Origin of the sequence: Roseomonas sp. 18066 (assembly GCF_902706185.1) — a bacterium.
Lineage (GTDB): Bacteria > Pseudomonadota > Alphaproteobacteria > Acetobacterales > Acetobacteraceae > Pseudoroseomonas.
Genome location: NZ_CACSJM010000004.1, coordinates 1 through 92,664, shown reverse-complemented (window position 1 = coordinate 92,664; position 92,664 = coordinate 1). Strand labels below are relative to the sequence as shown.

75 protein-coding genes and 5 pseudogenes are annotated in these 92,664 nt (G+C 66.6%); 36 read left to right on the top strand and 44 right to left on the bottom strand.

Annotated features, from left to right (window positions below; genetic code table 11):
• Positions 1-58: 58 nt before the first annotated feature.
• The 4 genes from GVN67_RS01765 to GVN67_RS01750 form a co-directional block, all read right to left on the bottom strand.
• Positions 59-1,285 (bottom strand): MFS transporter, encoded by a 1,227-nt coding sequence (locus GVN67_RS01765; protein ID WP_200845089.1) that lies wholly within the window; start codon positions 1,283-1,285, stop codon positions 59-61.
• Positions 1,282-2,745 carry an NAD(P)-binding domain-containing protein gene (locus tag GVN67_RS01760; protein ID WP_159992540.1) on the bottom strand — a complete coding sequence of 488 codons (1,464 nt, stop codon included), beginning with the start codon at positions 2,743-2,745 and terminating at the stop codon, positions 1,282-1,284. Before GVN67_RS01760 ends, GVN67_RS01765 begins: the two co-directional genes overlap by 4 nt.
• A gap of 55 nt (positions 2,746-2,800) precedes the next feature.
• Positions 2,801-3,223, bottom strand: coding sequence for a PadR family transcriptional regulator (locus GVN67_RS01755; protein ID WP_159992539.1), 423 nt, complete (start codon positions 3,221-3,223; stop codon positions 2,801-2,803).
• 203 nt (positions 3,224-3,426) lie between these two features.
• Positions 3,427-3,747: a hypothetical protein gene (locus GVN67_RS01750; protein ID WP_159992538.1), complete on the bottom strand. Its 321-nt coding sequence runs from the start codon at positions 3,745-3,747 to the stop codon at positions 3,427-3,429.
• Positions 3,748-4,217: 470 nt separating this feature from the next.
• Here GVN67_RS01750 and GVN67_RS01745 point away from each other — a divergent pair.
• Positions 4,218-4,861 (top strand): annotated as a pseudogene (locus GVN67_RS01745) (SOS response-associated peptidase).
• Positions 4,862-5,760: 899 nt separating this feature from the next.
• On the top strand, positions 5,761-6,294 hold the full coding sequence (locus GVN67_RS01740) for a hypothetical protein (protein ID WP_159992537.1): 534 nt from the start codon (positions 5,761-5,763) through the stop codon (positions 6,292-6,294).
• Positions 6,295-6,889: 595 nt separating this feature from the next.
• On the opposite strand, the gene GVN67_RS01735 is transcribed toward GVN67_RS01740, so the two are convergent.
• From GVN67_RS01735 to GVN67_RS01720, 4 genes and pseudogenes are all read right to left on the bottom strand, one after another.
• On the bottom strand, positions 6,890-7,690 hold the full coding sequence (locus tag GVN67_RS01735; RefSeq protein ID WP_159992536.1) for an SDR family NAD(P)-dependent oxidoreductase: 801 nt from the start codon (positions 7,688-7,690) through the stop codon (positions 6,890-6,892).
• Between the two features lie 35 nt (positions 7,691-7,725).
• A pseudogene (locus GVN67_RS29860) lies at positions 7,726-8,530 on the bottom strand (tripartite tricarboxylate transporter substrate-binding protein).
• A 193-nt stretch (positions 8,531-8,723) separates the two neighbouring features.
• Complete coding sequence (locus tag GVN67_RS01725; protein ID WP_200845086.1) at positions 8,724-10,166, bottom strand: CoA transferase; 1,443 nt, start codon at positions 10,164-10,166, stop codon at positions 8,724-8,726.
• Positions 10,166-11,134: a tripartite tricarboxylate transporter substrate binding protein gene (locus GVN67_RS01720; RefSeq protein WP_159992535.1), complete on the bottom strand. Its 969-nt coding sequence runs from the start codon at positions 11,132-11,134 to the stop codon at positions 10,166-10,168. The genes GVN67_RS01725 and GVN67_RS01720 overlap by 1 nt, the downstream gene beginning before the upstream one ends.
• A 113-nt stretch (positions 11,135-11,247) precedes the next feature.
• Here GVN67_RS01720 and GVN67_RS01715 point away from each other — a divergent pair, with 113 nt between their 5' ends.
• Entirely contained in the window at positions 11,248-12,126 is an 879-nt protein-coding gene (locus GVN67_RS01715) for a LysR family transcriptional regulator (protein ID WP_159992534.1), read from the top strand.
• Between the two features lie 39 nt (positions 12,127-12,165).
• Here GVN67_RS01715 and GVN67_RS01710 read toward each other — a convergent pair whose 3' ends face one another.
• Genes GVN67_RS01710 through GVN67_RS01690 form a run of 5 tightly spaced genes read right to left on the bottom strand, consistent with a single transcriptional unit; the run spans position 12,166 to position 18,380 of the window.
• Complete coding sequence (locus GVN67_RS01710) at positions 12,166-13,518, bottom strand: MmgE/PrpD family protein (RefSeq protein ID WP_159992533.1); 1,353 nt, start codon at positions 13,516-13,518, stop codon at positions 12,166-12,168.
• Positions 13,515-15,584 (bottom strand): acetate--CoA ligase family protein, encoded by a 2,070-nt coding sequence (locus GVN67_RS01705; protein ID WP_159992532.1) that lies wholly within the window; start codon positions 15,582-15,584, stop codon positions 13,515-13,517. Before GVN67_RS01705 ends, GVN67_RS01710 begins: the two co-directional genes overlap by 4 nt.
• Positions 15,581-16,414 carry an enoyl-CoA hydratase/isomerase family protein gene (locus GVN67_RS01700; RefSeq protein ID WP_159992531.1) on the bottom strand — a complete coding sequence of 278 codons (834 nt, stop codon included), beginning with the start codon at positions 16,412-16,414 and terminating at the stop codon, positions 15,581-15,583. Before GVN67_RS01700 ends, GVN67_RS01705 begins: the two co-directional genes overlap by 4 nt.
• Positions 16,415-16,428: 14 nt before the next feature.
• A complete protein-coding gene (locus GVN67_RS01695) occupies positions 16,429-17,403 on the bottom strand; it encodes a D-2-hydroxyacid dehydrogenase family protein (RefSeq protein WP_159992530.1) in 975 nt (324 codons plus the stop codon).
• Entirely contained in the window at positions 17,403-18,380 is a 978-nt protein-coding gene (locus tag GVN67_RS01690; RefSeq protein WP_159992529.1) for a tripartite tricarboxylate transporter substrate binding protein, read from the bottom strand. Before GVN67_RS01690 ends, GVN67_RS01695 begins: the two co-directional genes overlap by 1 nt.
• 138 nt (positions 18,381-18,518) lie before the next feature.
• Here GVN67_RS01690 and GVN67_RS01685 point away from each other — a divergent pair, with 138 nt between their 5' ends.
• Together GVN67_RS01685 and GVN67_RS01680 are read left to right on the top strand one after the other, a co-directional pair.
• Complete coding sequence (locus tag GVN67_RS01685) at positions 18,519-19,409, top strand: LysR substrate-binding domain-containing protein (protein ID WP_159992528.1); 891 nt, start codon at positions 18,519-18,521, stop codon at positions 19,407-19,409.
• A 263-nt stretch (positions 19,410-19,672) separates the two neighbouring features.
• Positions 19,673-20,436, top strand: a protein-coding gene (locus GVN67_RS01680) for an IS5 family transposase (protein ID WP_159992527.1) whose coding sequence is annotated in 2 segments (ribosomal slippage) — positions 19,673-19,988 and positions 19,988-20,436 — 765 coding nt in all. Because the reading frame shifts where the segments join, the coding sequence is not laid out codon by codon here.
• Positions 20,437-20,438: 2 nt separating this feature from the next.
• Here GVN67_RS01680 and GVN67_RS01675 read toward each other — a convergent pair.
• Genes GVN67_RS01675 through GVN67_RS01665 form a run of 3 tightly spaced genes read right to left on the bottom strand, consistent with a single transcriptional unit; the run spans position 20,439 to position 24,693 of the window.
• The gene (locus tag GVN67_RS01675; RefSeq protein ID WP_159992526.1) at positions 20,439-21,260 is read right to left on the bottom strand and encodes a hypothetical protein; all 822 of its coding nucleotides are present in this window, start codon (positions 21,258-21,260) and stop codon (positions 20,439-20,441) included.
• Positions 21,257-23,560, bottom strand: a complete 2,304-nt coding sequence (locus GVN67_RS01670) for a ThiF family adenylyltransferase (RefSeq protein ID WP_159992525.1) — start codon at positions 23,558-23,560, stop codon at positions 21,257-21,259. Before GVN67_RS01670 ends, GVN67_RS01675 begins: the two co-directional genes overlap by 4 nt.
• 2 nt (positions 23,561-23,562) lie before the next feature.
• Complete coding sequence (locus tag GVN67_RS01665; RefSeq protein WP_159992524.1) at positions 23,563-24,693, bottom strand: hypothetical protein; 1,131 nt, start codon at positions 24,691-24,693, stop codon at positions 23,563-23,565.
• Positions 24,694-24,864: 171 nt separating this feature from the next.
• Here GVN67_RS01665 and GVN67_RS01660 point away from each other — a divergent pair, with 171 nt between their 5' ends.
• From GVN67_RS01660 to GVN67_RS01650, 3 genes are read left to right on the top strand one after another with little or no spacing between them, the layout of a single operon-like run.
• Complete coding sequence (locus GVN67_RS01660; RefSeq protein ID WP_159992523.1) at positions 24,865-25,458, top strand: hypothetical protein; 594 nt, start codon at positions 24,865-24,867, stop codon at positions 25,456-25,458.
• The gene (locus tag GVN67_RS01655) at positions 25,455-25,883 is read left to right on the top strand and encodes a hypothetical protein (RefSeq protein ID WP_200845084.1); all 429 of its coding nucleotides are present in this window, start codon (positions 25,455-25,457) and stop codon (positions 25,881-25,883) included. The genes GVN67_RS01660 and GVN67_RS01655 overlap by 4 nt, the downstream gene beginning before the upstream one ends.
• Positions 25,880-26,668, top strand: a complete 789-nt coding sequence (locus GVN67_RS01650) for an ImmA/IrrE family metallo-endopeptidase (protein ID WP_200845083.1) — start codon at positions 25,880-25,882, stop codon at positions 26,666-26,668. Before GVN67_RS01655 ends, GVN67_RS01650 begins: the two co-directional genes overlap by 4 nt.
• Before the next feature lie 277 nt (positions 26,669-26,945).
• On the opposite strand, the gene GVN67_RS29620 is transcribed toward GVN67_RS01650, so the two are convergent.
• The gene (locus GVN67_RS29620; protein WP_200845082.1) at positions 26,946-27,608 is read right to left on the bottom strand and encodes a hypothetical protein; all 663 of its coding nucleotides are present in this window, start codon (positions 27,606-27,608) and stop codon (positions 26,946-26,948) included.
• A gap of 108 nt (positions 27,609-27,716) precedes the next feature.
• On the bottom strand, positions 27,717-28,421 hold the full coding sequence (locus GVN67_RS29615; RefSeq protein ID WP_200845081.1) for a serine/threonine-protein kinase: 705 nt from the start codon (positions 28,419-28,421) through the stop codon (positions 27,717-27,719).
• Between the two features lie 652 nt (positions 28,422-29,073).
• Between GVN67_RS29615 and GVN67_RS01640 the strand changes: the two genes are divergently transcribed.
• From GVN67_RS01640 to GVN67_RS01630, 3 genes are all read left to right on the top strand, one after another.
• Positions 29,074-29,505 (top strand): hypothetical protein, encoded by a 432-nt coding sequence (locus GVN67_RS01640; RefSeq protein ID WP_159992522.1) that lies wholly within the window; start codon positions 29,074-29,076, stop codon positions 29,503-29,505.
• A gap of 979 nt (positions 29,506-30,484) precedes the next feature.
• A complete protein-coding gene (locus tag GVN67_RS01635) occupies positions 30,485-30,679 on the top strand; it encodes a hypothetical protein (RefSeq protein ID WP_159992521.1) in 195 nt (64 codons plus the stop codon).
• 1,879 nt (positions 30,680-32,558) lie between these two features.
• Positions 32,559-33,821, top strand: coding sequence for an SH3 domain-containing protein (locus tag GVN67_RS01630; RefSeq protein WP_159992520.1), 1,263 nt, complete (start codon positions 32,559-32,561; stop codon positions 33,819-33,821).
• A 153-nt stretch (positions 33,822-33,974) separates the two neighbouring features.
• Here GVN67_RS01630 and GVN67_RS01625 read toward each other — a convergent pair whose 3' ends face one another.
• Positions 33,975-34,193, bottom strand: coding sequence for a hypothetical protein (locus tag GVN67_RS01625; protein ID WP_159992519.1), 219 nt, complete (start codon positions 34,191-34,193; stop codon positions 33,975-33,977).
• Between GVN67_RS01625 and GVN67_RS01620 the strand changes: the two genes are divergently transcribed.
• The 3 genes from GVN67_RS01620 to GVN67_RS01610 are packed head-to-tail and all read left to right on the top strand — an operon-like array spanning position 34,164 to position 40,562.
• The gene (locus GVN67_RS01620; RefSeq protein ID WP_368667220.1) at positions 34,164-36,926 is read left to right on the top strand and encodes a TerB N-terminal domain-containing protein; all 2,763 of its coding nucleotides are present in this window, start codon (positions 34,164-34,166) and stop codon (positions 36,924-36,926) included. The genes GVN67_RS01625 and GVN67_RS01620 overlap by 30 nt on opposite strands.
• Positions 36,923-38,284, top strand: coding sequence for an ATP-binding protein (locus GVN67_RS01615; protein WP_159992517.1), 1,362 nt, complete (start codon positions 36,923-36,925; stop codon positions 38,282-38,284). The genes GVN67_RS01620 and GVN67_RS01615 overlap by 4 nt, the downstream gene beginning before the upstream one ends.
• Positions 38,232-40,562, top strand: coding sequence for a DEAD/DEAH box helicase (locus GVN67_RS01610; protein WP_159992516.1), 2,331 nt, complete (start codon positions 38,232-38,234; stop codon positions 40,560-40,562). The genes GVN67_RS01615 and GVN67_RS01610 overlap by 53 nt, the downstream gene beginning before the upstream one ends.
• 270 nt (positions 40,563-40,832) lie before the next feature.
• Here the strand turns inward: GVN67_RS01610 and GVN67_RS30505 are convergent, their stop codons facing one another.
• The gene (locus GVN67_RS30505) at positions 40,833-40,937 is read right to left on the bottom strand and encodes a transposase (protein ID WP_368667219.1); all 105 of its coding nucleotides are present in this window, start codon (positions 40,935-40,937) and stop codon (positions 40,833-40,835) included.
• A 417-nt stretch (positions 40,938-41,354) separates the two neighbouring features.
• On the opposite strand from GVN67_RS30505, the gene tnpA (GVN67_RS01600) reads away from it, so the two are divergent.
• Complete coding sequence (gene tnpA / locus GVN67_RS01600) at positions 41,355-41,684, top strand: IS66-like element accessory protein TnpA (RefSeq protein ID WP_159992514.1); 330 nt, start codon at positions 41,355-41,357, stop codon at positions 41,682-41,684.
• A gap of 61 nt (positions 41,685-41,745) precedes the next feature.
• Positions 41,746-42,105 (top strand): IS66 family insertion sequence element accessory protein TnpB, encoded by a 360-nt coding sequence (gene tnpB, locus GVN67_RS01595; RefSeq protein WP_159992513.1) that lies wholly within the window; start codon positions 41,746-41,748, stop codon positions 42,103-42,105.
• 3 nt (positions 42,106-42,108) lie between these two features.
• On the opposite strand, the pseudogene tnpC (GVN67_RS01590) reads toward tnpB (GVN67_RS01595), so the two are convergent.
• The 3 genes and pseudogenes from tnpC (GVN67_RS01590) to tnpA (GVN67_RS01580) all read right to left on the bottom strand — a co-directional run bounded on the left by tnpC (GVN67_RS01590) (position 42,109) and on the right by tnpA (GVN67_RS01580) (position 44,423).
• Positions 42,109-43,664 (bottom strand): annotated as a pseudogene (gene tnpC / locus GVN67_RS01590) (IS66 family transposase).
• A 46-nt stretch (positions 43,665-43,710) separates the two neighbouring features.
• Positions 43,711-44,058, bottom strand: a complete 348-nt coding sequence (gene tnpB / locus GVN67_RS01585; RefSeq protein WP_159992512.1) for an IS66 family insertion sequence element accessory protein TnpB — start codon at positions 44,056-44,058, stop codon at positions 43,711-43,713.
• Entirely contained in the window at positions 44,055-44,423 is a 369-nt protein-coding gene (gene tnpA / locus GVN67_RS01580; protein ID WP_159992511.1) for an IS66-like element accessory protein TnpA, read from the bottom strand. The genes tnpB (GVN67_RS01585) and tnpA (GVN67_RS01580) overlap by 4 nt, the downstream gene beginning before the upstream one ends.
• 250 nt (positions 44,424-44,673) lie before the next feature.
• Here tnpA (GVN67_RS01580) and tnpC (GVN67_RS01575) point away from each other — a divergent pair.
• The 4 genes and pseudogenes from tnpC (GVN67_RS01575) to GVN67_RS01560 all read left to right on the top strand — a co-directional run bounded on the left by tnpC (GVN67_RS01575) (position 44,674) and on the right by GVN67_RS01560 (position 48,395).
• Positions 44,674-46,320, top strand: a pseudogene (gene tnpC, locus GVN67_RS01575) (IS66 family transposase).
• A 1-nt stretch (position 46,321) separates the two neighbouring features.
• On the top strand, positions 46,322-46,564 hold the full coding sequence (locus tag GVN67_RS01570) for a hypothetical protein (RefSeq protein WP_159992510.1): 243 nt from the start codon (positions 46,322-46,324) through the stop codon (positions 46,562-46,564).
• A gap of 432 nt (positions 46,565-46,996) precedes the next feature.
• Positions 46,997-47,323, top strand: a complete 327-nt coding sequence (locus GVN67_RS01565) for a hypothetical protein (protein ID WP_159992509.1) — start codon at positions 46,997-46,999, stop codon at positions 47,321-47,323.
• Between the two features lie 676 nt (positions 47,324-47,999).
• Positions 48,000-48,395, top strand: coding sequence for a hypothetical protein (locus tag GVN67_RS01560; protein ID WP_159992508.1), 396 nt, complete (start codon positions 48,000-48,002; stop codon positions 48,393-48,395).
• A gap of 140 nt (positions 48,396-48,535) precedes the next feature.
• On the opposite strand, the gene GVN67_RS01555 is transcribed toward GVN67_RS01560, so the two are convergent.
• The 3 genes from GVN67_RS01555 to GVN67_RS01545 form a co-directional block, all read right to left on the bottom strand.
• Positions 48,536-48,979 carry an NUDIX hydrolase gene (locus GVN67_RS01555; RefSeq protein ID WP_159992543.1) on the bottom strand — a complete coding sequence of 148 codons (444 nt, stop codon included), beginning with the start codon at positions 48,977-48,979 and terminating at the stop codon, positions 48,536-48,538.
• A gap of 117 nt (positions 48,980-49,096) precedes the next feature.
• Entirely contained in the window at positions 49,097-49,429 is a 333-nt protein-coding gene (locus GVN67_RS01550) for a serine hydrolase (protein WP_159992507.1), read from the bottom strand.
• Between the two features lie 5 nt (positions 49,430-49,434).
• Entirely contained in the window at positions 49,435-49,686 is a 252-nt protein-coding gene (locus GVN67_RS01545) for a TonB-dependent receptor (protein WP_159992506.1), read from the bottom strand.
• Between the two features lie 755 nt (positions 49,687-50,441).
• Between GVN67_RS01545 and GVN67_RS01540 the strand changes: the two genes are divergently transcribed.
• The gene (locus tag GVN67_RS01540; RefSeq protein WP_159992505.1) at positions 50,442-50,672 is read left to right on the top strand and encodes a hypothetical protein; all 231 of its coding nucleotides are present in this window, start codon (positions 50,442-50,444) and stop codon (positions 50,670-50,672) included.
• On the opposite strand, the gene GVN67_RS01535 is transcribed toward GVN67_RS01540, so the two are convergent.
• Positions 50,669-51,145 (bottom strand): hypothetical protein, encoded by a 477-nt coding sequence (locus GVN67_RS01535; protein WP_159992504.1) that lies wholly within the window; start codon positions 51,143-51,145, stop codon positions 50,669-50,671. The two genes, GVN67_RS01540 and GVN67_RS01535, sit on opposite strands and share 4 nt — an antisense overlap.
• Positions 51,146-52,292: 1,147 nt before the next feature.
• Between GVN67_RS01535 and GVN67_RS01530 the strand changes: the two genes are divergently transcribed.
• The 4 genes from GVN67_RS01530 (at position 52,293) to GVN67_RS01515 (ending at position 59,188) form a co-directional block, all read left to right on the top strand.
• Positions 52,293-52,733 carry a hypothetical protein gene (locus GVN67_RS01530; RefSeq protein WP_159992503.1) on the top strand — a complete coding sequence of 147 codons (441 nt, stop codon included), beginning with the start codon at positions 52,293-52,295 and terminating at the stop codon, positions 52,731-52,733.
• Between the two features lie 829 nt (positions 52,734-53,562).
• Positions 53,563-56,031 carry an EAL domain-containing protein gene (locus tag GVN67_RS01525; RefSeq protein ID WP_159992502.1) on the top strand — a complete coding sequence of 823 codons (2,469 nt, stop codon included), beginning with the start codon at positions 53,563-53,565 and terminating at the stop codon, positions 56,029-56,031.
• A 179-nt stretch (positions 56,032-56,210) separates the two neighbouring features.
• On the top strand, positions 56,211-58,163 hold the full coding sequence (locus tag GVN67_RS01520) for a diguanylate cyclase domain-containing protein (protein WP_159992501.1): 1,953 nt from the start codon (positions 56,211-56,213) through the stop codon (positions 58,161-58,163).
• Positions 58,164-58,957: 794 nt separating this feature from the next.
• The gene (locus GVN67_RS01515; RefSeq protein WP_159992500.1) at positions 58,958-59,188 is read left to right on the top strand and encodes a hypothetical protein; all 231 of its coding nucleotides are present in this window, start codon (positions 58,958-58,960) and stop codon (positions 59,186-59,188) included.
• A 27-nt stretch (positions 59,189-59,215) separates the two neighbouring features.
• On the opposite strand, the gene GVN67_RS01510 is transcribed toward GVN67_RS01515, so the two are convergent.
• The 3 genes from GVN67_RS01510 to GVN67_RS01500 form a co-directional block, all read right to left on the bottom strand.
• Positions 59,216-59,590: a hypothetical protein gene (locus tag GVN67_RS01510; protein WP_159992499.1), complete on the bottom strand. Its 375-nt coding sequence runs from the start codon at positions 59,588-59,590 to the stop codon at positions 59,216-59,218.
• A 304-nt stretch (positions 59,591-59,894) separates the two neighbouring features.
• Complete coding sequence (locus GVN67_RS01505) at positions 59,895-61,826, bottom strand: PAS domain-containing sensor histidine kinase (protein ID WP_200845079.1); 1,932 nt, start codon at positions 61,824-61,826, stop codon at positions 59,895-59,897.
• A 125-nt stretch (positions 61,827-61,951) separates the two neighbouring features.
• Positions 61,952-63,118 (bottom strand): acyl-CoA dehydrogenase family protein, encoded by a 1,167-nt coding sequence (locus GVN67_RS01500; RefSeq protein WP_159992497.1) that lies wholly within the window; start codon positions 63,116-63,118, stop codon positions 61,952-61,954.
• Positions 63,119-63,639: 521 nt separating this feature from the next.
• Here GVN67_RS01500 and GVN67_RS01495 point away from each other — a divergent pair.
• Positions 63,640-64,038, top strand: a complete 399-nt coding sequence (locus GVN67_RS01495; protein WP_159992496.1) for a response regulator — start codon at positions 63,640-63,642, stop codon at positions 64,036-64,038.
• On the opposite strand, the gene GVN67_RS01490 is transcribed toward GVN67_RS01495, so the two are convergent.
• Both GVN67_RS01490 and GVN67_RS01485 read right to left on the bottom strand, forming a co-directional pair.
• The gene (locus GVN67_RS01490) at positions 64,031-67,375 is read right to left on the bottom strand and encodes a PAS domain-containing protein (RefSeq protein WP_159992495.1); all 3,345 of its coding nucleotides are present in this window, start codon (positions 67,373-67,375) and stop codon (positions 64,031-64,033) included. The genes GVN67_RS01495 and GVN67_RS01490 overlap by 8 nt on opposite strands.
• Positions 67,376-67,689: 314 nt before the next feature.
• On the bottom strand, positions 67,690-68,142 hold the full coding sequence (locus tag GVN67_RS01485) for an NUDIX hydrolase (protein WP_159992494.1): 453 nt from the start codon (positions 68,140-68,142) through the stop codon (positions 67,690-67,692).
• A gap of 114 nt (positions 68,143-68,256) precedes the next feature.
• Here GVN67_RS01485 and GVN67_RS01480 point away from each other — a divergent pair, with 114 nt between their 5' ends.
• The 4 genes from GVN67_RS01480 to GVN67_RS01465 all read left to right on the top strand — a co-directional run bounded on the left by GVN67_RS01480 (position 68,257) and on the right by GVN67_RS01465 (position 72,742).
• The gene (locus GVN67_RS01480) at positions 68,257-68,643 is read left to right on the top strand and encodes a PRC-barrel domain-containing protein (protein ID WP_159992493.1); all 387 of its coding nucleotides are present in this window, start codon (positions 68,257-68,259) and stop codon (positions 68,641-68,643) included.
• A gap of 996 nt (positions 68,644-69,639) precedes the next feature.
• Complete coding sequence (locus tag GVN67_RS01475; protein WP_159992492.1) at positions 69,640-69,990, top strand: hypothetical protein; 351 nt, start codon at positions 69,640-69,642, stop codon at positions 69,988-69,990.
• 535 nt (positions 69,991-70,525) lie between these two features.
• On the top strand, positions 70,526-72,010 hold the full coding sequence (locus tag GVN67_RS01470; protein WP_159992491.1) for a CHAD domain-containing protein: 1,485 nt from the start codon (positions 70,526-70,528) through the stop codon (positions 72,008-72,010).
• Between the two features lie 204 nt (positions 72,011-72,214).
• Positions 72,215-72,742 carry an SOS response-associated peptidase family protein gene (locus GVN67_RS01465; RefSeq protein WP_159992490.1) on the top strand — a complete coding sequence of 176 codons (528 nt, stop codon included), beginning with the start codon at positions 72,215-72,217 and terminating at the stop codon, positions 72,740-72,742.
• On the opposite strand, the gene GVN67_RS01460 is transcribed toward GVN67_RS01465, so the two are convergent.
• Positions 72,687-73,633 (bottom strand): IS630 family transposase gene (locus GVN67_RS01460; RefSeq protein WP_159992489.1). Its coding sequence is split into 2 segments (ribosomal slippage): positions 72,687-73,294 and positions 73,294-73,633, totalling 948 coding nucleotides; the frame shifts between segments, so codons are not numbered across the junction. The two genes, GVN67_RS01465 and GVN67_RS01460, sit on opposite strands and share 56 nt — an antisense overlap.
• Before the next feature lie 1,004 nt (positions 73,634-74,637).
• Here GVN67_RS01460 and GVN67_RS01455 point away from each other — a divergent pair.
• The 6 genes and pseudogenes from GVN67_RS01455 (at position 74,638) to GVN67_RS01430 (ending at position 80,634) form a co-directional block, all read left to right on the top strand.
• Positions 74,638-75,255 carry a hypothetical protein gene (locus GVN67_RS01455; protein ID WP_159992488.1) on the top strand — a complete coding sequence of 206 codons (618 nt, stop codon included), beginning with the start codon at positions 74,638-74,640 and terminating at the stop codon, positions 75,253-75,255.
• 437 nt (positions 75,256-75,692) lie between these two features.
• A complete protein-coding gene (locus tag GVN67_RS01450; RefSeq protein ID WP_159992487.1) occupies positions 75,693-76,502 on the top strand; it encodes a hypothetical protein in 810 nt (269 codons plus the stop codon).
• A 409-nt stretch (positions 76,503-76,911) separates the two neighbouring features.
• Positions 76,912-77,034 (top strand): annotated as a pseudogene (locus GVN67_RS30500) (LysR family transcriptional regulator); the annotation flags it as partial.
• Between the two features lie 347 nt (positions 77,035-77,381).
• Complete coding sequence (locus GVN67_RS01440; RefSeq protein WP_235034896.1) at positions 77,382-78,632, top strand: Gfo/Idh/MocA family protein; 1,251 nt, start codon at positions 77,382-77,384, stop codon at positions 78,630-78,632.
• A gap of 332 nt (positions 78,633-78,964) precedes the next feature.
• Positions 78,965-79,621 carry an SOS response-associated peptidase gene (locus GVN67_RS01435; protein WP_200845077.1) on the top strand — a complete coding sequence of 219 codons (657 nt, stop codon included), beginning with the start codon at positions 78,965-78,967 and terminating at the stop codon, positions 79,619-79,621.
• Positions 79,621-80,634, top strand: a complete 1,014-nt coding sequence (locus tag GVN67_RS01430; protein ID WP_159992484.1) for a hypothetical protein — start codon at positions 79,621-79,623, stop codon at positions 80,632-80,634. The genes GVN67_RS01435 and GVN67_RS01430 overlap by 1 nt, the downstream gene beginning before the upstream one ends.
• A 160-nt stretch (positions 80,635-80,794) precedes the next feature.
• Here the strand turns inward: GVN67_RS01430 and GVN67_RS01425 are convergent, their stop codons facing one another.
• The 11 genes from GVN67_RS01425 to GVN67_RS01375 all read right to left on the bottom strand — a co-directional run bounded on the left by GVN67_RS01425 (position 80,795) and on the right by GVN67_RS01375 (position 92,156).
• Positions 80,795-81,163 (bottom strand): DUF4440 domain-containing protein, encoded by a 369-nt coding sequence (locus tag GVN67_RS01425; RefSeq protein WP_159992483.1) that lies wholly within the window; start codon positions 81,161-81,163, stop codon positions 80,795-80,797.
• 325 nt (positions 81,164-81,488) lie between these two features.
• Positions 81,489-81,923 (bottom strand): pyridoxamine 5'-phosphate oxidase family protein, encoded by a 435-nt coding sequence (locus GVN67_RS01420; protein ID WP_159992482.1) that lies wholly within the window; start codon positions 81,921-81,923, stop codon positions 81,489-81,491.
• 442 nt (positions 81,924-82,365) lie between these two features.
• Positions 82,366-82,902: a thermonuclease family protein gene (locus tag GVN67_RS01415; RefSeq protein WP_235034895.1), complete on the bottom strand. Its 537-nt coding sequence runs from the start codon at positions 82,900-82,902 to the stop codon at positions 82,366-82,368.
• A 180-nt stretch (positions 82,903-83,082) separates the two neighbouring features.
• Entirely contained in the window at positions 83,083-84,384 is a 1,302-nt protein-coding gene (locus GVN67_RS01410) for an OmpA family protein (RefSeq protein ID WP_159992481.1), read from the bottom strand.
• The gene (locus GVN67_RS01405; RefSeq protein WP_159992480.1) at positions 84,347-85,081 is read right to left on the bottom strand and encodes a hypothetical protein; all 735 of its coding nucleotides are present in this window, start codon (positions 85,079-85,081) and stop codon (positions 84,347-84,349) included. Before GVN67_RS01405 ends, GVN67_RS01410 begins: the two co-directional genes overlap by 38 nt.
• Positions 85,082-85,335: 254 nt before the next feature.
• Positions 85,336-86,682: an HlyD family type I secretion periplasmic adaptor subunit gene (locus GVN67_RS01400; RefSeq protein WP_159992479.1), complete on the bottom strand. Its 1,347-nt coding sequence runs from the start codon at positions 86,680-86,682 to the stop codon at positions 85,336-85,338.
• Positions 86,679-88,460 (bottom strand): type I secretion system permease/ATPase, encoded by a 1,782-nt coding sequence (locus tag GVN67_RS01395; RefSeq protein ID WP_200845075.1) that lies wholly within the window; start codon positions 88,458-88,460, stop codon positions 86,679-86,681. The genes GVN67_RS01400 and GVN67_RS01395 overlap by 4 nt, the downstream gene beginning before the upstream one ends.
• A gap of 97 nt (positions 88,461-88,557) precedes the next feature.
• Entirely contained in the window at positions 88,558-88,830 is a 273-nt protein-coding gene (locus GVN67_RS01390; RefSeq protein ID WP_159992478.1) for a hypothetical protein, read from the bottom strand.
• A 415-nt stretch (positions 88,831-89,245) separates the two neighbouring features.
• Positions 89,246-89,950 (bottom strand): anti-sigma factor domain-containing protein, encoded by a 705-nt coding sequence (locus GVN67_RS01385; protein WP_159992477.1) that lies wholly within the window; start codon positions 89,948-89,950, stop codon positions 89,246-89,248.
• On the bottom strand, positions 89,947-90,483 hold the full coding sequence (locus GVN67_RS01380) for a sigma-70 family RNA polymerase sigma factor (RefSeq protein WP_159992476.1): 537 nt from the start codon (positions 90,481-90,483) through the stop codon (positions 89,947-89,949). Before GVN67_RS01380 ends, GVN67_RS01385 begins: the two co-directional genes overlap by 4 nt.
• 701 nt (positions 90,484-91,184) lie before the next feature.
• A complete protein-coding gene (locus tag GVN67_RS01375) occupies positions 91,185-92,156 on the bottom strand; it encodes a tripartite tricarboxylate transporter substrate binding protein (RefSeq protein WP_159992475.1) in 972 nt (323 codons plus the stop codon).
• Positions 92,157-92,664 lie beyond the last annotated feature (508 nt).

Here is a 92,664-nt window from a genome sequence, read left to right as displayed (position 1 = left end):
GGGCGGATGGGTTGGGGTCGGGCACGGGCGCCTCGTTCTTCTATGGGACGGATCACTCTCAGCGGCGTCCAAGCGCGTACGGCACGAGCGCCAGCACCGTCAGGATGTTGAGCACGGCGGCGCCGCACAGCACGGCCAGCGTGGTGGAGGCGCCGAACCTGTCCAGCAGCCAGGCGCCGAGGAACGGCGAGGCCGCCTGCGCGATGAGGGTCGGCATGGCGATACGGCCCATCAGCACGGCGTAGCCTTCCTTGCCGAAGAGCGCCAAGTGCACCGTGCCGCGGGCAATGGAGCGGATGCCGCTGCCCATGCCGTACATGACGATGCCCGCCGCCACGACACCCGGTGCACCCACCAGCATGCCCAGGCCGACCGCCACCAGCACCGCGGACGCGACTAGGCTCCAGATGGGATGCGCTTTCTTGCCGAACAGCATCTCCAGCACGCGGGCGCCGACCTGCGCCGGGCCGATCAGCGTGCCCAAGGCAACGGCCGCCGCCAGCGCCAACCCCTGCGACTGCAGCAGCGTCAGCAGGTGAACGGAGATCACGGTCATGATGACGGCCGCCAGGGTGAACCCCGCTGCCAGCACGACGAAGGCGTAGCGCTGGCCCGCCTGCACGTGGCCCTGCACCGGGGCAGCCTTGGCGGCTGCGGGCGGTGCGGCGGGCTTGGCTAACTTGCGCGGCACGCCGAACAGGTAGAGGGGCAGCACGACCGCAAGGTGGATGGCGGCGTAGGTCAGGCAGGCGCCGCGCCAGCCCAGATGGTCAACCAGGAAGGCGCTGAGCGGCCAGCAGACCGTGCTTGCGAAGCCGCCGAACAGGGTGACGTGGGTGATCGCCGAGCGTGCCTGCTCGCCGTAGAGCCGCCCCAGCGTCGAGAAGGCCGGGTCGTAGAGCCCGGCACCCATGGCCAGCCCGAGCACCACCCAGGCGAGCACGAACACCGGCAGGCTGGGCGCCAGTCCGAGCAGCAGCAGGCCCGCGGAGAGCAGGACGGCGCTGGCGGCGAGCACGGGGCGGCCGCCGTGCCGGTCGATCAGGTGGCCGATTCGCGGCGACGCCAGGCCGGACACCAGCATGCCGATGGACAGGGCGCCCATGATCCAGGTGAACGGCCAGCCGGTGTCCGCGGCAATCGGTCCGGCCAGGACGGCCAGCAGGTAGTAGGAGGAACCCCAGGCAAGGATTTGGCCGACGCCGATGGCCGAGACGACCGTCACCCGGTTGCGGCCCGCCAGCGCACCGGCGGGGGAGTGTTCCGGAACTGCCGCCTGGCTCATTCGGCGGGCTCGGCCGGTGCGGTCGCCCGGTTGGTCCCCGCCCCGCAGCACGTCGTTTCCTTGACCAACTCCGGCTTCGGTCCGCAGCAGGCCACCTGCAGGACCGGGGGCGCGCAGCACGGGGATGGCGCCTCGGAACCCGCGGCACCGGGGAGCGCGCGGCTCCCGCTGCATACGCCGGTCTCCGGCAGTTCGAGCTCGACCCGGCGCGCGGCCTCGAGGTCGCCCGCCAGGAAGGCGGCGATGCAGCGCACCTGCTCGTGGCCAGTGGCCAGCAGGAAGGTCGGTGCCCGGCCGTAGCTGGCCATCCCGGCAAGGAAAAGCCCGCTGTCCGGTTGCTGGAGCTCGAAGGCGCCGTGCGGCCGGACGGTGCCGCAGGAGTGCAGGTTGGGGTCGATCAGCTGGGCCAGCACGCGCGGGCACTCCAGCGCCGGATCCAGGTCCATGCGGACTTCGGCAAGGATTCCAAGGTCAGGCCGCAGGCCGGTGGCGACCACCATCTGGTCGACCTCGACCGCCCAACCCTCGAGGCCCATGACCTGCAGGGAGCCATCGGCGCCCCGGCGGACCTCATCCACGGAGAAGGGCGCGAGCAGCTCAACGGCCCCAGACGTGACGAGGTGCCGCAGGCGTTGGCCCAGGGCGCCGCGCTCCGGCAACTGGTCGGCCGCGCCGCCGCCGTAGGCCCGCGCCTGGTCGGCGGTGCGGGCAGCCCAGAGGACGGCGGTGCCCGGCGCCTGCGCGGCCAGGCTGGCGAGGTCGATCAGGGTGCCGATGGCCGAGTGGCCGGAGCCGACGACGAGGACGCGCTTGCCCGCGTAGCGGCCGCGCTCGGCGCCGAGGACGTCGGGCATGCCGTGGCGGATCCGGTCGGCGGCCTCGCGCTCGCCGAAAGCGGGCAGGCCGGAGGCACCGGCCGGGCTCGGGTTGCCCCAGGTGCCCGTCGCCACGATGACGGCGCGGGCGAGGAGGCGGCCCTCGCGTCCGTCTGCCTGGAACCTGACTTCGAAGGGCTGCTCCCCGCGCCCGGCGTCGCGGACCTTGCTCACGCGTTGCCGGGCGACGCCGGTCACCCGCATGTTCAGGCGCAGGCGGCCAGCGATCTCCGGCAGCGCGGCGAGCGGCGCCAGATAGTCCTCGGCGAGCTCGCGCCCGGTCGGGAACCCGTCGGCGTCCGGCGCCGTCCAGCCGTGCCGCTCCAGCAGGGTTTGGGCCGCCCGGTCGATGTTGTAGCGCCAGGGAGAGAACATGGGGACGTGGCCCCAGGCGAGCGGCGCCGTGCCGACGGAGCGACCGGCTTCCAGGATGACCGGCTCGAGGCCACGCTCCAGTAGGTGAGCTGCGGCGGCGAGGCCGACCGGACCGCCGCCGATGATGGCGACAGGCAGCGACCTGAGGGCGTCGTGGCCATCAGAGGCCCTGTTCTGAGGGCGCGGCGTAGCGGAGCAGCAGGAGGTCATCTGTCAGTCCCCTTCATTATGCCTCGGTGGGCGATGCATGTGGGCAAACCAACGGTCAGCATCGGCAGGCGCGCTGGGCTTGGTCGCGGGCGGCGGCGGCGCGGTCGGTCTCGGTCAGGGCCGCCGTGGCGTCCATCCAAGCTTCCAGGCCGACCTTGAAGGCATCGCGGCCCCTATCCGTCAGCGTGTAGACCTTGCGCTCGCGGCCGGAGACGACCTCCGGCGCGGATGTCAGGTAGCCGCCCTGCTCGAACTCGCGAAGCGTTGGGTACAGGGCGCCCTCGGAGGGCGAGCAGCAGCCATTCGTGGTCCGCTCGACGGCACGGGCGATGTCGTAGCCGTGCGCGGGGCCATCGTGCAGCACCTGGAGGACAAAGAACCGGCTCAGCGCCATCTTGATGGTCCCGGCCCAGTAAGTCCGGTCCGTGAAGTCCAGGGAGGGGCGGGGGACAGCGCGCAGGGCGGGTTCCTTTGGCATGTCGGGACCCTATGCCTTGGAGGGCGATGTATCAAGATTATCTGTCGGAGGGGTGTCAAGCGGCAATCCGCAGGTGGCATTGTATTGGATGGCGATGACCTACCTTGCTTCCCATTCTGCAGGCAGACCGTCGTCCGTCGACGAGATCGTGCAGGGCGGGATGGTCACTCCGCCAGACAAGGGCCTCGTCAGAGGTCGGAAAATCAGCGCTCGGGCGAGGCTGCCTTCTGGAGGGAAGCATCCGTACCACCCGCGACAAACTCTTGGCCATGCTGGGCAAGCCAGCGGCTGAAGTCGGCACCTGCCTCGGCCCTGAGCGCCCGCTGCCGGTCCTCGCGCCTCCGGACAAGTTCCTCGTCGAGCAAGTTGGCCACGGTGCGTGCGGCATATGGCCTGCCATCGGGACCATGATGGCCACGCTCGGCCAGCATCTCGGCGACGGCGCCAAGGTTGCGGTCGAGATCTTCCGAAGCAAGACGGCGAGCCTCCGCCTGGATCGCCGGATCGACAGGGTAAGACGGCATGGGCAATCCTCCTCGGGACAAGCCTACCCTGGATGCCATGAGCTCTGGCAAGCTTCGGTGAACCTCTTATGCTGCCTGGACGTTTCGGTGCCGAGAAGCGGGGGCAGAAGATGAGCCTGGCAACCTACACCTTGAAGATGGCGGCCATCGCCGCGCCTCTGGCGGCGCTGTCGGTCTTCGGCGGCGAGCCGATGCCCGCAGGCTGGCTGGAGGGTATCGTGGATCCGGGAGCCACTATCGGAAAAGCAGCGGTTGTGGTGGGTATGTGGCTAGCTGGCGCGGCCTCCACAGCGGGAGGCTTAGCCGGGTTCGTTTGGCTCGCACACGCTCTCTGGCTGGAGCGGTGCCATTCGGCTGGAAAGCCTGCTTCGGGCGGCTAGGTAGGCCGAGCAGCCCCCACCCTGTAATCGACGATTGCGTGAATATTGGCGTCAGCGTTCAGCTGGAGCCTCGGCGGAGGCAGAACGGTCTTGTGCAACCTCTACTCGACGACCAGCAACCAGCGCGCCATCCTGGAGCTCACCCGGTCGCTCCATGACCGCACGGGAAACCTCCCGCCACTCCCCGCTATCTACCCCGACAGCATGGCGCCCATCGTGCGCGAAGCCGAGGACGGCGGGCGGGAGCTCACCATGATGCGCTGGGGCATGCCGGACCCGAGCAGTACGGCGGCCACCCCGTCACGAACATCCGGAACACCTGCAGCCCTCACTGGCGCCGGTGGTTGGGCCCGGCGCACCGCTGCCTGGTGCCTGTGACCTCATTTCCGGAATGGGAGGACACGAAGCCCAAGAAGACGCCAGTGTGGTTTGGCCTGGCGCCAGAGCGGCCGCTCTTCGCCTTCGCGGGGATCTGGACTCGCTGGAACGGCACGCGTGGGCCCAAGTCACACCCGGTCGAGGGAGAGCACGAGCTCTACGGCTTCGTGACCTGCGACCCGAATGAGACTGTCGGCGCCATCCACGCGAAGGCAATGCCGGTGCTGCTGACCACGCCGGAGGAGATGAACACCTGGGTAGAGGCGCCGTGGGAGATCGCCCGCGAGCTCCAGCGGCCGTTGCCCGACGACCAGATGCTCATCGTGTCCAAGGGCAATCGAATGGATCCGGAGTGACCCACCGCTCTCAGCCCCGATGCTCGGCTCAGTTGACTGGACAGGCGCTAGTCAGACCACGGGCGGTGTCACAAGGCGGGCCGCCCTGCGACCCGGCATCCGCCCCACAGACTTCACCATCGGTGAAGCCATCCCATGCGTAGCCTGCTCCAGTAATCCGGCTGGGCTGCTCTCCTGCACCCCCGGCAAGCGGTGTTCGATGGTCCTTCAGCCACATAGGTTGCCAACGTATCGTGACGTCACGAAAAGCGTACCGACTACCTGCGTCGGCTAATTAATGTGACGTCACGGAAACATCTCTTTCGGCGGAAGCCAGTTGCATATCGTGACGTCACGAACGGGCCGTCGATAATTTGCAGAGCTAAATTTTCGTGACGTCACGAATGGACGATCGACAGCAAGCGACTCACTCGATTATCGTGACGTCACGAAATGGATGAAGGTCGCACGCTATGTCGTCGAGCCGCTCCTCACGGGACAGCTACAAGGGAGGCCGAACCCGAAAGGGCCAAGCCCTTGAAATCTGTGACGCCACGAAATCTGCTGAAGTCGAGGGCTTCAGTGGTGCTTCGGCCAAGGTGGCACCTTGCGCCAAGAAGTCATCGACTTTGCAGGAAAGCGCGCCCAGGCGGAGAGGGCGGCCGCCAAGTGATCCGTCAGTCGGGGCGGCCAGCACCGCGAAGCGGACCGCGAAATATCGAGAGCGCCTGGAAGAAGAGACCAGGTCCCTGGTTGGAGCACTGCGATCTGCCATTTGGGCACTGGAGCGACTGGGGGATCACCATCATCTAGGCTGGATGTTTTGGGGGAGCAGGAAGCTGACGTTGGACGCGATTCGACGTCTCGAGCCCAGATTTGCACCGGAGTTGGAGTACCTCGAGGCTCGCTCGAAGGCCTACGTGCTTGAAGTGAACAACCATCGTGCCGCTTCGAAGCCTCCAAAAGGACCAAAGCAGGGAACGATCCTCCTGGCTAATGCGGTCTTCAGCACTGATGCGGCGGGGAACGTTCTCCAGGACGGCAACAAGACTGGCTTGAAGGTGGCGCCCCAGATTGTCAGCTGGCGCCTTGTTGAGGAACGCCCTGTTAAAAACAGGAAGGTGCAAGATTGCACCTTGCGCAGTGCGGAGGATGCCCTGCTCGTGGCGGCAACCATCCTCATTGAGAGAAAGAAAGGCGGTCCTTTGGAGACAATCTGTCCTCCATTAAATACTTGGCAGCCGTGGGAACAGAAGTTTCCGATGCCAGAGGCTACGGAGCCGCCGGTCGAGGTGCTGAGCAGTCTGAGCGACGCTGGTGTGTCCGCTTCGGATGCGGCTTCCACAAGGAACGTTGGACGCCAGAAGGCCAAGCCATTAGGTGGCGCGTCGCTTCCAAATGGAGCTGGCCTGGCGGGCGGAACTACCGGAAAGGCGAGAAGGTCGAAGGCTTGAGCATTAGGCGCTTCACAGCGGCCTGTAACAGGGTTGCGGCATTCCAAGTACAGAAGTCTCGAGAAGGAACTGTGCGTCTCCTGCCGCAGATTTTAGTTCACATTTTCTAACCCAATGACGAGCAAAGAGGCCATTGGCTGCGCCAGATCGGCGCCGCCAATGGCAGGCGACGAGCTTCAGGCGCTGGCGGGCGCCGACGCCCTGATGGCGGTCACCAGTTCCTCGGCTGTCAGGATCTTGTGCGCGTAGGTTAGGCCGTCGATCATGAGCGCTACGTGGTAGGCCTCGGGCCAGTCAGCCGCGGTTCCGTCATGCACGCGGGTGATGTGGAAGCATGCCGACGCCCGCCGTCGCCGCTAAGCAGGTTTTGGCGACAGGCCTACGCAGATGATTTTCTCCTTGCCGTAGCATTTGAGCAGGTGCTCCAGGTCCGTGTTTGGTGCAGGTGACCTCATTCTCAGAACGCAGCGGCCGTGGCGAGACGCACCCGCTTCCTCTGTCCAAGGCTAAGATACCTCGCTGCCATGGCGCCTACCGCAGATGCCGACGCTCGCTGCCGCGCAGCGACCTTCGAAGCCACTCGGTTGACGCTGGTTCAGCCGCGCTTCTCCAGCAGCCCGCCATCAACCGGCAAGATGACGCCGGTGATGTAGCGGGCCTCGTCCGAGGCGAGGAACAGCGCGGCGTTGGCGACGTCCTGGGCGGTGCCCATGCGCCGCATCGGCACCAGCGCTTCGCGCTCGGCCCGGACGACCTCGCGCGGCACGCCGCGTTCCTGGGCACGGCGCTCGATCGCCATGGGCGTGTCGATCAGCCCGGGCAGGATGACATTGGCGCGGATGCCGTGCGCGGCGTTCTCCATTGCGATGTGCTGGGTCAGGGTGTTCACCGCGCCCTTGCTGGTCTTGTACGCGACCGTCGGGCGCGCCGAGAGCGACGCGGTGGAGGAGACGTTGACGATGCAGCCGGAACGCTGCGCGACCATCTGCGGCAGCACGTGTTTGCAGGTCATGAACATGCCCTTGAGGTTCATGGCCATGATTTCGTCCCACATCGCCGCATCCATCTCGGCGGTCTTCCGGTCGCCGCGGGACCGGCCGACGTTGTTGTGCAGGATGTCGATCCGCCCGTAATGCTGGATGCAGGCGCGGGCAATCGCGGCGCAGTCATCCTCCCGGGTGATGTCGGCTTGCAGCACCGCCGAGGGATGGCCATGCGCCGCCACGGCCGCCTGCGTCGCCGCCGCCCAATCGGCATTGATGTCGACCAGCAGCAGCGCGGCGCCCTCCTCGGCGAAGCGCTCGGCGACGGCACGGCCATTGCCCAGCGTCTCGCCGGGCTGCTGGCCCGCGCCGACGATGATGGCGACTTTCCCCTCGAGGCGGCCCTTGCTCATGCGGGTCTTCCTTTCTTGCGATCCTGACCAGGACATCAGTCGGACACGATCCGCCCGTCGGTGACGACGCGACGCCAGCGAGCTTCCTCGGTCCTGAGAAATTCCGTCATTTCGGCCGGGTTCGAGACGGCGACCGTCAGCCCCTCGCCGGTCAGCCGCGCCTGATAGCCGGGGGTGGCTGCGGCGCGCTGCAACGCCGCCTGCAGCCGTGCCAGCACCGGCGCGGGCGTCGCGGCCGGGGCGAAGGCGGCATACCAGACCTCGGCCTCGTAGCCCGGCAAGGTCTCGGCGACCGTCGGCACCCCTTCATAGGCCGCTTCGCTGCGGCGAGGTGAGGGCTACCGCCCGCAGCCGGTTCGACTTCACGAGATTGGCGACCCCGCCCGCGGTCGCGAAGACCATGTCGAGCCTGCCACCCAGCAGGTCGGTATAGGCCGGGCCCGCGCCGCGATAGGGCACGTGGATGATGTCGAGCCCTGCGGTCAGCTTGAACAGCTCCGCCGCCAGATGCACGGCCGAGCCATTGCCGGAGGATCCGTAGGACAGCGCGCCTGGCGCCGCCTTGGCGTCCCGGATGATGTCGGCGACCGAGCGGTGCGGGCTGTCAGGGCGGACGACGATGACATTCGGCCCGTGGCAGATCCGCGCCACCCCGGTGAGGTCGCGCAGCGTGTCGTAGGGCAGGCCTTTGACCAGCGACGCGTTGATGGCCAGCGCCGAGGTGGTCAGCAGCAGCGTGTAGCCATCCGGCGGCGCCTTGGCGACCAGGTCGGAGCCCGGCACCGTGCCGCCACCCGCGCGGTTGTCGATGACCAGCGGCTGGCCGAGCTCGGTCGACATCAGCTGGGCGAGCTCGCGCCCGACGACATCCGTGCCGCCGCCCGCGGCGAAGGGCACGACCACCCTGATCGGGCGCGAAGGGAAACTCGCTTCCGTCGCCAGAGCGGGCAGGGCAGCCAAGCCGCTGCAGGCCTGCGCCAGCCCGAGGCGAAGCCAGTCGCGCCGTGACATCGTCATTCTTGCTTCCTCCCTGTCATGAGCGTCCCAGCCATTCCGGACGGTTGCTGCCCAGCTCCGGCGTCGGCCGGTCCCAGCGCGGCGGCGTCTGCGACATCCGCAGCACCGGGCCGAGCGTCAGCAGGTCGCCATGGATGCCGTCTTCCCGAACCTGCAGCGGGGCAAACTGCGCCTCGGTCAGCACCTCGGGCGCTTTCTCGAAGCCAGTGACCAGGCCCTGGCGCTGCAGCAGCATGGCCGACTGGCAGAGGGAAACCTTGACCGACTGGCTGCCACCCTCTCGGGCACGTCGCGCCAAAGCGAGCATGACGCCGTAGGCGGCGAGATAGCCGGTGGTGTAGTCACAGACCGGCGCGAAGATCAGCTTCGGCTGGCCAGCCCCGGTCAGGCGGCCCTGGGCCTCGCAGAGGCCGGTCACCGCCTGGGCGACCTGCTCCCATCCGGCGCGATCGGCGAATGGGCCGCCAGAGCCGAAGCAGCTGACGGACAGGTGGACGAGGCCGGGCCGCAGCCGGGCCAGCGCGGCCGCGCCGAAGCCGAGCCGCGCCAGGGCGCCGGGACGGTAGCCGTCGACCACGACATCGGCCTCGCGGACCAGCTCGGCGAAGCGCGCGGCGCCGCTGGGGGTCTTCAGATCCAGGAAGCAGCTGCGCTTGCCATGGCTGGTGTCTCGGACATGCTCCGGCGTTTGCGGCAGGTCTGGGCTGGTCACCATCAGCACGTCGGCGCCCTGCTCGGCGAGGCCGCGACTGCCCACCGGCCCGGCCAGGATACGCGTCAGGTCCAGCACGCGGATGCCTGCGAGCGGGCGGGGGCCAGCGGGCAGGGGTTCCGGCGGCGAAGCGCCGAGCCGGTCGATCTCGACGACCGGCCTGCCTGCCAGGTAGGCGCCCTGGGGATGGGCACGCCATTCCTCGGCGCTGCGGATCAGCCCGCCGCAGGCCCCGGCCGCGGCGACGGCTTCTTCCAGCGCCTCGCCCTCCCAGCCCGCCACGGCGGCGCTGACGGCCTCCGGCGTGTTCTCGCAGGCCAGCACGCCGAGCACGCGGGCGCTGAGCTGCGGCAGGTTGAGATGCGGCAGGAACCAGCGCCCGTCGCGGGTAGGCCAGGGCTGGGTGACGCGCAGCATCTGCGCCATGGCCTGCGGGATCGGCACATGGCGGTGCTGCCCATCAGCGCCCCGCGCCCGGGTGTAGTCCACCGTGCGCAGGGTGGCGGCCGCCTCCGGCACCCGGACCTCGATCCGCTGCCGGGCATGACCGCGCAGCGCCCAGAGGTCGTTGGCGGCGACGCCGCAGGCCGCGATGGCCGCCGCGGCGACCTCGCCCGCCTTGAAGGGGGTGCGGAAGAAGGGGTCGGCGCCGTCGATCGAGACCTCGGCCGCGGGCAGCGCCGGGCCGCCGCGGATCGCCATCAGCGCGTCGAAGGCGCGGACCTGGCGGGGAGGGGAGCCGTCCATCAGTCAGGCTGCATACCGGATTGCCGGACCACCGGAGCCCATAGCGCGATTTCCTTCTTGATGAAGTCGGCGAGGAATTCAGGGCTGGTGTCGGCCGGGACACCAATCCCGAGATCGCGGAAACGCGCCTGCAGCGCGGGCTGGCCGAGCCACTGCCGCACCAGCCCGTTCATCCGGTCGCGGATGGGCGGCGGGAGCCCAGCCGGGCCCGCCAGCCCGTTCCAGGAATTCACCACGTAGTCGGGCACGACCGAGGCGATGGTCGGGACCTCTGGCAGCACCTCGATGCGGGCTGCCGAACTGACGCCGAGAATGCGCATCCGCTTCGCGGCATGGTGCGGCAGCCCGGCTTGGACATTGTCGATCACCAGATCGACGCGGCCGCCGAGCGTGTCGGTCCAGGCCGGGCCGCTACCGCGATAGGGGACGTGCAGCAGCGGCAGGCCCGTGCGCAGCCGCAGCAGCTCCCCCGCCATATGGCCCGAGGTGCCGTTGCCCGCCGAGGCGTAGGTGAGCTCGCCCTGCTTCCACTGTGCCAGCCCGGCCAGGTCCTGGATCGGCGATTCCGCCCGCACCGCGACCACGACCGGCTGCAGCGACAGCAGGGCGATCGGCGTGAAGTCGGCGACGGGGTCGAAAGGGAGGCGCCGGTACAGCGTCGGGTTCACGCCATGGGTGCTGATGGCGATGGTGCCCAGGGTGTAGCCATCCGGGGCGGCACGGGACAGCGCCTCGACACCGATATTGCCGCCAGCCCCAGCGCGGTTCTCGATGACGAAGCCAGGCCCGTCGGCGGCACCAGCTTGTGCGAAGACCAGGCGGCCCACGACGTCGGCGCCGCCGCTCGGGCCGAAGGGGATGATGACGGTGACTGGCTTGGCGGGCCAGGGGGCCTGTGCCCGGGCGCTCCGGCGGGTCGCTGCTAAAAGCCCGCCTGCTGGCAGGGCCAGCGCGAGGCGGCGCGTCAATCGGTGCACGGTTTCTCTCCCATGAGCCGGTCTGGTGGCCCTTGGGGGGAGTTGTGGAGCAGAGCGTTTATAGGCTCAAATACCGATTACCCCTGATCTCATGAGAATTAGTTATGATCTTGACGCCGCGGGAGATGGCGCTTTTCCGCCAGGTCATGGAACTGGGAAGCGTCACCGCGGCGGCGGCAGCGCTGAACATCTCACAGCCAGCGGTCAGCAAGATGCTGCAGCAGGCGGAGGACCGGCTGGGCTTCCGTCTGTTCCTGCGCCAGCGGCAGCGGTTGCTGCCGACCACGGAAGCCCTGTCGCTCTTCCCCGAGGTGGTCAGCGCCTTGGCAGGCATCGAGCTGGTGCAGCGCCTGGGTCGGGACCTGCGTGAAGGGAAAGGCGGGCTGCTGAGCCTGGCGGTGACGCCCACCCTCGCGCATGGCTTGGTCCCGCAACTGGTCAAGCAATTCCGGCAAGCCCATCCGGATGTGGCGCTCTCGATACGTGCCCATCCCCTGCAAGAGGTGATCCGTCTCGTGATCGACCATCGGGTGGAACTCGGCCTGGCCATGGGTCCGGTGGGTGATTCTCGCGTTATGGTTCGCGATCTTGCTGAGCGGGAGCTCGGCTGCGTGCTGCCGCCCGGACATCCCTTGTCCCAGCAGGAATCGCTGACTGCCCAGGATTTGGTGGAGGAGACGCTGATCTGCGTCGCGCCCCACCAGCCCGTGCGGATCCTGTTGCAGCATGCCTTCGAGCAAGCTGGTCTGCCTCTGACGGTCGCGATCGAAGTCTCACAATCATCGATCGCCTGTGCCCTTGCCGAGGAAGGGGCGGGCATTGCCGTGCTGGACGGGTTCGCCCTCATGCCCGCGAATGCACGCGGCGCTCAGGTGCGACCCTTCAGGCCGCAGGTGGCGGTGCAGGCCAGGCTGCTGCAGTCGCGGCGGCGGCCGCTGTCGCGACAGGCAGAAGGTTTCGTCGGCTTTGCGTTGCGCCGGTGAAGCGATGGGCCGCCTGCAACGCGTCGTCAGGTCGCGCGGTCACGCCGACGGGGGTAACGCCAGGCCAGGAAGTTCTGAACCGTGTCGGATCAGATCGCGAAGGCTCACCGCCGCCAGCTTCCCCAGGACGGGTTCCGCCAGTTCGCTGAACTTGGCGTCCAGCTCATCATCGGTGAAAGGATCCTCTGGATCGCCCTTCCGGTTGGGCTGCTCGTGCTCGAAGACCCGGCCATCTAAGAGCTCCAGCCGGAGCCGGGCCGCCCGGCGCCTCGGATAGGCATCGGCCAGCTCTGGAGCAACGCTGACAGAGACCTTCGGCATGAAGGCATGCAGCATCGGGTCGCCCAGCCGCTCTGGCGTGAAGGCATCCAGCCGGACGGCGCCGTGGTGCAGCAGCGCCGCGATGCAGTACTGCAGGCTGAACCGGGCCTCCTGCTCGGTCTGCGCGGAGGGCCGGTCGCAGACCTCTGCCGTCGCGCGATACCCGGCGACATGGATGGATGACACCTCCTCGGGCTGGAAAGAATGCTGGTCTCGCAGCGCCAGCAGGCCGTCGAGCGCCGGGAAGATGTGCCCACAGCAGCCGTGGTTCTTGAACGTCATGTCGCCGATGACGAAGCGGTGGCCCAGGTCCGCCAAAGCCATGTCCCAACGCCCGGTGGAGTCACTGGTGGCCGCGGCAAAGCCAGCCGGGCCGTCGAGCACGTCCGGCGCCCCCGATACACCGGCCGCCGCCGCCCGAGCCGCCAGCACGCCTGCCTCGGCGGCATGGCCCGGGTGCATTGGTTTGCTCATGCCGCTGCCGCGGAAGGCCTGCTGCAACCCACCGGACATGGTCGCCGCCAGAGCGATCGCATGGCCGATCTGAACGGCGTCGCAGTCCAGCAGCATGGCAGCGGCCACCGCTGCCGAGATGGTGCCCACCGTTCCGGTCGTGTGCCACATGCGGTAGTGGCTGGGCTGGACCGCCAGGGCAATCCGCCCACCGATCTCGTAACCCGCCGCCATGGCCCGCAGCAGCGCATCCATGCTGGCGCCGCGCGCCTGCGCCACCGCCAGTGCCGCGGCCACGGTCGGGCTGCCGGGATGCAACCCGGAATCCCGGTGGATATCGTCGAACTCGACCGTGTGGCTGGCGATGCCGTTCAGCAGAGCGGCGTGTCGGGCGGAGCCGCGCCGCCCGTCCACATAGCATATCGCAGCGCCTTCACCCCGCTCATCCGCCAGAGCCGCCGCCAGCAAGGTGGCCGGTGCCTTCCGCGCACCGGGCAGGGTCGCGGCGAACCAGTCCAGCAGGGCCCGTCGCGCATGGTGCTCCAGGCCGTCCGGCCAGGCCGCATCCCGCCAAAGCGCCGCATGGGCCGCCAGGACGGGCAGGGGTTCCGGGGTCACCGGAGCACTGCCAGCCCGTCGACCGCCCTGGTGCCCTGTCCCTCCGGCAGCACGAAAAGCGGGTTGATCTCCGCTTCCAGCAGGCGCTCGCCCGCGGTGCCCGCCATGGTAGCGAAGGCCAGGACGGTGTCCACCAGGGCCGGGACATCGGCCGCCGGAGCGCCGCGGTAGCCGCGCAGCAGCACGGCCGCCTTCAACTCCTCCACCATCGCCTCGGCATCCTTGCGAACAATGGGCAGCAGCCGCAGGGTCGTGTCCTGGAACAGTTCCGCTGCCACGCCGCCGGAGCCGAGGAGGATCACCGGCCCGAGCTGCGGGTCACGGTGGAAGCCCAGGATCATCTCGATGCCACCACGGACGCGCTCCTGCACCAGGAAGCCCTCCGGGACGGGCGCACCGGCGTCCGTCAGCCGCTGCAGCATGGTGGCGCAAGCCTCCGGCACCTCGGCGGGCGACAGGCCGACGCGGACGCCGCCGATGTCGCTCTTGTGGGCGATGGCGCGGGACAGCACCTTCAGCACGACCTCGCCACCCAGCGCCCGCGCGGCCTCCGCGGCGGCCTGGGCATCGGCCGCCACATGCTCGCGGGCCATCGGGACGCCGAAGCGGGCGAAGAGGGCCTTGCTCTCGGCCTCGTTGAGGTTCCCGGCGGGCAGGCCTGCCAAAATGGGGGTGTCTTCTGTGACCGGGCTAGGCAGCGGCGGCAGGGCCGGGCGATGCAGGGCGCGCAGCACCGAGGCGCAGCTTTCCGGCGCCGCGAAGGCCGGGATGCCCTGGCTATTCAACAGCCGCACCAGATGCGGGGCGTGCGGGCTGACATAAGCCAGCACCGGCTTCTCGCTGCGCGCCTGGCACTCAACGATGGCGCCCGTGACGATATCCGGTGTCGCCAGGGCGGAGGAGCCGATCACGACGACCGTCGCATCGTAGCCCGGGCTTTCCAGCAACGCGTCGATGGCGCCGCGGAACAGCTCCGGGCGCAGCCCGGCCAGCGTGACATCGACCGGATTGCGACCGATCGCGCCGGGATCCTCGTTCAGCAGCGTGGCGAGGCGCTGGGTCGTCGCCCCGTCCGGCGCGGCGACATCGATGCCCGCCAGGCCGCAATTATCGGCCAGCAGCGTGCCAGCGCCGCCCGTCGAGGTCAGGATGGCGACACGATCCCCTTTCATGCGGCGCCCGGTCGCGAGCGCCGCAGGGATGTCCAGCAGATCCGTGAAGCTCTCGGCGCGGATGACACCATATTGCCGGAACAGCGCGTCGTAGACCCGGTCCGCCCCCGCCAGGGCCCCAGTATGCGACGTCGCCGCCCGCGCGCCGGAATCCGAGCGGCCGACCTTGTAGACGACAATCGGCTTGCCCAGCTCGGCCGCCCGCCGTGCGGCCTGCTTGAACATTTCGGGCCGCCGCAGCCCTTCCATATAGACGGCGATGACGTCCGTCGCCTCGTCATCGACCAGGTGCGCGATCATCTCGCTGCTGTCGATGTCGGCCTCATTGCCCGTGGAGACCAGCTTGGCGAATCCGATGCCCCGATCCGCCGCGCGGGACAGCAGCGAACCCAGGATGCCGCCGCTTTGCGAGACCACGGAAATGCGGCCGGGGGCGAGGGTTCCGACTTCCAGCGCGCCAGTGGCGGAAAGCATCATGGCGTCCGTCAGGTTCACCAGCCCGATGGTGTTGGGGCCGAGCAACCGCATCCCGCCCGCCGCGTCCTTCAGCGCCTGCTGCCGCCGGGCCCCTTCCTCATTGGCTTCGCCATAGCCGCTGGCTAGTACGATGGCGGCCTGGCAGCCCTTGGCCGCGAGCTCGCGCACCGCGGCCTCCGCGCGCTCCGCGCCCAGCAGCACGATGGCCGCGTCGGGTGCGCCTGGCAGAGCTGCCACGTCGGGAAAGCTGCGCAGGCCCGCGATGCTTTCGGCACGTGGGTTGACCGGCCAGATGTCGCCGGTGAAGCCGTACTTCTGCAGGTAACCGATCGGGCGGCCGGTCATCTTGCTGGCGTCGGCGGAGGCGCCGATCACCGCCACACTGCGCGGGCGCAGCAGGGCGCCGATGGCGCTCATGCCACTTCTCCCTTTTCCTTGGCAGCGCGACGCTGCGCGACGCTGTCCAGAAAGGCCGCGACAGATTCCTGATGCTCGCGGGAGCTGTAGCAGATGGCCTGTGCCTGACTGCCCAGCGCGAAGATCTGCTCCACCGAGAGCTCGAAGGTCTGATCGAGGATGTTCTTGCTCAGGGCCAAGGCGGCGGGGGCGCCGTGGCTGAGCTCGGCGGCCCAGGCGCGAGCGTCGTCCAGCAGTGTCGCGGCGGTCGTGACGCGGTCGATCATGTTGATCCGCAGCGCCTCCTCCGGCTCCACCGTGCGGCCGGAGAAGATCAGTTCCTTGGCGCGCGGCAGGCCGACACGGCGCGGCAGGAAGTACATGCCGCCGCCATCGGGGATCAGACCACGCAGGATGTAGGTCATGGCGAAGCGCGCCGTATCGGCGGCGATGATGAAGTCGCAGCACAGGGCGACGTCGCAGCCCAGGCCGGTGGCTGCCCCATTGACGGCGGCGATGGTCGGCTTGGGCAGCGCATGCAGCATGGCGATGGCGTGGTGCGTGCGCTGCTGCCTGCGCCAGCCGTTCAGCGCCACCTCGCCTGGCGGCACGGCCAGGCGCGCCTGCATCGACTTGACGTCTCCGCCCGCGCAGAAACCCTTGCCCGCGCCGGTGATCACCAGCGCCTTGATGCTGTCGGTCTTGGCCACATGGTCCAGCGCCGCCATCAGATCTGCGCGCATGTCGTCGTCGATGGCGTTGCGCGCCGCCGGTCGGTTCAGGGTGAGCACAGCGACAGGACCTTCGGCCTGCAGCAGGATGGCGTCGGATTCAGAGGCGTGGCGGCTCATGGAGTTGGTCCTTGTCAGGCTTTGGCTGCGGTGTTCAGCGGCCGCGGCAAGGGGGCATCGTCATTCCACGCCCGCAGGCATTCCACCGCGCCGTCGAAGTAGTGGCGGAAGTTCTGCTGCGTGACGTAGCCGAGGTGGGGCGTCAGAAGGGCGTTGGGCGCCTCCCGGATCGGGTCGTCAGCAGGCATGGGCTCGGGCTCGTGGGTGTCGATGGCGGCGCCGCCCAGCTGGCCGCTGCGCAAGGCGGCGATCAGCGCCGGTTGGTCCACGAGGGGGCCTCGCGCGGTGTTCACCAGCAACGCGCCGCGGCGCATCAGCGCCAGATCCGCCGCGCCGACAATGCCACGCGTGGCGGGCCCGAGGCCGAGATGCAGCGTCAGGATATCGGCCTGGCGGAACAATGCTTCCTTGCTGACCAGCTCGGCACCGGCGGCTTCGGCGGTGGCCGCCGTCATGTTGGGGCTCCAGGCCAGCAGCCGCATGCCGAAGGCCCGGCCGATCGCGGCGACCCCGGCGCCGATGCGTCCCAGACCGGCGACCGATAGCACCGCGCCTTCCAGCCCCAGCCCGGCGCCCTGCTGCCAGGCGCCCTGACGCAGCCGCTGCTCCTGCTGCGGAATGGCACGCGCGAGCGAGAGGATCAGCCCCCAGGTCAGTTCCACTGTTGGCGAAGCCAGGGAAGGGGTCCCGCAGACGGCGATGCCCGCGGCGTCGCAGGCGTCGAGGTCCAGCACCCGGTTCCGCATGCCGGTGGTCACCATCAGCCGCAATCCGGGCAGGCGCCGCACCAGGCTTGCCGGGAAGGCACTGCGCTCTCGGATCAGCACCAGGGCATCAGCCTTCTCAGCCGTGACCAAGGCGACGAGCTCGTCGTCGTCCAGCTTCCGGGGCATGAAGGTGACAGGCAAGCCCGACCAATCGGCGGCGCCTGATGCGGCATTGCCGAAATCGTCCAGCACCAGGATGCGGTGGAGCGGCGCGCGCGGCATCACTCGGCCCGGATGTTGGCGCGCGTCACGACTTCCTGCCACCGAGTGCGGTCAGTCTCGATGAAGCGGGCGTAGTCGGCGGGCGTCGGGCTCGTCTCGATCTCGACGCCTTCCTCCGCCAGCCGTTGCTTGGCAGCGGCGTCGGCCAAGGTGGCGTTCAGCGCAGCATGGAGCGCTGCCACGCGGTCCGTTGGGATGCCCGCCGGGCCCAGGATGCCGTACCAGGTTGAAGAGAGTACTTTCGCGAAGCCTTGTTCGACCGTGGTCGGCACCTCGGGCAGGAATTCGAGGCGGCGGGGGGCGGCCACGGCGACCGCACGCAGCCCGCCTGAGGCAATATGGGGCCGCAGCGGCGCCGCGGCGTTGGTCAGGATCTGCACGCGCCCGGCAAGAACATCGGTGATGGCGGGCCCGGTGCCGCGATACGGAATGTGCTCCATCTCGGCGCCGAATTCGAGCGCGAGCAGCGCCCCCAGCACGTGGCCCGTGGTGCCGACCCCAGGGCTGGCATAGGACAGGGGCGGCTTGGCGCGGCGAGCCAGGTCGCGCAGTTCGCCCATGGTGCGGGCCTCGACCTTCGGGTTCACCGTGATGACGTTGGGCGCGTTGCCGATGAAGCCGATCGGCGCGAAGTCCCGGATGATGTCGTAGGACAGCTTCGGCTGGACCAGGCTGCTGATCAGGAAGCTGCCGCTGCCTCCCAGCAGGAGCGTGTAGCCATCCTTCGGCGCCGTTGCCACCGCCTCATTGCCGAGCACGCCCCCGGCGCCGCCCCGGTTCTCGACCACGAAAGACTGGCCAAGCCGGGCGCCCATCCCCTCGGCGATGACGCGGCCGACGATGTCGTTGCTGCCGCCCGCAGCGAAGGGGATGATGAGGCGGATTGGCCGATCGGGGTAGCGTCCCTGGGCCATCACAGCCGGGGCGCGGAGCCCGGCCAGCGCAGGCAGCAGCATGAGGGCGGTACGACGTTTCATGGGCGGGCTTCCTCCGGTGGCTTGCCCATGCGGCCATGCCGCCAGGCGCCTTGTTTCCGGCAGTCTGGGTCCATTGGGGCGGGCCTAAGAAGTCCTAGAATTGCTTGCCGTACCCCAACCTGGTGTTAGGGTGCCCCGATGCCACGCTCCCCGCTGCCTTTCGAAAGCTTGTGGGCCTTCCGTCTTGTCGCGGAGACTGGCAGCCTGACAGCGGCTGCGGTCGCGCTGGGCGTCACGCAACCGGCGGTCAGCAAGCGGCTGCGGGATCTGGAACTGGCCTTGGGCTGTTCGCTGGTCCGGCGCGGCGTCAACGCGATTGGCCTGACCGCGATCGGAGCGCGCTTCGCCGAGGAGCTGCAGCCGGGCTTCGCGCAGATCCAGGCTGCCGTGGATCACCTGCAGGCCCAGTCAGCGCCCTTGCGCATCCGCGCCTACACCACCTGGGCGCTGCGGTGGCTCATTCCGCGACTGCCCCGGTTCCACGCGGCGCATGCAGGCATCGATGTGGAAGTCTCGACCTCCACGGCCATTGTCGACCTGGCGCGCGAGGGGGTGGACGCCGCCGTCCACACCGTGGCCGCGGGCGTGGCGCCTCCGCTTGGAGGGCGGCGCCTGCAGGCGGTTGTCATATCGCCCTTCGCCGCGCCGTCACTGCTGAAGGGTATGCCAGGTCGGTGGCCCAGCTCAGCCAGGTTGTTGGGGAGCAAGGTGCGCCCCGGTGACTGGGACCTCTGGCTGCGGCACGCTGGGTCGTCGCCCACGCAGCCGCCCCTGCTGTTCGAGAGCACGACGCTGGCCATCCAGGCCGCCATGGAGGGCCTGGGTGTCGTCATCTGCTCCCCGTCGTTCGTGCGCGATGAGATGCGGACGGGAAAGCTCGTGGCGCTGTCTGACGTCAGCATCCCAACAGGAGACCTCTACTGGCTCTTCCTGCCGACCGGCCGTGTCGGTGAAACCCTCGGCATCTTCGCGGACTGGCTGGTCCGCGAAGCGCAGGCTGAGAGCCAGGCTCCGGATCAAAAGCCGTAGAGGCGCCCGGGATCGGTGATGAGGAGGCTGTGCCGCCCCGCATCGTTCCGGTCATTCGCAGCAGGTAGCAGGGCGTGGCGGCTCGCTTCAGAGAGAGTCGAGACGGGTGGCGAAGCTTGGTGCGCGGGGCTGAAGCCCCCGGCGCCCCTAGGTCGGCGCGCCAGATTGCTCATGGACTTTGGAGGCGACTAGGCTCAGGACCTATTAAATTCCACCTTGCGCTCTGATGGAGCTGTGATTCGATGGCAGCCGGAGGTGCTGCCATGGCGGACTTGTTCTGGCTGACGGAGGCGCAGGTCGCACGGATCTCGCCTTTCTTCCCGCTGTCGCAGGGCGTGCCGCGGGTGGACGACCAGCGTGTCGTCAGCGGGATCATCCATGTCATCCGCAATGGCCTGCGCTGGCGCGACGCGCCCGCCGAGTACGGCCCGCGCAAGACGCTCTACAACCGCTTCATCCGCTGGAGCCGGATGGGCGTGTTCAACCGGATCTTCGCAGGCCTGGCGGGCCGCCGAGGCCAGCCCGACCGGCTGATGATCGACGCGACCCATCTCAAGGCCCACCGCACGGCGGCCAGCCCGCTCAAAAAGGGGTTCTACCCCGATGTATCGGCCGGACGAAAGGCGGGCTGAACTCCAAGCTGCATGCCGTCCGCGATGGCCTAGGCCGCCCGATCCTGCTGCTGCTCACCGAAGGCCAGATGAGCGACCACAAGGGAGCCGCCCTGATGCTGCCCCACCTGCCGCAGGCCAAGGAGCTTCTCGGCGACAAAGGCTACGACAGCCGCCGCTTCCGCGAAGCCCTCATCGCCCGCGGCATCATCCCCTGCATTCCCTCAACCCGTAGCCGGAAGATCCCTATCCCTTACGACAAGGCGCTTTACCGCCAGCGCCATCGCGTCGAGAACATGTTCGGCCGGATCAAGGACTGGCGCCGCGTCGCCATGCGCTACGACCACTGCGCCCACGCCTTCTTCTCGGCCATCTGCCTCGCCGCAACCGTCCTATTCTGGATCAATGAGTCCTGAGCCTAGGTCGGCGCCGCAGCCTTCTTCCGGGTCGGGGCGGCCGCCTTCTTAGCGGCAGGCTTGACGGGGGAGGCGCCGAGCGTGTCGCAGGAAGCGAGCAGCTGCCGGGAAAAGTCCTCGGATGCCCGCGCGACCCATGCTGGCCGCAGGATTGCCAGCGCGAGCGCGGCATGGAGCACGGCGACACCGAGCGTCAGGCCAGCACCCGAGGCGGGAAGCGCGAACCGCTCCGGGATGACGCCGCGGTCCGTGAGGAGCAGCGTCGTCACCACCCCGCAGATGAGGACGGAATCCAAGGACAGCGCCACGCTCCGTAGCGCCGTCAGGTTGCGCCGGAAGCCGTACTCCAGGTTGCGGCGGAAGAGCAGGCCGAAGTGCGCCTGGTCCCGGGTCTGCTGCAGCAGCCAGTTCACCGCCCTACCGTATGCTCCATCCGCTCCGGCCGGGTCGGCCATCTCCTGCTCGGCCGACGGGAGGCACAGGCCCGGCACATGCGCGGCCAGGAAACTATGGTGGTGTGCCTTGTCCGGGCCGAGCAAGCGGCGGTCCCGATGGCGGAGCATCGAGACCGATGGTCTGCCGCCCCAGGCATGGAACCATCCGGACTCCTTTGCCTTCCCGGCGTCGCGGGCGACGTGGGCCACGAGCACCAACAGGCCGCACGCGGCAACCAATGACAGCAGCAGGGCCAGGGCGTCCTTGCCGAAGAAGTGCGGCACCATGACCGAACCGGCCACGAGCGCTGGAAACATCGCGATCATCGCCGGGTAGAGCCGCGCACCGCGGTCGTAATGGTCGAGGACGAGGGGAAGCGGCTTACTCACTGGGCAGGCTCCTGGATGCAGATGTCACTGGCCTCAGGGGCCGCGTCGGCAGGGCTGGTGGCGGACACCAGGGCGACGTCCCGCTCGCCCGCGATCAACATGACCGGCGGGATCCCCTCGCGACCGAGCTCGCCGTGCAGCCCGAGGAGCTGCGCGACATCTGTCTGGCTGGGCATAGCGCTGTGGCGGCGTGGGTGGCTGTGCCACTCGCCGACGTACCGAACCTGGTCCCGCGTGACCGACTGAATGTCGGCCAGCCTGCCGAGCAGGCCGTCCACGCCACGCTCGAACTGAGTCGGGCTGCCGACGCTGTCGGGCGGCGGCGCGAGCGCGTCCACAACGATGATGGACTTCCTGGCGACATCCACGATGCCCACCAAGGCGCCGCCGGTCTCAGCAGGCAGCGCGGCCTCGCGCGCCGCCTTGAGGTGGTCGAGCAGCCCCTCGTCGTAGACGACTGTCCAGTCGGCGACCGGCACGCGCCACGTGGTCCGCGCCATGGCCTTCGAGACGAAAACCCCGCCGTCCGCATCCAGCGTCCAGATGCCGATGCCCCCGACATCGCCGTCAAGTGAAGCGGTGAAGCCGCGGGAGGCTAGGGCGGTCAGCGCGGCGACGTTCGTTTCCGGAATGCGGCTGCTGACGTGTCGGCAGGCGCCGGTGTACCGCAGGCCGCCATCCGGCGGCGCGAGGTGGGCACGCAAGCGCGGTTCGCGCAGCAGGTGGCGGTAGTACTGGCCCTCCAGCGCGTCGAGGCGCGTGGCGCGGACGGCGTCCTCGGACATCACCACCGAAGCTGTCCCGGCCGGGTTCAGGAAGACGGACGCGCGCCGTGCGCCGCCAGCGGCGTCCGACAACCGGCGGGCGGCGGCCACGGAGGCCGAGGCATCGATGACGAGCTCGGCCTCGGCCAATGCCGCATCCAGCTCCGGCGCCATGTCCCCGGGAAACAGCACGTTGCAGGCGAGGCCGTGGGCGTCGTCGACCTCACCCAGCAGTTCGGCGACCTCGGCCGCGAGGGCGTTTGCCTTGCGATCGCCCAGCTCGTATCGCCCGAGGGTGTGCCGCGCCAGGTTGTGCGGCAGCAGGTGGTCGTCGTCCACGACGGTCCAGCGGAACCGGCCTTCGCGGGCCAGTGCCAGCGCCAGATGGGATCCGACCGCACCGGCTCCGACCAAGACGACTTGGCGGGCGTCGGCACCGTCCAGCCCTGCGCACTCGCGCGCCAGCTCCCGGTCGAACTCGGCGTGAACCGGCAGGCTGTCGATTACGACGGCTTCCAGCCCTTCCGGGGCTGCGGGCGGGAAGGAGCGGCCGTAGGGGGAAGACTTCCCGGGGTCTGCGGCGCTGTACCCTGGGTTGCTGGCGATGGTGCCGAGGCGTTCGCCAAGCTCGCCCAGCGTCAGCGGGATGCCGAAGGCCCGGGCGTCCTCCGCCGCGACGGGTCCGTCGGCGATGCGGACGATGGGGGCGACCAGCAGCACCGCCACGCGCGGCGGATTGCTGTAGGGCGGGTTCAGGACGTCGAGCGCGGCCTCGCGAAGCGCCGCCAGCAGGTCGAAGCCGCAGTCGCTGAAGGCCGTGATGAGCTCGGCGAGTGTCCTCGGCGCCGACCGGACAGCCCGCATCGGCTGCGGGGGCAGACGAACGGGGATGAGCCTCAGTGCTCCCCGGCCGCCGTCCCGGGCGGCGTCCGGGCGGAGGTGGTAGAGCGCGGTCTTCTCCGTGCCCGCCCCAGCGAACAAGGTCATGTTCCCGGCAGGGGTGTCAGGCTGCAGGAACGCCCTCGGGATCGCGATGTTCGGTCCCGACGAGACGAACAGCGGGTCGATGGCCTGGGCCTGGTCCGAAAGGCCACCGCTGGCCGCGGCGCCCATCCACCACCGGACCCTCTCCAGGAATGCTAGCGGGGTCCAGGTGGACCTCGCCTCGGCCCACGGACGGTCGTCCACGCACGGGCTGCGCATCCACCCGGCTGGGACGATGTTCTGGTGCGGCACCTCGGGGAAGTCCTCCCGCGCCGCGAAGAGGCAGGGCTGCCTGTCGTCGCTGGCCGCGAACACGGCCGCGACCGGCTCCCATCGACGAATGTCCGCGACCATCACCTGGGGACGCTCCGCCCGGACCTCGAACAGGACGGTCTCCAGGCCGTCCTCGCGGCGCAGTCGGCATTCCAGCAGACGGGCGTCGTCGTGATCGCCGGAAGCCAGGTAAGCCGCCATGGCTGCCGCACGGGGATGCTGCAGCTGACGCGGCGCCACCGCCGCGCCAAGGATTTCGAGCTTGGGGTGGAGCGCCATGGTCAACCCGCCCTGACCGGCGACGAGGCGATGGCCACTGCGGGCGCGGAGACCGCGCTGCGAAGCACCGCGCCACGCTCCGTGATGTCGACCTCCACGGGCCGCGGCTTGGCCCTGGGCCGCTCCATGGTCACCACGAAGTCGCCGTCGCGCTGGTTCTGGACGCTCTTGTAGTAATTGGCCGCTTGCCGGTGCGGCGGCTGCGGATCCTTGTCCTCGTCGGTGCCGGGAAAGGGGATGGGCTTGCTGGTGGAGATCATGAGGCTCCGGCGCTGCCCGGCATCCTCCTGCAGCCAGCGCACCTCCTCCACCGGCGTGGTGTGGTTCTCGCCCTTGACGGTGGACAAGGACAGGTACGAGCAGTGGTGGGGCAGCTTCATGATGTCCCAGTGGAGCCGCTCGTCGTGCCCGTGCAGGCGCGTGATGTTCACGATGTCCGACAGACCGTCCCAGGTCATGTCGGCCGTGAACAGGGCACGGGTGTCCTTGATGCCTTCCCGGAAGGTCGCCTGGAACACCACGCTGTCCTGGTTGCGGTCCTCGACTTCCCGCTCGTTGCGGCGGAAGCCGAACGGGCTGTGGATGAAGAATTCGACCCCCTCCGCGCCCCACTTGCTGAAGCCGGGCACCAGCTGACCGGCGTCGGTGATGAGGTGCGCGCGGGCCTCCAACGTAAGACCCTTCGTCGCCAGCCACCCCTTCAGGGCGTCCGGCCGCGAGAAGACGCGGATGCCGTAGCCCTTCTCGAGCCGGTGCTTGGCCTCCTCGCGGATGACCCGCGCGCAGTCCTCGCAGCCCACCTCGGTGATGGCGCCCGCCGGGACCCAAAGCTCCTTGATCTTGATGCGCTCGCCGCCCTGGTACTTGGACGCGTGGTCGAAGGAGAAGAAGTCGCTCGACCCCCGGACATGGTCGTCGTCCAGGTGGGTGAAGCACACCACGTCAAAGGAATCCTGGCGGGCGGCGCTCAGGTCCTTTCGCAGCTCGACCGGGAGGTCGATCCGCTTGTCCGCCGCGTCGGCGGGGTTCCGCATGTTGGCGTAGTCGACCAGCATCTTGCGGCCGTCCCGCAGGTCGATGCGGGTCGTGTCGGCGTTCCCCAGGGGAAACACGGTAATCCTGGCAGTCGTCATCTATCCTTGGTCCTTCTGGTCCGCGTCCATGGCGGGTTACGCCTCTGTCCTTCCATGCGCGGGCGGCGCGGCCGCTCGGACATCAATCGCCGGTTGACCGACTCTTTTTTTCGTGGGCGGGATTGATGCGGTGTCCGACCCGGCCGACGCGCCGCGCATAAGGATTCAGAGATGGACGAGCCGCCGTCCGTGGCCGACGAGGGCAGGGCGTTCCGCCAGCCCCACGAGATCAGCGATGCACTGGAGAACCTCGATGCCTTCGGCTGGGCGCGACTGCGCAAGCTCGCGACCGTGCTGGCCGCCGGGGGGAGGGGCAGGGAGGATGAGCTCTTGCAGGAGACGATGCTGCGGGTTCTCGATGGCGGCCGACCCTGGCCGCAGGGAGTGCTGCTGATGCCGTTCCTGGCAGGGGTCATGAAGAGCGTCGCCCACGGGGAGCGGGCGAAGGTCAAGCACTCCCCGGTGCGGCGGGCCGCGTCCCTTTATGACGGCTCCGGCGCCCTGGTGATCGACATGGCCGATGCCGAACCGACCGCCGAGGAGGCCCTGGCCGAGGAGCAGGCGGCCGGGAGGCTCAAACAGAGGGTCGTGGCTGCCTTCGAGGGTGACTTCGACGCGCAGATCCTCCTCGAGGGCATGCTTGAAGGAATGGAAGGCGAGGCGCTGCGGGGCCTTACGGAACTCGATCCGACAGCGTACGCCAGTAAGCGCCGCCTGATCAGGCGGCGGTTGAGCAAGCTTCAGGCCGAGGGAGGCCAGCCATGAGCAAGGGTCCGACCAAGGACAGCGACGCGGTGCGGCACCTTGAGGACGCCCTGATCGACGACATCCTGAACGCCACGGACGAGGAGATAGCCGCCGAGGCGGCCGAGGACGGCATCGACCTGGAGGCGCAGGCGGCGGCCATGCGCTCCATGTTCGAGCGCGCCCGCCTGGAGAGCGGGAAGACGCGGATGGCCGCGGCGAAGGCTGCGGCCGCCGCGCATCGCTCCGTGGCGCCTCGTGGTCGCGTTCCCGGATTACAGTCCGGTGGCTTCGCGGGTCGGGCGGCGAACGATGTCGGCAACGCGCGCAAACTCACGATGGCGGCGCGCAACGGCACCGAGCAATCGGAACGCGATCTAAGGGGTGTCGAGGAGGATCTCGCCGAGCTCAAGGCTCTCCTTGAGGACGAAGGGAAGGAAAGTTGAACACGCTTTCACCCGCCGAGAAGGTGCTGCAGTACCTCGGCGTCACCGAGCCGGAGGAGATCGACCTCGAGGCGATCGCTTGGCAGATGGGTGTGGTGAAGGTGAAATACCGGGAGTTGGACGGCTGCGAGGCGCGCATCGTCGGAGTCGGCGACAAAGCGATCATCACGGTCGATGGGCGCGCCATCCCGCAGCGGAAACGCTTCTCGGTCGCTCACGAACTCGGTCATTGGCACTTCCATCGCGGCAAGACGCTGATCTGCCGCTGCGATGACATTGGCGACAGCCGAGGTTCGCAGGATATCGAGAAGTCAGCGAACCGCTTTGCCGCGGATTTGCTGCTTCCTCCGTATCTCCTGGCGCCCCTGGCGCGCCGCCATCCTCAGATCACGGTGAAGGTGCTGCGGGATCTGGCTGGCCGGTTCGGCGCGAGCCTGTCCGCCACCGCCATCAAGCTCGTGGAGGCGGGGCACAGTCCTTCGATGCTGGTGTGCCATGGGCTGCGCGGACGGAGGTGGTTCGCGAGGTCGCCGGACGTGCCGTCGCGGTGGTTTCCACGTTCGGAGCTGGACGCCGAGAGCTACGCCTTCGATCTGCTCCATGGGCGCGGCGCCGAACAGGCGTTCCCGAGGAAGATCGGAGCCGAGGCGTGGTTCGACCGGTCCGAGGCCCAGCAGTACGATGTCCAGGAGCAGTCATTCAGGGTCGCCGACGGGGAGATTGTGACTATCCTGAGCATCAAGGATGAGGAGATGCTCGAGGATCGCGAAGGACGTTGGCGCTGAGCGGGCACAGCTCGAGGAGGATCGGAGCGTCGGGCGACTTGCAGAGGCGTCCACCTTCCTGGGTGAACCATTTGCCTTGTTTGGCCCCGGGACGCTCGGGACCCGTGCCGCCATCCGGCTCCCGCAGGTAGATCGAACGGTCCTCGCCATCGCCTGCCAGGTGCCCGGCTTGACGAAGGGACTGCCACCATCCGTCTGGAAGAAACAATTCCGGAGGATGGGGCGATGCGTGCGCACGGTCGAGCTGCCGCGCCCAATCCGGTGCCGGGCAGGGTCTTCAGCGGCGCCAGGAGCCCTCCGGGCGCCGCTCCGGCATAGAGCTGGGATGGTGTAGGTTCCCTTGGGTTCCGTCAGCGAACCAGCCGAGCCACCGGTCGATGAAATCTTCCAGGCTTTGCGAAGGGAAGGGCGTGAACGGCCAAGCCATCTGGTACTCTGCCATCCCGGTCCATAGCGCCTTCGCGGATGCCTCGCCGGGCGGCAGGGAGAACGGTGCGAGCCGGGAACGCTGGCGTGAAAAAGGGCTCAGCATGAAGGCAGCCTCGTACCAGCCGTATCGGCCCGCCTCCTTGATGTCGCCGAACCAGAGGGCGTGCGAGCGGCCGTCGTAGTCGTAGCGATTCGAGGGCACCCGCACCTCAATGGAGGTCGCGGCAGCCACGTTGAAGGCTGGCGCCTCCCAGCCTTCCCACGGCTTCTCGGCCACGGCGACGACGTTGCTCAAGGACAGGGTCGCCCCGTTGAGCGACGCGGACCAGCCGCCGTCCTGTGCAGTGCGGATGGTAGCTGTCGGAGCATCCGTCTTGATGGCATCGCGCACCTGCTCGCTCAGCCGTCTGAAGGAAGCCTGCGCGTCGCGGATGAGGTCTCGGCGCCTTTCCGCGTCTGAAAGCGCGGATGACGCCTGTCGGGCCTCCTGGCCCATACGCGCGACGTTCATCCCGTTTGCCTCACGCAGGCGGCTCCTGCCCTGGGAGGCCGGGGCACGTTGGGCCGCCTCGAGGCGTGCGAGGAGGTTCGCGGGGCTGGGCCGGGTACCGGCCGACTTCTAGAGACATTCCGCGATGACGGACGCCAGGGCAGTGGAGACTCCTGCCAGCGGCACCGGATCGGCGTGCAGGTGCTGTTCCCGGAAATCGTGCATGTCAGGCCCTGGGAATGGGCGGGAGCCGGACAGGAGTTCCTGGGCGATGACGCCCAGGGCATACACGTCAGCCGCGCCGGTGGCACGCTCTCCCCTCCACCGCTCCGGGGCGGCGTACGCGAAGCTCATCGCGTACTTCAGGGTGTCCGGCGACGTGGTCGCCTCGGCGTACCGGGAGATGCCGAAATCTGCGAGGCACCACCTGCCATCGAGAAGCAGGACGTTCTCTGGCTTCAGGTCACGGTGCACGACCTTGCCGTTCATGTCGGATAGCGCCATGGCGACGTCAGCCATCACGGACAGCGCATCTTCCAGGGGCAGGGCGCCCCCGGAGTCCGTGACGTGCTGGCGCAATGACGCCTGCGCGCGCGGCATAATCAGAACCCAGTGGCCGTCGGTCTCACCGCTGTCGATGATGGGGACGACGTTCCGGATCCCGTCCAGGTCCGTGAACAGCATCTCGCGCTGGGCGCCCGGTGCCTTCGAGACGAGTTTTGCCACGGCGGGACCAACATCCCCGGAGGTGCACTGAGCCTCGAACACCTGCCCGAAGCCAGCGGCCCCGATCCGATCTCCAAGCATCCACTCGTGATTCAGGCGCAGCCGCATGCTCGATCTCCAACCGATGGCGGGGTGCATCATAGCGCGGCGCCCGCCGAAGGGGACCAGCCCGGCCGGATGGGCTGACTACGCCTCGCGGCACGCGTGGCGCGGCCCGTCGGATCCAAGGATTCGGTACCATGTTGGTGGTCGGAAGGCCGCCAGCCGCTACGGCCTCCCATCACCAACCGCGTTCGTAGCGCGGGCCATAACCTTGCTGGTGCCGCCACGCCCGGCGCTGCTCGCGTTCCTGCTCGATGCGCCAGGCTTCGCGCCGCGCTGCCTCGCCATGAGGGCCTCGTCCCCCTCCCGGCGCCACTCCCGCCACTGGTGGCGCCGCTCCCAGTTGCCTTCGTACGGCCGCTGGTCCCAGTACTGCACGGTCTGCGCCACCGCTGGCGGCGCGGCCACGGAAGTGGCGGTCGGGGCCGCCGAGGCGTCGCCCGCTGCCACCGTGAGCAGGTTCGCGACAAGTGCGACTGCCGCCGCCATCATGATCCGGTGCAACGGCGTCCCCGTGGTACCACGGCTCTGGAAATCAGATTTTGGCTGGAGGGCAGACCGATACGCTTCCGATCCGGCATGAGGTCGATCAACAATGGGGCCGACCCTGGTCGCCAGCGGCTGCGCCCACAGGCGATCAGGACCATGGAGGCGCATCATGTCGAACGTCGTGACCGGTGCCGAAGACAAGGCTGACTGGCTGCGCAAGCGTCGCCTGCTGACCGAGATGTTTCGACCCACGCCAGCCAGCGCGCTCAGGCTCCTGGAAGACCTGGACGACCGCGGGTGGTTCAGCTCGGTCGCCTGGCGCATCCAGCGCCTTGCGCCCCTGGTCGAGAGGCAGGGCAGCGCGTCAGACATCCAGCAGTTGGAACGGTTGCGAGGTAGGCTTTCCGAGGCTCAAGCCTACGAGGCAGTCCACGGCGCATACACGCTCTACAAACGGGACCACCCCAGGAACGTCTACCACCGCGAGCGCTGGGCCAGTCGGATCATGACTCCGGATGGCCTAATCATGGACCGCGACCTCGTTCCGCCGGAGATCCTTGCACAGCTGGGTCTGGGACATCAGCCCACTCCAGAAGGCTGATGTCTGGAAGAAGCCGTCGAAGCTCCGGCCCACGCCCACGCTTCCAGAAGATGCCGACGGCCTCATGGGGTTCGTCGTGCAGATTGATGACAGCCCCGATCTCATCGTCCACCAACGAAATTGGAGCGATCCTTGGCGCGGCCACGTCCTCCGGCGGCTTGATGCCTGCCATCAACGCCTCCTCGATGGCGTGAGCGAAGTTGACGGCCTCTTGGGCGGTATGGGCTGCCCGAGTGGCATACCCTTGCCTGACGATGATGAAAAACCAACGTTTGCTGCCGTTGAGGTACGAACGCGCTAGATCCGGAATGAAGGTCACGACTGCTGCCCCAGGGCTCCGACATGGTGGTGCAGCATTGACGGCGCCGTTTACGGGCGCAAGTACGGAAGCCGCGCCGCGCCGCGCCGCGCCGTACCGGCTGCGGGTGAGCCGGTTCAGACCCGATGCCTGTCAACGGTTCCGCTTGGCCAGACGCTTTCGGTGGGGACCCATGCCTGAGCCGCCGGATCCCACAGACTGGTTGGGGATGCTGGGGCGGGCGCGCTGGTTGCAGAAACATGAGGGGCGCAATGTCGCCTTCTAAACGCGAGCTTTTACGTAGCTCGAACCGGTAGCGGCGGATCTGATGAGCGGGACCCGACACTTCATTCAAGCTGTCAGGGAGTTCCCTGGCCTCATCTTCAGTTCCCCGCCGGGTAGGCGGCCGCATGCGAACCAATGGGGGCAGCGTGGACAGTCCTCGGCCTTGCCGGTGGCCGGAAAGGTCCCGCGTCGGAAAAGTTCACCAAGCTCCTGCAGGGTCTGCATCCTGGCTGTCAGCTTTTTGGCAGTCAGGTCGACAGGGCGCACCACATCGTCTGTCAGGCTAACCACCTCCGCGCGGCCGCGCCCGACACCTTCCTCCTGCGCGGCAAGTAGCAGGAGCGAGTCCTCCACCTTGTCGTCCTTGCGCCGCCTGCTCAGGGCACGACCGGAAACGTGAAGGTCACCCTGCACTCGACCGATGCGCCGGATCCCGTTGATCTGAACCTGCCTTGCACAATCAAATGGAGCTCAGGCGACACCTTCGCTGCCCCACGGGATGTCATCGCGCGCGGGACTGGAGAAGCGGGCGAGGCTACCCGCCGCCTTGCCATCGAGCTGTTCAAGGCGCAGCAGCGTCACGGGGAGTAGGCGTCGGCGCAGCGTCACCGGGCGGCCGCGACCGCGCCCGCGATGGGCACGCTAGCTGGATGCTCCTCCAGGGGCGAAGGCAAGCTCAAGGACTTCGTGGCCGGAGGTGAGCGCGACCGAGGTGGCGTAGGGAGCCTTCGAACCCGAGTTAACGAGGAGCCCAGGCGCGTCGCCGGTGGGCGGCTCGACGACGTTGCAGGGCGCCATCACGAGCCCCTTCGTTCATTGAGGGGCAGTGCCTTACGGCTTGGCGCCGCCAGGTGACGTGCCCCCCGGTCTGCATCTTCGGCTTCGCAGCCGCTTTCATCTGTGGATGCGGCAGTAGGGGAGGGCGGGCCCGCCAGCGGCCTGGTTGCAGAGCTCGCAGTGAGAGCTTCAACTTTGGCGTTCCGACTGGCAAACCGAACAGCTCCGGGCATGTGGTCCGGCAGGCAGCCGTTCAACCGAGGAAGCGGAGCGTCGCCGCCTGCATAGGAGTGCGGAGGCCGATGTCGTGGTGGCACGCTGCCGGAGCAGGCTCGAGGCGGAGGTGATGGCCCGCTTCGGCGCTCAGCCTGACCCGGGGCGGATGTGGCTGAGCGGCAAGCACCCCGCACTGGGTCGGTCACCTCGGGACCACTGCTTCGACGAAGGGAGGCTCGAACGCTGTAGGCGACCCCTTGACGCGCCGTTCCCCAAGTGGAGGCGGCGGTAGACCATCTGGTAGCCCCGCGGGCTGCGTTCAGGAATTCAGCCCAAAGCTTCCCAACGTCCTTACGCATGACAAAGGTGATCGGCTGAAGCACGTACCGCCCGGATGCCGAAGCATCGCTTGGCCGGTGACGCGGACGATGCCGCCGACCCGCTCGTAGGCGAAGACGAACCCAACGTTGACTCCAGGCGCCAGCCCTAGCATCCACGACCCGTCGGCGCCCTCCACACCCGGCGGCTGTCCCTCGGGACGCACCAGCGGGCCCCGACCATGCCAAGGATTCACGCCAGTGCTATGGAACACCACGGCTAACACTGCCGCGCCATCTGGCATGGAGCTCAACGGTAGCCCGCAGCCTCATCTGGCGCTCGGGCGCCCCGCTCGCTTGGGAAAAACCGATCGAAGGCGATACGTTCCGGGCGCGGTCCGTAGTGAAGCTCCGCGCGATCCGTAGGGGAAGAGGCTCACAAGCGTCTGATTTTGCCGATGGAATCAGCGCCGAATCTTGAATAGATTTTAGGCTGCTTGGAACCACCCGCCTGCGGTACTGGATCAGCTTGATGGCCGCGGTTACCCGGTTGGCGACGGAACATGCCGGTTCCGGGGTACAAGTCACTCACCGGGTCGCCAGTCCAGGGATACTCGCGCCCGGACGCGCCGCCACCGCCGCGGCTCATTCACGTCGGCGATGGGCGTATGCTGGCGCCGCAGCCTCGGGCTTGCCGCACGCCGGGCACGGGAGAGCATGGCGCCGTTCTAGGTCGCCCGGGAAGCACCCTGGTCAAGCGCAGCAGCGCGAACATCTTCCAACCATGAACGTACCCGCCCCGGGTCTCCCATGCCCAAAAGGAGGATAACAGCCGTGACTGGATCGCAATGACCTTTCGTAACGCGGTCGTGTCATGATACGACCTGTGCATGTCAGCGGCGGCTAGCATTGCTCCATCCGGTTGTCCGGAAATCGAATTTCGTTTGATTGGTGGCCACCTGAGGGCCTCCTGCAGGGTTGCGGCCCCTCCCAGCGTGCGAGGTAACGTTCCCGGGGAGGCGGACCTCGATCTGGCTCAGGTCGTCTCCATCTTGGACTCGGTCTCTGGACGGGTGAGGCAACTCGAGGCTGAGCTTCCCAAGCATCTGGCTGCACGCGACGCTGCCTTCCGCCGGGTAGCTCGCGCCTCGACGTTCCCCTTGAACGCGTTCATCGGATGGCGCCTGCCAGCCCTGAGGTCCAGACTGGCGGCGGCCGAAAGGAAGCTTGAGGAGGCGGTTGCCCGCAGGAACGGCAGCTGGACGTCACTCCATTTCGCCTTCCGGCCATCGACGCTCGAGGCTTTCCGCAACCTGGCCCTGGCCTTCCGCGCCTTGGGCACGACCCGCGCCATCTGGGTCACAACGAGCACGGCGGAGGGTACCGTCGCCGTTCCTGTGCTCGGCGCGGTGTTGCAGAGGCAGGCCGTGAAGGCCGCTCCGGCACTGCCGCCACACGTTGAATCGGATTGGCCAGGGCTGGCGTTCAGGCATTCCGGCGGCGGGCTCGAGCTCTACCCTGGCTTCGCGATGGTCAGTGCGAAGGCGGACACGAAGGCGGTGAGCCTGCTCGAGGTCCGGCTGGATACGACTTCGACGGTCGTGGCCGAGAACATCGATCCTCCGGCCGACGCCACTTTGGTCACCCGGGTCTGGGAGAAGGCGAACAAGGACGGCAGCCCCGACCGGCGCTACGCCAACAACCGGAGCATCGCGATCGTACGATACGGCCTCGTCCGCTTCTCGGCGCCGGGGATAGCGGCGACCAGCTACCTCGTCAGCAATCCCGAGCTGGCCCATCGCTTCGCCACGGCGTTCACCGAGTTCCAGAAGTGCATAGCAGCGGAGGAAAGCTCACTGGCCAGCGTGCCACCAGCATCTCGTGGCGAGCCACGTGTTGCACCTTTCACGCGAGCACCGGCGTCAGTGCCCCCGCCGCCGTCTGTTGGGAGGGCGCACGAGTATACCGTCGGCGCGCTTGTGGCGGGTGCCATCAGCGTCTGGCTGCTCATCATGGGGCCGCTGGGCGGCGAACTGCAGGCCACCGCGTCGGGTTCGGGTGCGCCGTTCACCCAGGCGTCTGCACCACCCCAGACTGCCGTGGCGCCGACCGGGCGAGTTGAGGTGAACGCCTCCCCAACCACACCCTCGGCGACCCTCCCTGAACCGACATCCACGTCAGTGGATACGGTAGCTGCAAATCCTCCGCCAAAGGCAGCGACCGCACCGGAGCGGGAGCGGATCGTCGTACGGGCTGGCGGCGCGAACATCCGCTCGGCGCCGAACGGGTCGGCCGACGTCCTGCGGACCACATCGGGAGGCACCCGCCTCAACGTGTTCGGCCGGTCAGGCGGATGGGTGCGGGTGGGTGAAGCGGACGCATGGGGGTGGGTCCACTCCAGCTTGCTGGAGGGCGGCAACTGAACGGCCCCCACGCCCTGGCAGCATTCCGGCAACGCTCCGGGGCTACCCCTGTCCCCCTGACCGGCGATCAGCATCGCCCGCCCTCATGACACTCGATTCCCGCTTTCCCCAGTCCCTGGCCAGCCGGACCTCTTCAGCGCGATGCCTTCCATTCTAATCCTTCAGCTTGCGGGCGGCTTGGCGGCCGCGGGCGCGGTTTGGCTGCTCACGCGACGGGCTCTGCGGTCCCGCGACGCTGAGCGCACCGAGGCGGAACGCCAGTCCTCGGCACCCCTCCTGTTGAGCGAGCAGGAACTTGTGGCTGACAACGAGCTGCGCTCGCGCCGTGCCTTCGAGGCGGTTATGGCGCATCCGGTTGTAGGCGCCGAGCAAGGCGGTCCTATTGCACCTCAGAAAGTAGAGCCTCCGCAGGGTTCTGCGGTTCAGGCCTTGCCAGCAGGGCAGAAAACCCGCGAGGAGATCCTGACGCGGGTGCTCGTGACACTTACCGATCCGGTGCCCGGGAACGGCGGTGGCCAGGGAGAGGCAGCGGCGCCGCCTTCGCCCGCGAGCAGGCGAACTGCTCATGAGATCGTCGCCCAGGTGCTTGCGTCTCGACGGCAGCAGGCCGTCGAGACGGCTGGGTTAAACGGCGGGAGCGCGGATCAGCCTCGGGTAGCGTCCCAGCCTACGCCGCTAGAGATGCCCCACCAGGCACTCGGCAATCTAGCTGGCCAGCAGAAGGGATCGGCCGCGCCCGCGGCTGGTACTAGCAATCCGCCACCGCCATCCGGCTTGCCGACCGACCTGTCTGCCTTCTTCGTCCGGGAGGTCGGCGATGCTGGGCACGGGCAGGCGCCAAGCCCGGCCATCGTGCCTCCGGCCGTGAAGTCGCCTGGGCTGCCACCGAGTGGCGCACCGGATGATCGGGGCATGATCGCCTTCAGGCTTAGTCCGGGTGCACCGCTTCCTCAACCTGCTCCGCCCACCTCGCCGTCACCCTGGGATGAAGTGCAAGGGCCTGCGCGGGTTGCAGCATCCGCGACGCCTGAGCTCGCGCGATGGATCCCGCCTGGGGAGGAGGTCCGGCTGGGAGGAACCCGGGTCACCGGCGGCATGATCTACGTGGGCCTGAACCTGCCCAGCCCCACAGGGTGGGGGACAGACCGCTGCCTCATCAACCCGAGCTTGCGCGTGGCCCGTGCGGCCGCCGCGGACGACATCACGAACATCAACTACTGGCCCGAGTACGCTGGCCTATCGCCCGCTCGCCGCCGTGCTTACGTCGACTGGCTGGCGGCGGGGCGCTCGGATCCACAGGTTGAGATCGGGCTGGTCTTCCTGTTCTTCTACGGCCTTGAGCGCAGGTTGTTCTTCGACCGGGAAGTTGCCGACACAGACCTGCTGGCGACCGAGGTGGACCGCCTGCTGGGCATCTACGGTGCCCATAACTCCTTCCAGGGCTACGCCAGGACCTTCCTGACGGCCGCCGCCCTCGTCTCAGGCCAGGCGATCCCAACTGTTGAACCTGGACCAGTCGTGAACTGGTCCGGAGAATTGCCTCTCCCGACACGGCTGCACCTCGGAGCGGCGCTGGCGGAAGGACGCAGCCTCCAGGCTGACGACGCGCTGCTCTGGGTGCTGGGCAGTCCCGAAACGCGGCTCAGAACGCCGGGTCAGCGCTGCTTCAAGGAAGCCCGCAGCCTATTTGCTCGCCAGTTCGCATCCAGGCATCCTAAGGGCCTGTTGGTGGATGACCCAGAGCGCCGCGTGTCCGTGAGCTACCGGGCGGCCAGCGACGGATTCACGGTCAGCATCCCTGGTCCGCACGAGAACCTCCCTGACATAGGCTGGCTGGACGCCCCGCTGCCTGGGCTGCGGGATATGCTTGAGGCTATCCAGACCGATCTGGAGGCATACAGCCGCCTACTGGGTCGGAAGCCCGAGGCACGCGGGACGCTCGAGGCGGCGATGCTCCTGCCGCCCACCTTGCGCGAGGACGCGTTAGCCGAGGCGGGTGCAGCCGCAAGACTGACGGTGAAATCCTTGCTGGGCGATTCCTTTATGGCTGCCATGCCGCCACGCCCCCTCCTCGACGCGCTTGGGATTTCGCTTGAGCGGGGTGCCAGCCGCTTGCCGGTTAGCGTAGCCAGCCAGCTCTTCCACCGGCTCGACGCACTCGGGTTCGGCGTGGAGCCTGACAGGCGCTACGGCGGCGAGGCGATCACGATGGCGGCCGAGGTTGTGCTGTTCGAGGCGGCCGACGGAGCGGCCGTCGATCCGGAGCGGCCCGCCTTCCACTTGGCCAAAGCAGCCATGGAGGTGGCCGCGCTGGCGGCCTCTGCCGACGGCGACGTGTCCGACCTCGAGTTCCAGGCCCTCCTCCGGGAAGCCAGGACGATGCCAGACCTTAACCTACCAGAGGCTGTTCGGCTGGAAGCCTTCGTCTGGCGCCTGCGCGAACGGACCAGGAGCGGTGCAGCCCTCAAGAAGGCGGCCGACCTACCTCCGGAAGCCCGGCAGGCCATCGCGCGGGCGGCCATCTCGGCCGTGCTGGCGGACGGACAGGCATCCCGCGCCGAGGTCGAGTTCCTTGAGAAGCTGCACAGGACACTGGGCCTGCCACCTGAGTCGGTGCATTCGGCCCTCCATCAGGGCGCCAGTGGTGACTTCCGGACGCCGCGTCCTGCTAGGCTCCCGCAGCCGGGTGGAGCTTCCGGTCAGTCCGGGATCGCGCTGGACGCGGAGCGCATGGCCCGCATCCGGCAGGAGACAACCCAGGTCGCGTCCTTGCTCTCGACCATCTTCACCGAGGAGCCGGAACCCGTAACCGAAGCGGCGCCCGCTGCCCCTGAACCGGCTGGCGAGATGGCGAAACGGTTCTCGGGCCTGGACGATGCGCACGGCACGCTGCTGGATGCGGTGGCCGCCGTCCATTCCATGCCCATGACAGCCTTCGAGGCTGAGGCCAAGCGCCTGCGGGTCTTCCCGGAGGGCGCCCTTGAAACAATCAATGATTGGGCGTTCGAGCGCTTTGGGGAGCCGATCCTCGAGAACGATGATGACTCCGTCGAGGTCGCCGAGCACCTCCGTTCCGAACTCACTGCCGTCCGAGAGAAACCATGAGCGCACCGACCAAGATCCGCCCGCGGGACCGCGACACCATTATCCAGGCGCTGCAGGCGGGCGTGGTCCCCCGTGTCGGCCTTCAGCATGTCCAGGTTGGCCGTGTGCGGGAGCTTCAAGCCCTGGTGCGCGACGTCGAGCGGATCGCCGATGGTGGCTCCGCCATCCGCTTCGTCATCGGCGAGTACGGCGCCGGTAAGAGCTTCTTCCTCAGCTTGGTGCGGCTGGTCGCGCTGGAGAAGCGTCTGCTGACCGTCCACGCCGACCTCGGGCCCGACCGGCGCCTTCACGCGTCCAACGGTCAGGCGCGGGCGCTCTACAGCGAGGCGGTGCGGAACATGGCGACCCGCACCAAGTCCGACGGTGGCGCGCTGGCGAGCGTCCTGGAACGCTTCGTGGCCGATCTGGTGAAGACCGCGGGCGAGCGGGGCGTACCCGTGAAGCGAGTGCTCGAGGAGCGCTTGGTCCACCTGCAGGAGGGCGGAGGCGGCTACGACTTCGCCACTGTGGTGGAAGCCTACTGGCGCGGTAGCGAGGAGGGCAGCGAGGAGCTGAAGGCGAACGCCCTTCGCTGGCTGCGTGGGGAGTTCTCCACCAAGACCGAGGCGCGTCAGGCACTCGGCGTACGCAACATCATCAACGACCAGGACCTTTACGAGGGGTTGAAGCTGATGGCGGCGTTGGCGAAGCTTGCGGGCTACGCCGGTCTGCTCGTGGTCTTCGACGAGATGGTCAACCTGTACAAGCTCCAGAGCAAGCAGGCCCGCGACCAGAACTATGAGCAGATCCTCGCCATCCTCAACGACGTCCTCCAGGGAAACACCTCCGGCATCGGCTTCGTCCTGGGCGGCACGCCGGAGTTCCTCACCGACACTCGCCGCGGCCTGTACAGCTACGCCGCCCTGCAGTCCCGGCTTTCCGAGAACAGCTTCGCGCGCGAAGGCCTGGTGGATCTCTCCGGCCCGGTGCTGCGCCTGCAGAGCCTGACGCCCGAGGAACTGATGGTGCTGCTCGGCAACGTCAGGAACGTCTTCGCCGGTGGCGACCCCGCGCGGCACCTGGTGCCGGACGAGGCGCTGAACACCTTCATGGCCCACTGCAACGAGCGGGTGGGCGAGGCCTACTTCCGGACCCCGCGCAACACCATCAAGGCGTTCTGCCAGCTGTTGTCCATCATCGAACAGAACCCTGGCGCCGACTGGCGCACCCTCCTCGGCGACGTGCAGGTCTCGCCGGACGTGCCGGACGACGACGCCGAGATCCCGGAGCCCGAGATGGCCGCTGCCGGACCCAACGAAGCGCCTGTTGTCGGCGTGGCTGGCCCGCGTGACGATGAACTCACCGCTTTCAAGCTCTGATCTGTCGGGCGCCTACGACCTCCTTCACCCGGAGGTTCGGCGCTGGGTCCGAGACCAGGGTTGGGCCGGGCTTCGGGAGATCCAGTCCAAGGCCATCTTGGAGGTCCGAGGCGGCCAGGGCGACATCCTGGTCTCCGCCTCGACAGCAGCCGGGAAGACGGAGGCCGCCTTCCTGCCGGTGCTGTCCCAGGTGGCTGGCGAGCCGCATGTCGGTCTCTCGGTCCTCTATGTCGCGCCCCTGAAGGCGCTCATCAACGACCAGTTCGGCCGCCTGGAAGACCTTTGCGAGCGGCTGGAGCTGCCGGTGGTGCGATGGCACGGCGACGCCCCCGATGCGGCGAAGAGCGGCCTGGTGAAGCGGCCGCGGGGCCTGGCGCTTATCACACCGGAATCGATCGAGGCGCTGTTCAGCCGCCGCCCCGCGGCCGCGAAGGCGCTGTTCAGCAACCTGCGCTTCATCGTCATCGACGAGCTGCACGCCTTCCTGGCCGGGCCGCGCGGCGTCCACCTCGCATCCCTGCTACGCCGGATCGATGCCCTAGCAACCCGGCCAGCCCGCCGGATCGGGCTCTCCGCGACACTGGGCGACCTCAAGGCCGCCGCGGCGTGGCTGCGGCCGTCAGCGCCCCAGGACGTCCAGATGGTGCAGTCGCCGTCGGGAGGCAGCAACCTGCAGCTCCAGGTGCGCGGCTACATCGCGCCGTTCCGACCGCGTGCCACGGAAGGTGAGGGGGATCTCGCCATTCGCGCGGTGGCCGACCACCTGATGGTGACGCTGCGGGGCACGAATTCCTTGGTCTTCGGAGGCTCCCGTGCCCGCGTGGAGACGGTCGCGGACCTGCTCCGTGGCCTGTGCGAGCGAAAGAACGTCCCGAACGAATTCTTCCCACACCACGGCAACTTGTCGAAGGAATTGCGCGAGGATTTGGAGCGCCGCCTGAAGGACGGGCGGCTGCCGACCACGGCCGTCTGCACCTCTACCCTGGAGCTCGGCATCGACATCGGTTCTGTCGCCTCCGTCGCGCAAATCGGGGCGCCGCGGTCGCTCTCCTCGCTGCGCCAGCGCCTGGGCCGGTCCGGTCGCCGGGCTGGCGTGCCTGCGGTCCTGCGCCTCTACGTCATCGAGGACGAGCTCAGGCCCGAGGCCAGCCTGCTGGACCAGATCCGCCAGGAATCGGTCCGGGCGGTGGCTGCGATCCGCCTCCTCGGGCAAGGATACATTGAGGCACCGGGCAGCGTGGACGGGCTGGGATCGGCGCTGCTGCACCAGACGCTGTCCCTCATCTGCGAGCGCGGCGGGGCTCGCGCCGACATGATCTACCGCCTGCTCTGTGGCCCGGGGCCGTTCGCATCGGTGAAGCCGCCGCTCTTCATGGACCTGCTGCGGAGCATGGGGGGCCCGGACGCCAAGCTCATCGAGCAGGCGCCGGACGGAGTGCTGATGCTGGGCGAGGCGGGGGAGCGACTTGCGGGCTCCCGCGACTTCTTCGCCCTGTTCGCCAGCAGCGACGAGTGGCGGGTCGTCACCAGCGGGCGGTCGCTCGGCTCCATCCCCGTTAGCAGCCCGGTCATGGTCGGCAACCTCATCGTCTTCGCCGGGCGGAGATGGATTGTGCGCGAGGTCGACGAACCGTCCCGCATCATCACGGTGGACCCGCACAGGGGCGGCACGCCGCCGACCTTCGAGGACAGCACGCCTGAGCCGGTCGACGATCGCCTCGCGGCCGAAATGCTCGCCGTCTACATGGCTGACGACCAGCCGGGATGGATTGATGCGACCCTGGCCCGCCTGCTCGACGAGGGCAGGAAGTCTTTCCGGCGCATGGGACTTGAGACCCGGCGAGCCTTCCGGGCGGGCGATGACGTCCACCTCTTCACTTGGCGGGGCACCCGGTCGAACGGGCTGCTCGCCATCCTGCTGGGCGCCGCGGGCTTCACCTGTTGGGCCCACGACACCGGTGTGGTCGTGTCCCGACCGGACCTGCATCAGCTCACCGCCAAGCTGGCGGAACTCCAGATGTCGGGTGTGCCGGACCTTCAGGCGATCTCGGCCGACGTGGGTGCAATTTCGACCGGGAAATTTGATGGCCTGATCGCGCCGCCGGTGCTGCGTGGCTTCTGGGCGCTGGCCGTGCAAGGCGCGGCCGGTGACATCCAGGCCACCGTGGCGCCGCTCCAGCAGATCCCCGAGGGCGACGGCGACGGAAGCACCGATGATGGCGCCCCGTCAGCGGCGGCTGCCATTTCCGAGCCGCCCAGTTCTGGTGTGCAGCCTTGACCTTCCTCCTGGAGCCCTGAAAAGGGGAGCGCGGCCAGACGGCGATGCCGCTCCGGCAGACCCGGTGGGGTCGTGGTGCAGCGCGTTTCGACCAGCCAGACCTTTGCGCCGCAGGCAGGCGCATTGCAGACGTCGTCCGTGTAGGTTGAAGAACGACGGTGTGGACTCCCGTTGCGCCACACTGGGCTCCGCCACGATCGGCACGAACGAGGGTGTCGCGCTGTGCCGCATCTCTCGCCGCCAGGTGAACACCTGTTGTGAGCAGACCTGCTAACGACGCGCCACCTTGGCAATGACGGCGCCGGGTGCGAGCGTCTCCGCAACAATCCGCGCCTTGGCTTCCTCTGACCATCGCCGCCGCCGCCCAGGGCCCATCAGCACCTCTACCAGGCGGTATCCGCGGCCACTCGCGTCGTCACTAACGTCGACCATAATCGCGGCTCGAAGCTCCCCAACTGCAGGCGAGGCAGCACAGTACCGGCACGATTGAGAAGAAGGGCATTCAGGCAGCGCTTACCACAAGGGTCAGACATGCCGAAGGTGCTGCTAGTTGAGGTAGCCTCTACCGAGGCATTGCTACTGGAAGAGTGCTGCGACGCGGTTTGGCTTCCGGCCGACATCGACGATGTCATGACAATTGCCCGCAACAGGCTTTTGCTGGATGCCTCACTTCGTTAAGCGGTGCTTCTGCGTTCCCCTCCGGTGAAGGCCGCCTTCCGACGCGGGCCTGAATCTGTCTTCTGATCTTATCGACGCTCTTAAGAGCGTTGCTAAGAACAGGGGCCGGATTGAATGGAGATCATTGCTGGCATCGAGCGCCGTCGCCAATGGCGGGTCGAGGACAAGCTCCGGATCGTGGCGGAGGCTGAGCGTCCTGGTGCCTGCTTTGTCGAGGTTGCCCGCAGGCACGAGGTGAGCCGCAGCGTGTTGTGGGCATGGCGCAGGCAGGTGCGGCAGGGGAACCTGGCGCCCGGTCCGGCGGCGATGTTCGTGCCGCTGCGGGTATCGCCGGATGGTCCTGCCGTGCCGCCCGGCGCCGCTGCCGTGCCGACGGTGCACCGACCCAGGCGAACCCGGTCGCCGCAGGCCAGATCGAGATCACCTTGCCCGGTGGCACGGTGATCCGCGTTGGCGAGGCGATCAGCGCCGCTGCCTTGCGGCGGGTGATGGCGGCGCTGCGCGCATGATCCCGACGTCTGCAAGCCTGCGCGTCTGGCTGGCGGTGGGCCATACGGACATGCGGCGCGGCATGGCGGGCCTGGCGCTGCAGGTGCAACAGGCGCTCGGGCGTGATCCGTATGCCGGAGATCTCTATGTGTTCCGGGGCCGCCGCGGCGACCTGGTCAAGATCGTCTGCCATGATGGCATCGGCATGTCGCTCTACGCCAAGCGGCTGGAGAGAGGCCGGTTCCTGTGGCCCACGCCGACCGATGGGGTGGTCGGCATTTCCGCGCCCCAGCTGGGCTACATGCTGGATGGGATCGACTGGCGCAATCCACGGCATACCGTAAGCGTTGCTCCGAGACCCATGGCAGCGTTGTAGCGCTCAGCGTGGGCTGGTCGTGGCCCAGCACCACGGCATGAGCTCATCGATGCGAGCCTTGGGCCAGCGGTTGACGAGGCGGGTCAGCAGATCGGTGAGGTAGCGCTGGGGGTCGACGGCGTTGAGCTTGCAGGTTTCGATCAGCGAGGCGATGGCGGCCCAGTTCTCTCCGCCTTCGTCGGATCCTGCGAACAGCGCGTTCTTGCGGCTGAGGGCGATGGGACGGATGGCGCGCTCGACCGGATTGGTGTCGAGGTCGATGCGGCCGTCCTCGAGGAACCGCAGCAGGCCTTCTCGCTGGTTCAGAGCATAGCGGATGGCTTCAGCCGTGGGGCTGCGGCCAAGCAGGCGCGCCAGCTGCTGCGCGAACCAGGCGAACAGGTCATGCACGAGAGCAGCGCTCCGGCTGGCGCGCGCCGTCAGGCGCTGCGGCGGTGGTTGGCCGCGGATCTCCGCTTCGATGGCGTAGAGGGCAGCGATGCGCCGCAGGGTTTCCTCGGCGATCGGGGCCGCCTTGCTCTGCGCGAGGTCGTAGAACCGGCGGCGGACATGGCTCCAGCAGGTGGCGAGGAGCGCCGGGCCCGCATTCGCGGCGGGCGGCAGCAGGCTCTTATAGGCGGCATAGCCGTCGCATTGCAGGATGCCGCGATAGCCGCCCAGCAGGGCCCTGGCATGCTCGCGGCCCCGGCCGGGGGCATAGCGATAGACCACGCCGGGCGGATCGGTGCCGCCCCAGGGCCGGTCATCCCGCGCGATCGCCCAGAAGTAGCCCTGCCTGGTCCGCCCGCGCCCCGGGTCGAGCACCGGGACTACGGTCTCATCGGCATAGAGCCGCGCCGAGCCCAGCAGGATCTCGCGCAGCCGCCGCACCACCGGCGCGATCTCGGCGCTGGCCTGGCCGACCCAGGCCGCCAGGGTGGAACGGTCGAGCAGCACACTCTGCCGGGCGATGATCTGCGCCTGCCGGTAGAGCGGCAGGTGGTCGGCGTAGCGCGCCACCAGGACATGCGCGACCGTCGCCTCGGTCGGCAACCCGCCCTCGACCAGGCGGGACGGCGCCGGGGCCTGCAGCACGACGCCGTCGCAGGCGCGGCGTATTTGGGGCGACGGGTGACGAGCACCCGGAACTGCGCCGGGATGACGTCCAGGCGCTCGGCGGCATCCTCGCCGATCCGCACCAGAGTGGCCTGGCAGCAAGGGCAGGCTTGCTGTTCGGGTTCGAGCAGCACCTCGACCCGCGGCAGGTGGGCAGGCAGGGCGCCGCGGCTGGCCCGGCGCCTGGCGATGCGCGCCTGCCGGAGCGTCTCGCTGTTCCGTTCGGCCTCCGCCTCGTCCCTGGCAACCGCCGTCTCGATGTCGGCCAGGGCGAGTTGGAGCTGGTCCTCCGGGAGGCGCTCGGACCCGCGGCCGAACTGCCGCCGCTGGAGTTGGAGCAGCATATGCCGCAGCCGGTTGTTCTGTGCCTCGAGCCCGTCGCGCTCGGCCATGACGCCGACCAGCATCGCGCGCAGCAGCGCCGGATCATCGGGGAGCGCTGCGATGTCGAGCGCGGCGGGCATGCCGGAATCCTCGCCCGTCCCACCGCGTCGCGCCAAGCCGAAATTGCTATCCCGCGACGTCCGGCCGCGCCGTCCAGGCGGGCATGCGCCAGTCTATGCCTTCCAGCAGCATCGAGAACTGGGCAGGCGTCAGCGAGATCGCGCCATCGTGTGCCTGCGGCCAGACAAACTTTCCGCGCTCCAGCCGCTTGGCATAGAGCACGAGCCCCTGGCCATCCCAGAACAACAGTTTGACCAGATGGCCGCGGCGGCCGCGAAAGGCGAACACATGGCCGCTGAACGGATCCCGCCCCAGCACTTCCTGCACCAGCCGCGCGAGCCCGTCGAACCCACGCCGCATGTCGGTCGGGCCCGCCGCCAGCCAGACCCGCACCCCGGCAGGCGGTGCGATCACGCCTCCAGCGCCAGAGCCAGGCGGGCCAGGGCGGCCGGATCCGTGGCCGGGCTCACCCGCAGCACCCGCCCGTTGCGCAGCACGATCTCGATGGGCGGGGCGTCACCATCGGCAGGCTTGCCGGAAGGTTCGGCTGCCGCGGCGACTTCGGGGGTCATCAGCCGCACCGGCAGCAGCCGTGGCACCGCACCACCCGGCCCGCGCGCCTCAGCCCGCGCATCACGCCGCCAGCGGTGCAGCAGGCTGGAGCAGACGCCATGGCGGCGCGACACGGCCTGTACTGACGCTCCCGGGCGCAGCGTCTCCGCCACCAGCCGGACCTTTTCCTCCGGCGTGTAGCTCCGACGACCCTCGCCGCGCGTCACGATCTCGATCCGCTCCGCCTTGAGGCTAGCTCGAGTGTCAGCACCAGTGCTGGCTCCAGTGCCAGCCTCATCCTTCGACATCGCACCACCTCGACCTGATGAGATGCTACGTCACGAGATTGGCCCTCTCAGGCAAGGTGGGCCGCGGAGCAACGCTTACGGCATACCTTCCGGCCGGACGCCGCCGGGTGATGCCCTGTGACGCAGTTTCCTGAGGCGGCGCGAGGGATTCTGTGATTCCATCCAGGGCGTGGACAATCCCTCCGAAACCCTGCCGGATGATGTCGATGCCCTGAAAGCAGCGGTGCTGTCGGCCGCGGCGCATGCCCGGCGCATCGAGGCCGAGCTGGCCAATGCCAGGGCCCGAGCCTTCGACGACCAGGCGATCATCGCCCATCAGCAGCTGCAGATCGCCAAGCTACGGCATCAGCTCTATGGCCAGAGGTCTGAACGTGGCCAGCGCCTGCTCGACCAGCTTGCCCTGGCATTCGACGAACTGGAAAGCTCGGCGACGGCCGACGAAATCGCCGCCGAGCAGGCGGCCGCGCACACCATCAATGTCGCGCCTTTCGCCCGCAGGCGACCGGCGCGCCAGCCATTCCCTGCGCATCTGCCGCGCGAGCGCGTGGTCGAGCCCGCGCCGAGCCATTGCCTGTGCTGTGGCAGCGCCCGGCTGCGCAAGCTGGGCGAGGATGACGGAAACGCTGGAGGTGATCCCGCGCCGCTGGAAGGTCATCCAGCACGTGCGGGAGAAATTCTCATGCCGCGCCTGCGAGAGGGTGAGCCAGGTGCCAGCGCCGTTCCATGTGACGGCGCGCGGATGGGCGGGGCCCAACCTGCTGGCCATGGTTCTGTTCGAGAAATTCGGCCAGCACCAGCCGCTGAACCGCCAGGCTGAACGCTACGCCCGGGAGGGCCTGCCGCTCAGCCTCTCGACCCTGGCAGACCAAGTGGGTGCCTGCTGCGCGGCGCTGGCGCCGCTGTCGCGCACCCTGGAGGCCCATGTCATGGCCGCCGAACGCCTCCATGGCGACGACACCACCGTGCCGGTGCTGGCGCCTGGCAAGACCGACACAGTGCGCTGCTGGGTCTATGTCCGCGATGATCGGCCGTTTGGCGGCACGGCGGCACCGGCCGCCCTGTTCCACTACTCGCGCGACCGCGGGGGCACGCATCCGCAGGCCCATCTCGCCCGCTATGCCGGACTGTTCCAGGCCGATGCCTATGGCGGGTATGGCAAGCTCTACGCCGCTGACCGCAAGCCAGGACCGATCATCGAGGCGGCCTGCTGGGTGCATGCGCGGCGACCCTTCTTTGTCCTGGCGGATCTGGCCAAGAGCGCCGCGCAGGCCGCAGGGAGCAGGCCGACCAAGGTGATGTCGCCGATCGCGCTGGAGGCTGTCCGGCGCATCGACGCCTTGTTCGACATCGAGCGCGACATCAACGGTGCAAGCGCCGCGGGACGCCTGGCCGTCCGGCAGGCCGCGAGCGCACCCCTGGTCGCCGGGCTCGAAGCCTGGATGCGAGAGCAGCGCGCGCGTTTGTCCCGCACGAACGACCTGGCCCGGCCATGGACTATATGCTGAAGCGCTGGGAGGCCTTCACCCGGTTCCTCCAGGATGGCCGGATCTGCCTCTCCAACAACGCGGCGGAGCGCGCGCTGCGCGGCATCGCTCTCGGCAGAAAGTCGTGGCTGTTCGCCGGTTCCGACCGTGGCGGCCAGCGTGCGGTGGCCATGTACTCGCTGATCGTCACAGCCAAGCTGAACAATGTGGACCCACAGGCCTGGCTGGCCGATGTGCTGCGCCGGATCGCGGGACATCCCGCCAGCAGGCTCGAGGACCTGCTGCCATGGAGCTGGCAGGCCCATCAGCCGCCCCGAAGCGAGGTCGCCTGACATGGCCGCCATCTCCGCCGTGTTCACCATCGGCCATGTCGCCGCACTGCTCGGCGAGGACGAAGACTGGCTGTCCGACCTGTCCATCAGCATGTTCCCCGAAGACGGCTGCCTGCACGTCTATGGCGTCGGCGAGGATGGCGTGACCGCCTTTACCCAGGACGGCATCGAGAACCTGCGGCAGATCATTGAGGACGAGCAGGCATCCGGAACAGCTCCTCCTCGGCCAGCCAGCTCTCCATAGCCAGGGCGGCGGTGTTCACCGGATGCTTACGCTTCTGCGACAAACGCCGTGCGAAAAAATTATGTTTGGCCACTGGCTGCTCTCGCATCGGTGTCTGGACCGCTTTGCCTTTAGCATGTGCTCTGCCGCTTCTCGCAACAGCCTAGCGGTGACCCATGCCCCACCAGCCTGACCTGAGCCAGTCGGTGATGATGCAAAACGTGGCTACGGCCATGGTTGAAGCAGTGCTAAGTTTGGTCGAGCAGGGCGGCGTCAATCCGCAAGCTGCCTCGTCTCTGCTGGATCGCGCCATAGCAAGGCTCCCCGCGGCAGCTCAAGCGATGATCAGATTCGAAGCTCACAGACTGTGGATGATCCAACTAGCAGAATCTTAGTGCCACCCACCCGTTTCCAGCGTTCACTCTATGCAAAGGAAATGCGCGGAAAGAAGCGATGAAACGCACACCGAAAGGCGCGAGAGCCGTCGTTGACGCACTGATACAGGAGATTGAAGCGCTCGTAAAACGAGGCGGCGTCCGAGCAGAGGATGCCTACGCGCTATTGCACAAGACGATCGATCAGCTTCCGCCCCTTGCTCGGTGCGTGCTGAGGCCAGAAGCGGAAATAACCACCAAAAAAAATCGATTCCGCCCGAAATATCGGTTTAGACAAATCCGCTTGTTTTCGGCCTCTTCTACTCAGAACGATTTCCCGTATGAGCACGCGGCAAGCAATGTCGCGCAGGTTGAATTCAGTAAAAGCAAAGACATCGCATTTTAGCGCCTGAAAATGCGGTAGAACCAGATATTGTAGATGCTAAGTCTCTCAGCATCATGGGCCAGCCTCTGGCACGAAAGCCACGCTTTTTCCCTTCGGGAACCTCTTTAGCCTTCGCTTCTGCGCCATAGGTTCTGGCAGCATCCACCGTACAAGCGAGGTGAAGTTCTGTCGACATAGTCCGACGCTCGGGCGACGCGGGTCAAAGCCGCTTAAAGCAGCGGGTTAACCGAGGCGCCAATGTCCAGCTTTCGGGCATGACGTGTAACGCCAGTAGACGGTCTGCCCGTGTTCACCGCCGAACGCAGCATTGAGCCCTTGTCCCGACTGACAACATCAGCCCAACTCGTCTGCCGCTTGCGATGAACAGCGGAGTGTCAGGCCGTTAAAAGATTGAGCATCGGGCCGAGCTAGGTGCCGTGCAGCATCATGTAAACCGTGCCGAGATCCTTAGGCAATGCCTTGAAGCATTCTATTGCCAGACAGCGCTGCGCTGCTTACGGACCACTGCCGACGGGCGAATCTTTGACTATTTAGAGCCGAGGCACGGCGATCTCCGTCCTGTAGCTAAGACTGCGCCTTAACCGCTCGGCAGTTTCAACAGCCACTTACGTCTAGGTGATAGCGTTCGCAGACTCCCTTCATAGCCCGAGAACTGCATCGATCGACTATTCATTTAATGGTGACACCGCTGCTGCGTGGTGCCGAAAGGCAGGCTGCTGCTTTAGCTTTCAGGCTGATTTGGGTATGCGAGGACCCAGCTTATAGCGCGTTTCAGCTTATCGCGCACGCTGACATCAAGATCCACGAGGCCAAGGTGAGTTGGGTTGGCATTGAATTGGCCATGATAAAGGACGGCGTTACCATTTGGCTTGCCAAGCAAGAAAAAAATTTCGCCATCCGACCGCTTGAAGACCAAACCTTCGCGTTGGCGAATGGTGTCTACTGTGAATTCTCGCATTTTCTTCACCTTCCTTTTGGGGTGGCGATGGCCTGGACAGACGAATACGTCTGGCGATCGCCGCCTGTAAGTGCGCTGGCGCGGGGGGTTAAAGCCTGTTGCGAAGCTCGATAGCCACTTAGCCATTTACACCCCGTGCTTCCATAGCTTGGTGCGACGCCCAAGTGCGTCCAATCCAAGCATGGGGAAGCCTGAATTAACCTTGCAGTGGGGCTCGCTAACTTTGTTCCGTGCACGCCGCCTGCAAGCGCTAGTCAGGACCGACCCTGATTCACCTTGGGCAAGCTTCGGATGAGAAGCGCAAGCATCTTCTCGTCGACTAAGTTCGCTGCCTCGTCGGGGGCGAACCAAGCTCGCTTGCGCTGAAACCGTTCCGGCCACTTCGATGCTTCCTGCGTGACAAGCATTAGGAAGACTATACACTCGCAGACACGCATAGCTCCGTCGTCGAGGACCTTGGTATAAGCGTACGAACCCACCGGCATCGGGCTGATGATACCCTTGATACCAGCCTCCTCGCGCGCTTCAAGCTCTGCCACGGCCCGCGGCTTCTTGCCCAGGATGGGCCAGCCCTTGGGAATTACCCAGCGGCCGGTCCCACGGGAGGTGAGCAGCAGCACTTCAGGATGGCCAGCTCGGCCGGGGCGGTAGGGAAGTACGCCATACTGAATGCTTCCTGATCGGTCGGATTTTGCCATGGCATGATACAGCGCTTCGTTCAGGACGGTGGAGCTGGAGCTTAACTGAACTCCTGCCGTCCAGGTTAACACAGCGTCATCTCTAAGCGGAATCGGCAGATCCGATGGGCGCGGATATCACCCTCCAGATCGAGCATTCATTCGCGCGGTAGCAGAGATGGCAAAGCCGCTGAACTGCTTCGAGACGCTGGCCGCACGGAACAGAGAGTCCGAAGTGATGGGCGATGGATGCTCCAGATGCGCCTGGCCGAAACCTGCCAGCGGTAGCTGCCCGCGATGCAGCCCGCTGATCGCCCAGCCTAGGCGATCGTCGCCTGCATGCTCCCGTGACAGGCGAGGGAGGTCCAGGACCTTCGGATCGGGGGCGGCCGCCTCTCCGGAGGTGGTGCCCAGCGCGGCACTCGCCGCAAGAAGGCGTGCGACGCCGCGGCGGCCAATGGAGGCATACATGGCAATCACCAACGGTGGTCCATCTGCACGGTTACAACGCGCCCGGCCCCAAAGTAGCAGTTCACCGCGGAGACGCAGCTGCTCGTGTGGCGTTTGTCGGTCAGGTTGCTGACGCTGACGCCGATCCGCGCTCCTTCGAGCTGCGGCGTCAGCTGTCCGAGGTCATAGCGAAGCGCCGCGTCCACCACAAAGGATGAAGGTACCTTCAGGGTGTTGGCGCCATCCGCATAGGTTGAGCCGATGTGGCGGCCGCCCAAGCCGGATCCCAGCCTCTGCAGGCACCCTTCTGCGAAGCCGCGGTCGAAGCCGGAGGGAGGCGGTGCTCGCAGGCATGCCATAGGGCCGGTTGCCCTGGTCACCACTGTTGCTCCGGGTCGTCTCGGCTTCAGTATAGCTGTAGGAGGCCACCGCATTTAGTCCCTCCCGCAGGCTAACATGCGCCGAGAGCTCGATGCCGCGAGCGTGGATCTCGCCATGCTGCACCAGGAAGCCAGTATGCAGCGGATCGGTAAGCGTTGCTCCAGGGCCCAAGGCCCGCATCGACGAGCTCATGCCGTGGTGCTGGGCCACGACCAGCCCGTGCTGAGCCCTACAACGCTGCTATGGGTCTCGGAGCAACGCTTACGAAGCAAACGCTGGGTCTGCCGTCCTGGTAACGCTGCGCTCGAAGGCGGACGCTCGGCAATGCCTATGCGGCTGCTTGATGCGGCGCTTCCCAGGGGCAGGGAGCGGTACCCATTCGGCGCAGGGCCTGTGATTGCATGGAAGAGCGCGATTGGTCGGCGGCCCCATTGAATGCCTCGTGGCGCTAGGAAGCCGGGATCGACCAATGCTCGGATGGCCCGGCCGATGAGGAAGCATTCATGAGCTCACCCGCGGACAGCGGCGAGGTTGCCAAAGGCCAAGAGCCCAAATTTCACACATCGTCGCAGCGGCGGGGGCGTCTCCACTTCAAGAGACCAGCTTCCTCGATGCCATCGACTTCGCCGAGGAGACGGAGGAGTGGGCTGCTGTGCGGATCTATCCCGACAGCAAGGCGGCCGCAGCCCTTGACACCTCTGCCGACACTTCGATCGCAGCCCACATGCGGGACCTCCGCGCCCGCTTGGCGGAGACCGAGGCCCACGAGGCTGCCCAGGGGCTGGGAAGCCTCCGCACGCCCGCCCATCCTTTCAACAAGCGCATGGACGAGATGATGCGAAGGCTGGAAGAGAGCTGGGAGCGCGCTAGCTGGGCGAGCTAGCCAAGGCCAGGACGCATTCGACTGCCAATGCGCGTCTTCAACGCGGCATTCGACGCTCTCTCCCAATTCTCGAAAACCTCGTCGAGGAAGAGGTCAGGGACGAGACTTTCAGGCCCCTCAACGACGAAGCAATGGCTGCCGTCCTGCTGCTCGATCCGCCAGAGATTCCATTCCTCATCCGGATGGTCGCGGTTATCCAGACATGCCTGGCCAAAAGGATCTGTAGCGCCTGGCAGAGCTGAACAAGGTTCCTCGGGCACATATCCTTCCCGCAAAGAGGCAACTTGTTGGCCCTTGAAGGTCGCGATGTCGTTAGAGGCGGCGCGTTCAGCATGCTGGCTGCGCGCAAACGGCCCCAGCAATCTGCCGCTCGGTCCACGACAAAACCAGCAAGCCTTCGGCGGTTGTGCGGTCAGCTTTAGCGCCACCGACCATGCAAGGCCGCCGCCTGCCACGCTGAACCAGTTGCCCATCTTCCGCTCCTAAAACCTTGGAAGGCGATTATGCGCCAGCGAGAGCCTTGGTCCAGGGCAAGACTGCCTCTGCCTTGGGCAGCTACGAGGTAGCAAAGCGATCACCGCTTGCCCCAAACCTCTGGAGCCAAGGATCTCCAATGTTCCTGCCCTCAGTTTTCCGGCGCCCTTCTCGCGCATGACGACGGTGACCGGCTGGAGCATGTGGGTGGCATCGTCGGCACCACCACTTCCGGTGATGCCAATGATGCTGCCCACTCGCTTTTAGGCGAACGCTAAGCCGCTCTTGGCAACACGCACCAACTCCAGCATCGGTGACCCATCGGCGTCCGGCGTTACCGGCGCCTGTCCTTTCGCAAGTGGGGCGGGACGTGGTTGCCGAAAATCGTGTTCTTAGCAGGCGCTCGCCACCACTCTGCATCCGGCTCCGCCTGCTGCTGCGGTGCTGGCCTCGCGGCCGCGGCGACGGACGTGGGCCCGACGCGATCGCCGGTCTACTCACGCAAATGGCGCGGCGCGGCCGACTGGCTGCGGGCCAGGTGCGGCGGCCGCGCACGACCATGCGCCTACGGGCGCGATGAATCTCGGAGCGGGAGCGATTTCGGCTGAGCATAGGGATTCAGGCAGCTAGCCCGGTGCTGCGGTCGTACGGCTGGACTTCCTGCTAGGAAGCTGCGGGCCACTCCCCGGCGTCAGGCGGTCACAAGGGGGCGAATTAAAGTGATCGGCGGCAGCGCAGCGTCTTTTCCGTGCGGCCCTCGATCCCGGCGAGCTGGTCCGCAGACGGCGCAGCACGGCGGCCGGGACTGACATCGGTAACCCGATGCCAAATTAGGTGACTGAGCGGACGCCAGCGTGAGACCGAGAAAGCGGAGCGTTGGCGGTGCTTTAGCAGGTGCTCGGCAACCGGGCTGGAGATCAGCTGGCCGCCGGACGGATAAGGCTCGATGCGCCCGTCGTACGTAGCACCTAGAACAAAGCGCCCTCTACCTCACCGGGAATGCGCTGGATTAACCGAACGGTGGCCAGGAGAGAGAAGGAGCGGTCCCTGAAGGGCGGAACGCACATCGGGTCACGGTCATCCGGTCAAGAGCAAAAAGCCCGCTGAACGTAACTTGGCAAGAGCAGTACCGCGTCAGCCCCTTACATGAACAGGCTGACGCACCACGTGACGGAATGCTCTGTGAGCCTAACCTGGGTAAATGCGCTCGATGGCGGTAGTGGTAGTCATGGGTTTAGAGACATCAATGCCATGTTTGAAACTACATATCGCGCCAAGCGCGTTCTAATTGTCGAAGGTTGTCACCAGGCAGCCGAAGTGATTGCCTTCTGCGTCGAAGATATTGGCGCAGGTGTTGCTGGACCCGTTGCCGATGCTCAGGAGGCGCTGCGGTTACTGAGTGAAGAGGATGTGGGCGCCGTCCTACTTCCCACCAGCGAGGAAGGCGGAGTGACGGTCGAATTGAAGAATTATTTGCATTCTCGGGCAGCATCTTTTCTGGCGGTGACTTGGCCCTTCTCGGAACAAGAGCTGAAAGCGGCGCTTCGGGACTTTCTTGGTATTCGCACCGATCTACGGCTAGCCTGAGAGCCACAAATATGTTTCAGAATGAAACCATTGATGCAGAATGGTTTCGCCGCCATATGCAGGCAGGCGTTCCTTCTCCGGTGCAGCCTTGGCTGCTCGCCCGTGCCGATACGAGAGGAGTGCAATGATCAGGTGTGCTGAGCTTCTTTCGATGCGGCGCGTCCTCGTGATTGAACGTCGCTACCTGGTGGCCCGAAGCTTGTGCTCACAACTGGCCCGCTATGGGCTAGCTGTCGCAGGCTTTGTTCCAGCAGCGGAGTATGCATTGCCGCTGCTGCAGGATGCTGGGATCGATGTCGTCCTACTTAGCGATGAGGCGCGGCGGAGCGAGGCCGGTCATGCGTTACTCAGGCAGTTGGAGCACCGAGGTGCTCAGGTAGTGAACGTGGAGGCGGTGTTGGCTGCGCTGGATATTTCTTCGCTCCCGACTGCACCGACAGACGTACATATTCGATCCGGCGCTCTGCCGAGCGCTACCTGGGCCATGCTGCGCCCTCTTTGACAGACTCCGCTAAATGCGTAGGCAGGCTGGCTGCGTTCACCATTCGGCACCCGGCAGCTCCATCTAAGCTTTAGCGATTTACTTATGTAGTCGCAGGTCTGGAGCGTTGCCTGCCACCGTGAACATGAACGTAGATGCATCGGCGCAAGCTCTGGCATGTGGCGCTGGTTTTTAGGAACGACACATGGCGCATCTGCGTTTAACGCAGGCGGAAATCGGTTGCAGGCAGGTAAGCCATCGGCCTACGGAACGGCTTAGTACACCCTTTACGCGAGGTCAGGTTTTGCTGCTTGGCGGCACCCGCGCGCGAGACGACCGGGAACTCCCATGTCAGGCATACGCGAACTCCGACTAACGAGTAGAGAAGGGTTCCTTCTCTCAATCCTGGAAGGCACTACTGACTGCATCAAGGTGTTGGACCTTCGTGGGCGCCTGCTGTTCATCAATAGCCCCGGTCTCCAGCTGTTTGAAACCTCTGCAGCATCCGATGTGATCGGGTCCGACTGGACAGCCTTTTGGCCGGATCAACTTCGGGGTGCCGCCCAAGGAGCCATCAGAGCGGCCGCCAAGGGAAAGCCCACTCGTTTTGTTGGTGCAGGTCGCACCTTCCGCGGAACCCTGAAGTGGTGGGACAACGCGCTTGCACCTGTTTTCGGGGACAGCGGAACCGTCGAGTATATCGTCTGCATCTCCCGAGATGTCAGCGAGCGGCACGCAGCCGAGGACAAGCTGCAGGTTACGCAGACGTTCCTCGACCAAGTGCTTGAGCACGTGCCGGTAGGGGTCTTCGTCAAGAGCGTCGCCACCGGTGTGTACGAGCGGGTGAACCGGACCGCCGAGCAGATCTTCGGCCGAGGTCGCGACGGCTGGGTTGGACGGAGCGATGCCGACCTTTTCCCGGAGGAGCAAGCCCGGTTCTTCCGGCTCTGCGACCAGGAAACGGCCGAGAGCGGCAAGACGATGGTCATCGAAGAGGAGCCGCTCGACACCCCTCATCTTGGCAGGCGTCTGCTGCGGACAAAGAAGGTCCCTCTCCAGGCGGGAGATCGGCCCGCCACGCACATCGTCGGCGTCACGGAGGACATGACCGAAAGCAGGCGTACGGAGAAGGCCTTGCGCGACAGCGAGGCGCGCCTGGCGCGCGCCGTTGCGGCAGCCAGGATGGGCGTCTGGGACTGGAATGTGGAGACTGGTGAGTTCAACGCCTCCAACGGCCTGGAACTTATCTATGGGCTGGCCCCCGGGTCTCTGCGCACCCGCGCGGATGTTCACGCCTCGGTTCATCCGGATGACCTTGCGGCAGTCGGCGAGGCGATGGAGCGCTGTCTGGGAGGTGAGAATGGTGGCTCCTTTGCCAGTGAGTTCCGCACCTCGCCTGCCAATGGGCCCTTGCGCTGGTTGCGGGTGACAGGCCAGGCCGAGCTTGACTGCAACGGCCGCGCCTTTCGGATCAGCGGCGTCACCCATGAGATCACGGAGCGACGAGAGGCGGAGGCGCGGATCGCCTATATGGCGCACCACGACTCGCTTACCGGCCTGCTGAACCGCGGAGCGTGGCAGGAGCGACTCGTTGAGGCAGCAAGGCACAGCCAGCAAGGTGAACCATGTGCCATCCTTCATCTTGACCTGGATCTCTTCAAGGAGGTCAACGACACCTTCGGGCACCCTGCCGGAGATGACGTCCTGCGCTCGGTGGCTACCCGCCTCATGTCCTGCATGCGTGAGGCAGATACTGTGGCCCGCCTTGGCGGCGACGAGTTCGTCATCCTGCGCCGCGGTGAGGACAGCTCCCGCGAGACGGCGGATTTCGCGGCCCGCATCATTGACGAACTGGGGCGCCCCTTCCTGATTGAGGGCCGTCCGGTGACGATAGGTGTCAGCATCGGGGTGGTCCTCGCTCCGCGGGACGGCGATCAATCAGACCAGCTGATGAGGCGGGTTGATCTCGCCTTGTATGCGGCAAAGGGGGACGGGGGCAGGCGGTTCCGCTTCTTTGACCCCGAGATGCAGGCTTGCGCCCAAGCCCGCCGACACCTCGAAGCCGATCTGCAGCGGGCACTCCGGAACGGAGAGTTCGAGCTGCACTATCAGCCACTGGTCGACCTCGCTCACCGCCGGATCAGTGGTTTCGAGGCGCTGCTGCGCTGGCGTAGCCCGGAACGCGGGCTGGTGCGTCCCGACGCCTTCATCCCTGTCGCGGAGGCGACAGGCCTCATCGTGCCGTTAGGAAAGTGGATCCTGGAGCAGGCTTGCGCCGACGCCGCTACCTGGCCGTCGGGCTTGAAGGTCGCGGTGAATCTCTCCGCCGCGCAGGTCTGCGACGGGGGTTTCGAGGCATCGATTGCCGAAGCACTCGCCGCGGCGGGGCTCGCGCCGGAGAGGCTGGAGCTTGAAATCACGGAGTCCCTGCTGCTGCGGGAGACGGAGGACACCGTGGCCATGCTGCGCCGCCTGCGAACGGCTGGCCTCTCCATCTCGATGGATGACTTTGGAACCGGCTATTCGTCGCTCAGTTACCTACTTAAATTCCCCATCAGCAAGGTGAAGATCGACCGCAGCTTCGTCCTGGCCATGGATGAACGGCCGGAGGGCGCGGCCATCATCGGCGCGATCGCCGGGCTTTGCCGGACCTTGGGCATCGCCACCACCGCGGAGGGTATTGAAACAACTGCTCAGCTGCAGCAGGTGGCCAGCCAGGGCTGCACCGAAGGACAAGGCTATCTGTTCAGCCCGCCACGCCCTGCGGTCGAAGCTCTCAACCTCCTCGCCACTTGGGACGCGAGGCTGTCCACCTGAGTTGGGCGGCAGCATCGTCGCCATGCCGCCTTCGCTGAGTGAGACGACATATCGAACGTCGTGGGCGAGTATTAGCGCCCACACGATCAGGGTTGGACTGTCTTGAGGAGAGCAGCTTCTCGACGCTGGCAACCGTTCAGTCAGCAACAACCCATCAACTTGGCGGCCGCAGGCTCTTGATGGAGGAGCATTTCAAAAGGAAGCACCGGCACATGTTGGAAGCAGCTTTGCGTCCATTGCGGACCTCCTTTCGCCGTATTACCCGGTCGAACCTTGAGTTCTCATCGCTCAGCCGTGGCTCCGTGACTTTCACCCTCCTGGTTTGCTTCGCTCTGGTAGGTCTGGAAGGCTGGACTGGGTGGCGCGATTATCATGCGAGCGTTCAGCGGGCGACAACGGCCAACAGCAACCTGGCTCAAAGCCTGGTGCAGCACACGGAAGACGTTTTGGACCGTGCGGACACCGTGCTGGCCCAACTAGTCGAGCGTGTTACCCTGGATGGCACCGGCCCAGCTCTTCGCGCGAGGCTCGATGACCTGTTGCGCCGCGAGGCCGAAAGGCCGCCGGGGGCGCTGTCCTTTTTCGTCTACGGAGCCGATGGGGGCTGGCTGGCTAGTTCGCTGCCGCAAACACCCGGCAGCATGAGCAATGCGGACCGAGAGTATTTCCGCCGCCATCGGGAAAGCGCGGATCCTCAACCCTATCTCGGGCCGCTGGTCATCAGCCGCTCGCGGGGCAAGTGGATCCTCACCCTCTCGCGCAGGGTTCAGGCGTCGGATGGCCGCTTTGCCGGTGTCGTGTTGGCCACGATCGACGCGGAGTATTTTTCCGGCTTCTTCTCCCGCTTTGAACTGGGCCGCGATGGTGCAGCAGCGCTGTTCCGGACCGACGGCACCCTTCTGACGCGGCAGCCCTTCATCGAGAGCCAAGCCGGGCGGAACTTTGCTGACCTGGCCCTGTTCCGGCAGTTGCTGCCGCGGGCGCCTGCGGGGACGAACTGGATCACGTCGCCTTTCGACGGCGTGACCCGGCTGAACTCCTACCGCCGGGCGGAGCGCTACCCTCTAGTCATCGCGGTGGCCGTCAGCGAGCAGGAGGCCCTGGCGGTCTGGCGGCGGGAGATCGTCATCCGAAGTCTGGCGACCGCCCTCGTCATGGTCGTGATCGGCTTTTTAGGCCTGCGGATCTCGCGGCAGGCGCAGCGACGACACCAGGTGGAGAAGGCTCTGGCGGAGAGTGAGGGCTCCTTTCGCCTGCTGGCCGAGAATTCGAGCGATATGGTGTCGCGCATAAACCTCGAGGGCAAACGCACCTATGTTTCCCCCGCCGCCGAGCGCCTGCTGGGTCTGGCTGCCGCGACGCTGATAGGGCGCCCGGCCAACGAGTTCATCGACGCGGAGGATCAGCCTGCCGTGGAGCAGGCGATGGGGCGGCTTCGAACCGGAGAGTTGCGAGAGGCAACGGTGACATTTCGCCTCCACCGCGCCGGACAGGAGACGCTGTGGCTCGAGAGTGCGATCCGGACCACCCATGATCCGCGGACCGGCGAAGCGGATGGAGCCGTCGCCGTGTCACGGGACGTCACGGAGCGCCGCCTGCTGGAGCAGCGCCTGGCGGAACTGGCCAGCACCGACGGACTGACCGGACTGGCAAACCGCCGCGCCTTTGACGACGCCCTGCAGCAGGAATGGCGCCGCTCCACCAGGACCGGGCAGCCACTCAGCCTGCTGCTGCTCGATGTCGACCGCTTCAAGCAGTACAACGACAGCTACGGCCACCAGCAGGGTGACGAATGCCTCAAGGCGGTGGCCCTGGCGGTCCGGTCGATGATCCGGCGGGCCGGTGACGTGGCCGCCCGTTATGGGGGCGAGGAGATGGTGCTGCTGCTACCGAACACCGCTACTACGGGTGGGGAGGAAGTGGCCGAGAAGCTGCGGGCAGCACTGCAGGCGCAGCGGCTGCCGCATGCCGCGAACATACCCTTCGGAGTGGTGACGGCCAGCATCGGCGTCGCGGGCGTCACGCCGGAACTGCAGGCAGAGATTGGGCCAGGTGCCCTGGTTGCCGCGGCCGACAGCGCCCTCTACCGAGCCAAACACGAGGGCCGAAACCGTGTGGTGCTGGCGACATAGGCCCCACCATCCCAACCGGCAGCAGCGGAACCGCGTAACTCCAGGCGGGTGGTGCCCGGCGGCATCAACAATGGGTGGCCAAGCCAGTCGGTCGGCTTGCAGGGCCACACCTCAAATGGCGACCTGACCGGCTGGATACGGCTGCTCCTGCAGTGGAGCCACTGCGATCGGCTGCCCTCGGCTTGCTCTTCCGAAGCCCCTAACCGTTTCAGCGCAGTCGTAGAAGAGGTTCTCACTTGGAGGGTGCCCACGTAAGGTCTGCGCGCAGCCCCAGCGCAGCGGACCTGCCTCTTCGGAGCGTTGGTGCCAAAGGTACCGGCTCGTTCTCGGACCGTACGCAGGAGGCCTCTGAGCTGTTCAGCCTGCTCAGGAAGCGGCCAAACGTATTGCTCGCTAGAATCTAGGAGTGCGGTCACTAAGCGTAAATTCAACAGGTCGGCGCTCTGCGCTCATCCTAGTCCGCCCGGGAGCTTGCCCACCTACTTCGTTGAAGAAAAAGCTTGATCCTAGGTAGAGGAAGGCAGCCCGTTTTCTCATTTCTGTGACGTTAAACTTGAGTAAAGGAAGTATTCACCTCTTCGGTGTCTCCTATCGATGAGAGCCAGGAGTCCCAATCTATGTTAAGATTTGCAAGGTTAAGGTCCATTGAAGGCCGTGTCTTGGTAGTCGAAGACAATGCAGAAAGCGCCGATGTAATCAGTGAATGCTTGGCTAGAGCAGGTGCTGAGATCGTTGGTCCTGTGCCAACACCGGCCGCGGCGCGGCAAGTCCTTCAACACGAGCAAGTCGATGTAGTGCTCTTCGATGCCACTTGGGGAAGCGAGAACGAAGTCGCCCAGCTGGCTAAGGACCTGGAGGCGCGACGTCTGCCTTCACTGATGCTGAACGGGATGCCGTTGTCTGCCGCCTCCCCGCTGCGTGACGGGCGGGCCGAAGTGCTTTGGCCGTTCTCCGAAGCTGTCTTGCAGGAGATGGTCCGCGAGCTGGTGCTGAGGACGCAGCAGGGGTTGCCTTACCAACACTGAGGTCCACCCTGCTCAGCACGATGGCTTTTACCCAACCGGTACGATGGCATGCGCATACATCAACTCCATGTATGGCACAGTCGAGAACCAAGGAGCCAAGTTCAGCCCTGCATCCCAGAGCTGAAACTCTTCACCTGTGTTAAGAGTTGGGCAGGCGGCTAGCCGCTCCCGGATCTTCGCAAGCTGTGAAGGGTGCCCATCATGTCCACCAACAGCCTCCCCTTGCAAGGCAGACGCATCCTGCTCGTGGAACCCACCTATCTTGTTGCCATGGACCTCCGCGATGGCCTGCGGAAGGGCGGCGCCATTGTAGTTGGCCCTGTTGCGCGAGAGGAGCAGGCTCAGACTATCCTCGATCAGGAAGAAGTCGACGCCACGCTGTTTGGAGCTGGGCTGAAGCATGGGGAGGCTCTGGCAACCCGGCTGACGGCGTGGTGCCAGCCGTCGCTCCTGGTCACACTGGTGCCGCTGCCGGTTGACCACCCCTTGTGCTTGGGGCGTCCCCAGTTGGTTCTCCCAACCTGCACGACCCGTCTGCATCAGGCCGTTGGAGCATTGAGGCAACTGAACCCTCCGCCATCGCTAACTTCCCAGTCGCCGTTGCGGGAAGGTGGATTTAGAGCATGCGGCTCGACGATGCCGCCGCATTAGCTCAGGCTTCGGAACTGTGCAGGCGAGCAGCCCCTCGCAACTGGCGCAGGATTCTCTACCCGGTGATGATCTGCCGGATGCGGTTGCCGAGTGCCTCCAGCGTGAAGGGCTTGGTCAGGACGTGCATGCCCGGGTCCAGGTGCCCATGGCTGAGCACCGCGTTCTCGGCGAAGCCTGTGATGAACAGCACTTTCATCCCGGGACGCTCCACCCGCGCCGCATCCGCCACCTGCCGCCCGTTCATGCCGCCTGGCAGGCCAACATCCGTCACCAGCAGGTCGATGCATCGGGGAGACTGCAGGACCCTTAGGGCGGCAGGGCCATCCGGCGCCTCAATGACCTGGTAGCCGAGTTCCTGCAGCACCTCGGAAACCAGCATCCGCACGGTCGGCTCGTCGTCTACCACCAGCACCGTCTCGCCCTGCTCCGCACGCGGTGCCTCCTCCAGGTGCGGAACAGGCTCGGCGGCCTCGCCCGCCCCGAAGTGGCGGGGCAGGTACTGGCAGACCATCGTGCCCTGGCCGACCTCGGAGTAGATGCGGACCTGACCGCCGGACTGCCGGGCGAAGCCGTAGATCATGGACAGGCCGAGGCCGGTGCCCTGCCCAATGGGTTTGGTCGTGAAGAAGGGGTCTAACGCCTTCTCGATCACCTCAGGGGGCATGCCGGTGCCGGTGTCGGACACGCAGAGTGAGACGTACTGGCCGGGCGGCACACCCCGCTCGCGGGCCGCCCGCTCATCGAGCCACCGGTTCCCGGTCTCGATGGTGATCCGGCCGCCCTGCGGCATGGCGTCGCGCGAGTTGATGCAGAGGTTAAGCAGCGCGTTCTCGAGCAGCCCGGGATCCACCAAGGTCGGCCAGAGCCCGCCTGCCGCCACCATCGGCTCCACCTCGATGGCAGGGCCGACGGTGCGCCGGACCAGCTCCTCCATGCCGCGGACCAGCCGGTTCACGTCGGTGGGCTTGGGGTCCAGAGTCTGGCGCCGGGAGAAGGCCAGCAGGCGGTGGGTGAGGGCGGCGGCGCGCTCGGCGGCTCCATGCGCGGCCGTGACGTAGCGCTCAAGGTCGTGGGTCCGCCCCTGCATGATGCGCCTCCGCATGAGCTCCAGGTTGCCGGTCACGCCCGTGAGCAGGTTGTTGAAGTCGTGAGCGAGGCCGCCGGTCAACTGGCCCACCGCCTCCATCTTCTGGCTCTGGCGCAGGGCCTCCTCGGTTCTGACGCGCTTCGCGACCTCGTCCGCCACGCGCTGTTCCAGCGTGCCATTGAGCTCGAGCAGCCTGGCCTCGTTCCGCTTGCGCCGGGTGATGTCGCGCGCGATCAAGGAGACGCCCACGATGGCGCCGCCGCCGATCGGACCGGCGGACACCTCCAGCGTTCGAAAGGCGCCGTCCCTGGTCTGCACCCGCAGCTCCTGCGGCGTCACGCTCTCCCCCGCCGCTGCCTGGGCCAGCAGGGCCGCCGCCGCCGTCCTGTCCTCGTGCGCGACCAAGCTAGTGAAGTCCTTGTCGGACACCTCGTCCCAGCTCGCCTCGAAGAGGCGCGTGGCGGCGGCGTTCCAGCCGACGATGGCGCCGTCGCAGCTCGTGGCCACCAGCGCGTCCGGCGCGTTCCGCAGGATGGTGGACAGGTAGCGCTCCGTCAGGGCGTTGCCGCCCTCATGGTGCTCCGCGAGATCGCGGGGCCCGAGGCGCGTCACCTCCGAGATCCTGGCGTTCAGCCGACTTTGCAGGCTATCGGCGGCCTGGCGCCGCGTCACGCTCTCGCAGGCTTCCGCCAGAGCGCGGCGAAGTTCCGCCAGTCCCGCGTTAGCAGGAAGCACCCGGGCGTCCGCGATCTCCGGGGAGAAGGGGAGCATGCGCCGCACGTTCGCGAGGCGCTCCGGCGCCGTGACGAAGATGATGTCTCCGGCAGGCCGCTGGCGCCTGAAGGTCGCCGCGGCGGCCAGCGGGCTGGCATGAGACGGGGAAATCACCAGGATGTCCACGCCCTGGGCGGGCTCCGCTTCCTCAGCCACGGACACCTCAATCCCGGACGGTCCGTCCATCCGTGCCCTGGCCCAAGCGTCGGGTTCCGGGCCTATCAGTATCAGAGCGCGCATCTTCCCTCCGGCTACAGGAGAGGCAGGCCTAGCACCGACCGCCCCAGCCAGCCCTTCAGCAGGTGGGTGGTGGGGGACATGACATGCGCCGCCTGGGCGTCGCGGATGAGGCGCGCCAGCTTGCCGTTCTCCTGGTAGCCCCGGCCGCCGAGCAGAGTCATGGCGGTGTTGGTGACCACAACGACGGTGTCGGCCACATCGATCTTGGCGGCGAACAGCGCCCGCGCCGCGTCCGGCGCGCCCTGGTCGCCCGCCCTGGCGGCGTGCTGCAGCAAGCGGCGGCAGCGCTCCACCTGGACCCACATCTCCGCGACCTTCTCTCCCAGGGCGGCGTTCTCGGCCAGCCGCTCGGAGGTGTGCTCTTGGCGGTGATGCCGCAGGTGCTCCACCGCCAGGTCGAAGGCCGCCTGGGCGATGCCGAGGTAGGTTCCCGCCATGGCCACCAGGAAAAAGGGCGCCACCACCTCGAACACGAACCAGATCTGGTCGCCCTCGCGGCCGAGCAGGTTGCCTTCGGGCACCTCGACACCGTTCAGCGCGGCGGCCCGGGAGCTGTTGCCCCGCATGCCGATCCCGTTCCAGACTGGTCCCCATTCGAGGCCGGGAGCGTGCCGGTCAACGAGGAGGCAGGTGAAGGTGCCGGGGTCCAACTCGGCGCCGGGGGCGACGGCGGACATGACGTAGGAGTCCGCGTGGTCACCGCTGGTGACGAAGCTCTTGTTGCCCTGGATCCGGTAGCCGTCCGCCTCGCGGCGGAAGGTCGCCCGTGGCAGGTAGAAGTGGGCGCCGGTGCCGGGCTCGCTCAGCGCCAGGGATGTGATGTGCCGTCCTTCGGCGATGGGGCGGAGGTAGTGCTCCTCCTGGGATGGCGTCGCCTTGGCCGCGATGACCGCGGTCGCCACGCAGTGCATGCCGAAGCACATGGCGGTCGAGCCGCACGTCCTACCGAGCACCTCGGTCACCTGGGCCAAGGCCAAGAGCCCCTCGCCGAGCCCGCCCAGCCGCTTGGGGACGTGCAGGCCGAGGAGTCCGTTCGCGCCGAGGGCCTGCAGGGTCTCGAGCGGCCAGTGCCCTTCACGGTCGACGGTTTCAGCCAGCGGCGCGGCAACACGGAGCGCCACGTCCTCGGCCGCGTGGACGAGGCTCGTAACGTTCGGTCCAGAGGGTAGGTTAAGCATGGGCGCAGCAATTCGTGGGCGCCTGCATTTCGGGCTGCTCGGCAGGAGGGAGCCTGCCCCGTGGGCCTCGGACGCCTCCTCGCTGGCCGAGGCCAAGCCAGAGCGAAGAGCGACCCGGAGGCGCCATCGTATGAGTGGAAGCGAGGGCCAAGTCCTCTCCATGTCATCCAGGCTGGGCGGTGTCAAAGCCTACCGGATCTTGCGCTACTTGCTTCGCCGGGAACTGAGATGCTTCGCCCATGCGAGGGAGGGCAGCTGACCAACCTCGCAGGAGCGGCTATGGCCGTTAAGCTTCAGCCTGAGGCTCGCCACTTCAAGAGATCCGGCTCGGAACATGAGAGTGTTGAGCCACCTGGCACTCGGCAGGTTGCCAGCCACGCTTGCACAAGTCACAAAAAGGCGCTTGGCACGCCTCCCGTGCGCGAACAATGACTGGCGCAACCAGGAGTTGTTCATGCGAGAAGATCTAAGAGCTGAAGCGACCATGGCCGTGTTGGCCGAGTCAAATGGAAGTCACGCGCGTGAACCGCTTGCTGCTGGTTGAGGACGAAATCATGGTTCGCACGGTCACCAGGGAGGTGTTCGAGGAGGGCGGCTTCGAGGTTGTGGAAGCCGGGACCGGGGACGAGGCCATCCGGCTGCTCGACCATCTGGACCAAGTCGACATCCTCGTCACCGACGTGCGCATGCCGGGTCGGTGCGACGGGGTCGACGTCGTGCACCACGCGCGGTTCCGTTTCCCTCAAATTCCCGTCATCGTCGCCACCGGGTACGCGGCGAACATCCGGGAACGCCTGAAGCCGTTCAGCCCCGAGGCCGTCCTGATTGAAAAGCCCTACCGGCTGGACCGCCTGGCGGCCCTCGCACGGCATCTGTCGGGCGAGAACGAGCGCGGAATCAAGCCGCGGGACTTCACGTAGACGATCCGCCGATCAGCTCCTTAATCCGGCTTGCTAGTGCTTCCAGGGCGAAAGGCTTGGTCATGACGTGCATGCCCGGCGCCAGGTGCCCGTTGCCGACCACGGCGTTCTCGGCATAGCCGGTGATGAACAGCACCCTCAGCTCCGGCCGGGTGAGGCGCGCGGCATCCGCCAGCTGGCGCCCGTTCATGCCGTTCGGCAGGCCGACATCGGTCACCAGCAGGTCGATGCGCGCGTCGGAGCGCAGGATGCCCAGGCCGGAGGCGCCGTCCGAGGCCTCCACCGCGGCGTAGCCGAGATCCTCCAGCACTTCCGTGACCAGCATGCGGATGGTCGGCTCGTCATCCACCACCAGCACCGTCTGTCCCACCAGCGCCCTCGGCGCCTGGGCGAGGCTGGGCATCTCCTCCGCCGCCTCCACCTCGCCGACATGGCGCGGCAGGTAGAGCCGCACCGTCGTGCCCTGGCCGAGCTCGGAATAGATCCGCACCTGCCCACCCGTCTGCTTGGCGAAGCCGTAGATCATCGACAGCCCAAGCCCCGTGCCTTGGCCCAGCGGCTTCGTGGTGAAGAACGGGTCGAAGGCGCGGGCGATGACCTCGGGCGGCATGCCGGTGCCGGTGTCGGTCACGCTTACCGTGACATACTGGCCGGGCGCCATGTCCCGTTCTTTCGCGACACGGGTGTCCAGCCAGGCGTTGGCCGTCTCCACCGTCAGGCGGCCGCCCTCCGGCATGGCGTCACGCGCGTTGATGGCGAGGTTCAGCAGCGCGTTCTCCAGCTGGTGGGGGTCCACCAGCGTCGACCAGACCCCGGCGGCGCCGACCACCTCCAGCGTAATGGCGGGGCCAATGGTGCGCCGGACCAGCTCCACCATTCCCGTGACCAGCCGGTTCACGTGGGTGGGGCGCGGGTCCAGCGTCTGCTGGCGCGAGAAGGCAAGCAGCCGGTGCGTCAGCGCCGCCGCCCGCTTGGCGGCACCGTCGGCAGCCGCGACGTAGCGCTCCAGCTCCCTGAGCCGACCCTGCGCAATGCGGGTGCCGAGCAGCTCCAGAGAACCGGTGATGCCGGTCAGCAGGTTGTTGAAGTCGTGCGCGATGCCGCCGGTGAGCTGCCCCACCGCCTCCATCTTCTGCGCCTGCCGCAGCTGCTCCTCGGCATGCAGCAGCTCCGCCGTGCGCTCAGCCACGCGCTGCTCCAGCGTCTCGGTCAGGGCACGCAACTCGGCGGCCACCCGGTCACGCTCCGCCTCCACCGCACGCCGCTCTTCCACGTCGAGCACAACGCCGGGAAAGTTCAGCGGCGTGCCGTCCGGCGCGTGCTCGACGCGGCCGTTCGCCTCGATCCAGCAGTACCTCCCGTCAGCGCGCCGTACCCGGTACTGGTGGACGTAGGGGCCACCGCGGGCGATCGCCTCGTTGGTGGCGGTGACCAGCCCGGCCTTGTCGTCAGGGTGAACGGTGGCAACCATCTGCTCGAAGCTGAGGCCGATCTGCCCAAGAGCGGGATCAAGGCCGAAGGTGCGGGTGAAGGCCTCGTCCACCGTCAAGCGGTCGGCGGGGAGGTCCCAGTTCCAGGTGCCGATGATGGCCCCGGCCGCGAGGGCGAGCTGCACGCGCTGGATGTTCTCCTGCGCCAGCGCCTCGCTGGCGCGCAAGCGTTCCTCGGCGGCGTGCCGCTCTGTGACGTCGCCGAAGATGATCGCGATCTGCCGGTCCGCGGGGTCGCCGACCGGCACGGCGCGGACGTCGAACCACCGCGCGAACGCCTTGGCGTAGCTCTCGAAGCTCATCGGTTCGCGCGTCTTCGCGACGTGCCCGTAGGTGTCGAACCAAAACTGCTCCAGCTCCGGGGCATACTCGGTGACCCACTTGCCGCGCAAATCCACGCCAGCCTGGCGGGCGAAGGCATCATTGGCTTCGAGGAAGCGGTAATCAACGGGACGGTCGTCCGAGTCGAACTTGACCTGCACGATTGCGAACGCGGCCTCCACCGTCTCCAGGATCGTCCTGAAGCGCTCCTCGCTGGCGCGCAGGGCGGTTTCCGCTGTCCGCACCTGGGTCAGGTCGAGCATGGCGCCGATCATGCGGACCGGGCGGCCCTGGCCATCCCGGATGACGTAGCCGCGGTCCAGCACCTCGGCGTAGCTGCCATCCGCCCGCCGGAAGCGGTACTCCCCGGCCCAGTGCTCGCCTGTGCCGTCGAGGACGGCGTGGATGGCGCCGTCGACCCAGCCCCGGTCCTCGGGATGGATCTGCGCGATCCACCAGTCACCCGTCGGCTCGACCTGCTCGGGCCGCCAGCCATAGGCGGCCTGCAGCGCCTCGTTCCAGGAGACGGCGTTGCTCCGCTGGTCCCAGTCCCAGATCGCATCGCTGGTGGCTCGCTGGGCCAGCCGGTGGCGCTCCGACAGGGCGTCCAGCGCGGCGCCTGCTTCGTGCTGCTCCGTCCGGTCGCGCAGCACCTTCACGAAACCCACCGGCTGTCCCGCCTCGTCGCGCAGCGGCGTCATGGCCCCGCTGGCCCAGAACCGGGTGCCGTCCTTGCGCAGGTGCCAGCGCTCGTCATTGGCGCGCCCATCCCGCAGGGCGCCGCGCATCTCCACCTCGATGCGGCCAGCGGCGCGATCCTCGGGCGTGAAGAAGCGCTCGGCGGTCTGCCCCAGCATCTCCCGTTCGGTCCAGCCGAGGACGTTCTCGGCGCCGGTGTTCCACCGGGTCACCTGCCCCTGGAGGTCGGTCGCGACGATGGCGAAGTCGGTCGGACTGTCGACGATCTGCCGGTCGCGGGCGGCGGTGCTCCGCTGCGCCTCGTGCGCCCGGTCCCGCTCGGCGGCGGCGCGGCGCAGCTCGAGCTGGCTCATCACCTGCCGAGACAGGGTCTGGAGCGCGAAGCGTTGCCCTTCCGTCAGGCCCTGCGGCCGCGGCGCTGTGTCGAGCACGCAAAGCGTTCCCAGCGGCAACCCTTCCGGTGTCCGGAGCAACTCGCCCGCGTAGAAGCGCAGCCCAAGGTCTGTGGCGACCAGCGGATTGCAGGCGAAGCGGGGGTCCTCGAGCAGGTCCGGGATGACCAGTTCGTCCTGGCTGAGCAGCAGCCGGGCGCAGATGACGCTGTCGAGCGGCATTTCGCGCACGTCGAGGCCCACCTCGGCCTTGAACCACTGCCGGTCGGCGTCGATGAGGTTTATCGCAGCAATGGGCGTCCCGAGCAGGCCAGAGGCCATGCGAACGAGGTCGTCGAAATCCCGCTCGGCTGGGGTGTCCAGCACCCCGTAGCGCTTGAGGGCCGCGAGCCGTTCGGCCTCGGTCCAGCTGGAACCCTGATGTGCGTCGTCCATGGTCCTCAGATGCTCCCGGCACAGCAGGCGATATCGCCCGCCGCAAAGCTTCGAGCCCGAGCGGTTCGTGACTGCGCGAGGTGGCACATCTCGGTTCGAAGCCAAGCCAACATTCGATCACTCGGGAGCGTGGAAGGGGGGGGACATAGCAGCCCTGTTCCAGGAAATCATCATCCCTGAACATGGCCACAACTTGGGCTTCGCAGTTTCAGTAGGGGCGATTACATCCGTCACTCACCTCGCCCAGGGAAACAGCATAACCTTTGCTTTTCGGGGTCAGTAGAACGCGGAACGGGGCGCCAGGTGCCACCTGCTCATCGCCGCTCTGGCGCGGTGAGGCTCAGCAGCAGGCTCACCAGATCACTTTCGTCCACCATGCGGGCCGCATCGGCCAGGGTGAACCAGCGCGTCTCCCGCTGCTGCCGTTCCGGCCAGTTCTCCAGTTGCTGGGTGACCCAGAGCGGATAGACACCAACCTTGCAGAGCACCTTCTGGCCGTTGTCGAGGTGCTTCTCGTAGGTGAAGTCGCCGACCGCTTCCGGCGAGACATCTCCCACCAGCCCGGCCTCCTCGAAAGCCTCCTTGGCGGCGAGATCGTGCGGCGCCACGCCCACCTCGGCCCAGCCCTTGGGCACCATCCAGCGGCCGGTCCCGCGGGTAGTTACCAGCAGGACCATGGTTTCGCCATCCTGGACCCTGAGCGGGAGCGCGGCGACCTGCCGCCCTGGCCGCTTCTTCTTCGGGTTCAGGGGAAGCTTCGTGGGCATGCTAGGCAGAATGACTCCCGATCGGCGGTAGGCGGCGGCACCCGCGCGCCTTGCCCTCAACCGGACGGCATGTGCTGGCGTTGCACATTGCACCAACTCGAAGGAGCATCAACCATGCGCGCGCACCTTCTTACCGCCGTGACCGGCCTCGCCCTGCTGGCTGCACCGCTGGCAGCGACTGCTCAGACCACGCCTTCCACCGGCACGCAGGCAGGCATGCAGATCGATGCGAACCACATTCGCGCCAAGCAGCTGATGGACCGCGACGTCTACACCACCGACAACACCGAGATTGGCGAGGTCGAGGATCTCGTGATCGACCCCGCGAGCGGCCGGGTCACCACCGTCGTCATCGAGGTGGAGAACCGCCTTGGCCTGACCGACAAGCATGTGGCGGTGGACCTGAACCAGCTCCGCGTGACGCCGGGCGAGCGCCGCATCACCATCAACATGACGCGCGACAACGTCCGCTCGCTGCGTGGCGTCACCTATAACGATTAGCCGCAGATCCCAGCGCTCCGCCGCGGGACAAGCCATTGCTGACACCGATGCAGTGAATGCTGCGCGGCAGCATAGAAAGATGCGGGGGTTAGCTCTCTCGTGGCGAGCCGGGCGGCCACTGTAGGTGGAGTGGCCTGATGCAGGTCTTGGCTGCATCAGGCCGTGAGTTTAGGCAGCATCATGTCCCGCAGGCGAAGCAGCTGCCCTTTGACCGGTTCGTGCAGGTCAGGAACGTGCCGCTATCAAAGGGGGATCCCTTCAGAAGCCAGGTCATCTGAGCGCCGTACGGAATGCGGTCCCGGCCGATGCTTGCGAGGAGATCAGGGGCGACGCCGTCCTGGTCCGCGGGCAGGCCCAAGGCGCGATGACGACATGCTCGGCGGAAGGGCACCACGAGCACGCTCAGGCGTCAACTTTCCCCTCCAAGGTCGAACCTATCGATGAAGGCGGCCACATCCCATTCGCTGCCCTCGCCGTGGTCTTCTCGCGCTCGGGAGCCGTAGAGGACGAGGGCGCGCAGGCGGCCGGGGAACGCCTCCTCCACGGCGGCGGGGGAACCGGCGAAGGGCATCGGTGCCCGCCTGACCGACGGCCCGTACAGCGAATCGCGCAAATCCACGCCCTCAGCGGACGGTGCACTCTCCGTCGCCCAAGCACCGACTGAGGTTCCTCGTCCGTCCTGGATGAGCCAGTGGTTGTAGTCGGCACCTGCCTCGGCCCTGAGCGCTCGCTGACGGTCCTAGCGCCTGCGCAGGAGCTCCTCGTCGAGCTGGTGAGCTTGGGTGCGAGTGGGGTAGGGCCTGCCATCAGGGCCATGGTGACCACGCTCGGCCAGCAGCTTGGCCACCCTGCCAAGGTCGCGGTCGAGATCTTTGGAGGCGAGGCGGCGAGCTTCACCCTGGACAATCGGATCAACTGGGTAGGGCGGCATGGAGTCCTCCGGCCGCCATGCTAGCCTAGGCGCCGTAAGCCGTGGCAGGCGCCGATGAACATCCTATGCTGCCCAGACGTTTTGGTGTCGATGAGGGGAAGCAGACCATGAGCCTGGCAACCTACACCCTGAAGATGGCCGCCGTGACCGCACCAGCCGCCGCGCTGCTGGCTTTCAGCGGTGAGCCAATGCCCGTGGGCTGGCTGGACGGCATCGTGGATCCTGGGGCGACTGTCGGCAAGGCGGCGCTCGTGCTTGGCATGTGGGTGGCTGGAGCGGCCGCCACGGCAGGGGGCACCGTTGGGATCGTCTGGCTCTCGTGGGAGTTCTGGCGGGAGCGGCGTCAGCGAACTGAGACGTGTTCGCCAAACCGTCGGACTTCGCGCGCCGTCGGAACCCCGAGGCTTGAGCGTTGACTTCACCACCAGCGGCGGCACTAGGGAAAGGGTGGGGGGCTGTTGTGCAACTGCCGCTCGCTGACCTGCAGCCGAGGCGCGATCATGGGATTGACCCGCGCTCTATTTGACCGCGCCGTAAACTTACCGCCGGTGCCCGCCATCTACTCAAACAGGGCTTCGGAGGCGTGTAAAACGTAGGCTGGTCAGCGAGAGCAGACCGTGATGCCTTAGGGAACGTCGGGGCCGGAGCGTTACGGCACATCCGGTGACCTACACCGCAATAGCCGCAGTCTGCACAAGCGGTTCTGGCTGATGCCTGTGCACCATAACCGCTGCAGGATGATTTCCGCTCGGGCTGCGGCTATGCCGTCCAGCGACATTAACGGTCGCACTCTCGGCGTTGCGGCCAGAAAGCAGTTTTGCTTGCGGCACTGCTGATGGCGGCCTTTGAGAAGGCCATTCCGAGGCGGGGTGTCACAGAGCCCTGTACGCAACGAAGGCCGCGATCTGGGTGTTGGGGAGGATCATGACCGCAGACCAAGACACCTCAACAATGGAAACCGAGATCAAGTTCCTCCTGCCGGAAGGCATGCAGGATGCAGTGGACGCACATCCCCTGCTGCAAGGTGCCGAAAGCCGATCTTCCCGGCAGGAGGTGACAACCTATTACGACACGTCGGCGCAGTCGTTCCGACTGGCAGGTGCGTCGCTCAGGTTACGGGAGGCCGACGGTCGTTGCGTGCAGACGCTGAAGCTGCCTCGCGACGGCAACGCCTTCTCCCGCCACGAATGGGAATGGCAGCTCGCAGGGGATCAGGTGGATCTGTCGCTCCTGCGAGACACGCCGTTGAGGGACTTGGCCGCGGAGAAGGTGGAACCAGTCTTCACCAGCGGTGTCACCCGGACGGTGCGTGTCCTCCGCCCGTCATCGGGCGGCCTCATCGAGGTGACCACGGACGTTGGGTCGCTTTGGGCTAAGGGCCAAACTGTAGCCCTGAGCGAGCTGGAGCTTGAACTCAAGGGCGCCGCTCCTGCCGCGCTGTATGAACTGGCCCTGGCGCTGCAGTCGACGCTTCCTTTGGTGCTCGGTCCCGAAAGTAAGGCCGCGCGTGGATGGCGCCTTGTTACTGGTGCGCCGCCTGAGGCGGTCAAGGCAGACGCGCCCACCATACCCACAGGCGTCACCGGCACCGAAGCCATCAACCGCCTTGTATCCAGCCTCATCGCATCCCTGGTGGACAATCAGCCTGCCGCCGCTGCGGCGGATGCCAAGGGCGTCCATCGCATGCGCATTGCCGTGCGTCGCCTGCGGACCGCTCTGACTTTGTTCCGTCCCCACCTTGCAAAGGGAGATGAGGCCCGCTTCACCGAGACGCTCCGCCGGTTGGGCCGCATCCTGGGCGAGGCCCGGGACTGGGATGTGTTCTGCTCGGAAACACTGGTGGATGCCGCGGGCAGCGTCCCAGCCCCGTTCATGTTGGCCTTACGGGGAGCAGCAGAAGCCGAACGCAAAAGCGCCCATTCCAGGCTGTCCGATGAATTCGCGCAGCCGCACCTGACGCACCTGGTCATCGACCTATCGGCCTGGGCGCTCGACGTTGCGCGGACAGGGAGTGGCGACGTGCTGTCTCGCCCGATCGAGGAGACCGCACCGGATCTGCTCGAACAGTTGGAGCGAAAAGTCAGGACGCGGGGCAAGCGCATCCGGCGCCGCAGTGGGGAAGAACTGCATGGGCTGCGGAAAGCCCTGAAGCGCTTCCGCTACGCCCTGGAATTCATGGCGCCGTTGATGAAGGCCGACCAGGTCAAGGGCCAACTGCATCACTGCAAGGGGCTGCAGGAGGACCTGGGCATGTTCAACGATTCCGTCGTGGCCGAGACGCTTGCGCAGCGCCTGGCCGATGAGACGCCGGAACTAGGTCCTGCTGCGGCAGCCTTGACGTCATGGGCGGAGGAGCGGCGGACCGCAGCAGTGGGCCATCTTCAGACGGCATGGCGCGAGTTCAAGAAGGCACCATCTCCGGAGGCACTGGGATAACTTTCGACTAAAGCGGTCGGCATCTGATCAGGCTTGCGAGAAACTGGGGCGCCAGCTCCTGAACCGGAAGATGACGCCCGGCGCCCAGCTTCCGACCGACGCCCTGGCGCACGCGCGACAGCGGCTCATGGTCACTGCGGCAGGCGCTATTCCGCCCGCAGGCAGGCGCAGTGGGGAAAGCCACGCCGGAGGGAAGGCAGCCAGATGTGCAACCTCTACTCGATGACTAGCAACCAGCGCGCCATCATGGAACTGACCGGCACTCTGCATGACCGCACGGGAAACCTCCTAGCACTGCCCGCTATCTACCCCGACAGCTCAGCCCCCGTGGTGCGCCAGGCAGAGAACGGCGAGCGCGAGCTCACCATGATGCGGTGGGGCATGCCTGGGCCGGAGCAGTACGGCGGCCACCCTGTGACCAACATCCGTAACACTCTCAGCCCGCACTGGCGCCGGTGGCTCGGGCCTGCGCACCGCTGCCTAGTGCCTGTGACCTCGTTTTCGGAGTGGGCGGCCACGAAGCCCAAGAAGACACCAGTGTGGTTCGCCCTGGCGCCGCAGCGGCCGCTCTTCGCCTTCGCAGGGATCTGGACCCGCAGGACCGGCGCGCGTGGCCCCAAGTCGAACCCGGTCGAGGGCGAGCACGAACTCTACGGCTTTCTAGAGCATTTCCCGATCAGACAGCATCGTACCCCGCTGCGGCGAAGTAGTTTGCGCATTCGGCAGGGGTGAAGGTTTCGGAGATGCGGCCGACGGCGCTCCAGAGGGTGGGAAGGGTTCGGGCGGCGGCCTTCCGGAGCATGGCCTTCAGCTTGGCGAAGGCGTTCTCGATCGGGTTGAAATCGGGGCTGTACGGCGGGAGGTAGCGCAGGCTGGCTCCGGCCGCCTCGATGGCGGCTTTCACGGCGGCCCCTTTGTGGCTGCCGAGATTGTCCATGATGACGATGTCGCCAGGCCGGAGCTCAGGCACGAGGACCTGCTCGACATAGGTCAGGAAAAGCGCGCCGTTGATCGGCCCGTCCAGGACCATCGGCGCGATCATGCCGTTGTTGCGCAGTCCGGCGACGAAGGTGGTCGTTTTCCAGTGGCCATGCGGGATCGGCGCCCGCAACCGCTGGCCGCGTGGCGCCCGGCCATGCATCCGCGCCATCTTCGTCGACGCCCAGGTTTCATCGATGAAGACCAGCCGATCAGGATCAAGATCGAGCTGACTGTCGAACCAGGCCCAGCGCTGGCTCAGGACGTCGGGGCGGTCCTGCTCGGCCGCATGCGCCGACTTTTTTTGCGCGTGATCCCGTGCCGCTGGAAGAACCGCCACAGGCTGCCGATGCCGACCGGCACGCTGGCTTTCGCCAATGCGCCTTGGATCTCCTTCAGCGTCATGTCCGGCTGCTTGTCGACCAGATCCAGGATCAGCCCGGCATATGCCTCGATCCGCGCCGACCGGCGGTCTCCGCCCAACGGGCCAGGGGCTACTGAACCAACTTGCCGGACCAGGGCGCACCACCGGATCGCGCTTGAGGGGCTTACCCCGAAGCGCGCCGCCGCCGCCCGGCAGGATGAGCCCGCCGCCACTGCCGCCACCACGCGGCTGCGCAGATCAACCGAAAGCGCCTTCGACATCCTGACCACCGTCGCCGTCACGATGGACAGTGAATCAGCTCCGAGCCCAGCCCGCGATCACAAGCGATTCAGACAGCCCGGAAACCGCTCTAACCTGTGACCCGAATGAGACCGTCGGCGCAATCCACCCGAAAGCCATGCCGGTGCCGCTGACGATGCCAGATGAGATGACCACTTGGCTGAAGGCGCCCTGGAAGATTGCCCGCGAGCTCCAGCGCCCACTGCCCGACGATCAGATGCTCATCGTGTCCAGGGGCAACCGGAAGGACCCGGAGTGATCCACCGCGGCAAGCCCACCGCCGCTCGACTCAGTCGTACGGACAGGCGCTAGGCAGCCCAAGCTCGGCCTGGAATGGCGCGCTGCGCCACGACCCGGCATCCGCCCCCGGACTTCGCTGTCGGTGAAGGCAGCCCAGTGCGCAGCCTGATGCGGTCATCCTTTTCAGCTGGTCTCCGATAGGCCGGGAAGCGGGGTCCGATGGTCCTCACGCAGCCTTGAGCATCAGAATAAAGTGACGTCACAGAAAGCAACCAGCGCCATGGAGCGCCGAATTATTGTGACGTCACGAATCAAGGGTCGACAAACGATAGGTTGCGAAATTATCGTGACGTCACGGATTGGATTGAGGTCACACGGTATGGCGTCGAACCGCAGCTTGAGGAGCAGCTCCAAGCAACGCCGCGCCTCCAAGGACCAAGCCTCCGAAATCCGTGACGTCACGAAATCTGCCGGAGCTTCGGTGGTGGCTGGTGTGTCAGCTGAGAAGCCAACTCGCTTCAGCGAGGCATCGCCTTCGAAGGACATCGCTCCCAGGCGGCGAGGGCGGCCACCAAGTGACCCTTCAGTGGGACCCGCAAGTACTGCGAAGCGGACGGCAAAGTATCGAGAGCGCCTGGAGGAAGAGACGAGGGCCCTGGTGGGAGCGCTGCGATCCGCCGTTTGGGCCCTGGACCGGCTCGGGGATCACCATCATCTGGGTTGGATGTTTTGGGGAACCAAAAAGGTGACGTTGGACGCGATCCGGCGACTGGAGCCTGCGTTTGCTCCGGAACTGGAGTACCTCGAGGCCCGCTCGAAGGCCTATGTGCTTGAGATGCACAAGCATCGTGCTGCCCCCAAGCCTCCGGAAGGACCAAAGCGGGGGTCGATCCTCCTGGCTGACTCGGTCTTCAGCACCGATGCGGCGGGGAACGTTCTCCAGGACGGCAAGAAGACTGGCTTCAAGGTGGCGCCCCAAATTGTCAGCTGGCGCCTTGTTGAGGAACGTCCCGTCAGGAGCAGGAAAGTGCAGGATTGCACCCTGCAGAGCGCGGAGGATGCCCTGCTGGTCGCGGCAACCATCCTCATTGAGAGAGGGAAGGGTGGTCCCTTGGAAACGATCTGTCCCCCGCTGGATACCTGGCAGCCGTGGGCACAGGAGTTTCCGATGCCAGAGGTCACGGATCCGCCGGTCGAGGTGTTGAGCAACCTGAGGGAAGCTGTTGCGTCCGGTTCAGATGCGGCTGCCACTAGGAAGGTTGGGCGCAAGAGGAAGCCAAAGCCACTAGGTAGCGCGTCGCTTCCAGAACGGCCTGGTCCGGTGGGCGGAACGACTGGAAAGGCGAGAAGGTCGAGGGCTTGAGCATTAGGCGCTGGTCGGGCAGCCCCAGGGCAGTGTCCCGCTCAGCTCCCCGGCCGGGAGCATGATCTGCCAGCCGAGGGACCCTGGCGACGCTGTGGGAAAATGCCGATAGCGTGGAGCTCCACGGTCAGTACGGCTTGGGCGTATGGCGTAGAGTTCCACGGTAAACCTGCAGCATTGGTCGGCAACCAGGCGCCGCCCGATGTGCCCGTGGCGGAGCTGTCCAAGCCGAACCGTTCCGGGCGCGATCCGTAGGGGAAGAGCCTCGCAACCGATTGATCTAAGGGCGGAATCAGCTCCGAACCTTGAATAGAATCTGGGAAGCGTGGAAGCCCTTGCTAGCGAGGCTGGATGGCCTGGATAGCCGGGCCCATCTAATCGGCAGCGCAGCGCGCGAGCATGGGCCGTCCATCAAAAAAGCACGGGGAGGAGCCCGCATGACGATTGCCGAAATCCATGAAGCCGATGCCGCAGGAGAAACCGCTGCCATCTATGCGGAGCTTCGTCAGGAGCTCGGGCTCCCCTTGGTCAATCTCATTTGGCGGCACTTCGCAGCCCTGCCGGGTGTGCTGCCCTGGGCATGGTCCACCGTCCGGCCGGTCATGCGGTCGCTCGAGGTCCTGCAGGGACAGGACAGGATGGGCCAGCGGCTTTGGCAACTAGCGGGCGACATGGCGCCCGCGCTCCCAACCCTGACCGCTGACCAGGCGGCCGTCGTCGACATCTACAACCGTGGCAACACCACCAACCTGCAGCTGCTCACGGCTTTGAGGAAGGCGATGGCCGGTCAAGCCGCTGGTGGCGGCGGCCTGCTGGAGCGGCAATCCGGTGCTCCCGCGCCGCTCGCGTCCGTGCCAGGCATGCCCCGGCTGGACAGGCTGGAGCCCGAAACTTCCTTGATGGTGCGGAAGCTGGCGGCCCTGCACGGCGAGGAGGGCGCCCGGGCCATTCCCAGCCTCTATCGGCACCTCGCGCTTTGGCCGGACCTGCTTCCTCCGCTACACGCCGCGCTCTCCAAGGTCAGCGAAACAGGCCTTCTGGCAGATGGGCGGTCGGTTCTCATCGACATGGCTGACGCTACTGCAGCCCGCCTGCTGCCCGCGCTGCGCCCGCCGGGCGTCTTCCCTGCTGAACAGCGCGAGGCCACCCTCGGCGCGCTGGAGGCGTTCACCGGACGCCTCATCGCGGACCTGAGTGTCGTGGGCCTTCTACTGCGGCGGCCCACACCAGTGCGGCACCTTCGCTGACATCGGGCTGGAGCGGCGATGCGGGCACCGGGGCAGGTCGGCTACCACGTCTGGCTGCCGATGTCGCGCCGGTCGGCGGAGCAACTGGACGGTGCCTCGCAGGCGCTCGGCATCCTGGCGACGCCACCCGCCTCAACATCGACCTGCCCAACGGCCGAGATGTGCGGCCTACGGCTGTGCATCGGCGCCCCATCCGTGCACGATCTGACAAAGGCGCTTCGGCAGGTCGGCGGTTTGCTCGGTGCCATTGAAGCGCTGCCTAATCGGTCCCTAAGCGGGTTATCCGGGTCGACTTCATAGGCGCAGCGCGGCTGAGTTGCCCTTGAGGCATCTCGCCTCTTTGCCGAGGCCGTGTACGACCTGGGAAGCGATCATCTCGACGAAAATCAGGGCTTAGCTCGCGGTCGCAGAGCAAGGCTCCTTCGTTGGGGCCGGACGGGTCCTAGAGCGGCACGCGACTGTGGTCGCCAAGCGCATTGCCGCCCTGGAAACCCGTCTCGGCATTTGGCTGGCCGAGCACACGACGCGCTAGGTAAAGCTGACAAAAGCCGGGTCGAGGCTGGCGGCTGAGGTATCTCCGCCATCCCCTGGGGAACAAGGTCGCAATCTTCTACACGAATCCAGCGGAGGGAGCCCACGGATACTAAGCCCAGTGAAGGTGCCCTGCGAACGCCGGTGGCTCATCCCAATGAGCGAACAAATGGCCAAATATAGTCGAGCCCAAGAAAGCTGAGCCGTCATGCGCTATTTGGGTCAGATGTTCGCGTCGTCTGCGACGTAATCTCGACGAGACTTCAAGCGTTCTCCAGTGCATGCCAACGCAACGGAGACAGTATGTTGAATCGAATTCTGCCAAGTCGCCGTCGAGGAGTGCTTCAGATGGGAGGCGCCCTGACAGGCCTCCTACTCGGCGGACCTGCCGCGGGACAAACGGGCTATTCTCCGCCGACTGAGGTCGACATAGGCCGCGTCACCGACGGTAAGGTCGAGTTCCCCAACTGGCGTGCGGCCGCAGATCCAAGCACCCCGCCGCCGCCAGCTCCGCTGCCACCGGCTCAGCGGGTGGGCTTCGCCATTGTCGGCCTGGGGCGCCTCAGTCTCGAGGAACTCCTCCCTGCATTTGCGGAATGTGGATTTGCCAGGCCCGCAGCATTGGTCTCCGGAACCCCTGACAAGCTGCAGGCGGTGGCAAAGCAATACGGCATCCCTGAAGCCTCCTGCTATGATTACGCATCATTCGACAGGCTTCGCGATAATCCGGACGTTAGAGTGGTTTACGTCGTTCTGCCCAACGGTATGCATCGCGAGTACGTCGAGCGTGCCGCCGCGGCAGGCAAACATGTTCTCTGCGAGAAGCCATTGGCGAATAGCGCGGAAGAGGCCCGCGACATGATAGCTGCCTGCGAGCGCGCGGCGGTGAAGCTGATGGTCGCATATCGCATCCAGTACCAGCCGCACAATCTGGCGGCGCTGCGCATCATTCGAAGCGGTGACTTCGGCCGTCTGGTTGGCATGACGGCTGTGAATGTGCAGACCGTCGCTGCGAATGGCACGCAGCAATGGCGGCACAAGAAGGCAATGGCAGGCGGCGGAGCACTGCCGGACATCGGGCTTTACTGCCTGAACACGGCGCGATTCCTGAGCGGTGAGGAGCCAGTCCAGGTCCATGCCAGCCTGTTCAGCCCGGCGGGCGACGCACGCTATGCCGAGGTGGAGGAGACGGTTTCCTTCACGCTCCGTTTCCCTTCCGGCTTCATCGCCAACTGCTTCACCAGCTACGGCGCGCGTGACGACAAATACCAGCGGTTGAACCTAGCAGCGGCTACGATCGACATGCCAAATGCCTACAAGTACCAGGGGCAGGAGCTCTACCTGGCGCGCAACCTGGATGGCCAGGATCAGCGGGGCGCCATCATCCTACCGCCGAAGAACCAGTTCGCCGCAGAGATCGACCACATGGCACAATGCGTCCTGCAGGGCAGCCGCCCGCGCACGCCCGGCGAAGAAGGTCTCCAGGATCATATGGTGATGGAGGCCATCTACAGCAGCGCCGCCAGTGGCCAGCCAGTCGCCCTGCCGCCGCAGCCACGCCGCGACATGTTCCGTTCTCTGCCCGACGGCATCCTCTGAGAGGAGGGGAAGGCAGTCTATTTTGACTGCCTTCGCCGAAGCCGCAGGCGAGCTGAGCGTGATGCAGCCTGGCCGTCAGGAGCAAACCTCTCAGCGTGGGAGGCTGCAATGTGGGGAATAACCTGGGGTGTCCCGGTGAACTTCGTTCCCTGCCTGACTGCTCGGGTGCCGGGCAGGGGAGAGAACCATAGGGCTTGCGATCAACACACTGAGCGCGGCTTCGCCAGCTCCCGCCACTCTGGTCGGCCGTGTGCCCGCGCCTTGTTGTCAGACCTCTGCCAAGGCACCAGCGTCAGTGGCAAGATGGAATCCTCGAAATAGGGTGAACTGCTGTGTGCAACCTCTACTCGATGACAAGCAACCAGCGCGCCATCCTGGAACTGACCCGGGCGCTTCATGACCGCACGGGAAACCTTCCGCCGCTGCCCGCCATCTACCCTGATGCCATGGCGCCGGTGGTGCGTCAGTGCCAGGACGGCGGGCGCGAGTTGACCATGATGCGCTGGGGAATGCCCGGGCCCGAGCAGTACGGTGGCCACCCCGTGACCAACATCCGCAACACCCACAGCCCGCACTGGCGCCGGTGGCTCGGGCCCGCGCACCGCTGCCTGGTGCCTGCCACCTCATTCTCGGAATGGGCCGACACGAAGCCCAAGAAGACGCCGGTCTGGTTCGGCCTGGCGCCGGAGCGGCCGCTCTTCGCCTTCGCGGGGATATGGACGCAGTGGACCGGGACGCGCGGCCCGAAGTCGAACCCGGTCGAGGGGGAGCACAATCTTTATGGTTTCCTAACCTGCGATCCGAACGAGACCGTCGGCGCCATCCGCCCGAAGGCCATGCCGGTGCTGCTAACGACGCGTGACGAAATGACCACCTGGCTGGAAGCGCCCTGGCAAGTAGCCCGCGAGTTGCAGCGGCCACTGCCGGATGAGCGGATGGACGTCGTAGCCAGGGGCAATCGGACGGATCCGGCGCCGGAGACGTTTTGATGGCGGATAGAGCGGCGGGTCCGGCCACCTTACGGCGCGCAATTGGCAATCTGCTGCGGATGGCTGCCGCCGATCTGGAAGACGCTCGGAAGTTGGTCCGCAGCCGGAGCGCAAGGAGTGCGAGAACGCTCGTGCACGCCGCCGTTCTGAAAATGGGCGCCGCCCTGAGCGCATCGGCGGTGGGCCGGTTTGATGGAGAAGGCGAGGCGCGCTGGCACGCGATTCCGAACCACTTTCCTGCTGTCGAAAAGCTGCAAGCGCTGGTGGCGGAAACGGGATACCGGCATGCACTTCAGGATGATGGAAGTCCTCGGCAGCCTCCGAGCGCGACGCTTGTCAACAAAGCTATCAAAATGACAAAGGAGGCGCTGGCCGAGCTCTGCCTGGCTTTCGGCGTCGACCTCGAGGGCTCGCGACCGGCTGCTCGCGCAGCGCCGCCAGAACCCGAGCCGCCGCCGCCGCCGAAGGCGCCACCCAACACGTACGCAGCGGCCCAGAAGCTGCAGTCCCAGCGAGCCGGGCGCGAGGGAGACAAAAAGGGATCCAATGTCGTACAGCTACGAGGCCGCAGGTCTATGCCGCAGTCCTCCTCGACTGGACCCGGGCGCCGCGACACGCTGTCTCGGCCGGGGACGTCTCCTTCGAGGACGAGGACAGCGCCGGGCCTGACCTCAAATACGTTCTGGGCCTTGATGGATCGATGGGGCGTCGAGGATGGCAGTGCACTGCGGCTGCTCGACCGCGGGCGGGAACTGACCTCGAAAGGCCAACGGCCTCGCTTCAAGCTGAGCTCGGAAGAGGCTGGACTGCTTCAGGCGCTGCAGAACATCGAGGCCACTTTGAACACCTTGGCCAAACAGTCATCGGCCTGGGTGAGTGCACCGCTTGCAGAGGCACCTTTCAAGGGCGCCCGGCCTATCGACTGGATCATCAAGCGCCGCCTGGCAGGTACTCGGGACTTGTCCCAGCATCTGCTGCAGAAAGCTTTGACAGCCTCGGTGGCACAAGGCTGAAGCCGGAATATCTGGAGGGCTTTACTGCGGTGGTGGCCGGAGGCCCGCAGGTCGCTGCCGCAGCAGGCAGGCGCAGCCATGATAGATGAGAAGGGCAACGCCACCTGTACCGACTAGGGCGTGGCCACGCCACGTGACCCATCTTTTCTCGTCTTCAGCATCAATCTCGCGAAGTCACCTTTATCGGTGGCGTCTGTTGGTGCTGGATAACATCCCAACGCTCGTGCGAGAGACGTCGATAAACCGAGGTGCAGAATGCCTCATATGAAACATCCTCGCCCTTCTTGGCGTGGACCTGATAGGCGATGACGATCAGTCCCTCCTGGGGACGACGGACCTGCTGCGCGGAAAATGACACACTGGTCCATCGCGGCGACTGCGTCACGGCTTCAACTGCCTTATCCCGTCCCATGATAAATGGGGCTTCCGGCAGGACCATGAGGCATTCTTCGCTGATGCTGCTTCGGTAATGCTCTGGATCTGCGGTCCAGAGGCTTTCCTCAAATTCCCAGATTCGTGCATCGTCCATGACGTGTCCTTTCTGTTGAAGCCTCTTCATCAACACGCGCTGCCGAGAATCGTACCTGGCTGTCAGCCACTGCACCTTGGACGATTGGCTCTTGGCGCAGGTAGCTGTCCACAATGGCGATTGGCAGGCCAGCTACCGGAAAATCAGCACTTCCTCAGCGCTACACTGGTGCCCCGACCGTGAGAAAACATCGGCAACTTAGGTTTGCTGGGTATAGCTATGCCCTACCTCGCACGACGAGAAAAGCGCTGTCACGCGTGCTCGACTACTGGACCGTGCCGTAAGCACAGCCTATCCAAATAGCTGGAAGGGCCTTCGTGCTTCGTCAGAAGGTCAGCTCGCCCTGCTCCTCGCCGATCCAGTATCGAATATTGGCGGCGTGAACCTTGATGAGGATGACACCCGGTGTGTCGATGCCCTGCGGGAACCAACGGTCAAGCTCCTTTGCCCAGTGAGCCGCAAAATCTGCCTTGTTTCTGATGAGGGTGGAGTGGCCCTTCACAGTGATAAAGATTGGAGTGCCTGCCAATAGTCCCTTCGAACCGGCATAGCTAAGGCTCGTACCTGCATCCCGCTCGATCTCTGCTATCTTTGCGGAGCTTTCGTAGGCGAAGAAGTAGGCATCGCCTTGAAATTCGACATCGCGGTTGTTGCTCATCGGGCGCGAGGTGATGCCGCCCGTGACGGCGGTGGTCGACATCGTTGCGAAATCAATGTCGGCCATCATTTTGGACAAATCGGCGATCGTCGTCTTTGCCATCGTCTTCTCCAGTCTTCTTGATTTACCAGCCTGCGACCAAGGCCATCAGGAGGCTATCAAGCAAGACGATCTGGATGGCACCTAGTTTCCGCTCGCCATGCCATTAGCAGCCCCACCAAGCAGATCTCCGAATATGGGTGATGTAAGACCTCATTGGACAGCTTGCTTCCACCACCCAGTGCTGAAGGCAATTGGCAGAGCTTGGCCTTCAGCTTCTGAGTGGACGTTGACGCCCCGGACGGAGGCGGAGCATCTGCGCCGTAGAACACCCTCCGCGCGCCGCGTGCGAAGGCTCGGGCCTACGAGTTGGAATGCAACGATATTAACCTCAACGGTGCGGAAGCGCTGCCAAACTTACCGACCTTGGCGCCGGTCGCGGTCAGCGGCTTGAAGCAGGTGGCCGGAAGGTTGAAGCCTTGCATGGAGCTCACCCCTGCAGCCTTTAGCCGGACCACAGGGCGGGAGTGCGGAGTCGGTTTCCCAAGAGGCGTCGCAGCTTGTCGTCGCGGCCTCTGTCACCGACCCACCGACCGAGACGCTCGCACGGGATACCGTCTCGGGTTCCATCCAGCCGCGTCACTCCGCACTGACGGAAGTAGCACTGAGCTTCGGCCCGGCCGAAGGCACCGCCCGAGTGGCGCCAGTTCCAGGGAGCTCGGCGCTCATGCTCCGGCGGGGTCCAAAGGCCGACGCGAGCTTCTCGGGCCCGCACCTCGAGGCGCGGCAGCACCGGATCAAGGTTGTACTGAGCGTACACCCGCGCCGCCCCGCGCCGAACCATTTCCCGGTTCACGTTCAGCGCACCGATGAATAAGGTGCCGACCGTTCTCCCGTAGCGGTCAGTGTCCTGCATTTCGATGCGGCCTTTCTTGCCGAACGCCAGGCCCGAGAACTCCTGCTGGGCTCGCGTCCGATAGGGCTGTCGGCTCTCTGCCGCGTCAATACCAGCCAGGCGGATGCGCATCTGGCGCTTGAGCACCTGTCATCCAGAGGTTGCGCCTATCGTAGTTGTGGCGGTGCGCTGCGGCAGGTGGCTGAGGATGTAACCGGGATCCTAGACTACCGACCGGCCTGCTTTGAGGTCGTCCGCCATCCCCATTTTGATTCGCGTGCCGTTGCCGCTCCATGCATCTTTAGCCGCTAAATGCGTCAGCCAGCTTTAGTTTGTGACCTCGGCCAGTTGTGGCACGCAAGCCTGGGGCTGAAACTCCACGCGACGATCCAGCGCATCCGTCGCGTCGTCCCTTCCGCTGCCGACGAGCGGCTCTGAAGCCCCGACGCCCGATGCGCTGGTGCGCGTTCGCAGTTGAGGTTGCACCGTCACCAGGCCGCTGCGCACCGCCTCCGCGCGTTCCGCCGACAGCAGGAGGTTCCTTGCCGCGGACCCTGTCGCGCTGGCATGGCCAGTCATCGCCAGGCAGACGTTCCGCGGCGCGGTCCGCCGTGCGATCTGGCGCAGCCACATCGGATACTCGCGGCCGGTGGCTCCGTTCGCCGAGACCTTCGCCGTGCCCGGCTGGAACAGAAACTTCATCGCCAGACGGCCGCGGTTCAGGCCATGGTCGACCAGCCCGGCAAAGGCCTCCTCTGCGGCAACAGGCCGTGCCAGCGCGCGGTTGCTGAGATACAGGCCATTGCGCACCCTGAGCTGGTCGCCGCCTGGCCGGTTCAGCGCCTCCGTATAGGCCACGAGCGCCGCGCCAAACTCGCCCTGCTCGTAGGCTCTGGTGCCGTCGGCAGCAAAGGCCTGCGCTTCCAAAGAAGCCAGGTATTGCGGGTCGATGGGGTCGCCCGCGTTGGAAGCGCAGGTCTTCAGATAGGCGCTGACGACGGCGTCCGGGCCCCATCCGGGACTGTCCTGATAGAAGACGGTGCGGGCCGCATCGACCTCTTCGGCGCGGACCCAGGCCGTCTCATGGGAGACCACCTTGCCCGTGCGCAGGTCTCCCAGCACCGCCCAGATGCGATAGACCTTCGGATCGGCTTGCGTCGTCGGCGGGATGATCCCGGCATCGGCAACGGCCGTGATCGCCCCCAGCAGCACCAGAGGCTTGGCAGCGAGGTTGGCAGCGCTCAGTGGCGCCAGCCGTATGTCGGGATAGCGCTCGCGCAGCACCGTGCCAATCCGCCGTTCCATCGCTCGGGTGCTGGCCGTCTGCTCCCCGGTGGCCCGGTCGATCAGCGGGTCGACGACCAGCATGTGTCCGGTGGCCTGGTCCGCAGGATCCAGCTGCGCCCGGTCGATCAAGGCCACGGTCAGGCTGGCTACCGCCTCGTCGAAGCGCTGCGCATCCAGCGGCGGCGACGGGGCGCCTACGACCCGCATGGGCAGGGTGTCCGTCGCATTGTCTCCGGGCGCGCGCGCAAGGCCGCAGCCCGCCAGCATCAGAAGCCCGAGGATGCAGGCGGCGGGTCTCCGCCAGCTAGCGGCAGCCCGCGCGAAGGAATCGTTGGTCTGCATGGGAGGACTCCTCACCGAGTTGGACACGAAGGATGATCGCTTGGCACCGGCGTGCCGCGAGAGCAGGGGTTGCCACGATCGCGCGCGACGGCCTGGCCTCCGACACAGCGGCAAGCTTCGGCGGCGAAGCGCGGACATCGGCCGCCGTTACCGGAGCGCCGTGGCGGCTGGCAGGCAGGGGATTAGTGTTCGGCCCATCGGGCGGCGGCACGGCGCCCGCCAGCATGTCCATCGGAATGAAAGGCACCTCAACCAGAGGGGATGGCACAAGGGCGATGGTCGCCGGGGGAGGCAGGACAGCCGCGTTATTCTCGACGACGCTATGAGCGGCGGCCGCGAGGTCCGGACCGTTGCCCGGGAACGGGGTGAAGGCGCCGGTCGCCACCACCTGCTCGGGCCGCGGCAATGGCGACGGAGTCGCAGCGATCTCGATGCCGTCAGGGACACGCGAGGCCTGGACGAAGTTGTCGATGTCGCGATCGAGCCGGTCCGCTAGGCGCAGCAACCGACCGACCTCCTCCAACAGGGCGTCAGGGCCGTCCGCCTGATCGGCCTGGGCCATGCTCGATGCGGGCGCAACCGATGCGGCTTCGGGTGCAGCCTCGGGCATGGCCGCTTCACGGCTCCCCTCCGCCACCGTCAGGACGGGCTCCGGGTCCGCACGGTCGACCAGAACAGCGCCAAGCACCGCCAGCATGGCCAACACCAGCGCGGCGCCGCCCGCGGTGCCCCAGCGCCAAGCCCGCGGTGCCTCCGCGCCATCGCCTGGTGGGACGTCCGGCGCGGCCGCCTCGCTCCGCCGCGGATCCGGCCGAGGGGCCCGCGCCTCCTGTGGCCCGGGTCGGGCACTCTGCCTGGCGCGTCGACGGCGCAGCAAGGGCAGCGCTTCCGGCTCCTCCAGAAGGTCGATTATGGATGCGCGCGGGGCGCGGCGCCGTTGCGGAGCCATGGTCATTCCTCCCGGAAGGCGCGGCCGAGCCGCTCGCGCAGGGGGCCGACCAGGTAGTCGAGCAGGCTGCGCGGCTCGGTCGCGATGGTCACTTGCGCGGGCATGCCTGGCTGCAGGCGGATGCGGCGAAGCACCTCGGCCGTCGGCGCATCCGCGGCATCCGCCTGCAGTTCCACGGCGTAGTGGCTATCGCCCGTGGCAGGATCGGACAGGCGGTCCGCGGAGATCATCGCCACCCGGGCCCGCAGCAGCGGGTCGCGCGCCTCGGTGATGCCGGAGAGCCGGATTTCCGCCGCCATGCCCGCGGCGACCCGGCTCTTGTCCTCGGGCCGCAGCCGGGCCTGGAAGACCAGCGGCGCGCCCAAAGGAACGATGTCAAGCAGCGCCGCGCCGGGCGCCACGACGCCGCCCTCGGTGAAGACGCTCAGCCCGACCACCTCGCCATCGCTTGGCGCCAGGATGACGGTGCGGGCGAGAAGATCGCGGGCGGCCTCAAGTCGTGGCCGCACCTCCGCCATCCGGTCGCCGGTCTCTCGCAGGGCCTCAGAGATCTCCGTCAGCCGCTGCTGGCGCAGTTGCAGGATCCTGAGCCGGGCCTCTCCGATAGAGGCTTTCGCGCGGGCCATCTCAGCGACGACCCGGCCCCGGTCGGCATCCAGGGCCGCAGCCGTGCGGTCGAGAGCCAGCACCCGGCTGCGCGGAACGAGATGCTGCCGCAACAGGGTTCGCAGGCCTTCGACCTCGTCGGCGATGAGCTGCCGCTGGCGCTCGATGCCGTCGAGCTCCGCCGCGCCCCCGCCCAGCTGCTCGTTCAGCTGCAGGACCTGCTGCTCGATAACCGCCGTCGCGCTGTCGAGCTGGCGCCGCCTTTCAGTCAGCAGCGCCGACTGTGCGGCGATCAGGCTCACAAGGGACGGCGCATCGCGGCGCGCGCTGGTCTCGGCGTCCAGGGCGAGCTCGGGGGCGCCGTCCCGCTCGGCCTCCAGCCGCGCCTGAGTTATCGCGAGCGCCAAGTGCTGCGCCTCGAGGACGTCGAAGGCAGCGCGGGCGGTGGTGTCGTCGAGGCGTAGCAACGGCGCCCCCGCCAGCACGCGGTCGCCGTTGCGCACCAGGATCGATCGCAGGATGCCGCCCTCCTGGTGCTGGACTGTCTTCCGGTTGCCGTCGACCATCACCACGGCGGGCGCGAGGGCGGCGCCGCTCAAAGGCGCCAGGGCCGCCCAGACACCAGCGATGCCGAAGAAGCCGACGAGGACGAGGGCGCCGAACACCATCAGGCCACGCGCGTCCGCCGGAGGCGGCGTCGCACGCAGCAACGGCGGGTGGATAGGGAGGTCAGCGCCGCTCATGACGGGGTCCCGCCGGTGGCATCGCGGCGGGATCGGTCCGCGGCCTCGCCTTCGCGCTCGACCGGCCGCACCGCTTGGCGTCGGAGGGCGTCGATGACCTCGGCACGGGGGCCCTGCGTGCTCACCGCGCCGTCCTCAAGCACCAGCAGCGCGTCGACGGCGCCGATGATGTTGGGCCGGTGCGCGATGACGATGAAGGTGACGCCCTGGCTCTTCAGCGCCTCCAGCGCGTTGCGCAGCGCCATCTCTCCTTCGGCGTCGAGCGCTGCGTTCGGCTCGTCGAGCACCACCAGGCTGGGTAGACCCACCAGCGCGCGGGCCAGGCCGATGCGCTGCCGCTGCCCGCCCGACAGAACGGCGCCGCCTGGGCCGACCGGCGTGTCGTAGCCCTGCGGCAGGTCGAGGATCATATCGTGGACATCGGCGTGCAGCGCCGCCGTGACGACCTCCTCGTCCGAGGCCTGGCCGAAGCGAGCGATATTGTCGCGGACGGTCCCGGCGAAAAGGCCGACATCTTGCGGCAGGTAGCCGACATGCCGACCGAGCGCCTGATGATCCCATTGGCGCAGGTCGACGCCGCCCAGGCGCACCGAGCCCCGGCCCGGCGCCATGGCGCCGATCAGCAAGCGGGCCAGGGTGGATTTACCCGCAGCGCTGGGCCCGATGATGCCGAGCGCTTGCCCTTTGCCGACCGCGAAGGAGACATCGCGCAGGACTTGCCGACCGTCGGCGCCGGGAAGACGATAGTCGAGGTCGCGGACCTCGAGACGGCCATCGGGCCGCGGCAGGGTCATGCGCGCGCGGGACGCGGGCGCCTCGGCGAAAAGGCTCCGCAGGCGCCGCCAGCTTTCCCAGGCCGAAGTGATCTGCCGTCCTGCGCCCACGGCCTGCTCCACCGGCGCCAGCGCCCGCCCCATCAGGATGACGCCCGCGAAGATGACGGCAGGCTCCACCGCCCTCTCGATGGCAAGCCAGGCCCCGACGCCAAGCATCAGGCTCTGGAGGGACAGGCGCAGGAAACGCGTGGCCGCCGAGAATGCTGCATGCCTGTCGCTTGCGATCGCCTGGCCACCGATCATGGTGAAGCGATCGTCCTGCCAGCGCGCGACCAGGCCGGGCAGCATGCCCATCGCGACAGCAGGCTCGGATCCGCGCAGCACGTCGCTGGCGAAGGCATAGGAGCGGCTCGCCGCTTCTGTCGCACGGCGCATCGGCCTGCGGATGGCGAATTCCGTTAGCAGGGCGACAAGCAACAGCAAGATCGCACCGGCGGCTGCGACAGCGCCGAGCAATGGGTGAATGAAGGCGAGGATCACCAGATAGACCGGCGTCCACGGCGCATCGAACAGCGTCTGCACCCCAGGTCCGGTCATCACCTGGCGCACTTGATCCAGGTCGCGAAGCGCCTCGCCGCGGCGCTCCCCGCCTCCGGCTTCCCGGCGTGTGCCGCGTGCTGCCAGCGTCGCCAACAGGCGCGCAGCCAACATGTGGTCCATGCGGATGCCTGCGCGGACAAGGATCCTGGCACGCACCGCATCGAGCAACGCCATGACAAGAAGAGCGAGGAGCAGCACAAGCGTAAGCAGCAGCAGCGTCGCCTCGCTGCGGCCGGGCAGCGCGCGGCCATAGACCTGCATGAGATAGAGAGGGGAGGCCAGATAAAGCAGGTTGATGGCGCCGCTGAAGACGGCGGCCGCTACGAAGTAGGGCATGCAGGCCGCTCGCAGGCCTGAACCTTCTCCCGCATCCGGCTCCGGCATGGCGTCCGACTGGGACATGCGGCGGCTCCCACTGACAAGGCGCGTCAAGCGCCTTTGCGACGGAAAGGTGCGGCGGCACCACCGGCCGCCGCACCGCTCGCACACCGCGCGATGATCAGTAGTCGTGATTCCAGTCGCCGTGGCCACCACCATGGCCGCCGCCATCCTTGGACCCGATCAGGGTCAGCGAGAAATCATTACCCGACAGCAGGCTGTTGCCGTTCAGGAAGTCGTTGCCGGACAGCAGATCCGTGTCGTTGTAGGAATCGTTGACGCTGCTGTCGTTGTGGGAGTTGTTGACGCTGTGATCGTCCTTGTCGACGTTCCAGCCGCCACCCTTGCCACCGTGATCGTTGCCGCCGTGGCCCTTGTCGAAGATGCCAAGCATTCGCTTTCTCCTAGGATCTTGTCCCCCGCGATTGGGGGAGCTTCGTTGGAGAGAACACGGCCCGAATTTTTCAGGCCGATGCTAGCGGGGGCGGCGACCATTCAAGCCGCCAGATTTTCAAACCCGCCACAGGGTCTACGGCGCGGCTAGCCAATCAGATGCAGAATTCGCGTTCCCGTGATAAATAAATCCAACTGATGAAGAAGATGATACCGGTACCCACGCCTCTTCATACAGGGTCAGGCGAGAAATCGGATTGGGAATCGCACTCGCTGCGGTTGTATTGCTCGTTCGAAGCAAGACAAGGATACTTCCGGTGCAAGCATGAGCCTGTCCTTGAACAGCTACTACACCCATGCACTGCAGCAGGCGCATTAATGCGACGCTCACTAGGGGAGCAGGTGCTGTCCGCGAGTTAAGACCCGCGGACTGCAGCAAGCCGCCCGATGAATAGGACCGGCCCAGTGGGTCTGCCGGTCGTCGATCCTCCCGGGGGCTCGAGCGTGATCTCGACGAGCATGCCCGCGCTCGGCAGCACGCTGCCCGGCGTGACGGTGAACTGGCCAGAAGGTGGGATGAGCCCCAGCGAAGTGGGCGCCACAGCCCCCTGAGGGAGGGCCCACAGCTGCAAAACGCGTCCAGGATCGACCGGCTGTGGGTTCAGCGCGGCCAGCTGCAGGTCGTTGCCTCGTGCCTCGACGATCCAGGCGGCTTGGTCCTGCTGGCTGAGGAGGACGGTGGTCAGGCGTTCTGGCACCTGCTGAAGCCAGATGAAGGCCGCCAGGCCCGCCGCCAGTGCGCTGCTCCCGAGCGCCCAGCCGCGCCAGAACCAGGGGGCTCCCTGTCGACGCGACAGACTGGTGACCGTGGCCGAAGGCGCTTCTATGGTAGGCGGGTCAAGGGATCGCTCTATCCGTGTCCAAAGTTCCGGCGGAACGTCAAACGGCTCCGCCATCGCCGTGAGCACGGAAAAGCGCCGCTCCCATCGTGTGACGCTAGCCTGAAGATCAGCATCATGAGGCAGCGCCGCTTCGAGTTCCTTTGCCTCACGCGCTTCCAGGGTGCCGAGCACATATTCCCCGGCGAAAAGGTCCTTCAAGTTCGGGTCTTCCGGGATCATGCGAGGCAGTCCCGAAGGCGCAGCAGGCTGCGACGGATCATCGACTTCACCGAGCCCAGGGGCGCCTTGAGACGTGCGCCGATTTGCGGATGCGACAGGCCGTGGACGAAGGCCAGGAGTACGGCGCCTCGCGGCTGTTCATCCAGTTGGTCGAGGCAGTAGCGCAGTCGCTGTCCGTCCTCGCCCTCGGTAAGACGATCCAGTGCCCTCGGTTTGAGGAGGACGTCACCAAGTTCCGGGTCGTCCGTCAGTGTCTCGCGCCCCCGCATCCGGGCTTTATCCAGTGCAACATTCCTGACGATGCCGCTCATCCACGCAGCGGCCACGCCGCGCGCAGGGTCAAACTGGTTTGCCCGCTCCGTAATCCTGACAAAGGCATCGTGGACGGCATCGGCAGCTGCATCACGGTCGCGCAGAATGGCCATTGCCACGCTCAGCAATCGTCCTGCCTTGATCTCGTAGATGACGCGGAGAGCGTCCCGATCGCCTTCGGCAACCGATGCCAAAAGGCGTTCCAATGATGGCTGCTCCATGGGCAATAGCTCTCCACCGACCCTTCCAGCGCCGTGATGCGACGCGGGGCGATCTGCAACATGGAGAGTTCGAAAGGCGCGGGGCAAGGCTACAAATAAATAAGACGTTTATTTTATTGTTCAGTTCTAGAATATCGGACATGCTTCTGTATTTTGGAGTAAACAAAAATCTCGGAATGAAATGCAGATGACATCAATTTCGCAGTGGAACCTATAGCATCATCTATTGCAGCCGATATTGGTGTTGATGGGCCTGTGAGCGCTCCTGTGAATTCGAGATCGCATATCCGGGATTTGGTCGGAGTTCAGCGGTCAGCCTGTGAGGACTTCAGATAGAGCGATGTGCCGCATCTCCTGGTTCACGTTCAGCGCGCCGACTGAGCAGGGTGCCGACTGAGCAGCGTGCCGACCTCCCTGTCGTAGCGGCCGGTGCCCTACACCTCACGGACCGTCATTGCCGGATGAAAGGCCGGACAGTCCCTGCCGGATCCTCGCTCCATGAAGTTGGCGGCTTCAGGAGCATCAATGCCAGCTAGCCGGATGTGCAATTGGCGCTCGTCCGCCGTCAGCATGGTGCGTGTGTCTCCGTCAGCGATGTCCACAACGGAGCAATGAGGTCGGCGCCAAGGGCTGGTTGGGCGACGAGGTTCCGTCTCGCCAAAGGTGAGGCGAAGCAAACGCCGCCAGCCTTCGGTCTCTGGCTATTCCGCTTTGAGGTCCAACTCCCGCACCTTCTTGCCCCAGAACTCGTACTCCTCGCGGATGGCCACGGCGAAGTCGGCGCGTGGCTGTGCGGTTGCAACCTCAAGGCCGTCTCGCTCCAGGCTGCGTGCGAAGCGCGGATCGCGGATGGCTTTGTTGGCGGCAGCCTCCAGGCGGCTCATCTCGCCAACGGGCGTCCCGGCAGGCGCGAAGATGCCGTGCCAGCCTAGGATGACGATGCCGGGCAACCCGGCCTCGGACAGCGTCGGCACATCGGGCAGAGACGGCAAGCGGTGGTTGCCCGTCACCGCCAGGGCGCGCAGGCGCCCCTCCTTGGCGAGCGGCACCGCGGGTGGCGGCGAGGAGAAGTTCATGGTGACGCGCCCGGTCACCACGTCCTGCAGGGCAGGGGCGGTGCCGCGGTAGGAGATGTGCTCCATCTGCAGCCCGGCTGCCTCGGCAAACAGGATGCCTGCCAGATGGTTGTTGGAGCCCACGCCGCCGGACGAGAAGCTGAAATCCGCGTTCGGCTGCTTGCCTGCCGCAATCAGCTCTTGCAGGCTGGTCACCGGCAGCTTCGGGTCGATCACCAGCACGTATTGGTAGGAGCTGGCCTTGGTCACCGGCGAAAGCACGCTGGACAGGTTGATCTTGTCCGTCCTCTGCAGGTGCGGGTTGACGACGATGTTGGTGGACACCGCGAAGAGCAGCGTGGTGCCGTCCGGCCGCGCGCGGGCGACCGAAGTGGCGCCGACATGGCCTGCCGCGCCGCCGCGGTTCTCCACGACGACGCTTTGACCGAGCTGTTCCATCAGGATCGGCGCCAGCTCGCGCGCCACGATGTCGGTGCCGCCGCCTGCGGCATAGGGCACGATCAGCGTGATTGGGCGGCCCTGGGCGCTACCCTGCGCCCGGGCGCGGGTGATCAGAGCAGGGGCTGCGAGCAGCGGCAGGAGGTGGCGGCGCTTCATGGTCGGCTCCCTTCAATCGGCCTCTCTGTGGCGTGCAGGGCGGGCCTGCGGCGCCTGTTGGACGGGCCGTTGACGGGAAGCCTACCCAGTGAGGCGTTCGTCACGCCAGCGTACTTTGTAATGACCGGACCCCGGTCGAACGCGGCGTGCACGGCAGCGGAACTCGCCCTCGGCCTGGCGCTGAGCCCTCTGAACCAAACTTGGTGCGCCGGTCTTACGTCCCTCGATGACCCTTGCGGCCCACCCCGATTGAGCGCGCGTACGGGAAAATTTTTTGGCCTACTCGGTTGGGAAATGCACGCCTAAGGGTCAGCACGTTCCTCGCTGTAGCTCGCCCAGCTGTTGAGGCGATGGCCCCCAAGACGCTGATCCAGTTGCTCCAACTTGTCGCGGACCGGCACGCCGATGCCAAGCCTTGGCTCTGTCAACCCGGTCTTTGTTCTTGATTCGTTCCCTGCGCTGCGACTAGCGTCGGGCCCATGGCCGAATCTCCCCCACCCCCCATCCC

Coding starts and splice junctions, on each gene's coding strand:
- GVN67_RS01765 (WP_200845089.1), bottom strand. CDS start 1,285: ATGAGCCAGGCGGCAGTTCCGGAACACTCCCCCGCCGGTGCGCTGGCG.
- GVN67_RS01760 (WP_159992540.1), bottom strand. CDS start 2,745: ATGACCTCCTGCTGCTCCGCTACGCCGCGCCCTCAGAACAGGGCCTCT.
- GVN67_RS01755 (WP_159992539.1), bottom strand. CDS start 3,223: ATGCCAAAGGAACCCGCCCTGCGCGCTGTCCCCCGCCCCTCCCTGGAC.
- GVN67_RS01750 (WP_159992538.1), bottom strand. CDS start 3,747: ATGCCGTCTTACCCTGTCGATCCGGCGATCCAGGCGGAGGCTCGCCGT.
- GVN67_RS01735 (WP_159992536.1), bottom strand. CDS start 7,690: ATGAGCAAGGGCCGCCTCGAGGGGAAAGTCGCCATCATCGTCGGCGCG.
- GVN67_RS01725 (WP_200845086.1), bottom strand. CDS start 10,166: ATGGACGGCTCCCCTCCCCGCCAGGTCCGCGCCTTCGACGCGCTGATG.
- GVN67_RS01715 (WP_159992534.1), top strand. CDS start 11,248: ATGATCTTGACGCCGCGGGAGATGGCGCTTTTCCGCCAGGTCATGGAA.
- GVN67_RS01705 (WP_159992532.1), bottom strand. CDS start 15,584: ATGAGCGCCATCGGCGCCCTGCTGCGCCCGCGCAGTGTGGCGGTGATC.
- GVN67_RS01700 (WP_159992531.1), bottom strand. CDS start 16,414: ATGAGCCGCCACGCCTCTGAATCCGACGCCATCCTGCTGCAGGCCGAA.
- GVN67_RS01695 (WP_159992530.1), bottom strand. CDS start 17,403: ATGCCGCGCGCGCCGCTCCACCGCATCCTGGTGCTGGACGATTTCGGC.
- GVN67_RS01690 (WP_159992529.1), bottom strand. CDS start 18,380: ATGAAACGTCGTACCGCCCTCATGCTGCTGCCTGCGCTGGCCGGGCTC.
- GVN67_RS01685 (WP_159992528.1), top strand. CDS start 18,519: ATGCCACGCTCCCCGCTGCCTTTCGAAAGCTTGTGGGCCTTCCGTCTT.
- GVN67_RS01670 (WP_159992525.1), bottom strand. CDS start 23,560: ATGGCGCTCCACCCCAAGCTCGAAATCCTTGGCGCGGCGGTGGCGCCG.
- GVN67_RS01665 (WP_159992524.1), bottom strand. CDS start 24,693: ATGACGACTGCCAGGATTACCGTGTTTCCCCTGGGGAACGCCGACACG.
- GVN67_RS01660 (WP_159992523.1), top strand. CDS start 24,865: ATGGACGAGCCGCCGTCCGTGGCCGACGAGGGCAGGGCGTTCCGCCAG.
- GVN67_RS01655 (WP_200845084.1), top strand. CDS start 25,455: ATGAGCAAGGGTCCGACCAAGGACAGCGACGCGGTGCGGCACCTTGAG.
- GVN67_RS29620 (WP_200845082.1), bottom strand. CDS start 27,608: ATGAACGTCGCGCGTATGGGCCAGGAGGCCCGACAGGCGTCATCCGCG.
- GVN67_RS29615 (WP_200845081.1), bottom strand. CDS start 28,421: ATGCGGCTGCGCCTGAATCACGAGTGGATGCTTGGAGATCGGATCGGG.
- GVN67_RS01640 (WP_159992522.1), top strand. CDS start 29,074: ATGTCGAACGTCGTGACCGGTGCCGAAGACAAGGCTGACTGGCTGCGC.
- GVN67_RS01620 (WP_368667220.1), top strand. CDS start 34,164: ATGGCGCATCCGGTTGTAGGCGCCGAGCAAGGCGGTCCTATTGCACCT.
- GVN67_RS01615 (WP_159992517.1), top strand. CDS start 36,923: ATGAGCGCACCGACCAAGATCCGCCCGCGGGACCGCGACACCATTATC.
- GVN67_RS30505 (WP_368667219.1), bottom strand. CDS start 40,937: ATGGGCCCTGGGCGGCGGCGGCGATGGTCAGAGGAAGCCAAGGCGCGG.
- tnpA (WP_159992514.1), top strand. CDS start 41,355: ATGGAGATCATTGCTGGCATCGAGCGCCGTCGCCAATGGCGGGTCGAG.
- tnpB (WP_159992513.1), top strand. CDS start 41,746: ATGATCCCGACGTCTGCAAGCCTGCGCGTCTGGCTGGCGGTGGGCCAT.
- GVN67_RS01570 (WP_159992510.1), top strand. CDS start 46,322: ATGGCCGCCATCTCCGCCGTGTTCACCATCGGCCATGTCGCCGCACTG.
- GVN67_RS01565 (WP_159992509.1), top strand. CDS start 46,997: ATGAAACGCACACCGAAAGGCGCGAGAGCCGTCGTTGACGCACTGATA.
- GVN67_RS01560 (WP_159992508.1), top strand. CDS start 48,000: ATGGTGACACCGCTGCTGCGTGGTGCCGAAAGGCAGGCTGCTGCTTTA.
- GVN67_RS01555 (WP_159992543.1), bottom strand. CDS start 48,979: ATGGCAAAATCCGACCGATCAGGAAGCATTCAGTATGGCGTACTTCCC.
- GVN67_RS01550 (WP_159992507.1), bottom strand. CDS start 49,429: ATGTATGCCTCCATTGGCCGCCGCGGCGTCGCACGCCTTCTTGCGGCG.
- GVN67_RS01535 (WP_159992504.1), bottom strand. CDS start 51,145: ATGGGCAACTGGTTCAGCGTGGCAGGCGGCGGCCTTGCATGGTCGGTG.
- GVN67_RS01530 (WP_159992503.1), top strand. CDS start 52,293: ATGAACAGGCTGACGCACCACGTGACGGAATGCTCTGTGAGCCTAACC.
- GVN67_RS01525 (WP_159992502.1), top strand. CDS start 53,563: ATGTCAGGCATACGCGAACTCCGACTAACGAGTAGAGAAGGGTTCCTT.
- GVN67_RS01520 (WP_159992501.1), top strand. CDS start 56,211: ATGGAGGAGCATTTCAAAAGGAAGCACCGGCACATGTTGGAAGCAGCT.
- GVN67_RS01510 (WP_159992499.1), bottom strand. CDS start 59,590: ATGCTTCAGCCCAGCTCCAAACAGCGTGGCGTCGACTTCTTCCTGATC.
- GVN67_RS01500 (WP_159992497.1), bottom strand. CDS start 63,118: ATGCTTAACCTACCCTCTGGACCGAACGTTACGAGCCTCGTCCACGCG.
- GVN67_RS01490 (WP_159992495.1), bottom strand. CDS start 67,375: ATGGACGACGCACATCAGGGTTCCAGCTGGACCGAGGCCGAACGGCTC.
- GVN67_RS01485 (WP_159992494.1), bottom strand. CDS start 68,142: ATGCCCACGAAGCTTCCCCTGAACCCGAAGAAGAAGCGGCCAGGGCGG.
- GVN67_RS01480 (WP_159992493.1), top strand. CDS start 68,257: ATGCGCGCGCACCTTCTTACCGCCGTGACCGGCCTCGCCCTGCTGGCT.
- GVN67_RS01475 (WP_159992492.1), top strand. CDS start 69,640: ATGCTGCCCAGACGTTTTGGTGTCGATGAGGGGAAGCAGACCATGAGC.
- GVN67_RS01470 (WP_159992491.1), top strand. CDS start 70,526: ATGGAAACCGAGATCAAGTTCCTCCTGCCGGAAGGCATGCAGGATGCA.
- GVN67_RS01465 (WP_159992490.1), top strand. CDS start 72,215: ATGTGCAACCTCTACTCGATGACTAGCAACCAGCGCGCCATCATGGAA.
- GVN67_RS01450 (WP_159992487.1), top strand. CDS start 75,693: ATGACGATTGCCGAAATCCATGAAGCCGATGCCGCAGGAGAAACCGCT.
- GVN67_RS01440 (WP_235034896.1), top strand. CDS start 77,382: ATGGGAGGCGCCCTGACAGGCCTCCTACTCGGCGGACCTGCCGCGGGA.
- GVN67_RS01430 (WP_159992484.1), top strand. CDS start 79,621: ATGGCGGATAGAGCGGCGGGTCCGGCCACCTTACGGCGCGCAATTGGC.
- GVN67_RS01425 (WP_159992483.1), bottom strand. CDS start 81,163: ATGGACGATGCACGAATCTGGGAATTTGAGGAAAGCCTCTGGACCGCA.
- GVN67_RS01420 (WP_159992482.1), bottom strand. CDS start 81,923: ATGGCAAAGACGACGATCGCCGATTTGTCCAAAATGATGGCCGACATT.
- GVN67_RS01410 (WP_159992481.1), bottom strand. CDS start 84,384: ATGCAGACCAACGATTCCTTCGCGCGGGCTGCCGCTAGCTGGCGGAGA.
- GVN67_RS01405 (WP_159992480.1), bottom strand. CDS start 85,081: ATGCTGGCGGTGCTTGGCGCTGTTCTGGTCGACCGTGCGGACCCGGAG.
- GVN67_RS01400 (WP_159992479.1), bottom strand. CDS start 86,682: ATGAGCGGCGCTGACCTCCCTATCCACCCGCCGTTGCTGCGTGCGACG.
- GVN67_RS01395 (WP_200845075.1), bottom strand. CDS start 88,460: ATGTCCCAGTCGGACGCCATGCCGGAGCCGGATGCGGGAGAAGGTTCA.
- GVN67_RS01390 (WP_159992478.1), bottom strand. CDS start 88,830: ATGCTTGGCATCTTCGACAAGGGCCACGGCGGCAACGATCACGGTGGC.
- GVN67_RS01385 (WP_159992477.1), bottom strand. CDS start 89,950: ATGATCCCGGAAGACCCGAACTTGAAGGACCTTTTCGCCGGGGAATAT.
- GVN67_RS01380 (WP_159992476.1), bottom strand. CDS start 90,483: ATGGAGCAGCCATCATTGGAACGCCTTTTGGCATCGGTTGCCGAAGGC.
- GVN67_RS01375 (WP_159992475.1), bottom strand. CDS start 92,156: ATGAAGCGCCGCCACCTCCTGCCGCTGCTCGCAGCCCCTGCTCTGATC.